Here is a 115,343-nt window from a genome sequence, read left to right as displayed (position 1 = left end):
CCGAACCATTAGGCCCCATGATGGCGTGGATCTGACCATAATCCAGGTCCAGGTGGATGCCCTTGAGGATGGGCTTGCCTTCCACGGAAGCGTGGAGGTTTTCGATTTTAAGTAATGGTTTGGTCATATTAATGTTGCCTTATTTGCCGAAGGAGTTTTTCATAATCCCCATGGGAGCCAATCCAAAACCAAATCATTTCGCCATCTTTCTGAATACCGACGGCTCGGTAATCTTTTGTGATGCGGACAGAAAAGATGGGCATTTTGGAGTGAACCCGTTTGACGGAGTCCCGGGTGAGAAGGATCCCTTTGGAATTGGGCATAAGCCGTTTTTGCCTGTTTGCGAATCTTTTCTGGCAATTGGGCCATTAAAATGCGGAATTTTTCTGTGATATGGGATTTCACTATTTATCAACATCGAGTTTTTTGGTTTTTCCCTGTTCATATTCGGTGAGCGCTTCTTCCGCTAAGGTTTTAAGTACATCTTCAGAATCGGCCAGGATGGATTCCCATTTTTTCTCGGTGATGATTTCCTCGATCAACCAATGGCCTAATTCATTTTGTTCTAGTTCCGACAGCTTCGAAGCTTCTTCAAAGGCTTTTTGCAGAATTTTTGACATAATAGCTCCTCAACCCACACTCCCTTCCAAACTGACGCCCAGCAGCGCCTGGGCTTCCACCGCAAATTCCATGGGCAGTTCCTTGAACACTTCCTTGCAGAAGCCGTTGACAATCATGGAGACCGCATCTTCGGCGGAGATGCCCCGTTGCTGGCAGTAAAACAATTGATCCTCGCTGATTTTCGAAGTGGTGGCCTCGTGTTCCACCTGGGCACTGGGCTGTTTCACTTCGATATAAGGGAAGGTGTGGGCGCCGCAGCGGTCGCCAATCAATAGCGAATCACACTGGGTATAGTTGCGTGCGCCGCTGGCGCTTTTCAGCACCTTGACCAGCCCCCGGTAAGTGTTTTGCGCCACTCCGGCGGAGATACCCTTGGAAATAATGGTGCTCTTGGTGTTTTTACCGATATGGATCATTTTGGTGCCGGTATCGGCTTGCTGATGATGGTTGGTAACCGCCACCGAATAAAACTCACCCACCGAATCATCGCCGCGCAAAATACAGCTGGGATACTTCCAGGTGATGGCAGAACCGGTTTCCACCTGGGTCCAGGAGATTTTCGCCCGGTCGCCCCGGCATTCTCCCCGTTTGGTGACGAAGTTGTAGATGCCGCCACGGCCTTCTTCGTCGCCGGGATACCAGTTCTGAACGGTGGAATATTTGATTTGCGCGTCTTCCAGGGCGATCAGCTCGACCACCGCGGCATGGAGTTGATTTTCGTCGCGCATGGGGGCGGTGCAGCCTTCCAGATAAGAGACATAGGATTTTTCCTCGGCGATAATCAAGGTGCGCTCGAATTGGCCGGTATTGGCGGCGTTGATACGGAAATAGGTGGACAGTTCCATGGGGCAGCGCACCCCCTTGGGAATGTAAACGAATGAGCCGTCGGAAAACACCGCCGAGTTGAGAGCGGCGAAGAAATTGTCGCCCGGCGGCACGACCGAGCCGAGATACTTGCGTACCAACTCCGGGTGCTCGCGGATTGCCTCGGAAATGGGGCAAAAAATGACCCCGGCTTTTTCCAGGGTTTCCTTGAAGGTGGTTGCCACCGAAACGCTGTCAAACACCGCATCCACGGCCACGCCTGCCAACCTTTCCCGCTCGTGCAGGGGAATGCCCAGTTTTTCGAAAGTTTCCAGCAGCTTGGGATCGACTTCGTCCAGGCTCTTGGGGCCATCCTTGGGGGATTTGGGGGCGGCGTAATAGCTGATGGCCTGGTAGTCGATAGGTTCGAATTTGATGTGGGGCCAGTGGTGGGGTTCTTTCATTTTCAACCAGTGGCGGTAGGCTTCAAGACGCCATTCCAGCATCCACTGGGGCTCGTTTTTCTTGGCCGACAGGGCGCGGACGATGTCTTCGCTCAGGCCCGGAGGCAAGCGGTCTTCCTCCACGTCGGTCACGAAGCCCTCTTCGTATTCCCGGCCGATCAGTTTTTCCAGGTTTTCGCTACTTGCTGCCATAAGTTTCTCCAAAAAGGGTTTCAGCGGGCTGCGTGCTTGAGTTGAGAGAAAGCAATGGGCAGTTCCCGCACCGCTGGCTTGACCATGTCTGCCAGGGTAATCGATTCCAACGCTTGTTTGATCGCCTGATTGATCAACGCCCAGTTGCCCCGGATATCACAACCATCCGCTTGTTGGCATTGATTGTCCGCCTGGGTGCATTCGGTCAAACCAATAGGACCCTCCAGAGCGGCGATGATTTGCGCCACGGTAATATCTTTAGGATCGGCGGCAATCCGGTATCCGCCGTGGGCGCCGCGAATCGATTCAAATAAATGCTGTTGGGTCATGGTCTTGAGAATCTTTTTTACCGTGGGCAAAGCAATACCTACTGTGCCGGAAATTTCCGCAGCGGTATGCATGGCCTCTGGTTGCCTGGCGCAATAGCAGGCAATCACAATGGCGTAATCGGTCAGTTTGCTCAGACGTAGCATAATTAAGACTATTTTAGTCTTCAATAAATCCCAAGTAAAGTAGTAAGTTAAAAAGTTTGGAAGAGTGGAGAATTCGTTAGGTGTAAAGATGATTGACCAAAAAATCAGTGAGGATTTGAAGCGATACGTAAGACTTTTACACTCCCGGCATAATCCAGACAGATAATAAAGCCGCAATTGGTTTGTTCAAACGATTACAGCTGTTTTAGGGGAGTACAATGATGTTTCGATAGAGATAGAAAGGCTGCGTCAATTATTAGAGAATGGGCATAATTTATCTTCCCAATCATTGCAGCCATCGGTTATCTGCTGGGATGCTTGGAGGAGCGGCGGGTCAAAGTTTGGCGCGGAATTTTCCAAAAATTGCCCAGGTTGCCCAAAATTCAGAAAGTCTTGAGAAATCACCTGTAAAGCCCCGGTTATGCGAAAAACGCCATTATATACTCTGCATCATCGGCTAGGCGCGAGGATGATTGAATTTGCCGGATGGCAAATGCCGTTGCGTTATACCTCCGAGATTGAAGAGCACCGCGCGGTTCGCGAGGATGCTGGGGTGTTCGATGTGTCTCATATGACCCGGATAGATATTCGCGGTAATGGCACGGCTGAATTCTTGCGCTATTTGTTGGCTAATGACATTGCAAAGTTAAAACATCCAGGCCGCGCACTCTATAGCTGTATGCTCAACGATCAGGGCGGGATTATCGATGATGTGGTGGTGTTTTATCGGGATGCGTCTTGCTTTAGGCTGGTCACCAATGCCGCTACCCGGGAAAAAGACTGGGTTTGGATTAACCGGCAGGCCAAGGATTTTGATGTGAGCATTTACTTCCGGGATGAGCTGGCCATGATTGCCGTGCAAGGTCCCAATGCGCGGAAAAAGGCGGATTTACACTTGCCTGGTGCATTGAAGGAAAAGCTTAAATCCATAAAACCTTTTGCTTTTGCCGAAGCGGACAACTGGTTGGTGTCGAGAACCGGTTATACCGGAGAAGATGGCTATGAATTGATGCTTCCCAACGAAGAAGCGCCTAAATTATGGGAAGCCTTGTTGGACAGCGGTGTCCAGCCTTGCGGCTTGGTAGCCCGTGATACACTAAGGATGGAAGCAGGGTTTAACCTCTATGGACAGGAAATGGACGAAGATATTTCGCCCTTAGAATGCGGTTTGGCGCAAACTGTTGCGCTAAACCCGCCACAGCGCCAGTTTATTGGTCGGCATGCCATAGAAAAGGAACTCGCCGAGGCGGTGAAATGGCAGCGGGCGGGTTTGATTTTACTGGAGCCAGGCGTGCTGCGCCGGGGGCAAAAAGTGAAATTGAAAGCGGGCGAAGGCAGTATTACCAGCGGCGGGTTTTCGCCGACATTACAGCGTTCCATCGCCTTGGCTCGGTTGCCAAACAGTGAGGAACAACAATGCCTAGTGGAGATCCGCGGCCGGTGGAAACTGGCGCAAATCGTACAACCACCGTTCGTTCGCCACGGCAAAATCATGATTGAAATTGCGACAGACAAGGGGGAACACCATGAGTGACGTACCACAGGAACTGAAATACACTGAGAATCATGAATGGGTTCGCAGGCGTGAGGATGGCAACCTGGCGGTGGGGATTACCGATCATGCCCAAGAGGCATTGGGTGATTTGGTCTATGTCGAATTGCCCGAGACTGGCCGCGAAGTGAAGGCTGGAGAAGCATGCGCGGTGGTGGAGTCAGTCAAGGCCGCGGCGGACATCTATAGCCCGGTTGCGGGAACCATTGTCGAAGTCAATGAAGATTTGGCCGATACGCCGGAATTGATCAATCAAGATCCTTACGGTACCTTTATTTTCGTCTTGCAACCCCAGGATCCGGCGGCATGGGAAACCTTAATGGACGCTGAAGGGTATGCCAAGTTGTTGAGCGAAGAAAGCTGACGAGTCCGCCCCATGCCTTTCATTCCCCACACTGAGGAAGACCGGCAGGCGATGCTTGCGGCCTTGGGACTGGATTCCCTGGCTGCGCTTTTCGATGAAATTCCCAAGGGCTTGCGCTGTGCAAGTCTCGATTTACCGGCGGGGATGTCGGAAATGGAAGTTCAGCGATTGCTGCGGGAACGGGCGGAACAAAATACCCGTCAGCTCTGTTTTGCCGGCGGCGGGGCCTACGATCATCACATTCCGGCTGCGGTGTGGGAGATTGTCGGCCGGGGGGAATATTATTCGGCTTACACTCCCTATCAAGCCGAGGCCAGTCAGGGTACCCTGCAATTGGTCTACGAATACCAAAGCATGATGACCCAATTGCTGGCGATGGAGGTGTCCAACGCTTCTTTGTATGACGGCGCTTCTGCCTTGGCCGAAGCGATCTTGATGGCGGTAAGGGCCAACCGTCATAGCCATTCCAAAAAGGTCCTCGTGCCTACCTCCGTGCATCCCATTTACCGCCAGGTAGCGGCTACCATTGTCGCCAATCAAGCCATCGAACTCATCGAGATTCCCTTCGATCGCCAGACTGGTCGAACTTCTTTGGAAGCGTTGGAAGCTTACCGTGACGAAGATATCACTGCGGTGGTCATCCCCCAGCCCAATTATTTTGGCGTGCTTGAAGACGTTGACGCAATGACAGACTGGGCGGCGCAGCAGCGGGCATTATCCGTTGCGGTGGTGAATCCCACGGCGATGGCGATGTTAAAACCACCGGGAGAATGGGGCGCAAACGGCGCGGACATTGCCTGTGGGGATGGCCAGCCCTTGGGTATTCCCTTATCCTTGGGTGGCCCCTATTTTGGCTTTATGACTTGCCGCAAGGACTTTGTCCGCCAGCTTCCCGGCCGTATCGCCGGGGCCACGGTGGACAGCGAGGGCCGCCGCGGTTATGTCTTGACGCTGCAAGCCCGCGAACAACATATCCGCCGTTCCAAGGCCACGTCCAATATTTGTACCAATCAAGGGTTGCTGACCGCGGCGGCAGCCGTGTATATGGCGCTGCTTGGCCCGGAAGGATTGGCGCGGGTGGCGGTGGTTTGTCACGAGAATCTAAACCGGCTGATTACCCGGCTGACGCAAATACGTGGGGTAGAGAAGGGATTTGATGGCGCTGCTTTTCACGAAGGGGTATTGATCCTACCGAAGCCGGCAGAAGTGGTGCTTGAAAGTCTATCTAGGCAGGGTATTTTAGGAGGGATTGCTTTAAGCCGCCATTATCCGGTATTACCCAATGCCGTCTTAGTATGCGCCACTGAAACCTGCAGCCGGGATGATATCGAACGCTACACCGACCAGTTGGCTGCTGTTATCAATGCTTGAGAGGAGGGTGCATGCTGATTTTTGAACGTTCCCGGCCCGGCCGCCGCATTTCAGCGCAATGGCCACGCCAGCCGGCCGCCTTGCCTTCGGATATTCCCGAACATTTGCTGCGCCGCCAGCCGCCGAAACTGCCCGAAGTCTCGGAATTGGATGTAGTACGTCATTACACCCGCTTGTCCCAGCAGAATTTTTCCATCGATACCCACTTTTATCCTTTGGGGTCGTGCACCATGAAGTACAACCCCAAAGTTTGTGATGTGCTGGCCAAACAGCCCCAATTTCTCGGCGGTCATCCTGCGACGGGCGCCAATTCTATTCAAGGCTTGCTGGCCTGCTTGCATGAATTGCAGGAAAGCCTGCGGGAAATCACAGGCATGGCGGAAATGTCCTTGACGCCTGCCGCCGGGGCTCAAGGCGAATTTGCAGGAGTCGCCATGATCCGCGCTTATCATCAGTCCCGGGGAGATCATCAGCGCACGGAAATTTTAGTGCCCGATGCCGCCCACGGCACCAATCCGGCTTCCGCCAGTATGGGTGGTTATTCGGTGCGGGAGATTCCCACCGACCGTCACGGCGATCTGGATTTAGAAGCCTTGCGTCAGGCAGTGGGACCGCAAACCGCTGGAATCATGCTGACCAACCCTTCCACCCTGGGGGTATTCGAGCGCCGTATTCAAGCAATCGAGACCATCGTTCGCGGCGCCGGCGGACTGTTCTATTACGACGGCGCCAACCTGAACGCCATTCTCGGCAAGGTTCGGCCTGGGGATATGGGGTTCGACGTGATACATCTGAATTTACACAAGACTTTCTCCACGCCCCACGGTGGTGGCGGTCCCGGCGCCGGGCCCATCGGCGCCAACGAAAAATTGGCGCCCTTTCTGCCGGTGCCGATGGTGGGGAAAAATGGCCAAGGCCAGTACCATTGGATCACCGAAGACGAAAGGCCGCAAACCATTGGCAGGTTGTCGGCCTTTGCCGGCAATGTGGGGGTGTTGTTGCGCGCTTATGTCTATATCAAATTGCTGGGGGCTGAGGGGATGGTGCGGGTGGCCGAGTACGCCACCCTCAATGCCAATTATATGTTGCAAAAATTAAAGGAAGCCGGGTTTGAAGCAGCTTACCCGGACCGGCGCGCGGCCCACGAATTTTTGATCACCTTGAAGCATCTGGCTAAAGAAACCGGCGTGACAGCGCTCGATTTCGCCAAGCGTCTTCTGGACTATGGCTTTCATGCCCCAACCATTTACTTTCCGTTGTTGGTGCCAGAGTGCATGTTGATCGAACCTACCGAAACCGAAACTAAAGAAACCCTCGATGTTTTTATCGAGGCCATGATTCAGATCAAACAAGAAGCGGAAAACGAACCGGAGAAACTCAAGCAAGCCCCTCACACACTGCCGCTCAAACGGCTGGATGAGGTGCGCGCGGCCAAACATCCCGATCTTGCCTGGCGGGAAAGTCCGGCTTCCTAATCATTCTGGGCTTTGTCTCCCGCCCCATGCCTCGAGGGATTAAGAACCTAAGCTGGAGTAAGGAGCTTTTGCCGAGGGCGCTCACGCCCTGGATAAGCGCAATCGATACCCCGCGAGCGAAGTAAACTTCCTGTCTCGTTCCCCTATCATTCAGCTCAACGTTTTGTGGGTGCCGTCACACATCGGTGGTGAACCTGTGCGTTTGCAGCCACAGAAATAGACGGTTTCATCCTTGCTTGCTTGCCAGGCAACGGGGGTAATGCCGGTGCCCTTGTGGGAACCATCGCAAAAAGGCTGGTCTTTGCTCAAGCCGCAGGCGCACCAATAATAGGTTTCGCCGGCTTCTACTTCCACTGGGAATGGGGATTTACTGGCAATGACAGGTTCGGTCATGGTATGCCTCCGTGTGAATTTTAATTCATGAGTAACTGCTCGGGCCGCCATGGATGGTCTGCTTTAGGAAGCCCCCAGCACCTTGTCTGCACAAAGTTAATAAACCTAAATTCTGCAAGTGCTTCGGCATTCTGCTGTCAAATCAAGCCTTTATGCTGCATTGACTGCACCAATTTTATGCTCGAAGTAGCGCTGCTACGCCTGCGCGAAAATTGCCTTGCCGCCTTGCCTAAAGCCTTGTTTGATACCCTTGGTGCTCGGATCACTTGCAAAATTTAGGTTAAACGTAAATAGATTTTACGAGTCATGCCTATGTTAATTCGCCAGCAAGAGAATTACCATGACACCGGAGCGTATCTATGACAAAAAAAATCTATGTCGGCCTGTGCATCACTTATCACGATCCTGCCATTGCGATCGTAGATGGGGAAGGTAATGTCATTTTTGCGGAAGCCGCTGAACGGTCGTTGCAATACAAGCGGGCCCTCAATTGCCCGCCCGATCCCTTTCCGCAGATTGCCGCCTGGTTGGAACGGTATTGCGATCCACAGGCCCAGTGGATCATCGCCTTCAATTGGAGCCAACGCCGGCCCTGGTATGAACCGGTCAGCCGCTGGCTCGGGTACTTCACTGCTCCCGGACTGGTGGCCAAGGGTTATCGGGACCATTCAACCTTCCTGGAAAAATACAAGCTATTCCACATGCTGGCTTGCCAGCACGTCAGCCGCTCAATGGGAGGGCTCAATTTGGTTCGCCAGGTATGCGAGCGTTTTCCTGGAACCCGCCTGGATTTCAAATATTTCAAACATCATGACTGCCACGCGGCGGCGGCTTGTCTGAGCAGCCCTTTTTCGGAGGCGGCGTGTCTGATAGTCGATTCCTATGGCGAGCGCGGTGCTATTGCGGCCTACCACTACGACCGTGGAAACATTACCCCTTTGTACACGGACCGAAATATCGCCAGCCTCGGTTTCTTTTATATGTGGTTGACCGAATTATGCGGTTTTCATTGGTGGCAGGGAGAGGAAGGCAAAGTTATGGGATTGGCTTCCTACGGTAAGGTGAATGAAGCCTGGCTGCGGCGGTTCGAGCAAATGCTGTGGGTGGAGGGGTTAGGGCTGCGTCAGGATATGACCGCAATCTCGGCTGATATCCAAGCCTTTAAAAAAATCCGTCGCCAGCCGCAGGCACCTGCGTTGGAAGCGGCGGATCTGGCCAAGACCGGGCAGGTGTTTTTTACCCGGTTGATGACGCAATTGGTAAACAATTTATACGACAGGCACCCCTGTCACAATTTGATATTGGGCGGAGGATGCGCCTTGAATTCGGTGACCAACGGGCAACTGATGGCAAACACGCCTTTTATCCGGTTGCATGTGCCTTCCGCGCCGGCCGATGACGGGACTGCTCTTGGCGCTGCCTGGTTAGCATGGCGTCAGGATCATCCGGGTGCGGAATGGCCTGGCGGGGACTGTTTATCACCTTATCTTGGCAGTGATATCGCCGACGTGCGGCTGCAGCGATTGATTCAATTTGGCGGGCTGTCTGTCGAGCATTTGCCAGATACGATTTGTGAAAGAACTGCCTCATTGTTGGCGGAAGGCAAGCTGATTGCCTGGGTGCAGGGGCGGGCGGAGTTCGGTCCCAGAGCCTTGGGGAACCGTTCCATTTTGGCCGATCCCCGGGATCGGCAAATGAAAGACAAACTCAATGCCAGGGTAAAGTTCCGCGAAGCGTTTCGTCCGTTCGCCCCGGCCATCTTGGATGACTATGGCGAGGAATATTTTCAGGATTATCAAGTCTCACCTTTTATGGAAAGAACCTTAAATTTCCGCAAGGAGAAAGCAAACCAAGTGCCGGCGGTGGTGCACGTGGATGGCACCGGCCGGGTACAAAGCGTGCGACGGGAATGGAATCGAAAATTTCACCAATTGTTGAGTGCGTTTCATCGCCAAACAGGGGTGCCGGTGCTGCTCAATACCAGCTTGAATCAAATGGGGAAACCCATGGTCCACGGCGTGGAAGATGCCGTGGCGGTATTTATGACCTCGGGTCTGGATGCGCTGGTGATTGGTGATTATCTTTTCCAAAAGCCCCATGCCTGAATTATTGCCGCCAGAAAAAGAAACCTATTACCGCTGGGCGCAATTACAGTGGCAGCCCATATGGTTTCAGGAGGCGGAAGCATGGCTGAATGATGTATTTCAATGTCAAGATCAGGCCAGCCCCGATATCAATACATCACTGACGGATTTAAAAGAGTCGATTGAATGTTTTGCGGCCGATTTACCATGGGAAGATTGGCGGTCTTGGTTCGCTCCATTGGGTGCCATTGAAGGCTGTTGGCTGGATACCGTCGTCCACATGGCCAATGCCCATACACCGGTGGGGGCGTTGTGGCTGCAAGCGCAATCCCTGGTTCGGCGGCTGTTTCAGGCCTGTTATCCAATGTATTCTTTCGATGGCCTAAGCCCGGTTGCGAGTCACTATGGGTGGCTGGATAAAATCCATTCGGATCCTGTGATTTGGCAAGATGGCGCTACCCTGTTGGCGTTGGGGCGGACGGGCGGGCGTTATCCGTGGGAAATTCTTGGCTTGACCCAAGCCTATGCCCAATTGGGTGGTGGGTTGTTTCATCTTTCCAACTGGTTAGAAAAATCCTCTGATGCCGGAGATTGTGCCTCACTTGCCCAGACAATTGATGCAATCTTCAGTCAATGCTCACTTTCCAACGAGGAAATCCAGCGGGTAAAACGGGGGAAAGACTTTTTTCTCAACCGGACAAATACGTGGATACAGGCATGGCAGGCCCATTGGCAACACAAGCAAAACTTACGCCAGCAAGTGTTGTCGATATTCCGCCAAAAAGCCCGTTATGCCAAAGGCATGCATCACCGGGTGGAATGGCAAGGGCGTTCGTTGGAATCGTGGTTTTTGCTCTTAAACGAAGGGAATGGCGAAAGGTTTCTGCAAGCCTTTCTGGGTTCACCTTTCCTGAATTTGGAAAAACCTGAGGACAGCCGGTTTTTTCAGCATTCCATCACCTTTGAAGGGCCCATGTTCGGGGTTTTTAGTGAGCATGAAATCGAAATAATTAAACAGTGGTTGATTAACGAAAGACGCCCTTTCCAAACGGGCGCAATTTTCTCAGGTAGTGGGGCGACTCCACTGACAAATACGGCTATTGTGGTTACCAGAAAAGCAGCTTCCGAGCTGGTTGAATCAAGTTCCGTCCCTAAACTTTATTTAGACTTACTCCAACAAGACAACCTAGCTCGAAGTCTTCCTATGGCCCGGTCTTATGTGCGAAAAATTCTGTCAATTGCCCAAAGAAAAGCGCGCCGGACCCAGTTTGACTATTCGCCTGAAAGGTTGAAGGAAACCATTGAAATTAGGCACCAGCGACAATGCCGCTCAGAGCCGCAGCCGCCTTCGGCGCCTAAAATTTCCAGGGAAGCCTACATTTGGGGCATTGAGCAATTGGCGCCGGCTATTTTGATGGATGGCGCCTGGCTGCAGTATTCGGCTTTGGTTTCACAGCGTTATCCCGCCATAGGGAATCACCTCTGGGCGATCTTCCGGGATGAACTGGGCGCCGGGAAGGTGGCGCAAAATCATGCCAATGTTTACAGGAAGCTGTTGGCGGAACTGTCCATCGAACTGCCGCCTTTCGACAGTGAGGCATTTATCAATCATCCCGGGTTTATCAAGGGCGCTTTCGATTTGCCGGCTTTTCTTTTGGCCATTGGCCAATTGCCCGGAGAGTTTCTGCCGGAGATACTAGGGTTGAATCTGGCGATAGAGTTGAATGGACTAGGGGAAACTTATCAAACCTTGGCGGAAGAATTGACCTACTGGGGAATCGATCCAACTATCGTCCGCCTGCATCAGTCGATTGATAATTTGGCTTCCGGCCATGCTGCCTGGGCCCAAGATGCGATAATTGCCTATCTCGATACCTTTGCCTGTGCAGGTGAGCCGGTAGTGCAAGCGCAATGGTTGCGGGTATGGACGGGCTATCATGCGTTACACGCGGCCACTAGACGTTTTGTGTGGCGGATGATTGCGGGCTGGTGGTGGCGGTTTGGATGGCCTTCTAAACTTAAGAATCGAATACTGCCATCTAATCCCGGTTTAGGCTGCGGTGGCTGACTGTTCGCTGTCAACCACCCGGTTACGGCCTTGTTTTTTGGCTTCATAAAGGGCGGTGTCGGCGCGCTCGATCAAATCATCGATGGAATCGCCTTCTCTTAGGCTGGCGACACCGACGGACACGGTCACTTGGCCAATGGGTTCGCCATTGTCTTTGCGTTGCAGCCGGCTTTTGGCCAATTCAGAGCGGATATTTTCCGCCACGTTAATGGCTTCTTCACGGTTGACGTTGGCGAGCAAGATGGCGATTTCTTCACCTCCGTAGCGGGCCGCGGCTTGGCCTTTGGGCAGATATTTTTTGATGAGATGTGCGGTAAAACGCAGGACTTTATCGCCGGTCAAATGACCGAAATTATCGTTAATCTTTTTAAAGTGATCCAAGTCTAGAATTAACAGAAATACGCTGGAAAATTCGTGGGGAAACATTGCCACCACGTGCTGAATTCTCATATCGAATGCACGCCGGTTGAGGAGGCCGGTCAAAGCGTCGGTGAAGGCGGCCTCTTTCATCATTTCCAACTCGGCCCGAAGTTGGGTGATTTCTAGGTTGGTGTAATGCAGATTATTTTTAAGTTGGCTGCCGGTTTCCGCCAGGGCGCGGGTTTCTTGAATGACATTTTGCAAGACTTCGGCGATTTTTTCCGGCGGCTGTGTCGACAATGCCTGGGCTTGTTCCTCCAAATTAACGCTGGACTGGCTGGCTTGGGCCTCGGTTTTTTCAACCTCCTGCAGCGTTTGTTGAACCAGGTGGCTTAATGAATCCCCCACTTTTTCAAAACGGCGGGCGGCCTCGTCGAGAATATATTGTCTATAGAATTGAATGCAATGGGCTTCGGTCAAAGATTGCTGGTTTTTAGTCAAATTATCAATGGCTTCCCTAAGCAGCCGGTTGTTGCCGGCGATGTAATCATAGCCTATGGCATAATTAATCGGATTCATGGGAAGCTTGAATTTTGCCAGCCACGGTAAGGTTAGCCGGAGATATTCCGCGGCTTGTTCCGGGGTTTCGTGATATCGGGGAATGAAAGAAATTTTATCTTCAGGCATGCAAGCAAATAGTTTTTTAAATTGTTTATTAAAATCAAACAATCAATGGCATCTTTAGGTTGTTTGATCGTATCAGATACAAATTTAGCTGGTATCGAGCATTTTTCAAATGGTATTGAATGATTTACTAGAGCAAATAACCCGCTGCATGACCCAAGACCGCCATAAATTACGGCAGCAAGCCCAGAGGCTTGGAAAGCAGCCGGCAGAGGAAAAGCTCGCGGCATTGATCAGTGCCGTGGAGCAATCGGTTTCCCAAGCAGAGGCGAGGCGGGCCAGCATTCCCCCATTATCTTACCCTGAGTTGCCGGTAGCGGATAAAAAAGACGATATCGCCCAGGCGCTTCGGGACAATCAGGTGATTGTCGTTTGCGGGGAGACAGGTTCTGGAAAAACCACTCAGTTGCCGAAGATCTGTCTCGAAGTCGGGCGCGGCGTTCACGGATTGATCGGCCATACCCAACCCCGGCGGATTGCCACCCGCTGCGTGGCATCGAGGATTGCCGAAGAACTGGGACAAGAGATGGGCAATTTGGTGGGGTATAAAATCCGCTTCAGCGACAAGACCCGGCCTGAAACCCTGATTAAACTCATGACCGATGGGATTTTGCTGGCCGAAACCCAAAACGACCGCTTTCTTTCCCAGTACGATACCCTGATTATTGACGAAGCCCATGAACGCAGCCTCAATATCGACTTTTTGCTGGGGTATCTCAAATGGTTGCTTCCCAGAAGGCCCGATCTCAAAATCATTATTACCTCCGCCACCATTGACCCCCAGCGTTTTTCCGAGCATTTTGGCAAGGCCCCCATTATTGAAGTTTCCGGACGCAGCTTCCCGGTGGAAATCCGCTACCGCTCCCTGGCCGAAGGCGAGGCTACGGATAAAGAAATGGTGGATGGCATTCTGGCGGGAGTGGATGAGCTGGCGCGGGAAAATCTGGCCGATATTTTGGTCTTTCTCACCGGCGAAAGGGATATCCGCGAGACCGCCGAGGCCTTGCGCAAGCATCATCCGGAAAAATATGAAATTCTCCCACTCTACGCCCGCCTGAGCGCCAAGGAGCAGCAGCGGATTTTTCAAACCGGCGGCAGACCGCGGGTGATTTTATCCACCAATGTGGCGGAAACCTCGTTGACCGTCCCTGGAATCCGGGCGGTGGTGGATACCGGCCTGGCCAGGATCAGCCGTTTCAGCCCCCGCAGTAAATTGCAGCGCCTTCCCATTGAGCCGATTTCCCAGGCTTCCGCCAAGCAGCGCGCCGGGCGCTGCGGGCGGGTGGCGCCAGGGGTGTGCATCCGGCTCTATTCGGAAGAAGATTTATTGGGAAGGCCTCAGTTCACCGACCCTGAAATCCGCCGCACCAATCTGGCTGCGGTGATTTTGCAAATGAAGGCGCTGCGGTTGGGAGATATCGAGCGCTTTCCTTTCATCGACCCGCCCGATGCCAGGCAAATCCGTTCCGGCATTAAATTATTGCAAGAATTACAGGCGCTGGATGACAAGGGTCAACTGACCGACATTGGTCGTACGCTGATTAAATTCCCCATCGACCCTAGATTGGGAAGAATGTTGGTGGCGGCCAAGGAGCAAAACTGCTTGACGGAAATGTTGGTGATCGTCTCGGCCCTCAGTATCCAGGATCCCAGGGAAAGGCCGGCCGATCAAGCCCAGGCCGCCGATGCCAAACATGCGCAGTGGCGCGATGAACAATCGGACTTTCTGAGCTTCCTCAAGCTCTGGCAACTTTATACAGAACGGCAAAAGCATCTGTCCAAAAACCAACTGCGAAAGTTTTGCCGGGAGCATTTTCTTTCTTATTTGAGAATGCGGGAATGGCAGGATATTCATAGTCAATTGCAGGAAGTCGTCAAAGGGGAGCTGCGCTGGCGGCCCAATCAGCAACCAGCGGAATATCAGGAAATCCATCGGGCAATTGTTTCCGGCTTGCTTTCCCATATCGGTTTTCGCAAGGATAAGTTTGAGTATGAAGGCGCCCGCGGTTTGAAGTTTTTTATTTTCCCTGGTTCCGGCTTGTTCAAAACCCGCCCCCGCTGGCTGGTTTCCGCGGAACAGGTGGAAACCAGTAAGGTGTACGCCCGGATCAACGCCAGGATTGAACCCCAGTGGGTCGAACAAATGGCCGGACACTTGCTCAAGCGCCACTATTATGATCCGCATTGGGAAAGAAAGGCACGGCGGGTGGCGGCTTTTGAGCGGGTGACATTGTTTGGCCTGACCTTGGTGGAACGGCGCAAGGTTCCCTATGAGAAACTGGATCCCAAAAAAGCCCGGGAAATTTTCATTCGCTCTGCTTTGGTGGAGCAGGATTACGATTGCCGATTGGCATTTTTCCGCCACAACCAGGCATTGTTGGAAGAGTTTGGTTTGCTGCAACACAAGGTGCGGCGGGTCGACTTGATGGTGGATGAAGGATGGTTGTTCGATTTTTACGATCAGCGTATCCCGGCTGACATTTGTAACGGCGCGGATTTCGAGCGCTGGTACCGACAAATCGTCCGCCACCAGCCCGATACTCTAAAGCTGACCCGGGAATTGATTGCGCGCCACGAAGGGGATTTGCGCACGACGGATTTCCCAGACCATTGGACGAAGGGGGATTTGCAGTTGCCACTGCGGTACCGGTTTGAGCCTGGCCATGAGGAAGACGGTGTCAGCGTGGAAGTGCCCCTGGGAGTGTTGCCCCAATTACAGCAGGCGGACTTTGATTGGCTCGTGCCGGGCATGCTTCAGGAGAAACTGATTTTTCTCCTGAAGGGCCTGCCCAAGGGCTATCGCCGGCGATTGGTACCGATTCCTGATACCGCCCAGAGATTGGCGGAAGCATTGACTTTCGGTCAAGGTGAATTTTACCGAGTCGTGGCAAAGGCATTGCTCCGGGTCAGTGGCATCGAGATGAACCCGGCGCAGCTCAGGGAAGCGGAATTGCCTGATCACTTGAAAATGAATTTTAAAATACTCGATGAACGCGGGCGCATCGTGGCACAAGGCCGGGATTTGGAGCGGCTCAAAACCAAACTGACTTTGAAGGCCCAGCAAGGCTTCAAGCGGGCCGCCACCTCCGAATTGACCCGTAGTGGCTGTAAAAGCTGGGAATTCGGTGATTTATCCAAGACCCATAAAATGTCTAAAAATGGGCAAGTGGTGCTTGGTTTTCCGGCGGTGGTGGATGAAGGGGAAGCCTGCGGCGTCGGCTTGTTTGCTACCGAAGCCGAAGCAAGCAAGGCGCACCGGCGGGGATTATGCCGTTTAATACGTTTGAATTTGTCTAAGGATGTTAAATATTTGCGCCGTCAACTTCCCCTCGGCAGCGCCGACGAACTGATCTATGCCAAACTACCCAAGCATCCTTTTTTATATGCTGATGAAAAGCAGCAATCCTTATTGGATGATATGGTGGATTTGGTGATAGATGAGGTTTTTCTTGATGTGGTCGAGACTATTCGTTCCAAGGATGCTTTTGAGGCTTGTTTGGCGCGGCACCGGGGTGAGTTATTGACCAAGGCCCAGGAAATGGGCGGTAAGGTTAAAGCCATTTTGGCACAGATTCACCAGTGTAAAATTTCTTTTACAGAAATGAAGCATCTGCACCAAAGCGCTACCGGTGCGGATATCCAGGAACAATTGAGTTTGCTTGTCTATCAAGGTTTTCTACGCCATACCCCATGGTCGAGGCTGCGAGAGTTGCCTCGTTATTTGAAAGCGTTGCAATATCGGTTGGAAAAGGCACAATACGAACTGGCCAAGGATGAAATGAAGATTCAAAAAATCCGGCCATTTTGGCAGGCCTATTGGAAACGGGTGAAAGCGGGTGGCATTGAACCAGAAATCGATCCATTTCGTTGGAGTTTGGAGGAGTTTAGAGTGTCATTATTTGCCCAGCCCATTAAAACCGCTTTTCCCATTTCCGAAAAACGCTTGGCCAAGGCTTGGGAAGCCTATGAAGCGGCTTGATTTTTCATAGGGTAATTGGGTTTAAGATACTATGAACCCTTAGGGGAATAAATTATAAGGATACTGGAAAGGAATTGATATTGGGGTTTACCAGTATTCGGTTTGAGGTTAGGGGCAGGGCTTGGTTTTCGGAGTGTACGCACCCTGGATGGCTGCGTCCAAGTCTCCATGGAGGGATTAACGGCGTCTCCGAAAACCAAGCTCTGCCCCTAGACGTATGCTAAATTTGGGCATTGGAATTAAACGACTGGAGCCACTCTCATGCAAATCGGTACCGCCCTCACCGCTAGCGCCACCAAAATAATGCTGCTTGGCAGCGGAGAATTGGGGAAAGAGATTGCTATTTGTTGCCAGCGCTATGGGTTGGAGGTGATTGCCGTGGACCGGTATGAGAATGCCCCGGCACAGCAAGTCGCCCATCGCAGCCATGTCATCGATATGACCGATCCCTTGCAACTTTGGGGGGTGATCGAACGGGAACAGCCCCACTGGATCGTTCCGGAAATTGAAGCGCTGGGGACAGAAACGTTGGTTGCAGTGGAAGACGAGGCGCTTGCTCAGGTAGTACCCCGGGCCAACGCGGTTCGCTTGACCATGGATCGGGAAGGCATCCGGCGCCTGGCGGCGGAACAGCTTGGCGTGCCGACCTCCCGTTATGGTTTTGCCGATTCTTTGGAACAATTAAAGCAAATTGCCCTTGAAGTGGGCTTTCCGTGTTTTATCAAACCCACTATGTCTTCTTCGGGCAAAGGACAGTCGTTGGTACAAAAAACCGAAGAACTGGAAGCGGCTTGGGAAAAGGCCAAAAAAGGCGGGCGGGTGGACCGGGGCCGGGTGATTGTCGAGGAAAAGATCGATTTCGACTTTGAAATTACTTTGTTGACCGTGCGCGCATTGAATCAGGCAAGAGAAATTGAAACTTACTTTTGCCAACCCATCGGTCATCGCCAGGAAAGCGGGGACTATGTGGAAAGCTGGCAGCCACAGCCAATGTCTTCTGCGGCTCTCGAAGAAGCCCAACGGATTGCCGCCAAGGTGACAGAAGCCTTGGGTGGGCGCGGGTTGTTCGGGGTGGAATTATTTATCCGCGGCGATCAGGTATGGTTTAGTGAAGTCAGTCCTAGGCCCCACGATACCGGTATGGTGACCATGGCCACCCAAATGCAAAACGAATTCGAACTTCATGTGCGTGCTTTTTTGGGGTTGCCAGTCGATACAAGGATGAGCCAACCCGGCGCCAGTGCTGTTATCTATGGCGGATTGGAAGGCGCTGGAATTGTATTTTCGAACGTCGATCAGGCTCTGAAAGTACCGGAAAGCCAAGTACGCTTATTTGGCAAACCCATTGCTTTCGAACGGCGGCGTATGGGGGTGGCGCTGGCGGTAGGCGCAGATATTCTGCAGGCTCGGGAAAGAGCGAGAACATGCGCTGGAAAAATTCGGCCGGGAATTTCCGAGCTAAAGTAAAATTGCAATTGGCCGATAACAATAAAAGTGTGGTCACTCCAAACTCTAGGACGCCGATGAGAATTCCCATTGCCATAGGATTGGGGCTTTTTGCATTGACGAACATGGCAGCGGCGGATGTCTACAAATATGTGGATTCTTCCGGCCAGGTCTATTATTCGGATAAGCCCCGGCATTCCCGCTACAAGCTGATTATTCGTTCCTCCATGTCTCGCAGGCGGGGGAAATCCTTGGCGACAAAACGGGCGCTGTATTCCCCATTGATTGAAAAGATTGCCAAAAAATATGATTTGGACCCGGCTTTATTGCACGCAGTGATACGGGCGGAGTCTAGTTACAATCCAAAGGCAGTTTCCCCGAAGGGGGCGGTGGGGTTGATGCAATTAATGCCAGAGACAGCGAGGCGTTACGGCGTTGAAGACCGCCACGATCCCGCCAAAAATATCGAGGCGGGAAGCCGCTATTTACGGGATCTCATTGATACGTTTGGCGATATCAAATTGGCAGTGGCCGCATACAATGCCGGGGAAGCGGCGGTGAAAAAATACGGGAATCAAATTCCTCCCTATCTAGAAACCCGTCACTATGTTTCCCGCGTTTTGAATTTTTACCAGCGGTGAATCTATGAGTAAATTTAATTCTCCAGCAGAACTTCTGGAAACCGGGAGTGAGCTGATTTCTTTGCCGGATGTGCTGTTTCAACTGCAAGAAGCGATTGCCAATCCCAATGGCAATGCTAGCGTAATTGGTGAAATTATTTCCAAGGATCCCGCCTTGACCGCGCGTTTGTTGAAACTAGCTAACAGTCCTATCTATGGGTTTGGTGGAAAGATTGATACTGTCTCCAGGGCGGTTACGTTAGTAGGTGTCGATTCTCTTTACAGTCTCGCACTGGCCACCTGCGCGTTGAGTAAGTTCAGGAATATCCCCACTCAATTGATTGATATGGATGAATTCTGGGTGCAAAGCACCTATTGTGCCGTGGTGGCGCGTCTGCTGGCGAAAGAAGCCGGGGTGCTGCACCCGGAACGGTTGTTTGTGGGGGGGCTGCTACATGGCATCGGCGCTTTGTTACTGTATTACAAGTGTCCCGATGAAACCCGCGAAATTCTGTTGGCTGCCCAAGGTAAACGTTCATTGGTGCCATTGCTGGAAAAAGATTTGCTTGGCTTTACTTATGCCGATGTGGGGAGAGAAATCGCCCGCCAGTGGAACATGCCCGTGTGGCTGCAAGAGGCGATTGGTTTGCATTTGGAGCCGGAAAAGGTAAAAGAATTTCCTTTGGAAACTGCGTTGGTCAGTTTGGCGGTTCGTTTAACCGGTGTCCTGTCGGAAGGCGATGCGGTGGAAGATATTTTGGCGGAAATGCCAACTGAAATCCTGGAAATCACCCATTTGGAGGATTCTCAGGTAGAACTGGTAATGTCCGATGTCTATTATGAGTTCACCGAGGTTGCTGATCTGTTATTATCTGTCTAGTTTGCAATGATTTTTGGATGTATTGGTAAGGATGTTGATTGGCCGATTACGGGCATTCGTCTTATTTTTAGGCTTTTGGGTTTCAGCCGTCCTTTCCCAGGAAAATCCCTTGCCGGACACTATCGTTGCGATCAAGCCCAGTATTGTTGCGGTTGGCACTTATCAACGTACCCGCTCTCCCCCGGCGATCTTTAGAGGCACAGGCTTTGCAGTAGCTGATGGAACCTATGTTCTAACCAATGCCCACGTGCTTCCTGAAGCTTTGGATAAAGCAAAGTTTGAGACGCTGGCGGTATTTTTTAAATCCAGAAAAAAAGACAAACTTCGAGGCGCCAAGGTTGTCGCCTTGGATAAAAGACATGATGTTGCTTTACTAAAAATTGCCGGCTCCCCCCTTAAAGCCCTTAAGTTGGGCGATTCTCGTCAGGTGAGAGAAGGGCAACGGTTTGCGTTTACAGGCTTTCCCATCGGCATGATTTTGGGACTCTATCCGGTTACCCACGAGGGTATCGTGTCAAGTATAACCCCCATCGCAATTCCCACACTCAAGGCGAGGTATCTTGATCCAAAATTGCTGCGAAGACTGCAAGAACCCTATCGCGTATTTCAGCTGGATGCTACTGCCTATCCAGGCAACAGTGGGAGCCCTTTATATGATCAGAGGTCTGGGGATGTGATTGGAATTATCAATAAAGTGTTTATCAAAGAAAGTAAGGAAAATCTTCTGTCTAAGCCGAGTGGGATTAGTTATGCCATTCCGATTCAGTACGCTAAGCGACTGTTAAGTCAAAAAGGTCTAAAATATTGATTTAGCAAATATGTCAGATTTTTTTACAGTGCTAATAAAGGTAAAGTTGAATACAAATTTATCCTTTTGAAACCGCAAGGTTTATTTTATTTTGGCATTATAAATGCATGAACTTTAGTTAGTTTTTAAGTTTGTGCGATTAAAAATTTAATTGAATTTGTATTGCAAGAGGATAGCGATATGCTTGATGGCAAAAAAGAAGAACAGAAAGACAAAACAGAATCTAATGATGTATCTTTTTCTTCCAGTAAACGACGGCTAGTCAAGTCAGGTGCTTTGGCAATTCCCGTAGTGATGACTCTGCGTAGTGGTGCGGCTATGGCTTTAAGTAGCGCCAAGCAATGTATTGAAAACGCTAAAACTGAAGCTCAAGGAGCAGATCCGTTAATTCAAAACCAAGACGATGACAAAGTCTGGGTACGCAAAGAGGTGGATTGTCGTTTACTTGAAAGTGATGATGGTACGCAATTTTATGTCTATAAAAACCCCTCTGAGCCCATCGGAATTGAAAATCCTGATAAATGGTTAAGGGAAGAAGATAACGTCGAGTTTGTAGAAATTGGACAAAATATTCAAAAAGTCCGGAAAAAGAGAATGGGAACGCGTGAGGTTATGGAGCTACGAAAACGAAGGGCTGTCCAAGGACAAAAAATGGTACAAGCAGGGACGACATCACCCAAATTCAAGGTAACTTCGGAAGGAAAGTGCTATGTTTTGGCGTTAGTAGATTCAGATGGGGAAATTGTCAAGTATGGTAAATCTGGTCTTGACGAAGTAGCAATTACGACTTCCTGTTGGGCATCTATACATCCCCCAACTCCGTAATCTTTTTGGTTTTGATGAATTCCCAAAAGTGGAGAGTTCATGGGGGGTTATTATGGGAAAAGTGGCCTGATGAAGTAATTGTTTTTAATCTAGTTTCTGGAGAAACTCATCAGCTTAATCATGTGGCAAGCCAAGTTTTATCTTGGTTTGAGTCATCCCCGCAAACCATAGAGGATTTGGTTGTAAAATATTGTGACGAATTTGGGGTTGCTGAAAAAGCCGAAGTTGAGCAGCTACTCAGCCGTTTGTTGGAAGAGTTTGACGATTTGGGATTGGTAGAGCCGGTTGAGTGAAGGTTGGCGAAATATCACAAGATGAATTAGGCAGTTTGCTGAAGTCAACTCAAGGGGTAACCCTTTGGGTTGGCCCATTCAAAGTAAACATTAAAACCAAAAATAGCTATTTTCCTCCGTTTTTACATAAGCTCTATCCAGAATTCTCCGTATTAGACTTCCCTTCCATCTCTGATTTCCATATTTCCCTGAATGCGCCTTTAACATTGAGGCGGTTTATTCGTCCTCAAGTGGTTTTTCGTGAAAATGGCCGCAAGCTTTTCGAACCTTTCCCCTTGGATATGGGCGGCCCGCTGTTTGAATGGGGGTGGAACTGGTGCATTGGTACCAGGGCGCACCAATATTTAATCTTGCATTCCGCCGTGATTGAAAAAAATGGTATAGCTATAATCATGCCGGCTTATCCTGGATCAGGGAAAAGCACATTGTGTTCAGCATTAATGTTATCTGGTTGGCGTCTGTTGTCTGATGAATTTGGATTGGTGCGTTCCGATGGGGAGGTAGATCCCTTGCCGAGACCTATCCCTCTAAAAAATCAATCGATTGAGGTTATCCGGGCATTTTCACCCCAGGCGGTCATTGGGCCATTGTTTCCGAAAACCCGCAAGGGAACGGTTGCCCATCTTGCGCCCACAAAAATGAGTGCGGCGCGAATGAAGCAGCCAGCTACTCCCCGTTACATCATCTTTCCGAAATTTAATAATAATGCAGCCGCGGTGTTAAAACCTTTGAAACCCTCTTATGCATTGATGAAACTGGCAACCAATGCCTTCAACTATGAAGTATTGGGGGCTGAGGGTTTCAAGCGGGTGGCCAGGCTTATCCGCCGGTGCCAATATTACAATTTCACCTACGGTAAACTTGAAGAAGCATTGCCGCTTTTTGAATCGTTGGTTTCTTGAACGATAATCTGCAGCTATCCCCTTTGCGTAAAGTGTTACTGGATCCTGCAAGCAGTATAGAGCTCACTGCTTTGGAGTGGGATGTGTTGCTATGCATGACCGATAAAAGCAGATTGACTGCCAGCCTCGGTAACCGCCTCGAGAGACAAGGGATGACAGGGGAGCTGCCTGAAGAAGTAAAGACCCGTTTTCTAGCCGCTCAAATTTATTCCCGGTATCGGTCACGCTTGATCCGGTGGGAGATGAACCGGCTTCAAAGAGCGCTGCGTGGAACAAATTACGAGGTAGTTGCCTTAAAGGGCGGTGCTTATTTGCTTTTGAATCTGCCTTTTGCCGAGAGCCGTTTGGCGGCGGATTTGGATATTTTGGTGCCTGCTTCTGATATTTCAGAGTTCGAAAGGTTGTTACAAGAGCAAGGGTGGGAACCAGAAGAACTCAGCGAATATGATCAGCGCTATTACCGGGAGTGGATGCATGAAATTCCTCCTCTGCGCCACCGGGAGAGGAAAGTGGAAGTCGATGTCCACCATGCGCTGTTGCCATTGACCGCCAAGCTTAAACCGAATAGCGATCTTCTGTTTGAATCGGCCAGGCCCATTGAGGGAAGCCGCTTTAAAGTGTTATGTTGGAAAGACATGATTCTGCACGCGGTTGTTCATCTTTTTTATGATTCCGACCTGGATGGTCGAATTCGGGATCTGGTGGATTTGGATGAACTGTTTCGACGGTTTTGTGGTTCTGACCGGGATGCCTGGGCTCAATTGATGGAACGATCGAAAATACAGGGTCTGCAGCGGCCATTGTTTTATGCGCTGCGTTATTGCAAGCAAATTGTTGCTACACCTATACCTAATGATATTCAGTTTGATGACAAGCCCAGCAGACTGGCCATTGTGATAATGGACAGATTGGTGCCCCGGGCAATATTTCCAGATTTGCCAGGAAAGAAAAATAGAATCAATAGCATTGCCCGTTGGTTGCTGTATGTGCGTTCCCATTATTTGAGAATGCCTCTGAGGCTTTTAATCCCTCACTTGCTATACAAAAGCATTAAAGGTCAATCCCATTGATCACCACGCCATCCCAATATGGGGGCAAATAAATGGCGGGCACTATGCTGGTTTTCTTGATGGAGGAAAGGGATTTCCAGGATTGGCAGCGATGTCCAGTCCGTTAAATCCTCCAAGTTCTGCAGTTGGGAGTTTGGGTTGGGTTGAAGTTGGTTTAAGACAATGCCCTGAGGCGTTAATCCTCGCCGTTGGACGGCTTCCAAAACTAGTAATACTTGGTTGATGGCGCCCAATCGATTTTCCGCGACGATCAGGACAGGCAGGCCAAGGCTAACGGCCAGATCCGCATTCAGTCCATCCTGGGCGATGGGGGAATAGAAACCGCCAGCGCCTTCCACAATCACGAACTTGGATTGATCTACATGACAGGCCTTGATTAATTGTTCTAGTTGCAGCGGTTGGCTTTCCAAGCCTGCCGCGCGAGGCGGTGAAAGCGGTGCTGCAAAGCGGTAAGGACAAATAAGATCCAAGGATTCTCGGCCTTGAGTTGCTTGCTGGAGGGAAAAGGCATCCTGCGGGAAAAGTTCCCCGTTATTGATGGAACAGCCAGTTTCCACAGGTTTTCTGACAACTAAGTCAAACCCTTGAGCGCTTAAAACCCGGCACAGATTGGAGGCTACTAGGGTTTTGCCTACGCCGGTATCCGTGCCGGTAACAAATAATCCCTTCATCCTTCCTGTCCCAGGATAAAATTATCGAAAGGCTCAACTTCTACCCATTCACCAGCCTGGGTTCCTTTGCTGTCGGCGGGTAGTACGATGTAACAGTTGGCGCGGCACAGCGCGGCTTGTTGGTATGAGCCCTGTCCTGAAAGGGCGGTGACCGATAGTTGGCTATTGGCCTCTATGGCAAGAAAGCCCCGTATAAACTCCAGCCGTCCCGGAGATTTTTTTATGGAATTGCGGCAATGGGCTTGAATGCGTAAAGGCTGGTAAAAACCTGCGCCCACCAGTTTCCATAGCACCGGCCTGACGATTTGGTTGAAAGTCACATGGACGGAGACTGGATTGCCGGGCAGGCCAATATAGTAAGCATTGCCAATCTGGCCAAAGAGCAGGGGTTTGCCTGGCTTGATGGCAATTTTCCAAAGGTGGACTTGACCCACCTTTTTCAAGGCGTTTTTGAGCAGATCAGCCTCACCGACGGAAGCACCACCAGAGCTCAAGATCAAATCATGGTCGCGGGAAGCTTGTTTTAAGGTGGCGGTCAAGCTATCCAAAACGTCAGGCAGTCTCCCAAGATCACAACTGTCCACGGGGAGTCCCGCTAGCAGACCATGCAGGCTATAGCGGTTACTATCGTAAATTTGGCCAGGTTCGAGCCGCTCATCCAGGCCGCGAAGCTCATCGCCAGTAGAAAAATAAGCGATGCTGGGTTTGTGATATACCCTTACATTCTGGATGCCTAACGAAGCCAGCAAGCCCAGCGCCGCCGCGTCAAGGCATTGGCCTTGTTTAAGAACGCGTTCTCCCTGGCGGAGATCGCTGCCTTTGAGGCGAAGATGTTCCCCTTGGGATGGAAGTCGTTTAATGCGGATTGTATTATCAATCGGTTCGACTTCTTCCTGCATGATCACAGCGTCGGTGCCTTCGGGAACAATAGCGCCCGTGAAAATACGAACACACTGCCCAGGGTATATGGCCCGGTCAAAAGGTTTTCCTGCCCACGATGTTCCGACAATCTCCAAGGGTTGCGATAAGGACAGGTTTTTTAAGGATAGCGCATACCCATCCATTGCCGAATTGGTGAAACCGGGTACATCAAAGGGTGCAGCGATCTCTCGGGCCAGAACCCGGTGCCAGGCGTGTTTGAGCGGGACTTGTTCGCTTGCGGTCAGTGGCTTTATAGTCTCGAGAATATGCGAAAGCGCATCCGGTAAAGGGGTTAGCCCTTGCTCGCAAGGATGATCTGTCATGGCTTTAAAAACTGATGGCGAATAAAGGCCGCGATGGCTTCGGGTTGATTGATATTCAATAGGGGTAGTGGACAAGGTTGAGATAGCGGCGCGTCGCAAGCAACCGCAATGACATGGGGATCATCGGGAAATAATAAAGGTTTTCCTAATGCGGGGCGATGAAGCTCGATTTTAGGGACGGCGGCATGTTTGAAACCTTCCACTAAAATAAGATCCAGCCCGGTTTGGTTTAGATAGGCGAATTGTTCTTCCAGGCACACATCACCTTCATCAGGATATTCATAAATAATTGCGCGCCGTTTCCGTGACACTATCATAACCGGTGTGGCGCCAGCTTTACGGAGGGCATAACTATCTTTTCCGGGCCGGTCGATTTCGAAGGTATGGTGGCTGTGTTTGATCAGGCCTATTTTCAGTCCTTCCGCTTTTAAAATGGGTATCAGGCGTGTTAATAGGGTAGTTTTGCCGGTGCCGCTATAGGCGGCGAAGCCGAGCACCGGCACGATAGGTTGCGTCATGAATAGCCGTAATAGTCTTTATACCAATCGACAAAATGGCTGATTCCTTCTTCGATAGGGGTAGTGGGGGCGTAGCCTGTATCTTTCATGAGATCTTCGACATCGGCATAGGTTGCTGGAACATCGCCTTTTTGCATGGGCAGGAAATTCTTTTTGGCTTCCTTACCCAATTTTTGTTCCAAGACCTCAATAAAACGCATCAGTTCCACGGGGCGGTGGCAGCCAATGTTGTACAACCGATATGGGGCGGGGCTGGTACCGGGATCCGGCCGGTCGCTGGACCAGTCTGAATCAGGGGTGGCTATATGATCCAACGTTCTGATAACACCTTCGACGATATCATCGATATAAGTGAAATCCCGCCGGTGTTTGCCAAAATTAAAAACATCAATGGGTTTGTCTTCCAGAATATTTTTGGTGAAGATAAATAGTGCCATGTCCGGCCGCCCCCAGGGGCCATATACGGTAAAAAAGCGCAGGCCGGTGGTCGGCAAACCGTAGAGGTGGCTATAGGTATGGGCCATGAGTTCATTGGCTTTTTTCGTCGCCGCATAGAGGCTGACAGGATGGTCTACATTGTGGTGAACCGAAAAAGGCATGGCGGTATTTGCGCCATAGACCGAGCTGGAAGAGGCATAGACCAGATGCTCCACATCGAAGTGGCGGCAAGCTTCGAGAATATTACAAAAGCCTACCAGGTTGGCATCGATATAGGCGTGAGGATTCTCCAAGGAATAACGCACTCCCGCTTGAGCCGCCAGGTTCACCACCCTTTGTGGGTGGTGTTGTTGAAAGGCTTGATTGATGGCCGATCGGTCTTCCAGATCCGCCCGGATTTCCGTGAACCCTTCCCGGGCATTAAGCCTGGCCAAGCGGGCTTCTTTCAAGTTGACATCGTAATAATCATTGACATTGTCGATGCCGATAACTTCATCTCCGCGATCAATCAATTTGTGGGCCAGGGCAGAGCCGATAAAGCCCGCGGTTCCGGTGACTAGAATCTTCATAGGCGGCCATCCACTTCGGTAACGGGCAAAACGCCCTTGACATCGTACAAAACCGCTCCGGGCTTACCCAAAGCCCGAATCTGGCTGGTACCCATTTGTTTGAATTGGTCGTGTCCCACCGCCAGGATGATGGCATCGTAGCGGCCAGTTTCAAGCGCTGGAATCAATTCCACGTTCAATTCCTCCTTGGCTTCATCGGCATAGGCCCACGGGTCGTGCACCTCGACATTGGCATTATAGGTTTCTAGCTCGTGAATGATATCAATGACTCGGGTATTGCGAATATCCGGGCAATTTTCCTTAAAAGTCAGCCCCAAAATTAACACATTGGACTGACATACATGAATGCGGCGCTGGTTCATCAATTTGACCACTTGCGCCACCACATATTCCCCCATGTGATCATTGATCCGCCGGCCCGCCAGAATAATTTCCGGATGATGGCCGATTTCCTGGGCTTTGTGGGTGAGATAATAAGGATCCACCCCAATACAGTGACCACCCACCAAGCCAGGCCGGAAGGGGAGAAAGTTCCATTTGCTGCCGGCGGCTTCCAGGACTTCCTGGGTATCCAGGCCAAGTTTATTGAATAACATGGCGAGCTCGTTAATCAGGGCAATATTTACGTCCCGTTGCGTGTTTTCTATGACTTTCGCTGCTTCCGCCACCCGGATGCTACTGGCTTTGTGGGTGCCGGCAGTGATAACCGTGTTATAAAGGGCATCGATAAAATCAGCAACTTCAGGCGTTGAACCAGAAGTTACCTTGACTATCGTTGTAACGCGATGTTGTTTGTCGCCTGGATTGATCCTTTCCGGGCTGTAACCGGCAAAAAAATCCTGATTGAATTTGAGTCCGGATTCTTGTTCCAGGATGGGTATGCACACTTCTTCCGTAGCCCCGGGGTAGACAGTGGATTCATAAATAACGATATCATCTTTTTTCAACACCTTCCCAACGGTTCGGCTAGCCCCTTCCAAAGGGGTTAAATCCGGCCTTTTGTGCTCATCAATGGGAGTTGGAACAGTAACGATAAAAACATTGCAATCGGCAAGATTGGCGGGGCTGTCCGTAAAGAATAACCTTTCACTGCGGCGTAGCTCTTCGGGCTCCACCTCGCGGGAACGGTCAATGCCTTGTTTCAGCTCGCTGATCCTTTGGCCGTTGATATCGAAACCGATGGTTTCAAAATAATGACCAAATTCCACGGCCAATGGCAGGCCCACATAGCCTAGTCCAACAATGCCAATTTTGGTGGTGTCCAACGGGTGCATGTAACCTCCTAATCTAAAGATGATGTGTATTGTAAACCTGAATAATTACAATCCTAGTCGATTCCCTGCTATTTTTAATCAAGGACACCTTGTAGCTGCAAAGGAATTTACCAGAATGTTGACTGATTTGTTATTTAGTGGATGCTTAATCGAAGGGCTTGACTGGCAACGGAGAATTTTTGAACAAAATAGCGCTATTTTAAAAGAAGGCCAGTGCAGTGGGAAAGTTTTTGTTATTTTACGCGGGCGAGTCAGGATCGTTTCTTCAGTGGCGTTGGATGGGAGGCCAATCCGGCCAGGATTTAAAGAGCTCGGTCCCACAGAAATTTTTGGTGAATTGGCGTTATTTAACCAAAGTCCCCATGGTGCAACGGTTACAGCAATTTCAGAAGCCGAGATAGCCGAAATCAATGCACAAAAATTAGTCGAGTTTCTTCATTCGAATCCAGAAATTGGATGCCAATTTTACCGTTTTTTAGTTGAGGTATTGGTGGCAAGGTTGCAAAAGACGAACCAAAAAGTGCTTTCATTGTTGGCGTGGGGGCTAAAGTCCCATGGTTATGACCAATATCTAACCTAGATTCTGCAAGTGATTCGAGCACCGAGGGTGTCAAGCAAGGCTTTAGGCAAGGTGGCAAACCAATTTTCGCGCAGGAGTAGCCGCGCTACTTCGAGCATAAAATTGGTGCGGCCAACGCAGCATAAAGGTTTGATTTGGCAGCCGAATGCCGAAATACTTGCAGAATTTAGGTCCAAATTAGAATTCCCAAAACGAGGTGCTTTCAAGAGTGGGTGGGAATGGAAAGCGTTGCAGTGGGTTACTCCTTCTGGGTTTGTTAGTATAGAAAGTGCTGTTATAGAGGGATCTATAATGCTGTCCGGGGTTTTAGTGACCGTAAAAAAACATCTTCATCCAATAAAGACACTTAGAACTGCACCATGCCTACCATTAGAATTTTTCGACACTATGTTTCCACGGCTTATTTAGGGCTGTTAGTATTCGAATTCACCCTCTATTTTTCCGCCATCTATATTGGCAGCAGAATTCGTTTTTTGCGGGAAACAGGCTGGGAGGCCGATCCAGATCTATCGGTCACCTCGGTACTGTTTGCTATCACCATGATTGCTTGTTCAGCCGGGGCCGGGCTTTATCAGCGGCGCTCCAGCTGGAGCGGCGCCGGGTTGCTTCTTAGGCTGATTGTCAGCTTCATGATGGGGACGGTGGTCATGAGCCTGATTTTCTATGCCTTCCCCGAAATGTTTATTGGCCGAGGGGTGTTTGGCTTTGCATTGCTATTCTCCTTTTTGGGCACCATTGCCCTTAGATATGCTTTTTATACTTTGGTGGATAGCAATAGGCTTAAACGCCGTATTCTTGTCTTAGGGGCAGGGAATAATGCAAAGAAAATCATAGAATTTGGGGGACGGGTTCCTTATGACAATCTAGCTTTTATAGGATTTGTCCCTATGAGCGAGGAGCCACCCCAAATTGAGAAAGAATTGTTAATTTCGATGGATGCGCCGCTCAATGAGTTCGCTAGCCGGGAGGATATTGATGAAATTGTGGTAGCGCCAGATGACCGGCGGCGGGGTTTTCCCGTGGATGAGATCCTAGACTGCAAGATGAACGGCTTCGATGTCATGGATCTTTTATCCTTTTTTGAGCGCGAAGCGGGCATCGTAAAAATCGATTGCTTGTATCCAAGTTGGCTGGTTTTTTCCGATGGTTTCCGGATGAGCAGCAGTGTAATTATTAAACGGCTGTTCGATATTGTCGCCAGTATGATCCTTTTGGTAGTTGCATGGCCAGTCATGCTTCTAACCGCTATGGCAATCATGCTGGAAAGTGGGGTTCGTCAACCTATTTTTTATCATCAAGTGCGGGTCGGCGCTGATTGGAAGTTATTTAAAGTCATAAAATTCCGAAGCATGCGTCCTGACGCAGAAAAAGACGGAAAAGCCAGAATGGCAAAGGCTGATGATGACCGGGTTACGCGGGTGGGGCGTTTTATTCGTAAAACCCGGATTGATGAATTGCCGCAATTATGGAATGTGTTGAAAGGCGATATGAGCTTTGTAGGGCCAAGACCCGAGCGCCCGGAATTTGTGGAAAAGTTTGCTGAAATTATCCCTTATTATTCTGAGCGCCACAGGGTTAAACCCGGTATTACAGGATGGGCGCAAGTCCGTTACCCTTATGCTGAAGATGAGGCGGATACTGTCGAAAAGCTTCAGTATGACCTTTATTACGTTAAAAATTACAGCCTCTTGCTGGATTTTCTCATTATGCTGCAAACCGTCGAGGTGGTGTTGTGGCGGAAGGGGGCGCGTTGATGATTAGCAAAATTGGGGCCATCAGTTATTTGTTGGCTTCTGTGGCCTATTTACTGTTGTCAGGCCTACTTGTCACAAGTTGGCGGGGAAAATCCCAAGGCGGCTTGCTGTTGGCAGCCTCAATGGGAACGGCAATATGGGCGGGTATCAACGCCATACAACTGGCAGTGCATTATTTCCCTTCAGAGGTAATTTGGTCTTTTGAGATATTACACTCGACTTTATGGCTGATTTTCCTTCTTTATTTGTTACCTAGCACTAGGACTGCTTCTGGATCACGTGGCCGTGTTTTTCATCTGGGTATTTACGGTTTGAGCCTGACTCTTTTGGTGATCCTCTGGGGAATGTCTATCCTGGAAAACCAAAATCCAAGTTATTTTGTTCCGGAGATTCAAATTGCGGGGCAGTTAATCTTGGCTCTTTTAGGAATAGTGCTGGTTGAGCAGCTATTCCGTAATACAAGATTAGATAAACGTTGGTATATCAAATACTTGTGTTTGGCATTGGGTGGCTTGTTTATCTATGACTTTTACCTGTATTCCGATGCCATGCTGTTTAAGCGCCTCAATCCTGATCTTTGGGCTGCAAGGGGTTTTGTGGTTGCTTTTTTGATGCCATTTCTGGCGGTATCAGCCGCTCGTAACCCCGATTGGTCCGTGGATATTTTTGTCTCCCGGGAAATGGTTTTTCATTCCACCGCTGTTTTGGGGGCCGCATTTTATCTCCTCATCATGGCCACTGCCGGTTATTACGTCAAAATTTTCGGTGGCGAATGGGGCAAAGTTGCTCAAGTGGCTTTTTTTGCCTTGGCGCTTTTGTTGCTTTTGGTTTTATTTTTTTCGGGTCAGGCTAGAGCGCATTTACGGGTATTTCTAAACAAACATTTCTTTAACTATCGTTATGACTATCGGGAAGAGTGGTTGAGGTTTACCGCTGCCTTGTCCGGGGAAAATAGCGAGATGGGACTGGAAGAAAGAATTGTCAAGGCGCTGGCGGATCTGGTGGAAAGCCCCAGCGGGATGTTATGGGCCTATGATGAATCTGGGTCTTATTTATGCCGGGCAAGTTACGGGGATCCCGAAATAGATGTGCCTTTAATACGTGGGGACGACCCTTTAGTCAAATTTATGGAAGCCAAGGCGTGGGTGGTTAACTTCACCGAAATGGAAAATATTCCAGAACTTTATGAAGGGTTAACACCTCCCGAATGGTTAAAACAAGCCCAAAATGCATGGCTACTGGTACCTTTGCTGCACGAAAATCGAGTATACGGTGTCGTGTTATTGACCCGTCCCAGAGCAGAAATAGACTGGAACTGGGAGGTGATAGATATTCTCAAGACCGCCGGCAAACAAGCGGCAAGTTTTCTCGTGCTTGAAGATACCGCTGGAAAATTGATTGAGGCACGTCAGTTCGAGGGTTTTAACCGCCTTTCTGCTTTTGTGCTCCATGACCTCAAGAATTTGATTGCTCAACTTTCTTTGGTGGTCCGCAATGCAGACAAACATTCGAATAATCCGGAGTTTGTCCGCGATGCCATGAATACAGTGGATCATGCGGTGGGAAAAATGAGCCGGTTGATGTCCCAACTCAAAAATATTGGCGCGGAAAACGAAACCGAGATTATTCCCCTGCGTCCTTTGTTGGAGGAAGTCACTGCTTCCAGGGCTGGGCAGTTGCCTAGGCCGCAACTCGACTGTACTAACTCCAGTGATGTTTTTGTCCAGGCGCAACGTGATCGATTGGCTTCGGCCTTCGAACATATCATTCAAAATGCCCAGGAAGCCGCCGGTAAAAATGGGTGGGTGAAAATTTCACTGTTTATTCAGCGCCAACAAGCTATAGTTGAAATAAGGGATAACGGCCATGGCATGGATGCGGATTTCATCCGTAATAGGCTGTTTAAACCTTTCGAAACCACCAAAGGATTAAGCGGCATGGGGATTGGTGCTTACGAAAGCAGAGAGTATATTCGCGCCTTGGGTGGGGATTTAACTGTCACTAGTAAACCGAACGAGGGGGCTTCATTTCGTTTCACGATTCCCATAGCCATCAATGAAACGCAATCTGATCACACAACCATGGGAGTTTCTGCTTGAGCAAACAAACCTTGTTAATTGTTGAGGATGATCCAGGGCTGCAAAGTCAATTGAAATGGAGCTTTGCAGATAAATATCATGTGGTTACCGCCAGCGATAAAGAGACGGCGCTGGAAGCCTTGAAAAAACATGTACCTTCGGTAGTGACGCTGGATCTTGGGCTCCCCCCGGATCCGGGTGGCGTTTCCGAAGGGTTTGCCACCCTGAATGCCATTCTTCATGCCCAGCCTGGGACTAAGGTGATTGTGATTACCGGAAATGATCAACTGGATAATGCAGTCAAAGCAGTCGGCATGGGCGCTTATGATTTCTATCAAAAGCCTGTTGAACCGGAAATGCTGGGTTTTGTCGTGGAAAGAGCCTTTAAACTCCACGCTTTGGAGGATGAAAATAAAAAACTCAGCCGTTTGCACATCAGTAATCCCTTAGATGGCGTTATCGCTGCCAGCCCGCAAATGCATGAGGTTTGCCGGCTGGTGGAGCAATTAGCACCCACCGATTTATCCATCTTGTTATTAGGGGAGAGCGGAACGGGCAAGGAAGTCATTGCCCGTGCAATTCATAAATTAAGCCCGAGAGCAGACAGGCCCTTTATCGCCATCAATGCCGCGGCGATTCCGGATTCGCTATTGGAGTCGGAGCTTTTCGGCCACGAGAAAGGGGCGTTTACCGATGCGTCCAAGCAAACGCCGGGTAAGATCGAATTAGCCGATGGTGGCACTTTATTTCTGGATGAAATTGGCGATATGCCTCTTTCATTACAGCCAAAATTACTCCGGTTTCTTCAGGAAAGGGTGATTGAGCGCGTGGGGGGACGCAAAGAGATTCAGGTGGATGTCCGGGTGATTTGCGCTACCCATCAAAATTTGGAGCAGCAAATTGCCGAAGGGCAATTCCGCCAGGATCTATACTTCCGCATCAATGAAACTACGATCGTATTGCCACCCTTACGAGACCGAAGCGGTGATGTGGCTGTTTTAGCCCGGGCGTTTCTTCACCGTTACAACCAGGAAATGAAGCGTAATTTGCTCGATTTCACGGAAGAAGCGTTGGCGGCTTTGGAAAGTTACCACTGGCCCGGTAATGTGCGGGAACTACAGAGCCGGATCAAAAATGCCGTCGCCTTGTCAAAGGGACCTAAGATCGAACTTGTTGATTTAAGAATGAAGGGAGCTGAGAACAACGCTCGTTTGCGTACCCTGCGTGAAGCCAGGGAAGCCGCTGAACGAGAAGCGCTTTGTAATGCACTGAGCGAAGCTGGCGGGAAAATCTCCAGGGCAGCAGAGATATTGGATGTAACCCGGCCGACATTATATTCACTCCTCAATAAATTTAACTTAAAAGTTTAAAGGAACTAGATGCACCGACCATTAATGTCCGGGCTGTTATGTTGGTGCGTTTTGGCTGGAGCAATCGCTGGTGAAGAATCTTTACTTCAGGAAGCCCGTCAGTATTTAAATAAAGGTGAAGTAAAAGCAGCAGTTATTCAACTCAAAAATCTGCTTCGTCAGACACCTTTAAATGCCGAAGCCCGCTTATTGCTTGGGCAAGCCTATCTCCGCTTGGGGGAAGGCGCAGGGGCGGTGAAAGAACTGCAGAAAGCCCGTGATCTCAAGGTCGACCGGGACCGCTGGATTGTTCCTTTGGCTAGGGCTTATCTTCTCCAGGGAAAAGCCAAAAAACTTTTGAATGAAATCGAAACCGATGCAATAACTGACCCTTCCGTACGCGCACAGGTTTTTGCGCTGCGGGGGACAGCGAGATTAATCCAGGGAGATCGTGAAGGCGCGCAACAAGATTTTCAACAAGCATTAAAGTTGTCGCCTGATGTGGAGGATGCCTATCTCGGCTTAGCCAGGTTGGCATTGTTGGAAAAAGATTTTCCTAATGTCGAGGCATTTGTCCAAAAGGCTTTAAAACTGAATCCCAAGAATGCTGGTGCCTGGTCATTACTGGCAGAGGCCAGACGGATAAGCGGTGATTTGAAGGGGGCCAAACAAGCCTTTGATAACGCCCTGCAATACAATCCTAGTGAAATTAGAGCCCTATTAGGGCGAGCTACGGTACTGATCTCCCAAAATAAACTGGAGGAAGCCCAACAAGATATTCAAAAGGCCAGAGAGATCGCAGGAGAACTTCCCCTTGTGCTTTATTTGCAAGGTCTGGTGGACTATCGCCAAGGTAGGCTCCAAGCTGCTGAAGATACTTTAACCAAAGTTCTACATACGATTCCCAATCATATTCCTAGCCATTTTCTGATGGGAGTGATTGCCTACCGTCAGAATGAACTGTCTTCAGCAAAGGATCATTTAACAACCGTATATAAAAAATTACCGGACCATTTGCCGCTAGTAAAGTTATTGGCGGCAGTCCATATGAAGCTCAAGCACCCTCAAAAGGCAGCGGCGCTTTTGGAGAGGCTTTCAGATCGCGCTGAAAATGATCCACAGTTGTTGGCATTATTGGGTAGTGCTTATATTCAAAGCCGGGAATTTGATAAGGGCACGGAATTACTATCCAAGGCTGCTGAGCTTGCTCCCGATGTAGCTGCTTTCCGAGCTCAGTTGGCGCTCGGAGAAATTGCATCGGGGGATTTGGAGACGGCTGCCGGTCAATTGGAGCGGGCTGTCAGTTTGGAGCCGGACTTGATTCAGGCGGATGTGGTGCTGGTCTTGGCCCGCTTGAAGCAAAAAAAGTTTGATGAAGCCATAAAAGTAGCCCAGCAGCTGGTCAAGAAAATGCCGGATAGTCCAATGCCGGAAAACTTAATGGCCGCGGCTTATCTGTCGAAGGGTGAGACAGAAAAGGCAGAGCAGCATTGGCAAAAACTCTTGCGGCGCTTTCCCGACTACCATACGGCTCGTCTTAATCTGGCAAAATTGAAATTACGCCAGGGGGATTTGGATTCAGCGGAAAGATACTACCGGCAAATTTGGCGGCAACAACCCAAACACTTATCAGCCTTACTTGGGCTGGCACGAATTGCCGAGGTCAAAAAAGCACCTGAAAAAATGGTGCAATGGCTTGAAAAGGCCAGGGAATCCAACCCAACTGCGATTCAGCCTGGTTTGATGCTTACCCGCTATTATTTGGCCGAGGGTGATGCGCTTAAGGCATTGAATGTCGCTAGAGAAAACGCCAACAATCATCCCGACAATCCGGCGATCCTGAAAAATTTAGGGTTAGCGCAATTAGGCGTTGGAGAAGCGGCAAGCGCGGTTTCTACCTTTAGTAAATTAGTTAATAAAATCCCGGACAATCCAGAAGCCCATCACCTATTGGCGCTAGCGTTAGAAAAGCGGGGTCATTTTGAATCTGCGCTTGAAGAATGGGACAAGGCGCTTGCGCTGAAGGAAGATTATATTCCTGCAGCGGTCAATAGAATTCGGCTATTGTTGAAACAAAAACGTTACAATGAAGCCCTGCGATCCGCCGATGTATTACAAAAGCAATTTCCAGATCATCCGGTGGGCTATTTGTGGAAGGGAGAAGCCGCATTTGCCAAGGGAGAATATCCTTTGGCGTTGGTTTCCTATGAGGAAGCCAATCAACGAGGCTTTTCTTCACTGGCATCACGCCGTCTTAATCTCCTCTACCGGCGCAAAGGGGAAAAGGAAAAAGGTTATTCTGTTTTAAAGAAATGGCTGGACAAATCGCCTAATGATCTTCCTGCAAGGCTGATGCTTGCCATGGCTTACCAGGCAGACAACAAAGATAAAGAAGCGATTGCCGAGTATGAAAAAATACTCTCTTTTGCGCCAGATCAACTTTTGGTGATGAATAATCTTGCTTGGTTGTATCAAATGACGGGCCAACACCAAAAAGCCCTAAATCTGGCGGATAAATTGGCAGACAAGGTAGAGGATAATCCCGAAATCCAAGATACCGTGGGCTGGATCTATTTCCAGAACGGAAACGTAAAGAAAGGATTGGCCTTATTAAAACAAGCGGCCATACTGGCACCCCATCTTCCCTCCATTCGCTTTCATTTGGCACAAGCCTTGGTTGCGAATGGTCAACCCGCCGAAGCCAAAAAAATCCTGGAGCGTCTTCTCAAAGAAGACAAAAAATTTGCGGAACGGGAACAGGCGGAAACTCTCTTAAAATCGCTTTGACTAAGTTTTAGCCTCTTATACACCGATTGTCCTAAAAATTTGCTTCCTTTGAATTGATTCAAGCTGTTTCCTCCAAAGAGCAGTATTTTTCCTAATCTTCAGGCAAAATAATCAGGAGCCTTTTTGGGTATTGCGCAACCGGCTCAAATTTTGCTTTTTTCGTTTTAATTTCTTCGAGTATTCCGTGAAAGATAAAAATGCAACCTGTCTTGCTTTCGTGCCTGAAAATGCAGCAGGAAAGCGTTTGGACCAGGTTTTGTCAACGCTGTTTAATGACTATTCCCGCACCCGTCTCAAGCAATGGATTGAAGAGGGACGGGTGCTTGTGGATGGACGGCAATGGCGCCCCCGCGATAAGGTTCAGGGAGGAGAGCGCATAGCGCTGGAAATCGTGGTCGATCCGGTGGGCAAGTGTCAGGCGCAAGCAATGCCATTGACAATCCTATACGAGGATGAGCATTTATTAGTCGTCGATAAACCCGCCGGGCTGGTTGTTCATCCCGCGGCAGGTCACCACGACGGCACTTTACAAAACGCCCTGTTGCATCATGCCCCGGAATTGGACAAACTGCCCAGGGCCGGGATTGTGCATCGGTTGGATAAGGATACCTCGGGTCTGTTAGTCGTGGCGCGCAGTCTTAAAGCCCATAAGGGTTTGGTGGATCAACTTCAGGCCCGCACAGTCAAACGGGAATATTTGGCGCTGGTCGTTGGTAAAATGATTACTGGTGGAACCGTGGAAGCGCCCATTGGCCGTCATCCAGTGAATCGGAAACGTTTTGCGGTAGTGGAAGATGGGAAAGAGGCAATCACCCATTACCGGATTGCCGAGCGTTTTCCTTTTCATACCTTGATTAAGGTACAACTCGAGACAGGGCGGACCCATCAAATTCGGGTGCACATGGCTTATCTTCGATTTCCCTTATTTGGAGATCCGGAATACGGCCGTCTTCGGCTTCCGCCCGGGGCCAGTGAACCTTTAATTAAAACCCTGCGGCATTTTAAACGTCAGGCGTTGCACGCGAAGCGATTGAGCTTTCGCCATCCGGCCAGCGGGGAGATGGTAAGCTGGGAAAGTCCCATACCGGAAGATTTTGAAAATTTACTTGCAGTATTGCGCAGGGAGCAGGGGAGCGAAGAATAATGAAAAGACTGGTGATGACTTTATTGTTGCCGCTGGCTGTTTCCAGAGCTTATGCACACGGTGGCCACTGGCATCTGGATGAAGAGACAATCGCATCGGTATTTCAGGTTGCTGACAATATATATCAATGGTTTGCCGGACACCTCGCTTTAATGGGAGGGATCGTCGTTGGTTTGCTGGTGTTACTGGCCATCGGTAAAGCGATAGCAAGCCGCGACCATTGAATGCCATATTTAACGCCCGATTGGCCCGCCCCAACAGGGGTTCGTGCCTTTGTCACCTTGCGCCAAGGAGGCGTCAGCCACGGACCGTTTGCTTACTGGAATCTAGCGGCGCATGTAGGGGATGACCCGGTTTCAGTTTTCCGCAACCGACAATTGTTGCGAAAGCATTTGCATCTTCCAAGGGAACCGGTCTGGCTGCAGCAGGTGCATAGGGAACGCGTCATCGAGGCGGACAAGTTTGAATTTTCAACCCCCAAAGCTGACGCCAGTTTCACTTCCCAATCCAATATTGTCTGTGCTGTTTTAACTGCGGACTGCCTGCCTATTCTGTTGACCGATGGCGAAACCGTCGCCGCTGTCCACGCAGGGTGGAGAGGCATTCTGGCGGGTGTTATCGACAATGCCATTCATTTCCCTCCTTGGAAAACCTCCCCCATGGCCTGGCTGGGGCCTGCCATTGGTCCTAAAGCTTTTGAAGTAGGAAATGAAGTCCAAGCGGCTTTTCTTGCACGTTCCGACGATTTCGCGCCAGCTTTTCATCTTTGCGGGAAGCGGCTACACGCAGATATTTACCAGTTGGCGGAAATCATCTTAAAGCGCTTGGGCGTAGAGGCTATCTTTGGTGGTTATTATTGCACCTATAGTAATCCAGATGACTTTTTTTCCTACCGCCGGGATGGCGTTTGCGGCCGGATGGCCACGCTGATTTGGCGAAGTGGTTGAAAAAAACCATCGGCGTCCCCATCTCATAGTTGGCAAATAATTTCATGACACCCAGCTTTACAAGAGGGTAATTACACAAATGAGAATGGATAAACTCACCACAAAATTTCAAGAAGCACTCCAGGATGCGCAGAGTCTGGCTCTGGGCAAGGATCATCAATTTATCGAGCCGGTGCATGTGATGATTGCGCTGCTGGATCAGGAAGGGGGTACCGTACGCCCGCTACTGACCAAGGCTGGCGTCAACGTCAATCAACTGCGCACTGAATTGGGCAAGATGCTGGATCGGATGCCGACAGTGGAAGGCGCCGGCGGGGAAGTGCATATTTCCAATGACCTGGCCAAGATTTTGAATCTGATGGACAAGCTGGCCCAAAAGCGTGGCGATGCTTATATATCCAGCGAATTGTTCGTCCTTGCCGCGCTGGAAGACAAAGGCGCCTTGGCGGAAGTTTTACGCCAGGCCGGGGCCACTCGAAGCGTTATCGAAAAAGCCATTGAAGAAATCCGTGGGGGCGAGACCGTGACCGACCAATATGCCGAGGAACAACGTCAGGCGTTGGAAAAATATACGGTTGATCTGACGGAAAAAGCCGAACAGGGCAAGCTAGATCCTGTAATCGGCCGCGACGAAGAAATCCGCCGCACGATTCAGATTCTCCAACGGCGCACCAAAAACAACCCGGTGCTGATTGGCGAGCCCGGTGTCGGGAAGACTGCGATTGTTGAAGGCTTGGCCCAGCGCATCGTGGATCAGGAAGTGCCGGAAGGATTGCGCGACAAGCGGATTCTGGCCTTGGATATGGCGGCTTTGATCGCCGGCGCCAAGTTCCGGGGCGAATTCGAAGAGCGCTTGAAAGCGGTGCTCAATGACATCGCCAAAGCGGAAGGCAAGGTTATTCTGTTCATCGATGAAATCCACACCATGGTGGGCGCCGGCAAGGCCGAAGGCGCGGTCGATGCGGGTAACATGCTCAAACCCGCCTTGGCACGGGGCGAGCTGCGCTGCATCGGCGCCACCACCCTTGATGAATATCGCAAGTACATTGAAAAAGATGCGGCGTTGGAGCGGCGTTTCCAGAAAGTACTGGTGGAAGAACCAACGGTGGAGGATACCATCGCCATTCTCCGTGGTTTGAAAGAGCGCTATGAACTGCACCACGGCGTGGAGATTACCGACCCGGCCATCATCGCCGCGGCTACCTTGTCTCACCGCTACATCACCGATCGCAAGCTGCCGGACAAGGCGATTGATTTAATTGATGAAGCGGCGGCCAAAATCCGCATGGAAATCGACTCCAAACCGGAAGCGATGGACCGGTTGGAACGCCGTTTGATCCAGCTCAAAATCGAACGGGAAGCGCTCAAGAAGGAAACCGATCCTGCTTCGCAAAAACGTTTGGCGACCTTGGAGGAAGAAATCGCCAAACTGGAGCGGGAATATTCCGAGCTGGAAGAAATCTGGAAGGCGGAAAAAGCCGCGCTTCAAGGCGCTCAAGCCATCAAGGAAAAGCTGGAACAGGCCCGGTTGGAATTGGAAAACGCCAAACGCGCCGGCGATCTCCAGCGCATGGCGGAAATCCAGTACGGCCAGATCCCGAAACTGGAAGAAGAGCTGAAAGCCGCTCAGGAAGCCGAGCAGAAGGAATTCAAACTGCTCCGCAATAAAGTGACCGAAGAGGAAATTGCGGAAATTGTCTCCAAGTGGACAGGAATTCCAGTATCCAAAATGCTCGAGAGCGAGAAGCAAAAGCTCTTGCGGCTGGAAGAGGAACTGCACAAGCGCGTGGTTGGCCAGGAGGAGGCGGTCACTGCCGTGGCCAACGCGATTCGCCGTTCGCGGGCGGGATTGTCCGATCCCCACCGGCCGGTGGGTTCGTTTCTGTTCCTGGGGCCGACCGGTGTGGGTAAGACCGAGCTGTGCAAAACCCTGGCTGATTTCCTGTTCGATACCGAACGGGCCATGGTGCGCATCGATATGTCGGAATTTATGGAAAAGCACGCCGTTGCCCGCTTAATAGGGGCGCCGCCGGGTTACGTGGGTTATGAGGAAGGCGGCTATCTTACCGAGGCAGTACGGCGTAAACCCTACTCGGTGATCTTGTTTGACGAGGTGGAAAAGGCTCACGCGGATGTCTTCAACATCCTGTTGCAGATCCTCGACGATGGCCGTCTCACCGATAGTCACGGCCGTACCGTGGACTTCCGCAATACGGTGGTGATTATGACATCCAATCTGGGGTCTGACCGGATTCAGGAGTTGGCGCAGGAAGGGGCCACCTATAATGTGATTAAAAACGAAGTGATGCAATCGGTGAACCGTCACTTCCGCCCTGAATTCATTAACCGGATTGACGAAATTGTCGTATTCCATCCGCTGGGACGCGAACACATACACAATATCGCCCGCTTGCAGCTGGCACGCTTGCAACAGCGATTGGCGGAACGGGATATGAAGCTGGAAGTCACCGAGGCTGCTTTGGATATCATTGCTGAAGCAGGATACGACCCGGTTTACGGCGCCCGGCCTCTAAAACGGGCAATCCAGCACTTGCTGGAAGAACCCTTGGCAATAGATATTCTGGCTGGGAAGTTTGGTCCCGAGGATACCATTATTGCCGATGCGGAAGACGGAAAAATTGTTTTCCGCAAAGGTTGACCAGCCTTGCTCACATAAACCTAGCGCGCCTTCAGGCGCGCTTTTTTTGTATCAGTGAATTAATTTACATAAGGTTGGGTCAAAGTGGGGAATTCATAGATATGGGTACCCATGCGCACAAATTGCCGAGCATGGTATTGAGGGAGATATCCGGGGTTCACAGCGTCCCCGGATATCTCCCTCAATACCACAGAGTATAAAATTTTTTCATTGGTATGATATGTCCTTTAAAAAAGATACCTTGTTGCCCCAAGGGGAGGGCATAAGAAACGCGGTGCGTTGGTTCTCCGAACAGGGAGACTATTCGGCTGCGACCATCGAAGAAGCAGCCCGACGCTTCGATCTTTCCCCCGGTAGAAGAGGACTTTCTTTTGCGGCATTTTCAAACCAGCGTAGACGACGAAAAAAATAAATCCCCATAGCTTATTAAGCAAAAGCGTCTAGGCCTCTAATCTGTTCCCGCCACACGTGGACAGCCTTGACCTAAATAGATTAAAATCAGTGAAATTTAAGCAACGGGATGGCCGGCTAAGTCATCCCGTTTTGTTTGCCGGAAACCTCAGGTGATTCGTGAAAAGACAAGCCATTTTAGCGCTGGAAGACGGGACGATTTTCCATGGCTATGCCGTGGGCGCGCAGGGGTGTAGCGTCGGGGAAGTGGTATTCAATACTGCCATGACCGGCTATCAGGAAATTCTTACCGATCCTTCCTATGCCCGCCAACTGGTCACCTTGACTTATCCACACATTGGCAATACCGGGATCAATGAGGAAGACGTCGAATCGGGCGCCATTCATGCTGCGGGGCTGATTGTGCGCGATGTTCCCGGATTGGCCAGCAACTGGCGCATGACAGAGACACTGCCGGAATATTTGCAGCGCCATGGGGTCGTGGCAATCGCCGGCATTGATACCCGCAAGCTGACCAGAATACTACGGGACAAAGGGGCCCAGCGGGGATGTCTGTGGAGCGGTCTAGAATTGGATGAAGCAGAGGCTATCAGCCGTGCCTTGGCGTTTCCGGGTCTCAAAGGCATGGATCTGGCCAGGGAAGTCACCTGCCAGGATTCTTACGTGTGGCGGCAGACAACATGGCAATTGGGTCAAGGCTATATTGAATCGAAGGATTCCCGCTGGCGAGTCGTGGTATATGATTTTGGGGTCAAATTGAATATTTTAAGAATGCTTGCCGAGCGTGGCTGTGAAGTTACCGTGGTTCCTGCCATGACGTCGGCCAGTGAGGTGATGGCCTTATCTCCCGATGGGGTGATGCTGTCCAACGGTCCTGGGGATCCGGAGCCTTGCGATTATGCCATTCGCGCCATCAAAGAGTTATTGGCGGCAAAAGTGCCGGTTTTCGGCATCTGTCTTGGCCATCAGTTGTTGGCTCTGGCCAGTGGCGCCCGGACGGTCAAAATGAAGTTCGGTCATCACGGCGCTAACCATCCGGTACAGGATCTGGCTACTGGTAAAGTCATGATTTCCAGCCAGAATCATGGCTTTGCCGTGGATGAGGGCAGTTTGCCGGCCCATCTCAAACCGACCCACCGCTCTTTATTTGACGGCAGTCTCCAAGGAATCCGGCATGAGGAGGCGCCGTCTTTCGGTTTTCAAGGTCACCCGGAAGCCAGTCCCGGCCCTCACGACGTGGCGGAGTTGTTTGACCAATTCATTGATCTCATGGCCAGCCAGCGTTGATTATTTATGCCTAAAAGAACCGATATTCAATCCATTCTCTTGCTTGGCGCCGGCCCAATCGTCATTGGCCAGGCCTGCGAGTTCGACTATTCCGGCACCCAGGCTTGCAAGGCCCTGCGCGAAGAGGGTTACCGGGTCATTCTGGTCAATTCCAATCCCGCCACCATCATGACTGATCCAGAAACCGCCGACCGGGTCTATATCGAGCCGGTGGATTGGCCGACGGCAGCCAAAATTATCGAAAAGGAACGCCCCGATGCCCTGCTTCCCACCATGGGTGGGCAAACCGCGCTCAATTGCGCTCTGGACTTGAACCGGGAAGGGGTGCTGGACAAATTTGGTGTCGAGTTGATTGGCGCTTCCCGGGAGGCGATTGAAAAGGCTGAGGATCGAGACTTGTTCCGCCAGGCCATGAAAAAAATCGGCCTTGGCGTGCCGAAATCCGGCGTGGCGCACAATATGGAAGATGCCTTTTCCGTCTTGGAACAAATCGGCTATCCAGCCATCATTCGCCCTTCCTATACCCTGGGTGGCAGCGGTGGCGGCATTGCCTATAACCGTGAGGAATTCATAGAGATTTGCGAACGGGGCCTTGAACTGTCGCCGGTCAGTGAATTATTGATTGAAGAATCCATTCTTGGCTGGAAGGAGTTCGAGATGGAAGTGGTGCGTGACCGCAAGGATAACTGCATCATTGTCTGTTCCATCGAAAATCTCGACCCCATGGGCATCCACACCGGCGATTCCATTACCGTGGCGCCGGCCCAAACCCTGACCGATAAGGAATATCAAATCATGCGCGATGCTTCCATTGCGGTGCTCAGGGAGATCGGCGTCGATACCGGGGGTTCCAACGTCCAGTTCGCCGTCAATCCGGAAGATGGCCGCTTGATTGTCATCGAGATGAACCCCAGGGTAAGCCGTTCCTCGGCGCTGGCCTCAAAGGCCACGGGATTCCCCATTGCCAAGGTGGCGGCCAAACTGGCGGTGGGTTACACCCTGGATGAATTGCGCAACGAAATTACCGGCGGGTTGATTCCTGCCTCTTTCGAGCCTTCCATTGATTATGTGGTCACCAAGATTCCCCGTTTCACCTTTGAAAAATTTCCCCAGGCCGATGACCGTCTGACCACCCAAATGAAATCAGTGGGCGAGGTAATGGCCGTGGGCCGGACTTTCCAGGAATCCTTGCAAAAAGCGCTGCGGGGGTTGGAAATTGGAGTTGATGGGTTCACGGAAATCGTTGATCCCGAAGCCGAGGATAGCAACGACAGGTTGGTGCGGGAAATGCGCAGCCCTGGTCCTGACCGCCTTTGGTGTGTGGCCGATGGTTTCCGACTGGGAATGACCTTGGAAGAAATCCACACGCATACACGTATTGATCCTTGGTTTCTGGCGCAAATCGAGGAAATCGTCGCTGCCGAGCGGGAATTGGCGACAAAGACGCTGGCCACCTTGAACCAGGAAGAACTCAGAAATCTTAAAAGAATGGGTTTTTCCGATTCACGCCTGGCGAAGCTGCTCGACAGCACCGAGGCGGAAGTGCGCGCTACCCGTCATCGCCACGGTATTAGGCCCGTATACAAAAGAATCGATTCGTGCGCGGCGGAATTTGCTTCCAGCACCGCCTATATGTATTCCACTTATGAAGAAGAATGCGAAGCGGACCCAACCGGCCTGCCCAAAATCATGGTGCTGGGCGGCGGGCCGAACCGGATTGGTCAGGGCATTGAATTCGATTACTGCTGCGTTCATGCCGCCTTTGCCCTCAAGGAAGACGGCTATGAAACCATCATGGTCAATTGCAATCCGGAAACGGTCTCCACCGATTTTGATACCTCCGACCGCCTGTATTTCGAGCCGCTGACCTTGGAGGACGTTCTGGAAATCATCGACCTGGAAAAACCCCAAGGGGTCATTGTCCAGTATGGCGGGCAGACGCCGCTGAAACTGGCCCGGGATCTGGAAGCGGCCGGCGCGCCAATTATTGGCACCTCCCCCGATTCCATTGATCTGGCGGAAGACCGGGAACGCTTTCAAAAGCTGGTGGAAAGATTGGATTTGAAACAGCCCGATAACCGTACCGCCCGCTCCCAGGAAGAGGCGGTGTTGTGCGCCCGGGAACTGGGTTACCCACTGGTGGTTCGGCCTTCCTATGTGTTGGGTGGACGAGCCATGGAGATCGTTTTCAACGAGGAGGATCTGCGCCGCTACATGGTGGAGGCGGTTAGCGTTTCCAACCAGTCGCCAGTGCTGCTGGACCGTTTCCTGGACGATGCAGTGGAAGTGGATGTGGATGCCGTCAGCGATGGCGAAACGGTTTGGATTGGTGGGGTAATGGAGCATATCGAACAGGCCGGTATACATTCTGGCGATTCGGCTTGCTCTATTCCGCCTTATGAATTGAGCGGCGCGCTGCAGGCGCGGCTGAAGGAACAAGTGCGCCAGCTTGGCCGGGCGCTAGGCGTGGTGGGCTTGATGAATACCCAGTTCGCCATCAAGGATGAGGCTATTTATATCCTCGAAGTCAATCCCCGGGCTTCCCGCACCGTGCCGTTCGTTTCCAAGGCCGTTGGACTGCCGCTGGCCAAGATCGCCGCCCGTTGCATGGTGGGCAAAACGCTCGAGGAGCAGGGGATCATTGGTGAACGGATACCGCCCTATTACTCGGTCAAGGAAGCGGTATTTCCTTTCATTAAATTCCCGGGCGTGGATCCCCTATTGGGGCCGGAAATGAAATCCACCGGTGAAGTGATGGGTGTCGGCGCCTGTTTTGGGGAAGCCTATGCCAAGGCCCAGCAGGCTGCTGGCGCCAGACTGGTCCATCAGGGGCAGGTGCTTATCAGCGTAAAGGACAGGGACAAACCCAAATTGATTCCCATCGCCCGCAAGCTGGTGGAAAGGGGCTTTCAGTTGGTGGCCACCAGTGGCACGGCGAAGGCGCTTCAAGAGGCGGGCATTCCCTGTCAGGTTGTCAACAAAGTGGGGCAGGGGCGGCCCCATATCGTGGATTTGATCAAAAATAATCAAGTCCAGTTGATTATCAATACCACCGAAGGTAAAAAGGCAATTGCCGATTCGTTTTTAATCCGCCGGGAAGCCTTGCAACATCAAGTCAGTTATACGACGACCCTGGCGGGCGCCTACGCCATTACTTTGGCATTGGATAGCCTGGATACCGGGCAAGTTTATTGCTTACAAGATCTGCATCGACAACTGACCGTATGAAAGCAAGGGAGAGAAGGAGAAACCATGAATAAAGTGCCATTGACAGTCAAAGGTGCGGAAAAGCTCAGGCAAGAGTTAAAAGAGTTGAAAACCATCAAGCGTCCCAAAGTCATCGAAGCGATTTCCGAAGCCCGGGCTCACGGTGATTTGAAGGAGAATGCCGAATATCACGCGGCCCGGGAGCAGCAAAGTTTTATTGAAGGGCGGATCAAAGAGATCGAGTCGATTCTGGCCAACGCCCAGATTATCGATGTTACCCAGATCAACGCCAATGGCAAAGTGGTTTTCGGGGCGACGGTGGAATTGGAAGACCTGGGAACCGGCGAGACCGTTACTTATCAAATTGTCGGTGACGATGAAGCCGACATTAAACAAGGCTTGATTTCCGTTTCTTCTCCCATCGCCCGGGCGATGATTGGCAAGGAAGAAGAAGATGTTGTGGAAGTTAGAACCCCAAAAGGCATCCGGGAATATGAGATTTTAGCTATTCGTTATGAATAAATTTTGCCAGAGACATGGAATTTACACGGGAAACGCCTATTAATCCGGGTTTTCCCGGTAAAGTGTCGCGACATGTCCGAGTATTTGAACCAATTCAGCTTCCAACCGGCGACAAATCAGGTCCACCATTTCCTTTCTTGCCTGCCGATCTTCAGCATTGACCCGGACCTTGAGTAATTCTTGATAGGACAAAGCATTGTCGATTTCCGCTAACACCGCTTCGGTAATACCTGCTTGTCCGGTGATGACGACTGGTTTTAAATTGTGAGCTTTTGCGCGCAGTGCGCGTTTTCCCTTTGGGGTTAATGACATGATTTCTTATCACTCACATGGACTTAAAATAATAGTATATCTCAATCGAGCATGAACTTAGGCTCACAAGTCCGGTCAAAATTGACTAAAATACCAGGAAATTGATCCTACTGCCATGGCGAAAACCAAAAGCAGTCGCCGCTGGTTGAGCGAACATTTCAATGACAGCTACGTCCAGCAGGCACAAGCTAAAGGGTATCGCAGCCGGGCAGTGTTTAAACTGGAGGAAGTTCAAAATCGTGATCGGATTTTAAAACCCGGGATGACAGTGGTAGATTTGGGAGCCGCGCCGGGTGGATGGTCTCAATATGTTGCCCGTCTGGTGTCACCATCCGGGAATGTTATCGCCGTGGATGTATTGCCCATTGAACCCTTGCCTGGCGTTCAGTTCATTCAAGGGGATTTTACCGAGCAGGAAACGTGGCAACAGTTGATAATGGCGGTTGGGGATCGTAGCGTGGATGTGGTATTGTCCGATATGGCTCCTAATATGAGCGGTAACCGCGGCGTGGATCAGCCCCGGGCGATGTATCTCGCGGAACTGGCCTTGCAGGCGGCAGAAGAATTATTGAGCGATGGCGGTTGTTTTTTTACGAAACTTTTTCACGGAGAAGGATTCGAAGATTTTCAGAAACACTTGCGCCAGCGTTTTGCCCGGGTTGCTACTCGTAAGCCGAAGGCTTCGCGGGCCCGCAGCCGGGAGGTTTATGCGCTGGCGCAAGGATTCAAGGCCGGTTGAGGTCTTTAAAACAGGCTACTTTTAGTAGGTAACCTCTGGCAATACCAAGGAAGTATTGTTCAATAGCCAAAGGAACCGGCGAGGAGAGAGAGCATTGAATAATATGGTTAAAAACATACTCTTGTGGGTGATTATTGCCGCGGTCTTGATGTCCGTGTTCAATAATTTCGGGGCGCACAAGACCGCAGGGTCGAGTCTGTCCTACACCCAATTTATTGCCGCGGTGAAAGCAGGGCAAGTCCAACAAGTGGTAATTGATGGCAATACCATCAAAGGCGTTACCGCCGGTGGACAGAAATTCACCACTTACAGTCCCAATGACCCGCATTTGATTGACGATTTGCTGGAAGCTGGCGTGGAAATCAAGGCGCAACCGCCGGAAGGCCAATCGCTACTGATGCAGATTTTTATTTCCTGGTTCCCTATGCTGCTATTGATTGGGGTATGGATTTTCTTCATGCGTCAGATGCAAGGAGGTGGCGCCGGTGGCCGAGGGGCGATGTCCTTCGGGAAGAGCAAAGCCCGGCTCATGGAAGAAGACAAAATCAAAGTCACCTTCAAGGATGTGGCGGGCTGCGAGGAAGCCATTGAGGAAGTCAAAGAGGTCGTCGACTTCTTAAAGGACCCGAGCAAGTTCCAGAAATTGGGCGGCAAGATCCCTCGGGGGATTTTGATGGTCGGCCCACCGGGAACCGGTAAAACCTTGATCGCCCGGGCTATTGCCGGGGAAGCCAAGGTACCGTTTTTCACCATCTCCGGTTCGGATTTCGTGGAAATGTTTGTCGGTGTCGGTGCTTCCCGGGTCCGGGATATGTTTGAACAGGCCAAGAAGCACGCGCCGTGCATTATTTTCATTGACGAAATCGACGCTGTGGGCCGCCACCGTGGCGCCGGCTTGGGCGGTGGTCACGACGAGCGGGAACAGACTTTGAACCAATTGCTGGTGGAAATGGATGGTTTCGAAGGCAATGAAGGCGTGATTATCATCGCCGCTACCAACCGTCCTGACGTACTGGATCCGGCATTGCTGCGTCCCGGCCGTTTTGACCGCCAGGTGACGGTGGGCTTGCCCGACATTCTTGGCCGTGAGCAAATCCTCAAAGTGCATCTGCGCAAAGTGCCCACGGCGGACGATGTGGACGCCAAGGTTATTGCCCGCGGTACGCCTGGCTTTTCCGGCGCGGATTTGGCTAATCTGGTCAACGAGGCGTCTTTGTTTGCCGCCCGTGCCAACAAAAAGTTGGTGGATATGGGAGATCTGGAAAAGGCCAAGGACAAGATCCTTATGGGCGCCGAGCGCCGGTCCATGGTCATGAGCGAGGAAGAAAAGCGCATGACCGCATATCACGAGGCGGGCCATGCCATTGTCGGCCTCAAGGTGCCGGAACACGATCCAGTGTACAAGGTGAGCATTATGCCCCGGGGACGGGCGCTTGGGATCACCATGTTCCTGCCGGAACGGGATCAATATTCGGCCTCCAAGCGCAAGTTGGAAAGCCAGATTTCCAGTTTGTTCGGCGGTCGCCTGGCCGAGGCCTTGATCTTCGGCCCCGATGCTGTTTCCACGGGTGCCTCCAATGATATCGAGCGGGCAACCGATCTCGCCCGTAACATGGTGACCAAGTGGGGCTTGTCGGAACGGTTGGGGCCATTGGCCTACAGCGAAGAGGAAGGCGAGGTTTTCCTTGGCCGTTCGGTGACTCAGCACAAAATGATGTCTGAGGAAACCGCTCGGATGATTGACGAAGAGATCCGCGCCATCATCGACCGGAACTACGAACGGGCCGAAAGGATTCTAAAGGAAAACATGGACAAACTGCACATGATGGCCGAAGCTTTGATTAAATACGAGACAATCGACCGGAATCAGATTGATGCCATCATGGAAGGCAGGACGCCGCCGCCACCCAAGGACTGGGAAGATACACCGCCAACTGAGGGCAAGGCAACCAAAGCTGAAGGTGAGGAAGAGAAAGAAAAACCCGAACCTTCGTCTGGTGTTAGCCCTTTGGGCGGGCCTGCAGGACAGCATTTTGAATAAAGCTTAGCCCCTCCAAAAACCCCGCTTCTAATACAAGAAGCGGGGTTTTTTTATGCCTATTTAAGCCATAGTTCACTCTCCTTGGCATATACTTAAGTCAAAGTTAAAACGCCTGACTTGGTTACAAATTAGGGAGAACGTTAATGGCAAAAAAATATTTTGGCACAGATGGTATCCGCGGCAAGGTAGGGGAGACGCCCATTACCCCTGATTTTATTCTTAAGCTCGGTTGGGCAGCCGGACAAGTTTTCAAAGACCACGGTTCTGCCCAAGTGTTGGTTGGAAAGGACACCCGGATTTCTGGTTATATGTTTGAATCTGCGCTGGAAGCTGGATTGTCCGCTGCCGGGGTCAATACCCAGATGCTCGGCCCCATGCCTACGCCGGGGATCGCCTACCTGACCCGTACTTTCCGCGCCAAGGCGGGCATTGTCATTAGCGCTTCCCACAATCCTTATCCCGACAATGGGATCAAATTCTTTTCCACCGATGGCACCAAATTACCTGATGAAATTGAAGAAGCGATTGAAGCCCAGCTCGAAGTCCCAATGACCACAGTAGCCTCTGACAAATTGGGCAGAGCGGTGCGGGTGGAGGATGCCGCGGGCAGGTATATCGAATTTTGCAAGAGTACGGTGCCCGCGCGTATGGATTTAAGCGGAATCCATATCGTTCTGGATTGCGCCAACGGCGCAACCTATCATATAGCGCCCCACGTATTCCGGGAAATGGGCGCCACTGTGGACAGCCTGGGAGTCCAACCAGATGGGCTGAATATCAACCGCCAATGTGGTTCCACGCATCCCGAAGCACTGCAGAAAGCGGTCGTGGAATTCAATGCTGACTTGGGCATCGCTTTTGATGGCGACGGCGACCGAGTCATCATGGTGGATCACAAAGGTGAGTTGGTGGATGGCGATGAGCTTTTATATATCATCGCGGCTTCTCGTTTGAGCAAGGGCCAACTGAAAGGGCCGGTGGTAGGAACATTAATGACCAATCTCGGGTTGGAGCGCGCATTTGCCGAAATGGGTGTGGAATTCAAACGGGCGGCAGTAGGCGACCGCTATGTTATGGAAATGCTCAAGGCTAATGGTGGGATGCTGGGAGGCGAGAGTTCCGGGCATATTATTTGCTTGGATCGCACTACCACCGGGGATGGGATTGTCTCTGCGTTACAAGTCATTGCCGAACTCTGGACCCAAGGGAAATCTCTCCATGAATTGAAACAAGGCATGCGCAAGTACCCCCAAACATTAGTCAACGTGAAAGTGAGTGCCAAGCCTGAAAACATAGAGGCGATAGATGCCGTACGTCAGGCAAAAGAAAGCACGGAAAAAGAATTGAATGGCAGCGGCAGAGTACTGCTTCGTCCTTCTGGCACTGAGCCGGTAATCCGGGTAATGGTTGAAGGCCAAGATGGCATGTTGATTGAGAGCATGGCCCACAATCTTGCCGAAGTGATTAAACACGCGTTGATCTAAATTAATTGCCAAACCTAAGTAGTGATACCTTTTAGCCCCGTAGATGAAAAAACGCTTTTTCATATCTACGGCGCTATAATGACGAGAAGTATTGATTAATTTGGAGGCTAGCTCTGTCATGGGTGTCTCATTAGTTTTTTTATTGTTGTTTTGGACAGCAACGCTGATGGCTGTCGAGGATAAACCGCCCCAGCTTGAACCCTTACCTGAACCAGAAGTTGAAGATGAGGAATTGCAGCCAGAAGTGACAATCCGCAAAAAAGGCAAAAGCGTGATTGAAGAATATCGTATTGATGGTAGGCTTTATATGATCAAAATCATTCCTGCCATAGGACCGCCATATTATTTGATTGACACCGATGGAGACGGGAACATGGATGTGCGCCGCAGTGATCTGGAAGAAGGCATCCGAGTGCATCAATGGAAAATTTTAGAATGGTGAAAATCTAGAGTAACTACTCGCACCTATCTGTTTTAGAAAACGTCGTGAATACGTCCCTTTATACTCGGCTTTGCATCTCTGTCAAAAACCCTTTTCCGCCACAGACTACCCAAGCAGTTACGACTATTTAAAGTCCTCTAATACGTGGTCTTCTATTGCATCCACATCCTTTTCATATACTGCGTAACTACGGATCGATACGCCAGCTTCCTGAATCTGCTTAGGGTTTTGGCAAACCAAAGGGTGCCAGTCCGGCAGGGGTTTTCCTTCAGCAACGAGCCGGTAAGCACAGGTAAAAGGGAGCCAGTCTAATGGGGGAAATTTCTCCTTTAAATCCATGCAATCCGGCACTAACTGACGTCTAAGGCGATATTGAGTGCACGCGCCTTTGTTAAAATCAAAAAGGTTGCAAACTACATTGGTAAAAAATATTTCCCCTGTGTCCTCGTCTTCGATTTTGTGCAGGCAACATTTGCCACAGCGATCACATAGACTTTCCCATTCCTGAAGCGACATTTCTGTCAGGGATTTAGTTTCCCAAAAGGATTGAGTCATTATTTTCTCTTACCAGCGATGTTTAGCTTGGCGCTTTGGCGTTTGGGAAAGGTGTTCGGCCAAATAATCAGGCCGATGCATCAGTCCTGCCAAATAGATGCCTGCAAGAAACCCCCCTGCGTGCGCCCAAAATGCTACACCCCCGGCACTGGTATCAGTTAGCATGCCAGAAAAAATTTGGATGAGGAACCAATAACCCAACATGACATAGGCAGGCAGTGCGATAGTGGTAACGTAATAGCCCATGAATACGAGATTTTCCACCCGGGCATTGGGATATAAGCGGGCATAAGCACCCATGACACCACCAATGGCGCCGGATGCGCCTACCATGGGAATAGTACTGGACGGATCGCCTAGAATTTGCGCCGCGGCCGCCGCCAATCCGCAAAGCAAGTAAAAAACGATGAACCGCTCTGACCCCATGGCATCTTCCACGTTATCGCCAAATATCCACAGGAACCACATGTTGGCAATCAGGTGAAACCAGCTGCCGTGCATGAACATGGAGGTGAAAATAGTCAGCCAAGGACTGCGGTTTTCCAATACGCATTCCACGTTAGGGCCCAATGGAATAGCCTCGCCTTCCGGGATTTTCCCAAACAGTTCTCCGGGAATTAAGGCCCAATCGCATAGAGATTGCAGTAAGGTCATAGGCTGGCCAAACCCTTGCAGTCCTGCCCAGACCAGCACATTTAAAATAATAATGAAAATGGTGGCAATCGGGGTACGCAGAACCGGGTTCTCGTCGCGAATGGGAAACATGGTTTCTCCTCCTTAAGAGCGAAAGTGGTGTAAGAAAACTATCATATTTGTCTTAGCCTCTCAATAAAGGGGATTTCTCGTGACTGAGATCGGGTTCTCCCAGTTTCCTGAGAATGGCGTGGCGGGCTTGATCTCGTAGTTGTACCGCCACAGACCAAGTGGAAGGCGATGCCAGTTGCCGCTGAATTTGCTTAGGGTCGATTGCTGGGCTGATGCTAATTTGGATTATACCGCGGCGGGGAAACCAAGACTCTGCCCGCAAGATGGAGCGGGTGCCGCGAATCGAGACCGGCACCACGGGCAATCCCGTTTCAGCGGCGGTTAAAAATGCACCCAAGTGAAAGGATAATAAACCTGGTTGACGTGTGAAGGTGCCTTCGGGGAAAAACCACAGGGAACGACCATTGAGGGCTGCCTCGGTTAAGCGCTGCGCATCCTTAACGCTGCGGTCGCTGGCAAAACGTTCGACAAATTCACACCCAATTCGGCGCAAGAAAATTCCGGTAATAATATGGTCGGCTAATTCCCTTTTGGCGACAAAGCTGAAGCGGCGCGGTAGGATTGCCATCACTGCAGCGCCGTCTAGATAACTCGCGTGATTACTGACAAAAATGCAGGCTTGACCGGGCTCAGGTAAATGATCCAACCCTTCTACCCGTAAAGGAATGCCTGTGCTTCTGGCCAGAAGCCTTGCTGCGCCAGCGACAGCGCGCCAACGTCTTTCTTCATCAGGTATGACCAGGGCTGCGAGCCACCCTCCGGCGCCAATCACGGCGGTCATGAGCCAGGCCCATGCCGCGAAACTCAGACTTGAAATGCTGAGATACCATCGCCTTAGTTGGGTACGGGCCGCCACGAGGACAAGATGGAGGAACTGTTTCCAAACCGGCAATGGTTTGCCAATCAACCCTTTTTCATAGAGTTCCCGGCAAGCACTGCGGCGAATTTTTCCACTGGAGGTTTTGAGTACCGTGCCTGGAAAAGCCAGAATGACTTTATCAGGGGCAGAACCTGTCACCGCCAGGACCACTTCATTAATTTTTGTCTCCAGGGCTTTCTTTTTCTGAGGATCGGTTTCCCGGGTTTCCGCCAGAATCACCAGCCGTTCGGTGCCGGTTTTTGGATCCTGGCTGCCGAAGACGGCGACACAGCCAGCGCGGACCCCCTCGATTTGCCCGACAGCTTCTTCGATTTCTTGGGGATAGAGATTGCGCCCAGCGTGGATGATGACGTCTTTTTCCCGGCCAGTAAGATATATCTCACCATTGGCCATATAGGCTCTGTCGCCGGAAATTAGCCAATCGCCATTGAAAAGCTTGGCGGTAGCCTCCGGATTGCGGTAGTAGCCGCGGGTGCTGGAAGGGCCGCGGAATTCGAGGCTGCCTTCTTGCCGTTCGGGCAATTCCCGTCCCTGGTGATCTACAATTCTCACTTCATGACCAACGAGCGGAATACCGCAGGAGACAAAATGCAAGGCCTTGTCAGCTTTAGAACAGGGGACGGCCCGGCCTGTGCGGGAAAAAGCCTCCCGCTGAATGCTGTCAACCAAAGGACCACGTCCCAAGGGCGGAAAGGTGAGGCCAACGGAATTTTCCGCCAAACCATAAACCGGCATAAGGACTTTTCGATTGAGGCCATATTGTTCGAAGCGCGTGCTAAAACGTTCTAAAGTTAACGGGCTGACAGGTTCCGCGCCATTGAACATGGCTCTCAATGAAGCTAGATCCAGGCCCTCAAGATCGGCATCGGTGGTTCGTTTCAGGTATAGTTCGTAGGCAAAATTGGGGGCGGCGGTTAAGGTGGCGCGGTAACGGTGGATTCCCCACAGCCAGCGGCTAGGGCGCGCCAGAAAACTTAATGGCGACATGAGCACCAACCTGCTGCCGAAATAAAGGCTGCCCAACCACGCGCCAATCAGCCCCATATCATGGTAGAGGGGCAACCAGCTAAAGAAAGTATCATTGGAGTTAGCCTTTACCGTTTCCCCCATTGCCTGGATGTTACTTAATAAATTAAAGTGGCTCAGAATGACTCCCTTGGGGGTGCCAGTACTTCCAGAGGTGTATTGCAGCAAGGCAATATCGTCTGGTTGTTTTGCGATGAGTAATAAGCCGTGTTGGGATTCCTCCAATTGTTCCGGCGTCATGATTCGCTCCAGGCTGGTAACACTGGATTTGAGCAGCCGAGCCACATGACGGGCCTCTGGAATGGTAATCAAAGCTTTGGCCTGGCAGTTATCGAGGATTTTGCTGTGACGGAGTAAGTGATCCTCGATCTGGCTGGGCCGGGCGGGTGGGTAAATAGGTACTGGAATCGCTCCGGCCAGTAATATACCGAAAAAGGAAAAGAAATAATCCTCGCCAGTGGGTAGCATGAGGGCCACTGTATCGTTCGCCTGAATGTCAAAATACTGCAAGGCCTTGGCGATATTTTTGGCGCGCTCCCATAATCGCTGATAGGTAATTGTTTTACCTTCTCCCTCATCACTGTAAAACTGAATATGAGTCCGGTGGGGGTGATGCTTGCAGTGCCAGGATAGTACCTCCAGAAGGCTTAGGGCATGGGCAGGGGTGGGAAGGGCAGTGCCAGTTTCTGAAGGAACGACCGGGGCTGGTTGAGGAGAGATTCTCTGCCCTTGGGCGGCAAGGATGGCCAACATCAAATCCCTTGGGCTTTCTGCTTCCACCAGCAGCTTTTCCGGCAGGCTGATTTGGAAATGTTTTTCAATCCGGGCCAAAATTTCCATCCGGCTCAGACTATCCAGCCCAAGTTCCCGGTCAAAGGAGGTATCCAAATTCAATGATTGTAACCGGCTTTCAGGCAGCTTGAGCTCGGCGGCAACCGATCGAATTAGGTTTAATACCTCTGATGCCAGTCGCTGGTCAGTCGGTTGAGAAATCTGGAGGCTTGACATGGTAGAGCAACAACAAAAAATGTGTTGCGTTATTGTCCTCCTAAGCTGTGCCGACTGCAAACTAAGGGATTGTTGAATTATTCAGCGTCTTCCTATGATTAACCCAGAGATTACTGTGATTCAAGGATGTACCGCCAAAATCATCGAGCGATGGATTGCGCAAAAACTAAAGAATAGAACGATCCTGAATAAAAGGGCTTTAAATGTGGATTACGACCAGTGACTCAAGTCCCTGTTCAGCAGCCGGGAGAGCAGCATCACATCTTCGTGAAAGGTTTCCTTCAATTCTTCCCGCAGACCATTATCCAGGGGTGGACGTTTTTTAATGACGGTGTTTTTTTTCAACAGCCATTTGCGCAGGCGCTTGATAGGGGATTTTTTTTTTGAGTTTTTTCCGCTTTTTTTGATATTCCAAGTTGGCGACAAAGCTCGCTACTCGGACAGGAGGCCGTTTCAGTATTCTTTGCAGGAGCTTGGAGCGGGCGTATTTGTTGCTTTCCACTGGGTAAAACTCAGTGCGACCATCGTCCTTGATCTGGATAAAATCCAGTATTTTCAAATAGCTTTCTCTTGGGTTGGAGACAAAGTCATCAAAAACAATGACCAGGCACCGATCCCGGCCGGCGATATGGAAAAGTTGCTGTAGATACTTTCCTGTTTTTCCCACTTCCTCATACTGAAGCAAAAAAGGATCGCGGCAGGTTTTGGGGATGGATTTGCCCTGGGCGCGCTGATGACGAAGCCGCCACGCCTTGCCGAAGTCTTCCTCCGTTTCATCCAGCAGCGCCACCAGGCGGGCGTGGTAGGAATACACCATGTCCACCGGGTTGCGCACCATGATGATGAATTTGGCGCTGGGATTGAGGTGGAGAATGTGTTCAATGGCTTGAGTGTCGTATAAATAAGAAACGGAGCCTTCTCCCAGCACTTGGTGTTGGGCTGGGTCATAATGGTTGAAACAATGACCAAGATAATGCTTTTCCAAATCCAGGCCAGGCAGAATTTTTTGCAATAAACTGAAGTAATGGGGTTCCTTGGGGCGGGAAAAGCAGATCTCCGGATGGTGAGCGAGATAGTGGCTCATGGCGGTAGTGCCGCAGCGGGGCGCGCCGACAATGAAAAAGTCGGGAAAAAACGGCAGAGCTGGCGGGGGGGGAGTTTTAAGTGCTGGTGCGTTCATTAAATCCTGTCAATCTTGAGGAACCGCTTGATTTTCCATCCGGCGCAGTGCGGCAGCGTAGCGGTCTTCCCATTTTTTCATGTTTTTAACGCCGTCTTTCACATACGGCGACGCTTTAATCAGAGCGATGAATAACTTGCTGAGAATTCTGCCGGGTGCCCGCATGGGGCGTTCCACATGCACCAACAACACCACCCGGTGTTCGTCAGTATCATTGCGCACTTCATGATCGAAAGTATCATCGAACACAAAACACTTGCCTTCTTCCCAGGTCAGCTTGCGGTCCGCCACCCGCAGATAGCATTTGTCTTTGTCCTTGGGGACAAGCAGGCCCAAATGGCAAACTAGGAAACTTTTAGTCGGTCCCCGGTGGGGCGGAATGTGATAGCCGGGATCAATCATGGAAAACCAGGCGGTCATCATGCCGGGTATGGATTCCAGCACCTTGGCGGTTTCCGGGCAGCGCTGGCAATTGGTTTCAATCCGGCGGCCGAAGCCGTATAGAATGTGGGTTTTCCAATGACCCCCCTTGGAAATCCGGGTCTGGTCCGGGGAGATTTCGTGAAAAGCCGGGATAAGCTCGCGCTCTTTCAGCAACTGCTCGGCTTCCTTGCGGATGGGTTGCCAGTTATTTTCCAGAGTTTTTACCCAGTCGAATTGGCTGGGGTCAAATGACGGAGGGTCGCCGACCAAAGACTGACTGGCGAGAAATTTGTCGATGGCGCGGGTGACGCGTTTGCCGGTCTTAATGATGGCGCGGCGTTTCCATTGCTTGAAGTCATTCCAAAGTGTCATTCAAACCTCTAAAAAATTGTTACTACAAACCACAATTTGTGAGATTTTAGCAACTATTAGATAAGTCAGTCAGGCTTTTTCACCCTAATCTTGTTTTGGGTCAAAATTTAGAATCTATTTGACAGTCAGGAAGGGAAGTGAACCGGTTCTTGTCAGCTCATTATAAGACTGCCGATAGGCTGTCCCATTTGAATGGCTTGCCCCGGCTTAAAATCCAGCCATTGCACCGCTTCTTTGCCAAACAGCACGATAATGGTGGAGCCCATGTTAAATCTGCCCATTTCTTCGCCACGGCGGAGTTGAATGTTTTGCCCTTCGTAATGCCAGCGCCGGACTTCATGGCCAGAGGGTGGGGTGACGACGCCGTGCCACACGGTTTCAATGCTGGCGACAAACAAGGCTCCCACCAACACCAGCGCCATGGGTCCGGCTTGCGTATCGAACACACAAACGACCCGTTCATTACGGGCGAACAATCCATCCACCACGTTGGTAGTGGCTTGATTGACACTGAACAGGCGTCCTGGAATATGGATCATGGTTTTCAAGGTGCCATCCACTGGCATGTGGAGCCGGTGATAGTCGCGGGGGGAAAGGTAAATGGTGGCAAATTCACCGTCTTCGAAAGGGCGGGATACGGCGGCGTCTCCTCCCAATAGTGCCTGGCAGGAAAAGTCCTTGCCTTTGGCCTGAATCAGCCATTGACCGGTCAAGTTGCCCAGTTGGCTGATGAACCCGTCGGCGGGGCTCACAATTTTATCGGGTTCGTTGCAAAGGGGGCGTGCCTGCGGTCTTAGCCCGCGGGTAAAAAAGTCGTTAAAACAGGCATAATCGTTAGGATCGGCACTAATGGCTTCGTCCAGGTTTATGTCATACAGCCACACAAACCCTTTGATCAGCAGGTTTTTGACCCAGGGGATGCGGCAATGGGTGAGCCTGCCCATCGAGCGCGACAGGGCGTGATGGGGCAAGGGATATTGGATTGAAGCGAACAGAACTTGTTTCAGGGTTGGCATGGTGGCGTATTGACTTGGATTTGGTGGATTTGATGCGCGTGATTTAAATGCAAAACGATGTCGGCGTGGGAGGGTAAGTCCTCCAACATCCAACGGGTGAGTCTTTCGTAGTGTTGGATGAACCGGCGGAGTTGGTTCTCGTTCATTAATTTAAGCCTTTGGCCGGGATTGTGGCGGTAAAGTTCAGCCAGTTTTCGTTCTTGTTCCAGCCGCCAGCGGAACACCGCCGCCATGTCAGGTACTTTGAGCATGATCAGGCGGTCGAGCAGGGCGAACAAGGCTTGGTAAGGGCCTTTGAGTTGGTCATTGACATAGCGGCGCCATGTGCCGTCCGGATCCTCCCTGGCCTCCAGTTCGTTGACAGGGTCGGCGAGCATGGCCTCTGGCTGGGGTCTGGCGCCGACGCACCAACCTTCAAACAAAATGATATCCACAGGTCCCTTCCAGATCGGCCATTCTTCCACGGGTTTGCGGTCGTCGATGGCTTTATCGAAGGCGGGGATGGGGATTTCATCGGTTGGCCGGGCTTGTTTGAGTGCTTCGATGGTGCGGATACCCAGCGCCACATCGTGAGTGCCGGGGACGCCCCGGGTAATAAGCAGGGGATGAACGGTTTTGGCCAGTTGTTCCCGCTGCGCCCGGGTTTTGTAAATATCGTCAACGGAAAAGCCCGCCACTCGCTGCTGAAACCCGTCGGCCAAAATGGTTTGCAACAGGGCCGCCAAGGTGGACTTTCCAGAACCTTGAGCGCCGTTGATGCCCAAGACCAAAGGGCTGTCTGATTTTTGCCGATTTACCCAGGCTGCCAAGGGAAGATAGACAGAGGGTAAAAGAGGGCTGAGGTCGGTGTCGAGCTTTAATGACCGGCATTTGGCTGAAAACGCAGGCTGTACCTTCTCAGCCAGGGATTGCAGCTGATCGGGTGGCAGGGGCAGGTGTTGGGCAGGCCACATCGTGTCAAGCTACTATGTCTGGCGGGGTTTGGCCTGAGAAAAAGGCATCCAGATTAGTCAACACCCTAAGGCCCATCGCTTCCCGGGTTTCTTCGGTAGCGCTGCCAAGATGAGGTAACAGGACGACATTGTCCAATGCAAGTAAGCGGGGATCGATTTGTGGTTCGTTTTCGTAAACATCCAGGCCGGCGCCTCGAATAGCAGCCTCCTTGAGTCCTTGAATCAACGCCTCGGTATCCACCACATCCCCCCGGGCGGTATTGATTAAAAAGGCATGGGATGGCATCAACGCCAGCCGGTGGGCGTCAATCAAATGAAAGTTGCGTTGTCCACCGGGGCAATGGAGGGAAACGAAATCACATTGAGGGAGCAGTTCATCGATACTGGCGCAGGCAGTGGCATCCAGCCCGGTAAGCGTTTCATCGGCAACAGGGCGGGGGTGGAAATAGAGAATTTTCATGCCAAAACCGTGACGGGCGCGCTTGGCCACCGCCTGGCCAATCCGCCCCATGCCAATGATGCCCAAGGTTTTGCCGGTAACTTTGGTTCCCAAAAGATGGGTGGGCCGCCAGCCGCGCCACCGGCCTGCCCGTACCTCCCGTTCTCCTTCGCCTGCCCGGCGGGCGGCCATCAGCAGCAGGGTGATGGCAATGTCGGCGGTACAGTCGGTCAGAACGCCAGGTGTATTGGTAACGGTGATGCCTTTGGCAGCGGCGGTTTCCAGGTCGATATGATTCACGCCCACGCCGTAGTTGGCCAGAATCCGGCAGCGCAATGGGGTTGTATTCAAAACTTCGGCAGTGATGGAATCGGTCACCGTGGGGCAGACAGCGTCATAATGCTGTAATGCGGATTGCAAATCCTGGCTGGAAAAGGGATGGTCATCCTCGTTGAGGGTAACCTCATAGCGTCGCCGTAATTGGGCTTCCACCGAAGGGGGCCAACGGCGAGTGAGAATGACGGTAGGGCGGGTGGTCATATCAAGCCGGTAACGGCGCGGCGGTATCGCGCCAGTATTCCATGGCGGCGGTAATGCCGCTACCGGGCTTGAGATCGATGCCTACATCCCGCATGGCCATTTCAGAACCTACTATCGCGCTGGCCAACATTAGTTCGTTCAAGTCGCCCAAGTGACCGATACGGAACACCTTGCCGGCAACTTCGGTCAATCCGGCGCCAAGGGACAGGTTGTAGCGGTGATAGGCCACGTGCATCACATCGCGGGCATCGAAGCCTTCCGGCACCACAATGGCGGTGACGGTGTCCGAGTACCATTTGGGATCCTTGGCGCACAGCTCCAATCCCCAGCCGTCAATCACCGCGCGGCGGACGCCTTCCGCCAGCCGGTGGTGGCGGGCGTAAACATTGTCCATGCCTTCTTCCAGCAGCAGGTCCAGCACTTTGCGCAGACCGTGCAGCATGGCGGTATTGGGAGTGTAAGGGAAGTAACCGTCTTTGTTGGCCTGGATATGATCTTCCAGGTTGAGGAAACTGCGGGGCAGTTTCGCGCTATGGCGCATTTCCAGTGCTTTCTGGCTGAAACACAAATAAGCATTGCCAGCAGGCAGCATCAATCCTTTTTGAGAACCGGTCAGGGCGACGTCCACGCCCCAATCGTCCATAAAGAAAGGAATACTGCCAATGGCGCTGACACCGTCGGTCATGAATAAAGCGGGGTGTCCGGCTTCGTCCAGGGCCTTGCGGATGGCGGCCAGATCATTGGTCACGCCGGTCGCGGTTTCATTATGGCAAATCAGCAGGGCCTTGATTTCATGGTTGCTGTCTTCCTTCAGGCGATTGGCCAAATGGTCGAGGGGAACCCCTTCTCCCCAGGGGACTTCATGATATTCCACATCCAGCCCCATCCTTTGCGCGGACTGAATCCAAAGATGGCTGAATTGGCCGAAACGGTAAGAGAGAACTTTATCGCCGGGCGACAGGGTGTTGTTCATGGCGATTTCCCAACCGGCGGTGCCGGTAGCCGGGAAAATGAAAGTCTGGCCGGTTTCCGTGCGGAATACTTTTTTCAGATCTTCCAGTAGGGGTTTGACCAGTTTGGGGAAATCCGGGGCCCGATGGTCTTCCATGGGCACGTGCATGGCGCTGAGCACGCTGTCCGGGGTATTGGTGGGACCGGGAACATAAAGATGATTACGACCTGCCATTGATTGTACCTTGTTCAATAATTTGCAAAATATTGAATGATCCCATAATTTCATGTTTCGATTCAAGGGTTCGTCGGTTGAGATTCCAGCGGCGATTGCCTATCATCCCTGGAAACCTGGTAACGATGGAAGGGAGAAGAGAGTGTACGAATTCGCGGCTTTTATCATGGGGGCACGCTGGCGCGCGGTGGTTCTGGCGAGTCTGTTTGCGCTTACGGGGGTGTATTTTGTACCGATGGTGATACTCAGCGCCGCGGTAATTGCACTGGTGACGCTTCGCAACGGATGGCTGGAAGGGATAGTTATTTTCATTGCCGCCGCTGTTGTTACCTTGGGGATTTTCATGGCGCTGCCGCCCAGGCCGGGTTTTCCTTTTCCCTTGGCTATCGTGCTGTGGCCGCCCGTGATGGTTGCGGCGGAAGTGCTGCGCCGGACTTATTCTCAGGGATTTGCGCTGTTAGCGGTAGCGGCTTTTATGTTGGCCTATGTGGCTGTGGTGCACAGTTTAACCGGGGATGTGGTGGCCTTTTGGGAGCAATGGTTGCAGCAGGCGGTGGCCAATGTGAAGGGAGCCACCGTGGAAGGCTTCAAGCACGATGGCACCCTGCGATTGTTTAACGGGCTGGTGGCAATGCTTTATACCGCCTCTGTGGTTAGTGCGTTGTTGCTTGCCCGTTGGTGGCAAGCGATTTTGTACAATCCAGGCGGCTTTCAGAAAGAATTTTGCCAGTTGCGTCTGCCTCGGTCCATGCTTTTGGGGGCGGTGTTGCTGATATGGCTAGCCGGCACCGTTAATAAAATATTAATGGTGGATTTGCTCATGGTCGCCATGATGATTTATTTGTTCCAGGGCCTGGCGGTATTACATGGCATGCTGGTCAAACAAGGATTGACAGGATTTTTGATGGTTCCGGTTTACGGTTTGCTGCTGTTCATGCCGCAATATGGGGTAATGGGGTTGGCATTGTTGGGGGCCATTGATACTTTTATCGATTTCCGCCGCAGGATTGAAGCAGACAAGCCGTCATGATTCCTTTCCGGGATACCGTTCCTTGCCGCCGCACGCCGTGGATGACATGGATGCTGATTGGCGTCAATGCCACGGTATTTGTTTTTACCTGGTTGTTGCCGGATGACGTCCGCTATCAAATTTTCTATCTCTATGGTTTGGTTCCCGCCCGTTATACCCAGCCTGAATGGGCCCAATGGGTTGGTTTGGCTGGTGATAACTACTTGCCTTTTGTCTCCAATTTATTTCTCCATGGCAGCGGCTTGCATTTGATTTTCAATCTGTGGATGTTGTGGATATTTGGCGATAATGTGGAAGACTGCATGGGCCCATGGCGTTTCTTGATATTCTTCTTGATTTGCGGCGTACTGGCGAATTTTGTCCATCTGTGGATCAACCGGGGTTCCATTACACCGGCCCTTGGCGCTTCTGGCGCGATTGCAGGGATTTTGGCGGCCTATTTTTACCTGTACCCTTACGCTCGGATTATCATTTGGATTTTTCCGTTTCCTCTGTTTGTGCCGGTGCCTGCCATCGCTTTTTTGGGGTTGTGGGTCATTATTCAGGCTTATAATGCGACCACAGCGCTGGCAACCCGCGAGGCATTTTCTGATATCGCCTGGTGGGGGCATCTGGGGGGCTTTGCCGCGGGTTTTATTCTGTTTCGCCTGTTTGTGATTCACCCACCTGTCGACGCACGTGACGCTTCATGACATTTCAATTTCATCCCTCGGAACGAATCCATCATCAGGTGCCCCGCGAAACCATGATTCGCGCACTGCAACCTCACCTGCCCGCGGAGGGATTGTTATGGGAAGAAAGCGAACTGCGCCCTTATGAATGTGATGGGCTGTACGCCTATCAACAAGTCCCCTGGCTGGTGGCATTGCCGGAAACCGAAGCACAAGTGCGTTCGGTGTTGATCGAGTGTCACACGCGCGGTGTGCCGGTGGTGGCCCGGGGAGCAGGTACTGGTCTTTCCGGCGGGGCGCTGCCGTTGGACAATGGCGTCTTGCTGAGCCTGGCGCGCCTGAACCGGATTTTGGAAATTGACCCTGAGAATCGAACCGCAAGGGTAGAACCTGGCGTGACCAATGCATCAATCAGCCAGGCGGCGGCGGAATTTGGACTGTATTACGCCCCTGACCCATCCTCGCAAATTGCCTGCAGCATTGGCGGCAACGTGGCGGAAAATGCCGGTGGCGTGCATTGCCTCAAGTACGGGTTAACAGTGCATAATATCCAGCGCCTCAAATTCCTGACTATTGAAGGGGAGGAAGTGGTCGTGGGCGGGGCTGGCCTGGAGGGTCCTGGTCTGGATTTGCTGGCGTTGATGACAGGTTCTGAGGGCATGTTGGGGGTGGTGACGGAGATCACCGTCAAATTACTCCCCGTCCCGGAGTCAGCCAGGGTCTTGTTAGCGGCTTTCGATGATATTGGCAGGGCTGCGGATGCGGTAGCAGCAATCATCCGAGCGGGTCTGGTGCCAGCCGGATTGGAAATGATGGACCGCTTTGCCATTCATGCGGTGGAGGATTTCATGCAGGTGGGCTACCCACTGGAAGCGGAAGCCATTTTACTGTGCGAAGTAGATGGCCCGGCTGCGCAAGTGGAAGATGAGGTGATAATGGCCAAGGGGGTACTGGAACAAGCCGGCGCTTTTGAAGTCAGAGTGTCCCGGGACGCAGAAGAACGCCGCCGTTTTTGGGCGGGCCGCAAGGCGGCTTTTCCGGCCATGGGTAAAATTACCCCCGATTATTACTGCATGGACGGCACCATTCCCCGCCACCGCTTGGCCGAAGTATTGGCAGGCATTGCCAGGTTGTCGGAAAAATATCAACTGAAAGTGGCCAATGTTTTTCATGCCGGGGATGGTAATCTGCACCCCTTGATTATCTACGATGGCAGCTTGCCCGGCGCACTGGAAAGCACCGAACAACTAGGCGCGGAAATTCTAGAGTTATGTATCCAGGTCGGAGGCACGATTACCGGTGAGCATGGGGTGGGGATTGAGAAGATCAATCAAATGTGCATCCAGTTTGGTGTCGGAGAGTTACACCAATTTCAAGCGGTGAAAAAAGCCTTTGATCCCAAGGGTTTGTTGAACCCCGGTAAAGCGGTGCCAACGTTGGCCCGTTGTGCCGAGTTTGGCGCCATGCACGTACATAAAGGGCAGTTACTGCATCCAGAGTTGGAGAGATTCTAAGTTTACTTCTAAGAGAAAGAATGCGCGACGTAGCATGTCTATGCCGGTAAGGTTCGGCGTTCCGGCCCGCTATCCGCGGGGCGCCGTAAACCTTTCACGCGATACTGTCCTGTTTTGCGTGAAAGCCCCGCCCGGATATCGCTATCCGGGCGCTCTCCCGACTTGCGAAAGTCCACTGGACTTTCGGTTCGGCTCGCCGTTGGGGGCATGATGGCGAACCGGAATACCTAGGTGGTTTGAAGTTTGGAAACAAGTATTTGGTGTGTCAAAAATTTATTGAGGTTTTAATGCCAATGTCCGTGAGCCACAATGAAAGAAAACAATCTTAAAGCTACGGATTTGACCCAGGAAATCCAGGCGCGAGTCTCCGAGGCAATCACCCGGCGCCAGACGCTCAATATTGTGAGCGGTGGTAGCAAGTCTTTCTACGGACGCGAGCCTGTGGGAGAACCATTGCCGGTATCAGGTCACCAGGGGATTATCGAATATGAACCTGGGGAACTGGTTTTGACCGCCCGTTGTGGCACGCCACTGGCGGAACTGGAGTCGCTGCTGGCCGATGAGGGGCAAATGCTGCCTTTCGAGCCGCCGCATTTTGGTGCCGCCACTTTGGGTGGCGCGGTGGCGTCGGGGTTGTCTGGGCCTAGAAGGCCGTTTACCGGCGCGGTGCGGGATTTTGTCTTGGGGGTGAAGATGGTCACGGGCCGGGGCGAAGTGCTTGCTTTCGGCGGCCGAGTAATGAAAAACGTTGCCGGGTTCGATTTGTCCCGGTTATTGGCGGGGTCTTTGGGGACAATGGGGGTGCTACTTGAAATTTCCTTGAAAGTGCTGCCCAGGCCTGCTTTGGAGGTGACGGTCAGGCGCGAAATGTCATCGTCGTCGGCCTTGGAATCCATGGCAACGTTGATGAGCCGGTCTTTGCCCCTAAGCGGACTGTGTTACCAGGAGCCCTTTCTTTATGTTCGCGTGGCGGGGACAGAAAATGCGGTGGCTGCCGCCATTGAAACGATTGAGGGTGAGGCATGGGAAGAGGGGGAATGTTTTTGGCAAGATCTTCGGGAGCAGCGGTTACCTTTCTTTACAGAAGGAACAGCTAATCTATGGCGTTTGTCCCAGGCTCCCAGCACGCCCGTGCTGGACTTTGACGGGGAGTGGCTATTGGATTGGGGGGGCGCCCAACGGTGGTTGCGTAGTCATGCGTCTGCCGAGCAGCTATTTGACTATGCCGCGCAGGTGGGCGGACACGCGACGTTATTCCGAACCCAAAGCCCGCGCCACCGGATTTTTCAGCCATTGCCGCCGGCCTTGGCACGTCTCCACCGGACTTTGAAAGCGTCCTTTGATCCTCATGGGATATTCAACCCCGGTAGAATGTACGAGGAATTTTAAATGCAGGCGTCGTTGCCAGAGTGGATGCGGAAAACGCCGGAAGATGCAATTGCGCGATCGATATTGAGCGCTTGCGTCCACTGCGGATTTTGCAACGCTACCTGTCCCACTTATCAACTCCTGGGAAATGAACTGGACGGCCCCAGAGGAAGGCTCTACCAGATCAAAACCGTTTTGGAAGGCCAACCGGCCACGGCCAAAATTCAGCAGCACCTGGACCGGTGCTTGACCTGCCGCGCCTGTGAAACCGCTTGTCCTTCCGGCGTGCAATATGGCCGCCTTCTGGATATCGGCCGGGCGCATGTGGCAAAACAGGTGCCGCGGTCTTGGGGGCAAAAGATTACGCGAAAAGGTTTGCGAATGACCTTGCCTTTCCCCACTCGGTGGCGGTGGGCTTATCGAACGGCTCAGCAAATTCGCCCCCTTTTGCCGCGCTTTTTGGCCAGCAAGATAAAGCCGGCAGTAAAAAGTGCTAGCTTGCAGCCATCCAATCACCCCAGGAAAATGTTGATTTTACAAGGATGCGTTCAGTCTGTTATCACCCCCGAAATCAACGAAGCGGCTGCCAGGGTATTGGACAGCTTAGGTATCAGCCTGGTTCAGGCTCCGGAAGCCGGTTGCTGCGGGGCCTTGAGTTACCATCTGGACGCCCAGGAAGAGGGCTTGGATTTCATGCGCCGCAATATCGATGCCTGGTGGCCCTATGTGGAGAACGGCGTGGAAGCCATTGTTACCACGGCATCCGGGTGTGGAGTGATGGTGAAAGAATACGGTCAATATTTAGCCAATGATCCGGATTATGCGGAAAAGGCCGCCGAAATCTCACGGCTCTCCAGAGATATCAGTGAAATACTGACAGCAGAACCGCCAGTGACAATCTCCAATGCCGGCAGGAAGATGAAAATCGCCTTTCAGTCTCCCTGCACCCTACAACATGGGCAAAAACTGGCAGGAGTTACCGAACGCTTGCTGCGGCAAATGGGCTTTAATTTGGTTCCTGTTGCCGACGCCCACCTTTGTTGTGGATCAGCGGGCACCTATTCCATTTTTCAACCGGAAATTTCCAGAAAATTGAGAGACCGCAAACTTGCGGCGCTTGAAAAAAACAATCCAGACCTCATCGCCACCGCAAATATAGGCTGTCAGCTGCATTTGCAATCGGCGGCGAAAATGCCGGTAATCCATTGGATTCAGCTGTTGGCAAACGATTTGCGAAATTAACAGCCCCTCTCCACCCACTTTTGAGCCAAGGGAGTGGTGTCGTAAAAAGCTATTTTGCTCGGCCGCCACGGTTGCTAGAAGCAGTTTTGAAGGAAACAATTGAGGGTGTCTTAGTTGATACAGTGTTTCCTAACTTAATGATAATGTATCTGATCTAAATTTGATGTAGATCAAAGCTAATTTTTCAAAAACCTTTATTCTTATACTCAAGAACCTCCTTCCTCGCCATGGGTTACAGAATTTTCAGCCATTATCCTCTGGGAAGGGTTTGAGCGGACATACAAAAATGTCCGCTCTTTTTTTTGCCGGTTTATTCCTACACTTTGAGCGAATGATGCCGTTGTCCGGCCGATCAATTTATGGTCTAATACCGCGTGTTTTTGCCTTGCGCGTGACAGCCTTGGATGTTGAAAGGCTGTTTGCGGATCGCTATCAATCCATATTCAACCAGGCTTGAAATCTATGGTGATAAAAATCAAAAAAGGATTGGACTTGCCTGTTGCAGGTGAGCCTGAGCAAAAAATTTACCAGGGGAGGGAGGTAAAGTCAGTAGCCATGATTGGCCAGGACTTTATCGGGCTGAGGCCTTCGATCCAAGTGAAAGAAGGGGATCGGGTGAAGCTGGGTCAACCCTTGTTTGCGGACAAGACCCATCCGCAAATCAAATTTACCTCTCCGGGCAGTGGTGTCGTCAAAGCAATCAATCGGGGCGCCCGCCGTGTTCTTCAATCCATTGTGATTGAACTGGAAGGCGATGACGAGGAGGTTTTTGAGAGCTGCGCTGCTGACGAGCTGTCCAATTTGACCGCTGAACAGGTCAAGAGCAACTTGCTCAATTCAGGGTTATGGACGACGTTGCGAACTCGGCCTTATGGCAAGGTTCCCGCACCGGATTCCGAGCCTCATTCCATTTTTGTGACGGCCATAGATACCAATCCTCTGGCGATTGATCCGGTTGTTGTCATTTCTGAACGGGTTGACGATTTTCGTCATGGCCTGCAAGTGCTCCAGCACTTGACGCCAGGGAAAATCTACCTGTGCAAGGCTCCTTCAGCAGACGGTTTTCCGGCAGCCGATTCAAACAAGGTCGAGATGGTTGACTTTGATGGGCCGCACCCTGCTGGTCTGCCTGGCACCCATATTCACTTTCTGGATCCTGTCAGTGCCAGCAAAACGGTATGGTATCTGGATTATCAAGCTGTGCTTGCTATCGGCAGTCTGTTCACCACGGGTAGGCTAAATCCAGAAAAAGTAGTTTCCCTGGGCGGGCCTGCAGTAAAGAATCCGCGTTTGCTACGCACCCGCTGGGGAGCGAGTATTACTGATTTGACCCAGGGTGAAACAGAGGGTAACGAGCTTCGCATCATCTCCGGTTCCATCCTCAATGGCAGGAAAGCAAAAGGATGGGCCGCCTATTTGGGCCATTTCCATAGCCAAATCTCTGTGGTGCCTGAAAATCGCGAACGGGAATTCATGGGCTGGATTGAAATGAAAGGCGGTGACCATAAATTCTCGATTCTGAATGTCTTTCTTCTGAATCGAAACAAAGAACCGCGTAAATATAAACCCACCACGGCTTTATGGGGAAGTCCGAGAGCCATCGTACCCATCGGGGTTTACGAGCGGGTGATGCCTCTGGATATGTTGCCCACCCAACTGCTGCGGGCTTTGGTGGTGGGGGATACCGATACTGCCCAGGATCTCGGGTGTCTGGAGCTGGAAGAGGAGGATTTGGCTCTGTGCACTTTTGTGGATCCCGGGAAGCATAATTTCGGTCCGGTTCTTAGAAAAAATCTAATTCAAATTGAGAAGGAAGGCTGATGTCTAAAGTCAGAGCGTTCTTAGACAAAATCCATCCGCATTTTGCCAAGGGGGGGCGCTTCGAAAAGCTGTATCCCGTCTATGAAATGGTGGATACATTTCTTTACTCTCCAGTGGATGTAACGCCAGACCCGGTTCATGTGCGCGATGCCATTGACCTGAAGCGTGTGATGACCTACGTGTGGCTGGCGACGTTTCCAGCGGTATTGATTGCCCTGTATAACACGGGCTACCAGGCCAACAGCGCCATGCAGTCCATAGGCGTGGAAACCATTCCCAATTGGCGGGGACCCATTATGGACTGGTTCGGTTACAGCCCTTCCAATCCGCTTTCCTGCCTGATGCACGGTGCCTTATATTTTTTCCCGATCTACATTGTTACTTTGGTGGCAGGGGGAATTTGGGAAGTGCTGTTTGCCGTTGTGCGTAAACACGACGTCAATGAAGGATTCTTTGTTTCCTCCATCCTGTTTGCGCTGTCACTGCCGCCGGCGATACCGCTGTGGCAAGTTGCGCTGGGTATTTCCTTTGGCGTGGTGTTAGGCAAAGAAGTTTTTGGGGGGACGGGTAAGAATTTCCTCAATCCGGCCCTGACAGGACGGGCGTTTTTGTTCTTCTCTTATCCTGCCTTCATGAGTGGGGATTCAGTGTGGACCGCGGTGGATGGCTACAGTGGCGCGACGCCGCTGGCATTGGCCGCAGAAGGTGGCGTGGACGCGATTAAGGAAGCCGGTTTTTCCTGGTCCCAAACCTTTTTTGGTTTCATGCCAGGCTCCATTGGCGAAACTTCAACCCTGGCGATTATTTTGGGGGCGATTTTTCTGCTTTATACTGGTATTGCCAATTACCGCATTATGGCGGGCGTTTTGATTGGCGTCATCGTGATGTCGCTCATTTTCAATATCACTGGTAGCGAGACCAATCCGATGTTCAGCATGCCATTCTATTGGCATTTGACTCTGGGAGGATTGGCCTTTGGTCTGGTGTTTATGGCCACGGATCCGGTGAGTGCCGCCATGACGGATACCGGCCGCTGGATTTTCGGTATTCTTATCGGGGTGATGGTGGTTTTAGTCAGAGTAGTGAATCCCGCATTCCCGGAGGGAACCATGTTGGCGATCTTGTTTGCCAATATTTTCGCCTCCCTCATTGATTACTTTGTAATTCAGGCAAATATCAGAAGAAGGGCTAAACGCAATGCCTAATAATACAAGCGAACAACAATTGACTCTGTGGCAAGTAAAATGGCAGGGCTGGAAGGAGAAAGCCAAAGTCTACCGGGACCGGATTCTTGCTCTGCCCAATGATAGTTTTGAAAAAACCTTGGCCGTTGCTTTTTGGGTCTGTATGGCGTGCGCGGTGGTGGTAGCCTTTTCAGCCGTCGCCTTGCGGCCATTGCAGATATCCAATAAGGCCGCGGATATGAAGAAAAACATCCTGGAGGTGGTTGGCCTTTGGGAAGAGGGAATTGATATCGACAAGGCCTTCAAACAATTTGAAACGAAGGTGATTAGTTTGGAAACCGGCGATTTCGTTGAAGACTTGGATCCGAACACCTTTGATATGCGCAAGGCCGCCAAGGATCCCGAGATGAGCGAAGAAATTCCAAGAGAGCGTGATATTGCCGGGATCAAGCGCAAGCCGAAATTTGCTACCGTCTATTTCCTGAAGGATGAAAATGGCGAAACCAAGGCCATTGTGCTGCCGGTTTGGGGATATGGGCTTTGGTCGACCATGTATGGTTTTCTAGCCTTGGAACCCGACTGCAATACGGTGATCGGGATCAATTTTTATGACCAGGGCGAGACGCCCGGCCTCGGTGGCGAGGTTGTCAACCCCAACTGGCGCGCCCTCTGGAAGGGTAAAAAGGTCTATGATGAATCCGGAACCCCGGTGTTGCGTCTAGTGAAGGGCAGTGTCGATGCCGGGCAGTCTGGTTCGGAATACAAAGTGGATGGTCTGGCAGGGGCGACTCTGACGAGTAACGGGGTGAGTAATTTGATTCGTTTCTGGATGAGCGAAGACGGATACAAACCCTTCCTGGACAAATTCTGCGGACAATAAGTTAGGAGAGCGGCGATGAGTGAAGAAACCTTGGAAAACGCTGAAGAAGAATTTGACTTTGAAAAAGTCAAGCCCGTATTAGTTGATCCGTTAATCGACAATAACCCCATTACACTACAGGTTTTGGGAATTTGTTCCGCCTTGGCGGTGACTTCCCAGCTATCGACGGCACTGATTATGTGCGTTGCTTTAACTTCGGTGGTGGCGGCATCCAACACGGCGATTTCCTTGATAAGAAATCACATTCCCGCCAGTATCCGCATTATTGTGCAAATGACCATCATCGCTTCCTTGGTTATTGTGGTGGATCAGATCTTGAAGGCGGTGGCTTATGATATTAGCAAGCAACTGTCCGTATTTGTGGGTTTGATCATCACCAATTGTATTGTGATGGGCCGGGCCGAAGCTTTTGCCATGCAAAACCCGCCTATTGCCAGCTTTTTTGATGGTCTGGGGAATGGTTTGGGCTATAGCTTGATTCTGGTGGTGGTGGCGGTAATCCGGGAGCTGTTTGGTTCTGGAAAACTGCTGGGCAATGAAATATTGCCTTTAGTGAAGGATGGCGGTTGGTATGAACCCAACGGTTTGTTGCTGTTGCCTCCCAGTGCTTTCTTTATCATCGGTTTGTTCATTTGGGCAGTGCGAACCTGGAAGCCGAAGCAAGTTGAAGCGCCTGATTATCAGATTATGCCAGCCCATGGTGAGGTGGTGTAATGGAAGCCTTGGTCAGCTTGTTCGTCAAGTCGGTTTTCATTGAAAACCTGGCGCTGGCGTTTTTTTTGGGAATGTGTACCTTTCTGGCGGTATCCAAGAAAATCAGTACCGCCCTCGGCTTAGGGATTGCCGTGATTGTGGTGCAGACATTGACAGTGCCGGCCAATCATTTGATTCACGCTTACCTTTTGAAAGAAGGCGCCTTGTCCTGGGCGGGTTTGCCCGACGTGGATTTAAGCTTTCTGGTGTATTTGGCTAGCATCGGGGTGATCGCCGCCATTGTTCAAATTCTTGAAATGACGCTAGATCGCTTTTTTCCGGCTTTATTTAATGCTTTAGGTATCTTTCTGCCGCTGATTACGGTGAATTGCGCCATTTTAGGGGGTAGCCTGTTCATGATTGAACGGGAATACAATCTGACCGAAAGCGCTGTGTATGGCTTGGGCAGCGGGTTTGGATGGGCGCTGGCAATCACCGCGATGGCAGGCATCCGGGAAAAACTGAAATATAGTGATGTGCCGGCGGGTTTGCGCGGCCTTGGGATTACCTTCATCACGGCGGGCCTAATGTCCTTGGGGTTTATGGCCTTTTCTGGAATTCAGCTCTAAAAACAAGGTTAAAACATGTTGGAGATCATTTTAGGCGTTGTCTTTTTTACGCTCATTGTTTTGGCATTGGTGATGGTGATCCTCTGGGCCAAGTCCCACTTGGTGCCCCAGGGTGAAGTGGAGATCGTCGTCAATGGTGAAAAGACAATCAAAACCCCGGTTGGCGCCAAGTTGCTGATGGCTCTGGCGGATGCCGGACTGTTTGTGCCCTCTGCCTGCGGTGGTGGTGGTACTTGTGCCCAGTGCCGCGTTAAGGTGTTGGAAGGGGGCGGTGACTTGCTCCCCACCGAGGCGACCCATATCACTAAGCGCGAGGCCCGGGAAGGCGAGCGGTTGTCATGTCAGGTGACGGTCAAACAGCCGATGAAGATTGAAGTGCCCGAAGAAGTGTTCGGGGTCAAGAAATGGGAGTGTACGGTACGTTCCAACCATAATGTGGCCACCTTCATCAAAGAGCTGGTCCTGGATCTGCCCGACAATGAAACTTTGGAATTCCGCGCGGGTGGTTACATACAAATTGAGTGTCCGCCGTACCATATCAAGTTCTCCGAGTTCGACATTGAAGAAGAATTCCGGGATGAATGGGATAAATACAACCTGTGGGATCTTGAGTCCAAAGTGGATGAGCCTGTAGTGCGTGCTTACTCCATGGCAAACTTTCCATTGGAAAATGAAATTGTCATGTTGAATGTTCGTATTGCTACCCCGCCGCCAGGTTTGGATGTGCCTCCCGGTAAAATGTCTTCTTATATTTTCAATCTAAAGCCGGGGGACAAAGTGACGATTTCCGGTCCATTTGGCGAGTTTTACGCCCGAGAAACCGATAACGAAATGGTGTTTGTCGGTGGGGGCGCTGGCATGGCGCCAATGCGTTCCCATATTTTCGACCAGTTGATTCGCTTGAAAAGCAAGCGGAAGATGACTTTCTGGTATGGCGCGCGCAGCTTGCGGGAAACTTTCTACGTAGATCATTTCGATAAACTGCAGGAAGAAAATGAAAATTTCCGCTGGTATTTAGCTTTATCTGAACCGAAACCCGAGGACAATTGGACTGGTTATACTGGCTTTATCCATGAGGTCCTGTATCAAAATTATCTCAAAGACCATCCTGCGCCGGAAGATTGTGAATATTACCTTTGCGGACCGCCGGTAATGAACGCGGCAGTGATCAAGATGCTGGAGGACTTAGGTGTCGAAAGAGATAATATTATGCTGGATGACTTCGGCGGTTGATTTTCTCAAAATGCTAATTCCCTTACGAGGAGCCTTGGTGCTCCTCGTTTTGTTTCTGGCGGGGTGTCAACCGCAGGATAACAAGGCGGATTTTGAATATCGTGGCCTGGCATTAGGCACCAGCTTTTCCATTAAAGTCACCAAAATGCCCCCGGGCATTCAGAAGGAAAACCTCAAAAACAAACTGGACAGCTTGATTGATCTGGTCAATCAGCAAATGTCCACATATATTGAATCCTCGGAGTTATCAAGATTCAATCAAAGCCGCAGTACCGACTGGCAACCTGTCTCCGAGGATTTGGTCAAGGTGGTCAAATTAGCGCTGGCGGTCAGTGAGTGGAGCGAAGGGGCATTTGATGTGACGGTGGGACCCTTGGTCAACTTGTGGGGATTTGGCCCTGATCCTCGGACTCAAAAGGCGCCATTGCCTGATGCAATTACCAAGGCAAAATCCCGCATAGGATATCAATTTCTTGAAGTACGGCAGGCGCCACCGGCGCTGCGAAAACGTAAGGCGGATGTATATGTCGATCTTTCCGCTATTGCCAAAGGTTACGCGGTGGATAAGCTGGCTGAGTATTTGGATTCCATCGGCGTCGAAGGGTATTTGATCGAAATAGGAGGGGAGCTACGCTTAAAAGGCTTTAGTCCAAGAGGTGAGCCTTGGCGAATTGCCATAGAGAAACCTAAGGTCAATGTGCGGCAAATACAGAAGGTACTGGTGTTGACGGATATCAGTCTGGCGACTTCCGGGGATTACCGGAATTACTTTGAAGTCAATGGCCAGCGTTTCTCCCATACCATTGATTCGCGCAGCGGAAGGCCCATTAGCCACCGCTTGGCATCGGTGACCGTCTTGAGTCATACTACCACCCAGGCGGATGCATTAGCTACGGCGCTATTGGTGCTCGGGCCGGAGCGGGGCTGGGAAAAGGCCGCTAAGGCGGGAATTGCGGCTCTGTTTATTGTCAAAGAAAAGGAAGGGTTTTCGGAAAAAGCCACCAGAGCCTTTTTATCACAGACTAGCGAGGAGTCATCATGACCATTTTCATTATAACCTTTGTTATTATCGCCGTTGTTATTGGCATTATGTCCATTGGCGTCATTTTTGGCCGCTCAGCCATTAAGGGAAGTTGCGGTGGTGCTGGCAATGGTGAATGTCTGTGTGCCCAGGGAAAAAAAGAATGTAATAAACAACCCCAAGCTTAAAATTTAACTGATGATACGCACGGTGATTCCAAAGCAGCCCTCAAACGATGTGAGCGGTCTAGTGAGGAATCCTGTCATTGGCGGCTTACGGGCAAGACAGGGTACCCCCTCCCCAACCCTCCCCCGCAAGCGGTGGAGGGAGCGACGGACCCTGCCTTGAATCCCCTCTCCCTTTGGGAGAGGGGTTGGGGAGAGGGTGTGACAACGCAGTCCTTGCAGTAAGTTGCGTAACATCAGAATATAAAATTAAGGGTGAAATCCCTCTGAGGAGGAGCTTATGTTAAGAAATATTACTGTTCGAGATCACATGTCCACTAATCTGGTAACGTTCACACCAGACATGGGGGTATTTGAAGGAATACGCAAGTTATTGAGCCACAAAATAACCGGCGCGCCGGTGTTGGATGAAGAGGGAAATTTATTGGGCGCTTTTTCTGAAATGGATTGTCTGCGGGTGGTTCTCAATGCGGCATATCATGAAGAGATGGATGGCAAAATCGGGGAATACATGAGTACCGATATCCAGTCGGTCAGCCCCGATGCCAGCATCGTTGAAGTGGCTGAAATGTTTCAAAAAAGTAATTTGCGCCATTTCCCGGTTATTGAAGATGACAAACTGATAGGCTTGATTAGCCGGGTTGATATTTTGCGGGCCTTGGTGAGTATTTATTGAAGGATTAGAGCAGTCCTTTCAGTTACTTTTAAGAAACAGGCCTTCTAAACCAGCTCCACCCGAGTTGGAATGTTGTAAATGCATTATAAATTATAACTTGTAGGAGTCAGCATGAGTGATAGTAATCCTTTTGGTAGCCGGAACAGTTTGCAAACCCGTTCTGGAAAAGCGGATTACTTTCAATTAGAAAGTCTTGAGCGAGCCGGTGTGGGAGAGGTCACCTCTCTTCCCTTTACCATCAAAATTCTGTTGGAATCCATTTTGCGTCATTGCGACGGTGACCTGATTAAAGAAGATGAAGTCGTTTCTCTTGCCAAATGGACACCCAGTGGCGCCCGTCAGGGTGATATCCCCTTTATGCCGGCAAGGATTTTGCTGCAAGACTTTACCGGTGTTCCCGCACTCGTGGATTTGGCCGCCATGCGTTCGGCCATCCATCGTTTGGATGGGGATCCGGCCAAGATTGAGCCACTGATTCCCGCCGAGTTGGTGATCGATCATTCTGTTCAAGTAGATTATTTTGCTTCACCTGAGGCGCTCAAAGAGAATATGCGGCTCGAATTCCAGCGCAACCTTGAACGGTATCAATTTTTAAAGTGGGGACAGGGGGCGTTCGAGTCGTTTAAAGTCGTGCCACCGGGTGTTGGGATTGTGCACCAAGTCAATCTGGAATATTTGGCCCGCGGAGTCTTTCTCAGCGAACAGGGTATTGCCTATCCTGACAGCCTTGTAGGTACCGATTCCCACACCACCATGATCAACGGGCTTGGCATTTTAGGCTGGGGCGTTGGCGGTATCGAAGCCGAAGCTGGCATGTTGGGCCAGCCTCTTTATATGTTGCCACCGGATGTGATCGGTTTCAAAATGACCGGCCAATTACCCGAAGGCGCTACCGCGACGGATCTGGTGCTTACAGTCACGGAAATGCTGCGTCAATACGGTGTGGTCGGCAAATTCGTGGAGTTTTTTGGCCCCGGGCTTTCCAGTATCAGTGTTCCTGACCGGGCCACAGTAGCCAACATGGCGCCGGAATATGGGGCAACGGTAGGGTTTTTCCCCATTGATGCTGCGGTACTGGATTACATGCGATCTACGGGCAGAAGCGATGCTCAAGTGGATTTGATCGAACACTATTGTAAAGCCCAGGGGTTGTTCCGCACCGATGAAACTCCAGCGCCCCGTTTCACCGAAGTATTGGAACTGGATCTAAGCACAGTGGAACCGTCTTTGGCAGGTCCCAAGCGTCCTCAAGACAGGCTATCGGTTGCCGCCCTGAAGCCCGCATTTCAAAGTGCCTTGACCAAGCCGGCCAATACAGGCGGGTTTGGGGTGGCAGAGCAAGACTTGGATGCCAAAGAGTCCATTGAAATCAACAATCAGGCAACCGAGCTGCGTCATGGCTCGGTGGTGATTGCCGCGATTACCAGCTGTACCAATACCAGTAATCCTTCCGTGATGCTGGGAGCAGGATTGCTGGCGAAAAAAGCCACTGAAAAAGGTTTGAAGACGCCTCCCTACGTCAAAACCAGCCTGGCGCCAGGATCCCGGGTGGTCACCGATTATCTTCGCGATTCCGGGTTGGATACCTATTTAGAACAATTGGGTTTTTATACGGTTGGCTATGGTTGTACTACCTGTATCGGTAATAGTGGCCCATTACCGGAGCCGGTGACAAAAGCGCTGCAATCTGGCCGCTTGGTTGCAGCGGCGGTGCTTTCTGGTAACCGTAATTTTGAAGGCCGCATTCATCCCTTGACCCGGGCAAACTATCTGGCATCTCCACCTTTGGTGGTGGCGTATGCTTTGGCGGGCACGGTCAACATCGATTTGACGGCAGAACCCTTGGGCAAGGACAATGACGGGAAACCAGTCTTTCTGAAGGACATCTGGCCCACCCAAGAAGAGCTCAAACAAGTTTTGAAAACGGCGTTTGATCCGGAAAAGTTCAAGCAGGTCTATGAAAACTTGGATGAGTTCAATCCCGAATGGAATGCGATTAAGGTGCCGGCCAGCGTGCTGTATGATTGGCCGTCTGAGTCCACCTATATCCAGGAGCCGCCATTTTTTGCCCATCTCAAGCCCCAGCCGGATCCCATAGAGCCCATTCAACAGGCCCGGGTTTTGGTATTGCTTGGAGATTCGGTGACCACCGATCATATTTCTCCCGCAGGCGTGATTCCGGAAGGCCCGGCTACCGATTATCTGCTCTCTAAAGGGGTGGACCCCAAAGATTTCAATACTTTTGGCGCTCGCCGGGGAAATCACGAAGTGATGATGCGGGGTACCTTCGCCAATATCCGCCTCAAAAATCTGCTGGTGCCTGGCAAGGAAGGAGGCGTTACCGTCCATCTCCCGGAGGGAGAAGAGATGTGGATTTTTGATGCCGCCATGCGTTACCGGGAAGAAGGGGTTCCGCTGATTGTCATAGCTGGCAAGGATTATGGCATGGGCAGTTCCCGGGATTGGGCGGCCAAAGGCCCTAAACTGTTGGGCGTCCGGGCAGTGATAGCGGAAAGTTTTGAACGGATTCATCGCAGTAACCTGGTGGGGATGGGAATTCTGCCGTTGACTTTTCGTCCTGGTGATTCAGCAAAATCATTGGGGCTGAGCGGCCGTGAGCGTTACACCATTCCAGTGACCGATCAATTATCGGTGGGTGATACGCTGGAAGTGATTGCGGAAAAAGACGATGGTAGCAAGATCACTTTCAACGCGGATGTCAGATTAAATAGCGCGGCGGAATTGCAGTATTATCGTAACGGTGGGATCCTGCAGACAGTCCTCAGGGGCATGCTGGAGACATAAAAAAACGGCTAATAATGTATTTCCCCAAGTTAGGTAATGTGAGTAGGGTCATGGACCGGCTTCTGGGAAACGCTGTAAACGCTTTTGCGCTGTACATTCCTGTTCCGCGCAAAAGTCCTGCCCGGATTTCCCTATCCGGGCGCCCGGCCGACTGCGAATGTCCACTGGACTTTCGGTTCGGCTCGCCCCTGAGGGCCTGCTGGTAGCCATCCGGGCCGCCAACATTCTCAGAAGCCTCGGTCCAAGTCCCTATTGAGATAGATACGAAACAATGGCTGACCCTTATCCATTTGATATCAAGGAATTTCTGGCAACCCTCACTACCAAGCCCGGGGTCTATAAGATGCTGGATCATCGGGGGGAGCCTCTGTATGTGGGCAAGGCCAGGAACCTGAAGAACCGGGTTTCCAGCTATTTTCGCAGCCAGCAACCTCCCAAGCAGCGGGCAATGTTGGCGCGGCTTCATGCCATTGAAGTGACGGTTACCCGTAGCGAAGGAGAAGCTTTGCTGCTGGAGAGCCAATGGGTCAAGCGCTATCAACCCCGTTACAATATTTGTCTCAAGGATGATAAAAGTTACCCTTACATTTATATTTCCACCGAGCATCCCTTTCCCCGTGTCACTTTCCATCGCGGCGCCCGTAACCGCGGCGGGCGTTATTTCGGACCCTATCCCAGCGCCAGCGCGGTTCGCGCCAGCCTGAAACTGTTGCAAAAAGTATTTCCGGTGCGCCAATGTGAAGACAGTTATTTCAATAACCGCAGCCGGCCTTGCCTGCAATATCAAATTCAGCGCTGTACGGCGCCCTGTGTCGACTTGATCGGCGAGGAAGCTTATCGGCGGGACGTGGAAGACACGATAATGTTTTTAGAAGGCAAGGGGCAAGGGCTGTTGGATGATCTGGTCCGGCGGATGGAAAAAGCCGCATCACAATTGGAATTCGAGCGCGCGGCCCGCTACCGGGATCAGATCGCAACGCTTAGGGAGGTGCTGGAAAAACAGTACGTCACGGGTTACCGTGGCGATCTGGATGTAATTGCTTGTGCCAGCGAAGCGGGCGTGTCTTGTGTCCAGGTTGCCTGGTTTCGGGGCGGGCGCTATTTGGGGGATAAAACTTTGTTTCCTTCTCACACAGAGCAATACGATCCAGCAAAAATCCTGGAGGCATTCATCGGGCAGTACTATTTGGACAAACCGATTCCTCCCGAAATCCTTATTAGCCATCCGATAGAAGATGAAACTTTGATCGTTGATGTTCTCACCCAGCAAGCAGGCAGACAGGTTCGTCTTATCACCCGACCCCGCGGCCAGCGCCGGGAGTGGTTGAAAATGGTTCAGGCCAATACCGATACGGTTCTGCAGCAACGGCTTGTCAAGCGTCACGATCAACAGCAACGATTGGAAGCCCTGACTGATTTGTTGGACTTGCCTGAACTGCCTAAGCGGCTTGAGTGCTTTGATATCAGCCATATCCAGGGGGATCAAACGGTGGCCTCTTGTGTGGTTTTTGATACTCAGGGACCTGTGAAATCGGCCTACCGGCGGTTTAACATAGAAGGCATTACACCTGGAGACGATTATGCTGCTCAGGCCCAAGCAGTACGACGCCGATTCAAGCGGCTGCAAAAAGAGGGCCGCCACTTGCCCGATGTGCTTTTTATTGATGGCGGCAAAGGCCAGGTGAAATCCGTGTCAGAGGTGCTGGCTGAACTTAGGATGCCTTTTGTCCGAATCGTGGGCGTGGCCAAAGGGCCTGACAGGAAAGGAGGCGAAGAGGCTTTATATTTGTCTTGGCAAGATCGTTGGATACATCCTGGTAATCATCCGGCATTATTGCTAATCCGCCATATTCGCGACGAATCGCATAGGTTCGCCATTGGTGGGCACCGGCAAAGACGCAGTCGCATTAAACGGCAATCCGTTTTAGAATCTATCGATGGATTGGGGCCGAAACGCCGGCAACGATTGCTGCAGCAGTTTGGTGGGTTGCAGGCAATCAAAAAAGCCAGCGTCGAGGCATTATGTTCCGTGGAAGGCATCAATTATCAATTAGCCGAGAGAATTTACGAAACGTTTCATGAGCCAGGATCTTGAGCGAGACTAAAAACTTCAATATTGCGACTTATTTGACTTTTGCCCGAATCGTTTTGATTCCGGTATTGGTTTTGGTTTTCTATTTGCCAATACCCGGGACTGGGGTTTTTTGCGCCATTATTTTTATGCTGGCCGCGTTAACGGATTGGCTTGATGGCTATTTGGCCCGCAAACTCAATCAAACCACTGCCTTTGGCGCCTTCCTGGACCCTGTGGCTGACAAATTAATGGTGGCGGCGGTATTGGTATTGCTCGTGCAAAATGATCCGCAGCCGTGGCTGGCTGTGGCGGCTGTGGTGATTATCGGACGGGAAATTACCATTGCTTCCCTGAGAGAGTGGATGGCGGAAATCGGCGAGCGTAAAAAGGTCAAGGTTTCCTGGCTGGGAAAAGTTAAAACCACTTTGCAGATGGTAGCGATTACGGTTTTGCTATTTGCCGTGGACTGGCAGTCAGAGTGGCTGCGGCCTGTTGGGTACGTCTTGATCTACGCCGCAGCAATAATGACCTTATGGTCGATGGTGAACTATTTACGCGCGGCTTGGCCTATCTTATTGGAAAATCGCTAAAGGATTCGTATTCGTGGAATGATAAAATAAGCTATTTTTAGAAAATGAACGTAAGAATTATTAGATAGGTACTAGACATTATGTCCCCCAAATATCGTACAGATGACTTAAGGATCCGGGAAATGAAGGAGGTCGTTCCTCCGCAATTGGTGCACGACGAACTGCCCCTCAGCGATAAAGCCGCGGAAACCGTGCACGATGCCCGGCAAGCCATTCACAACGTTCTTTCCGGAAAGGACAAGCGATTTTTGGTTATTATCGGTCCCTGCTCCATCCATGATCCCGAGGCCGCGTTGGAGTATGCCCGGCGTTTGGTGGAAATCAAAAAGGCTTTGGAGAAGGAGTTGGTCCTTGTCATGCGGGTGTATTTTGAAAAGCCCCGCACCCGGGTGGGTTGGAAAGGCCTAATTAACGATCCGGATCTGGATGAAAGTTTCAATATCAACAAGGGTTTGCGGTTGGCCAGAAAGCTGCTTTTGCAAATCAATGAATTAGGTCTGGCTGCGGCCACGGAATATCTGGATTTGATCACCCCCCAATACGTTTCGGATCTCATTGCCTGGGGAGCGATCGGCGCCCGCACCACGGAGAGTCAAGTGCATCGGGAATTGGCATCGGGATTATCTTGTCCAGTAGGGTTCAAGAACGCGACCGATGGCACGGTGCAAGTGGCGGTGGATGCCATTGCTTCCGCCCAGCGCCCCCATCATTTTTTGTCGGTCACCAAAGCTGGTCGTTCGGCAATTTTCTCCACCACGGGCAATGAAGATTGCCATTTGATTCTCCGCGGCGGCAAGCAGCCCAATTATGATGCAGAAAGCGTGGCTGCGGCGGCGAAATCCTTGGAAGAGGCTGGGTTGCCCCCTCGCATCATGGTTGATTTCAGTCACGGTAATTGTTTCAAACAGCATGAGTTGCAAATGCAAGTGGCGGAAAATGTGGGTGAGCAACTTGCTGCTGGTGATGAAAGAATTATCGGCGCCATGGTGGAAAGCCATTTAAAACCCGGTCGTCAGGATTTGAAACCCGGCGCGCCTTTGGAATTTGGCAAAAGTATTACTGATCCTTGTTTGGGTTGGGAAGACAGCGTCAAACTTTTGGAAGGACTTGCTGAATCGGTGAAAAAGCGGCGTGAAGCAGTAGTGGTTGCCTCGTGAATTCAGTCATGGCGCTACAGATATTTATTAACGGCGAGCCTCGGGAAGTCCAGGAAAACACGACCCTGGAAGATCTGATAGCAGAGCTGGGGATGCAGAATCAAAGAATTGCCGTGGAAGTCAATCAACAGATCATTCCCCATGGGCAATACCATACCTGCCTACTGACCGGCGGCGACAAAGTCGAAATTGTCCGTGCAATTGGCGGCGGTCAAGGAGACGACCCTCTGGTAGTGGCGGGCAAGACTTATCGTTCCAGGTTGCTGGTAGGCACGGGAAAATATAAGGATTTGACCGAGACCAAAGCCGCCATCGAGGCAAGCGGCGCGGAAATTGTCACGGTGGCAATCCGGCGCACCAATATCGGCCAAAATGCCGATGAACCCAACTTGCTCGATGTGATTTCTCCCAACCGCTACACCATTCTGCCCAATACCGCTGGCTGTTATACCGTGAAAGATGCGGTAAGGACTTGCCATTTGGCCCGGGAGTTATTGGATGGGCACCGGCTGGTCAAGCTCGAAGTGCTGGGGGACGAAAAGACCCTTTACCCCGATGTGGTGGGTACCCTGGAAGCGGCCAAAATTCTGGTGGAGGATGGCTTTGATGTCATGGTGTACACCAATGATGATCCAATCATTGCCCGCAAGTTGGAGGACATCGGTTGTATAGCGGTGATGCCGTTGGCGGCGCCGATTGGCTCAGGCTTGGGAATTCGCAATCCTTATAACATCCGCACCATTGTTGAAAATGCTTCCGTACCCATTCTCGTCGATGCCGGTGTGGGAACCGCTTCTGATGCCAGCGTTGCCATGGAGCTGGGGTGCGATGGGGTGTTGATGAATACCGCCATCGCCGAAGCCAAAAAACCCGTGCTGATGGCGGAAGCAATGAAACTGGGCGTGGACGCAGGGCGTAAGGCATATTTGGCCGGGCGCATGCCCCGCCGGCGTTATGCTTCCGCATCGTCTCCGTTGGATGGGATGTTTTTCTAAGTTATGACAACCTCTTCCCAATATTACAACCAAGCCCTTCGATACATTCCGGGAGGCGTGAATTCCCCGGTGCGCGCTTTCAATGGCGTAGGCGGAACACCGCTATTTATTGAGCGCGCTGAAGGTCCTTATCTTGTTGATGTGGAAGGTCGCCGCTACATTGATTATGTCGGTTCCTGGGGACCCATGATCCTGGGGCATGCCCATCCCGAAGTACTATCGGCGGTAAAGACTGCCGCCGAACACGGTTTGAGTTTTGGCGCGCCCACGCCAATCGAAGTAAAAATGGCGCAAAAGCTTTGTGACCTGATCCCTTCGCTGGAAATGGTGCGGATGGTCAATTCCGGTACTGAAGCCACCATGAGCGCTATTCGTTTGGCACGGGGATTTACCGGGCGGGACAAATTGGTCAAGTTTGAAGGATGTTATCATGGCCATTCCGATGCCCTGTTGGTCAAAGCCGGTTCCGGTGCATTGACTTGTGGCGTCCCCAGTTCGCCCGGCGTTCCTGCCAGCGTGGTGGAGCATACCATTACTTTGCCTTACAACGATATTGAAGCTGTGAAGCGCCTGTTTTCCGAAATGGGTGACGCCATTGCTTGCGTCATTGTGGAACCGGTGGCAGGTAACATGAACTGTGTTCCGCCGCGGGATGGTTTTTTGCAAACCTTGCGCAAGGTTTGCGATAACCATGGCAGCGTGCTGATTTTTGACGAAGTGATGACTGGTTTTCGGGTGGCCCTTGGTGGCGCGCAATCCATCTATGAGGTTAAGCCTGATTTGACGACTTTAGGTAAAGTCATAGGCGGGGGAATGCCGGTGGGCGCGTTTGGCGGCAGACGGAAAATTATGGAACATTTGGCCCCTTCGGGGCCGGTCTATCAGGCAGGGACGTTATCCGGCAATCCGGTGGCGCTGGCGGCCGGCTTAAAAACATTGGAGCTCATCGAAACACCCGGATTTTTTGAGTCTCTTGCGGCCAAAACCCAAACTTTGATGTCAGGACTGGCGGAGACGGCGCAACAAGCCGGCGAGGATTTTAGGACAGTCTCTATCGGCGGCATGTTTGGACTGTTTTTTACCCAAGCTCCCGAAGTGACCAATTTCCAGCAGGTCATGGCCTGTGATCAAGAACGATTCAAGCGTTTCTTTCACCTGATGCTGGAAGAGGGCGTTTATCTGGCACCGTCAGCCTTTGAAGCGGGATTTGTTTCCGCAGCTCATGATCAAGCGGTGCTTGACGCCACCATTACTGCTGCGGAGCGCGCCTTCCAGAAGCTTTGAGCTTCGACAATTTCTATCATTGGATTGCACAGCACCCTCATTGGGCAGGTATGGGGGTGTTTGTCATCGCCCTTTTGGAATCTCTTGCCATTGTGGGCATGCTGGTGCCCGGTGTCGCCATGATGTTCGCGGCAGGCGCTTTAATCGGTACTGGAGCACTGTCTTTTTGGCCCATCTGTTTATGGGCGATGGCGGGCGCTATTGTGGGTGATGGCCTTAGTTATTGGCTCGGCTGCCGTTATCAAGCCCGCTTATGTCAGTTTTGGCCCTTTCGTTCCCATCCTGAAATTATTGCCCACGGCATCGCTTTTTTTAACAAATACGGTGGTTTGAGTGTCCTGTTCGGCCGCTTTGTAGGGCCGATTAGGGCAGTAATTCCTTTGGTGGCCGGCATGATGGGAATGAAGGCCAGCCGCTTTGTCCTCTTCAATATCCTATCCGCTATGCTATGGGCGCCGGTTTATCTCTTCCCTGGCGTCGTTTTCGGCGCTTCCCTTGAATTGGCGGCCAAGGTCACTGGGCGTCTGGCGCTGATATTAATTCTTTTGGTCACGGTGTTGTGGTTTGGTGCCTGGCTCAGCCGCCGGCTTTATTTGTTTTTTCAGCCCCGGGCTAACTGGCTGTTGTCCGCCATTTTTGATCTACATCGCCGATACCCTTTGCTTGCTCAATGGACAGGGACCTTATTAGATCCGGAGCAACGGGACTTTCTGGCATTACTGGTGCTAGCTGGGTTGTTATCAGTAGCAAGTATTCTGTTGTTGGCAGTGCTGCCTTCCCAGCCAATGGTGTCTTTGAATTTTCTCCATAATCCGTTGAGCGATGCCATTTTCCTTACCATTGAACGTTTGGCAAGCTGGCCGGTGTTGGGTGTTGTCTTTTTCGTTTGCGGGACATGGCTTTTCCGGGGCGGAAGATACCAGGCTTTGATTCACTGGCTAATCAGCTTGCTGTTTTGTGGCATGGTTGAAATATTGAGCCGGTTTTTGTTGCCGCCAGGCTATCTTGATAGCGCCATTTTACGTTCTGGAGCAGGTTATGGTTTTCTGGCTTTAATATTGGCAGGCCAAATTTACCCTGCAAGGCGCTGGATTGTCTATTCCCTGGCCAGTTTGTTTTGGGTTTTAGTCATTTTCTCCCAGTTGTATTTGAGCACGATTTCTTTGCCTGGTTTGTTAATTACTGGCATGATCACTGTGTTCTGGCTTGGCATAGCAGGCGTTGGTTACCGGCGCCACAGTCTTTCAGGCGTGGTTTTGCCGGGATTCAGGATGGTGACGTTCTTCACTTTCCTGGCTGTTACCGGATGGGTATCTTTCCAGCAAATAGAGGTACTGGACCGGGAAACTCCGGCCAGGGTCACGATGAGTGAGAAGGAATGGTGGCAGAAAGGTTGGGTTTGGTTGCCTGGGTACCGGTATGAATTATTTGGCCAATTCAGTCAACCATTAATACTCCAGTGGGCGTCGCCATTGACGGAAATACAATCCCGGCTACAGGCTTTGGGATGGCGTCCGGCCCGTCGTCTTGGCGTGGAAAGCGCCTTATATTGGTTGGCGCCCAAGGCGAGTGTTTCCGAGATTCCGATTTTGCCTCATTTTAATCAAGGCGAAGCGGAAAAATTAGTGCTGCTGAAGAAGCTGCCTGACAGAAAGACCATTATCTTGAGACTATGGGATAGCGGCTATCAACTCAATAATGGGAAGAGCAGGCCGTTGTGGATAGGCACGGTCGCCAGGCTGCAGGTGGTTTCAATGGCGGATCTGATACGGTTTAGCGAGGAAATAGATCGCTCAGACCATGAGGCTTTAACCATATTGCTAAGGGATCTTAGGCGCCAGGCAGATTGGTGCATGGTGAAGCGGGAAACCGAAACCCGTGAAGTCTGGTTAATCCGGCTTTGCGAAGATTAAGAGCGTTTCATGGAATCGAAAAATTCATTATTGGTTTTGGTCTGACGGAGTTTGTCCAACAAGAACTCAATAGCGGCGATTTCATCCATGGGATGGAGGATTTTCCGCAGTATCCAGCATTTTTGCAGTTCGTCTGGCGGGACAAGATATTCTTCCCGGCGGGTTCCTGAACGGTTGATATTGATAGCGGGATAAATCCGTTTCTCGGCGATTTTGCGTTCCAAATGCAGCTCCATGTTGCCAGTGCCTTTAAATTCTTCATAGATCACATCATCCATGCGCGAACCTGTCTCCACCAAAGCGGTGGCAATAATGGTCAGGCTGCCGCCTTCTTCAATATTGCGGGCGGCACCAAAGAAGCGCTTGGGTTTTTCCAGGGCATTGGCGTCAACCCCTCCGGTCAATAGCTTACCGGAAGAGGGGACAACGGTATTATAGGCTCTGGCCAGACGCGTAATGGAGTCGAGCAGGATCACCACATCCTGTTTATGCTCAACTAGGCGCTTGGCTTTTTCAATGACCATTTCGGCAACTTGGACGTGGCGTGCCGCTGGTTCGTCAAATGTACTAGAGACGACTTCCGCGCGGACGCTGCGCTGCATCTCGGTGACTTCTTCCGGACGCTCGTCTATCAGGAGGACGATCATGTAGCACTCAGGCGCCTTGATAGCAATGGAATGGGCGATATTTTGCAGGATCATGGTTTTCCCGGCTTTCGGCGGAGAGACAATCAATCCACGCTGGCCTTTGCCAATGGGAGCTACCAAATCGATGACCCGGGCGGTTAAATCTTCTGTACTGCCGTTTCCCAGCTCCAGTACAAAGCGTTCCTGGGGAAACAGGGGGGTCAGGTTTGAGAAATCAATTTTATGTTTGGCATTTTCAGGGGGTTCAAAGTTGATTTGCTCGACTTTGAGCATGGCAAAATAGCGCTCACCTTCCTTGGGTGGGCGGATTTTGCCCGAGATGGTGTCGCCCGTGCGTAGGCTGAAGCGTCGGATTTGACTGGGAGAGACATAAATATCATCGGGGCCAGCCAAATAAGAACTGTCTGCCGAGCGGAGGAAACCAAAGCCGTCTTGGAGAATTTCCAGGACCCCGTCTCCATAAATATCTTCGCCATTTTTGGCCAGTTTTTTGAGTATAACGAAGATGAGGTCTTGTTTCCGGGTTCGAGAGACACCTTCCAGCCCTAGAGATTCAGCAATTTCTAGCAATTCCGCGGCAGGTTTACGTTTAAGTTCGGTTAGGTTCATAGTTAATACTTTTTTAATTCAAGATGGTTCTATATTGATTCAACTAGAGGCCCAGGAAGATTGGGCTTGCGCAAAAAGTAAGCGGAGAAGTGTGGCGGGTGTTGAATATATCACCCGCCTTGGAAATCAGTATAGACGGGGTTGGACAGTTTTATAGGTTTTGATTAAGGAATGCCTCGAGTTGGGACTTGCTTAAGGCGCCAACCTTGGTAGCCTCGACTTCCCCATCTTTGAATAGCATGAGGGTAGGGATTCCCCTGACACCATAATGCTGAGGTGTCTTGGGATTTTCATCAATATTCAATTTGGCCACTTTTAGCTTGCCTTGATAGCCTTCCGCAATTTGCTCTAGGATGGGCGCAATCATTTTACAAGGCCCGCACCAGTCTGCCCAAAAGTCCAATAATACAGGCAAGTCAGATTTTAGGACTTCGTCTTCAAAGTTATCGTCGGTAACATGAACGATAAGATCACTCACGTGTTTCTCCAAATAGTTTATTGTTTAAATTCTATCCTTAATGCTTTGCCTAGAATCGTAATTGGCTTAATGCATAAAGGGAGTGTCCATGAATAATATACAATCAGGTACCAAGTAATACTGCCAAGTTATATTACATTTAGCGACTTGTTTTTGGAAAGATGCTCCAAACTTTCGGAATTCTCTGCCGATGAAACCGGCATATGGTACCAAGGTGCCCAGCTCTATAAGCAGGTCAAGACAAATTTTAAAGTAGATACATTTGATCCTAAACTAAAGCCGATTTCAAGGTTTTTTATATCCTTACAGTGAATTAGCCCTGCGGTAACAGCTGTTTGAGATCATCCACCGAGGGGAACTGGCGGATGATCCTTGACGGTTGTGTGCTATCCGGCCGACTAATGGCGACATTATAACGAATTCCATAGGCTTTACCAGCTTCCAGGACAGCAATGCTATCATCGACAAACAAAGTGGTCTCCCGACGAAATGCGATGTCTTCCGAAAGTCCGTGCCAGAAGTTTAGGTTTTCCTTGGGATAACCATAATGATGGGCGCAAATAATCCGGTCAAAAAAACGATTCAAACAAGTGCTTTCCATTTTGAGGGCCAAAACGTCAGGGTGGGCGTTAGTTACGAGCCACAGCGCTTTGTTGTAATGACGTATGGCCTCAAGGAATTCTATGACATGAGGGAAAACGCTGATTATCCCGGCGATTTCTCTTTTGAGACTGCGTAAGTCTAGCTGAAGTTCCTGGCTCCAGTAATCCAGGCAATACCATTCCAACGATCCCTTCAAAGCATCGAACTTTGGCTGTAGAACGTTTTTGGCCCGCTGCAAAGAGATATCATGACGTTTTGCATAGTGAACCGGGACGAATTCCTGCCAGAAATGGTTATCGAAATTGAGATCCAGTAACGTTCCATCCATATCCATCATCACGGTTTCAATCTTGTCCCAAGGTAAGTTGAGGGCTTTTTCTTCCATTGTCTTACAATATGACTTTAGCGAAATTAAGAACAGGAGAATATATTCATGGAATCATTGAACTTGGCAGCTATGCTGGATAGCGTGGTGGAGGCGTCGCGTAAAGCAGGAGAGCGCATACTGAAAATCTATGAGGCTGCGGATATTGAAGTAACCAATAAAAACGATGATTCCCCCCTGACAGCAGCCGACACCGCTTCTCATCGGTGTTTGATGGATGCATTAAGCCAAATTCAACCGAATTTTCCCATTCTATCTGAAGAAGCAAGCGACCTGCCTTACCAGGACCGCCAGCAATGGCAAACCTATTGGTTGGTGGATCCTTTAGATGGTACCAAGGAATTTATTAAGCGCAACGGTGAATTTACCGTCAACGTGGCGCTAATTCACGACCACGAGCCGGTATTAGGCGTAGTTCATGTGCCAGTCCAGGATACGACCTATTTTGCCGCTTCAGGACTTGGCGCACTCAAACAAGTGGGAGATCAACCTTCCCAAACAATCCATGTGCGTTGTCCAGCCCCAGAGCGGTTAGTCATTGTCGGAAGTCGCTCCCATCAAACCCAGGCATTCAAAGAGTACCTGGAAAAATTAAACGGCGAGTATGAGCTAGTCTCGATTGGCAGTTCGTTAAAGTTTTGTCTGGTAGCCGAGGGAAAGGCGGATTTGTATCCCCGGTTGGGCCCCACTTCCGAGTGGGACACCGCCGCCGCCCATTGTGTCGTAGCCCAGGCAGGCGGGTATGTAGTTGACTTGCAAGGCAAACCGCTCCGCTATAACACCAAAGATTCCGTACTCAATCCTTACTTTTTAGTCTATGGCGATGATACCAGAGATTGGCTGGCCTACCTGCCGGAAGGGTTGGGGTGAAAATAGATCTGTCCTCTTTCGGCAATCCCCCGGTCATCGGTGGTCATTGGCCCCGGGAAGGTTATTATCTGCCAAACCTTGCAATGTTCATGACCGTCGTCAAATTACAGATTTCACCGCCAGTGCTGTATGCTTTGATGGCTTTATGCACTTTAACTATGCCGTTTGAATGGCGATCCGCCGGCGGCCGTAGGGCTGCGCTTTGGGAAGTTTGATGGTCAAGACCCCTTTGCGGTAGGTGGCCTCCGCCCGGCTTTCATCCACCGGGGCCGGCAGTTGCAGGGCACGCTCAAAGGCGCCGTAAGCCCTTTCCAATAAATAATAGCGGCCGCTGGATTCTTCCCGCTCGGCGGTTTTTTCACCGCGGACCACCAAAATATCGTTGATGACTTCAATTTCGAAGTTTTCCGGATCCATGCCGGGGACTTCGAGATTAACGATGACTTGATCGTCTTCTTCTTTTATTTCCGCAGCCAACAATCCCCAGCGGGATGCGCTGGCCATCAGCTGATCCTCAGCGCCACCCCCCTTGGGATGGTGAGTGAATTGCGTCAACGCTTGCGATGCCCGTTCGCGCAAGGCGCGCCAACCTTCCGCCAGGGATTCGAGCGCATTTTGGAAACCATGCTTGATTTGATCCAGAGTACTCATTGGGCCCCTCCTTATGATTAAGTCAATCGGCATTTTGCAATGATTCTATCCGATTTCCTGCAAAATATCTTTGTTGGTCTATAGTTTTTCCATATAACCAGATTGAAATTCCCTAGGGGGTGAAACGCAATGAATTGGAACTCGGTAGGCATGCGCCTGGTATTGGTGGTCTTTGGATCGATTTTGTTGGTCAGTTCGGCATTGCTTTTGGCTTATGTCCGCCAGCAGCACGAAGCGGCCATCACAGCCGAAGCAAACAAGGCGCGCAGCGCATTACTCGCGGCAGAGGCAACCAGAGAACAAGTGGCGAAGCAGTGGCAAATGGGTATTTATACACCCCAGATGCTGCAGGAATTTGCTCAGTTGCCCAATCCTCAGGCGGGCAGGATGCGGATATTTTCAACCGTGCCTATCGTCGCCGCCTGGAATGTCATCCAGGCCAATCAGGAAGAGAACGGATTTGAGTTGAGAACGCCTCGCATCGGGGCCCGTAACCCCAAGCATGAGGCGGACGAATTGGAAGCCGAAGCCCTCAGATATTTTGCCGGTCATCCAGATGCCAGAGAATACCAGATCATTGACGAAGAGCAAAACACTCTGCGTTTCTTCAAACCGGTGCGGTTGGGGGAACAATGTATGGTATGCCACGGCGATCCCGCCAATTCCTATACTCTGTGGGGCCGGGAAGACGGCAAGGATATCCTGGGCTATCCCATGGAAGGGAAAAAGGTAGGAGACCTGCACGGCGCATTTGAAATTGTGACCCCGTTGAAAAACGCCGAGGCGCTGATCTGGGCCAATGTCGGCAAAGCCTTTGGCTTGATGGCCGGGGCGGCATTTCTGGTGGCGCTGGTGTTATATTTTGCGGCCAAGAAAATAGTCGCCGATCCTTTGACGGATCTGGGATTGAGGCTCCAGGACATCGCTAGCGGCGAAGGGGATTTGACCGCCCGCCTGAAAATAGATGGCAAAACTGAATTTGCCTGGATTGCCCATAGTTTCAACCAATTTGTCAAAAAAATCCGCAATACAGCATTATCTATTCGCGACTCAGTGCATTCTCTCAATGAAGAAACCCGCAACTTGACCGAACTGGCCAATAAAACCGAAAAATGCTGCGACGGCCAACGGGAGGAGATTGTCCAAACTGTCTCCACCATGCAGCAAATGGCGGCCTCGGTTCAGGAAATCGCCCAAAATACCACCCGCGCGGCGGAAGCTTCCCAAGAGGCCGATGCCCAGGCTCAATCCGGTAAAGGCGTGGTTTCCGGTGCCATTGACAAGATCAATGGCCTGTCAGTGGAAGTGGAAAAGGCGGCGGGTGTGCTCAAAGAACTGGAAAACGATAGTGACAGCATTGGCGAGGTGCTGAAAATCATTGGCGATATTGCCGATCAAACCAATCTGTTGGCGCTCAATGCCGCCATCGAGGCGGCCCGCGCCGGGGAACAAGGGCGTGGGTTCGCGGTGGTGGCGGAAGAAGTGCGTACCCTGGCCAGCCGGACCCAGGAATCCACCGCTGAAATCCAGCAAACCATCGAACGCTTGAGAAACCGCGCCAGTCAAGCGGTGGAAGTGATCAACCGCAGCAAGGAGCACGCCCAAGTCAGTGCCACAGAGGCGAACGCCGCCAACGAGGCGCTGGAAAACATTACCGCCATGGTGGAAACCATCAGGGAAATGAATACCCAAATCGCCAGCGCGGTGGAAGAACAAAGCATGGTCAGTGAAGAGGTGAACCACAATGTGGTGCGAGTAAATGAATCCATAGACCACACCTTCGAACAAATCCAGGGAACCCGCGAGGCGATTGAAGGCTTACAATCGGAATCAGAAAAACTGGAAGCTGTCGTAGGGCAGTTCCGAACCTGACCTGGTTTTCGTTTTCAATTCTTATCAGACCTCCTTTTTGCCCCCGCCTAGGCGGGGGTTTTTTCTTATGGGTTATCCTATTAGCATACCCATCTTATCTCCGCCGCAGAGCCTGTAGTTCCTCCAACAGGTCCAAAGCCAAGGCCGCGCCTGCGGGATTGATGCCCAGATCCCGTTCCAGCCGCAGGGCTGCCTTGAGCCGTTGGAAAGCAATGGCGTCAAACAGCCAATCTTGAGGCTGGTTGCCCTGGATTTCCACGACCCCTTCATTGACCAATTCGATGACTGTCTCGGCGCTGACATCGCATAAATGGCAGACTTCCACCAGGGTGAGGCGGAAATGCTCATCCAGCACCACGCCTGAGACAATGCGTTCTTGATTCATACCCTAACCTCCCATCGCTGCCCGTGGATTCATGGGCATCACTTTGGCCATCTCTTCATACAGTTTTTTCGCCTCCGGCGTATCGGCCGGCGGGGTGACGATTTTCAACACCACATATTGATCGCCGGGCGGTTTCCCTGGAAGCCCTTTGCCTTTGAGGCGGAGTTTTTTACCGGTTTGGGAACCGGGGGGGATTTTCAGTTCCACTTTGCCTTCCAGCGTCGGAACCGCCACTTTGGCGCCCAACGCCGCTTCCCAAGGGGTGATGGGCAAATCGAGAATGAGATCCTTGCCCTCTACCTTGAACCAGCGGTGGGGCTTGAAATGGACTTCCAGATACAAATCCCCATTGGGACCGCCGCCCATCCCTGGGGCGCCCTGGCCGGCCAAGCGAATCTTTTGCCCTTCCTGAATCCCTTTGGGGATTTTGACTTGCAAGCGCTTGGCTTTCTCCACCAACCGTCCCGTAGCCGGATCCACCTCCGGAATACTCAGGGAAATGGTTTGGGTGGTGCCGCGGAAGGCGTCTTCAAGATCGATGTAAACTTTAGCGTGCAAATCTTCTCCCCTCATGCGGAATCCACCCCGGCCGCTCCCCGTGCGGAATCTTCCCTGGCCGAAGAGCGCTTCAAAAAATTCGCTGAAGCCGCCAGTGCCGGTTTCAGTATAACCACCGCCGCCGAAACCAAATTCTTTTTCCCAATCCGGCGGCGGCTGATAACTTTGCCCCTGTTGCCACTGACTGCCGAACTGGTCGTAGGCTTTGCGTTTTTCCGGGTCTTTGAGGACTTCGTAAGCTTCCGCTACTTCCTTGAATTTGGCCTCGGCGTCGGGCTCCTTGCTGACATCCGGATGATATTTGCGCGCCAGCTTGCGGTAGGCGCGCTTGATCTCATCCTGGGTGGCGGTTTTGGAAACTCCGAGAATTTGATAATAATCTTTAAAATCCATGGATGTTTATATGCCCTCGCTGGAAAATAATACGGTTTTGTCGCCAATAAAGCGCACGGTAATGCTTTTAGTGCGAATCAATTTGTTTTTTATAAGTTCTCCCGAATAAATATGGCCACATTAGTCAGTTTCAAGGGTATAAAACACATCCAGGCTTTGACTGGCGCCGGATTGGGCTTCCAGGGCAATGTGTTTGCTCACCCGGTAGCGCAGCAGAGCAGCCCCCTGGCCATTGAACAAATGAAAAGCATACCCCACGTAAAGATCGGGTGTCAGGTATTTTCCCAGAGTCAGGGCCGTTTGTTCGCGGGTAGCGCCGGTTTTGACCTTGATTTCATCCAGCCCCAGCCGTTTCAGCCAGGGACGCGCCAGACTGGTGCCCAAGGATAATGCGGCGTTGGCAATCATGGTTTTTTCATCACTGTCGGATTTTTCAAATGAACGTCCTGTCAGGAGATAGGCCAGGGCTTCGGTTTTTGGTAAAGGTGGTTGACTGGTCACCGTCAATACCGGCTTTGTCAAAGGTCCGCTGACGCGGAGAGTAACCGTTACACCTTCGCTGTCGATTTTCCGCACTGCGCTCAAATCCAGGTAGGGGTTGTCCACGGGGCCGTTGAATATCAACTTGCCAGTGGCAATGTCGATTTCCTGGCCAAATGCCTTGTATTTTCCTTCCTTTAAATGAATCACCCCATGGGCGGTAGTCTGGGCGTCACGGCTGCGAATGTTGAGATTTCCGGTAAGTTTGGTTTTCATGCCATAGCCTTTGAAACGAACTTCGTTACCCAGTTCGAGCCGGACTTGGCTTGTGAGGGTGAAGGGAATGGAACGTTTGGGTTTTTCTTTGCCGATAATGATTTCGTCTTCGGAGACTGCCACTGCCTCCGGAGGCAGCTCCTTGATCTTCAATTTTGCTTTGGGAAGGGTGACTTTGCCTTGCAGGCGCCCGTGATGCTTTTTGAAGAGAAAAGTCAGGTCGGGAGAGGCCAGAACTTTGGCTTGGGGCAAGCGGGCGACTTCAAACGCCTTACCTTTCAGGGACAAAGACATGGCCGGAGAGTCGGAAAGAGGTTCCAGCCAACCGCGGATTTTTACCCAGCCATCACCGGATTGACAACGGCCGGCAATGATAAACCGGCGGCCGTCGCGGTTAATGGCGCTCAAATTCAATTTTTGTAAATGGATCCCAGCGGCTCTGATCCGAGCAGCGCCATTGGCGACATGGAGTTCGCCTGTCATCAAAGGGTTTTCCAAAGTGCCCGAGAGCCGGGTTTCCATGGAGAACCGGCCTTTCGGTTGATCCAGTTGCGGTATCCACGGTGCCAGGCGGGAAATGTCTGGAATGTTGATCTCGACTTTACCCGCCAATTGTGCAGGCGCGGTATTGAAATCCAGCGAAACGGCCGCATTAAATTTGCCGTGTTCGGGGAACGCCATGCGTTTCCCGTTGCTGGCCCGGAAGCTCAATGAGTCGATCTGCCCTCGCCAGCGGCGATCCAGGTAATCGCCCTGGAGGTGCGTGTGAATGCGCCCTTGGGGCACGTTGGCATCCAGAGTCAATGTGTGGTTGGGGAAGTTGCCCTGGGCTTTTGCATTCAATTGCCGGATGATTTGGCCGTCCAGCTTCAAATGCCGCAGGCGCAAGTGGGCGTGGGAAGCAGGGTCTTGGGGAGAGAAACTGACTTTGAGGGTGATGGCGCGCAGCCGGTTGTTCTGCCAGCGGAGTTTTCTGCCACGGGCGGTCAATTGGATATGGGGTTCGTTGATGGGGCCCACCAAGCGGCCTTGGGCATATAGTTGTCCTTGCAGGGTTGGCCAGGCACCGGAGAGATCCTTGCCGTCGAGTTTAAAATTCAGATTGAGTTGATCTCCCAGTTGCCCGTTTAAGTGCAGCCGGTTATTGCCGCTTTTGATATTCAATGCTTGAAATTGCCATTGATCTTTGCGGTAAATTACCCGGCCCACGGCTTCAACAGGCTGGTCCCGCAGCTTTCCCTTTAATTGATCGATAGCGATTGCCACTGCCATTCCTTTGTCAGACAGACTACCTTTGCTGTGGCTGACGAAATCCACCTGGCCGGGCCAGTCTGGGGCGACTTTTTCCGGGTTGATTTGTTTGCCTTTTATCGCCAGATCCCAGTGAATGTCAGGTTGCCAGGCCAGGTTTCCTTGCAGATTGATTTGTCCTTCCAGGGTATGGATCAAAGCGTTGCCTATCTGGAAATTTTTCAGGGAACCTTTGCCCTTCAGTTGCAATCGCCCCGATGGCAGGGAACGGCCGTTGAATTGGCCTGTCAGGACAAGGGAATAGGTATCCAAATTGCCGTGAATACGATAGTTTCCGCGGGTACTTTGAAAATCCGGGCGATTGGGCGGCCAGCGCAGGTTTTGCCAATGGCCCTTGAGATTGGCCCGGATGGGTTGTTCCAGCGGGTTTAGGCTGCCTTCCGTGGTAATCATGAAGGGGTCGGTCAGCTGGTGGTGAATGGTTAATCCCTTCAAAGTGCCGTCGAAACTACCCTGGCCATGAAACGCGATTGGCGGTTGCTCTGGTTCGGATAATCGATAATGCCAGTCAATCGTTGCGCTAAGGGGATAGTCTTGTGTCAGTGTCACTTGACCCCGCAGGGTGGCGGATAGAGGCGGCATCACCAGTCTCATTTGTTGAACGGTCAGGGTTTGTTCGGCGGCCTCTGCCTTTACTTCCAGCCTTTGGATGGCGATGGTTTCTTCCCCTTGCTGGATGACCGCATCCTGTAAATGCAGTTGTTTGATTTTAATGGCCGCGGGCAACTGGATTTCCGGGAGGTTGACGGGTGTGGGTGATTGGGTCTGAGTAGAGGCCGGGCCTTGATAGTGAAGACCGGTGACGGTCAGAGCTTCAAATGTTAATTGTTTATCGGTTAAATCCCAAGGCTGCCAAGCCAGGATCAGGTGAGCGATACGTAGTTGATGAGGATGAGATTCATAGGCCAGATTTTGGATCTCCAGACGTTTCAGCAAGGTTCCCTGAATAGGGCCTGTTTTCAACTCTCCAGGCAGCCAACGGGCGGTATTTTCAATCAGCCAGCGGCTGCCTTTTTCCGTGGCGGCCAATCCTAAAATCCCTGCGATTAAAAACAGCGGCAGAAAAATCAATAGAAACAGGAGGGTGAGGATGACGCCTTTCAGCTTCATAACGCCGGCCCCATGGAAATATGTAATCGTATCCCCAGGTTATGAGGGTCGACCGGGGTGGCAAGATCCAGGCGAATCGGGCCTACTGGAGAATACCACCGAATGCCAGCGCCAGCGCCAATTTTGATGGGTTCCTGAAAGGAATTAAAGGCATTTCCCGCATCCACAAAGATGGCCGCGCCCCAATTTTCCAAAAACAATTGTTCATATTCCAGGCTGGCCACGGCCAAATGCCGGCCGCCAATTACCTCGCCTTCACTGTCTTTGGGTCCCAGCTTTTTATAGCCATAGCCCCGGATACTATTGTCGCCACCGGCAAAATAGCGGTGACTGGTAGGCAGGTTTGGAAATCGATCCACCCAAGTGGTGGCCGCTTCCAGGCGGGTAATAATCCTTCCCCGCCAGGGTAGCTGACGAATCCACTTGCCATAAGTGCGGGCTTGCAGAAAGATGACGGGATCGCCGAATAAAGGCACGCCCCCTTTGACCTTGATATCCAGCTTCCATCCCTGTTTGGGGCGCAAGGGGTCATCGGCGTGGACTCTGGTCCATTCAATGGCGGGAAGGGCCAACAGGGATTCCTGGGTTTGGTCGCCGGTCTGGGATTTTTCATAACGCAAGTCTACACCAAAGGTTTCGGTCCATTTTTGCCGGGGATGAATGAACTGGATGCCCAAACTGCCTTGGTCAGAGGTTTGGGTGTCGGTATCCTCGTGGAGGAAACCTGAGCGGACAGTAAGGGTCTCGTGCAGGGGATCATCCCAGGGAATTTGATATTGACTGCTGAATTCCGAGCGCACGGGGGAATACCGAAGCCTGAGGTTCAAGCGATGGCCATGGTGGTTCAAATACCGGTTTTCGTACCCGAGACTGACCCGGGGACCCGTATTGGTATCAAAGCCCGCGCCGATTTTGAAAAAATGGTGTTTGCGGGGAAATAACCGGATTTGTATCGGGACTCGGTATTCCCTTGTCTGTTCATGTAAGGGCTGGATCTCCACTTCAGCGAAATAACCGCTGCCTGCCAGGGATTGATAGACCTGTGTCAGGCGATCGCCTTCATAAGGCGCATCCGGTTTCAGGTTTACATATTTATTGATGAATTCAGGATCCAGGATGTCTTGCTGAATCTTTAGCTGACCAAAATGATAACGGCGCCCTGAGTCAAAATGAAGCACGATATCGGCCTGGTGACGGGACAAATCCACTCGTAGTTCCCGGCGCGAAAAACGGGCGTCGAAATACCCCCTTTGATTGGCCATATCCAACAAGCGATTTTTCAATGCTTCGTATGCGCCATGGTTCAAGGGATCGCCAGGTTGCAAAGGGAGTTTTGTCATAAATGCCTGGAACACAGGATCATTTTCAGCTTCGCCCTGAATTCGCAGATCAATTTGACGGATGATTACCCTGGGGCCCGGCTGAATTTTAAAGGTGGCGCGCCAGCATGTTTCGGTGAATTCAAAGTGGCTTTCGACAGCCGGTTCATAGTAGCCCAGTGCCCGCAGGGCGCGTCGGATCTCCTTGTCCGCGTGGGTGAAGGCCTCATTCACTTGCCACCGGGGAGAATCACAACTTTCTTCAAAAAGTGACAGTTGGGCTTTGATATTGGTCTTCAGCGCGCCTTCAACGCCTTGCAGGTGGATTTGTGGTTTGGGTTGCCCTGGAGACAAGGATGGGTAGAGGATTGCCAATTTCAATAATATCAATAAGAAAACAAAAAAAGGTTTCAATCCTGAACAAGCTGAAAGCGGGTGAAAAATGCCGGTTCTCATTCCCCGGAGGAGGAATCGGCTTGCGAGTTACCTGAAAGATAGTCTTCGACGATGCGGCGGGCGGCGGCTGCGTCCTCATCTTCTACCCAAAGGGACGCCAGGCCGGAAATGGGCAACTCGCCAATACCGCCTTGCAGGTAGTAACCATTTAACGCGGTTTTGATGCCGCATTGTTCCAGCAGTCCTTTGACAATGCTGGCTTCAAGAATATCGTTTGCTTCAAAGATACGTTGCATTCTTTCTCCACGGGCAGTAACCGCAAGCCCGTCCAATTCTTAGTAGAAGATATGGGCGGTACAGTTCATAATCATGGCAAGTATTTTAATGAGGAAAGGGAAGGCAAGGTGAAAAAGTTAACGGTTTGTTTATGGTTTTGGCTTTTTATGGTGCTGGCGGGTTGCAGTACCTACAAAGACCGGGTGGCGCCGGTGCCGCTGCCAGCTTCACAGCCGCAATCGGTGCAAGTGGATGGGGTCTCCATTGCCGCCTACGCTTATCTTGATCCGGGCAGGGCGGAGGATTTGCTGGGGTTTGATGTGCGCGGATCGGGGTTAATACCCGTGCGCCTGGTATTGGATAATCAAAGTTCTAGTTCAGTCCAGATTGTGCCGCAGCAGACTTTTTTGGTGGATAATCAAGATCAGGCCTGGCCACTGTTGACTTCTGATCAGGCATACCGCCGAATCAAAGGGGAGGTGGAAATTGGCGAAACCTTTGCCAGTACCGGTAAAAAGGCCGTGCTATTGGGCGCGGTGGGCGCGGTGACAGGTTTTGCCATCGGGATTTTGTCCGGCGGCGATGTCGCTAAGAGTATCGGCAAAGGGGCTGCTGTAGGCGCCAGTATTGGCGCCATCATTGGAGGCGGGGAGCGCTATCAAGCCTTGGATAGTGAAATCCGCCGCGATTTGCGCCGCCGGTCCTTACGCAACCACGTTATTCCACCGGGCGCTTTGGCCTACGGTTATTTGTTCTTTCCTGGCACCAAAGCAGAGGCCAAATCCGCCAAGTTTCTGAGGCTGGGGTTGAAGATTGGCGGGCAACTCAAAGTGGTGACAGTCCCCCTGCCAAGCAGATAATGACTGTGAAAGCTTATCTTGTCGGCGGTGCTGTCCGGGATCAGCTGCTCGGCTTGCCGGTTAAAGAACGTGACTGGGTGGTGGTGGGAGAAACGCCAGAAGCCATGGAGAAACGCGGCTTTAAAAGAGTGGGAAAGGATTTTCCTGTCTTTCTGCACCCGGTTACCCATGAGGAATATGCATTGGCCCGTACCGAGCGCAAGGTGGCGCCCGGTCACCGGGGGTTTGTGGTACATGCGGCACCTGATGTTACCCTGGAAGAAGATCTAAAGCGGCGCGATTTGACCATCAACGCCATGGCCATGGATGAGTCGGGGCGTTTGATTGATCCCTATGGCGGCGCCCAAGACTTGGAAAAGCGGATTCTTCGTCATGTTTCTCCGGCTTTTTCCGAAGATCCTCTGCGGATTTTACGGGTAGCCCGTTTCGTCGCCCGCTATGGCCAACTAGGTTTCAAGGTCGCCGGCGAAACCATGCAATTGATGCGGCAAATGGTGGAGGCGGGGGAGGTGGATGCTTTGACGCCGGAGCGGGTTTGGCAGGAGTTGGTAAAAGCTTTGGCCGAAGCGACCCCCGAAAAGTTTTTTGAGGTATTGCGCAAATGTGGCGCCAACGTTCGCTTGTTTCCGGAGATCGAACGCCTCTATGGCGTGCCTCAGCCGGTGGAGTATCATCCGGAAATCGATACCGGTATCCATACCATGATGACATTGACGCAAGCGGCAAAGCTTTCGAAAGACACCGTTACGCGCTTTGCCGCCCTGACGCATGATTTGGGTAAAGGGCTCACTCCTCCGGAAGCCTGGCCCCGTCATCAAAATCATGAAGTGCTCGGGTTGCAGGCATTAAAGGCATTATGCGGCCGGCTCAAAGCCCCCCGGCGTTATTTTCGCCTGGCGCAGAAAGTCATGCGCTATCACACCCACTGTCACCGGGTTTTCGAGCTTCGCCCCGCCACCATAGTGGATGTGTTATCCCGTCTGGAAACCCTCAAGCCAAAAAACGATTTCGAGCCGTTTTTACTGGCTTGCATGGCGGACGCCAGAGGGCGCACCGGATTGGAAGATGAACCTTATCCCCAGGCGCAATGGTGGCGAAAGCTGCGCGATGCCGCGCTGGCTGTGGAAGCCGATGTTTTGCTGGAAAAAGGATTGCGCGGCGCGGCACTGGGCGCTGAATTACGGGTGGCGAGAATTAAGGCCGTGGCGGCATGTAAGCGCCAGATGATGATGGAACACAAATAAAATCTAGGCTCATGTTACGCACGTTCATTCCGTATTATCCTCCCCCTCCCCAACCCTCCCCCGCTTGCGGGGGAGGGGGCAAGGGTGGATTCCCTGACCCTCCCGTGCCTGCAAGTAAGGGAATATGGACTGTTTTCTAGCTTCCATCTATAACGATGGGAGTGGCGGAAAACCAAGCATTGACTCCCCTCTCCCTGTGGGAGAGGGGCCGGGGGAGAGGGCATTCCGGGCAAGTGCGTAACATCAGATCTAGGTTTAGGGATTTTCCTGATAGAGGGCGTTGAGATCCCGTTCCAGTTGTTTGTAATGGCCCAGGTTTAGTTCAATCAAACGCCGTAGCAAGCTAATGCTTTGTAAATCAATGTAACGGCATTGAAATCCCGCCCGCTCATCCTGACAGTGTACCAGCATTACTTGCATTTGAATTTCGTTGCCGGGATTCAAAGGGATTTGCAATTCGTACAGGTGCTTTGCTTGTGGCTGGAATGATTCCGGCAGTTGTATAAGGCAACCCTTTAAAGACAAGTCAATGATCTCACAAGTGTGTTGATCCTCATGGCCGACAATTCTGGCTGGGGCCCGGTATAAAATCCGGGAAAAACGCCGTTTGTTTTTCATGGGCCAGGTTGCTCTGAGCTGGAGATTGAAAATGGCATGGTGAAGAGCATTTTGTGTTTGTCGATTTCCAGCTTGTCACCATGGGAAAGAGGTAAGGTTTGCTCTCCCAAAATGGCGCCATTGATTTTGATTTTTCCCCCGCCTTCGAGGGAGGAAAGAAAATAGCCTTCTTTACGGCGGGCGATCACGGCTACCCCTTTGCCAGGTTTTCCAAGGCGGGTCAGGGCTTGTTTGAGAGGGATCAGACGGCCGATGTTTTTGCCGTTGAGAAGTTGTAAATTAGCATCGTTGGCAAGGGAATCCTTGAACAAGAGTTCCAGTTCGGGTTCCGGCTCCGATTCCGGTTCCAATACCGGGGAGTCGAGCACTTGTTCGTCACTGGCATAATCGATGGTGTATTTTCCCAGTTGGATAGTGTCGCCATGTTTTAAAAGGTGGCTGGAAATTTTCCGGTTGTTGACCTGGAGAGGGAAACGCTCGTCTTCTTGAAACAAGTGGGGGCCGTCGGAGTGCTCCAGGTCGATTATGGCGTGTTTGGGCGCAATGCCCAAATTGTCAATACGGATAGTATTATCGGCATCACTACCAATAGTAATAATGCCAGAATCGAAATGGTAGACCTGGATGGGCTGCCCTTTGAAGTTCAGGGTCAACTTCGGCATGAATGCCTCTTATTTATTTATGAGGTTGTTTGACAACAAAGTATAGAGCAGAAAATACAAAATTAAAGTATAGGATTGGTGTCAATACGCTTTTTGTGGATTGGTTCTTTAAATTAATGTTCCTTGAGGGGAAAAAACTTTACTTTTTTCACCGCATTGCCATCCATTTCTATGATTTCCACCCGAAAGCCGTTGAGTTTCAAGCTGGTTCCGGGGCTGGGTATGGTTTCCAAGTGTTCCATAATCAGCCCATTGAGCGTTTTGGGGCCTTTGGTTGGCAGATTCCAACCGGTGATGCGATTCAGGTCCCGAATGGAAATACTGCCATCCACCAGAAAGCTGCCATCGGGGAATTGTTGAACCCTGGCAGGACCGACAGTCAATTCTCCCACCAACTCTTGCATGATATCTTCTATAGTGACCAAACCTAATACATCACCGTACTCATCCACCACCAGGGCAAAACGTTTATTTTTTTGCCGGAAATCCGCCAACAGTTGATGTAAAGGGGTGTTTTCAGGAACAAAATAAATCTCTTCCAGTGATTCGCGAATTCGCTCTTTGGTCAACGCTTGGGTAGCGATATTAGGCAGTAGTTTCCGGATATGGAGAACGCCTATGACATTATCAATACTTTTCTTGTAAACCGGCAGGCGGGTATGGGGGCTGGTTTTGATTTGTTCGATAATGGTTTCGATCGGATCGTCCAGATTGATGCCGACAATTTCATGACGCGGCACCATGACGTCTTCCACCGTGGCGCTTTCCAAATCGAGAATACTCAGCAGCATATTATGGTAACGAAACGGCAGCCTGGCTCCAGCCTCGGCAACCACGGTCCTAAGTTCTTCCGTGGAAAGTAAAGTATCGGAAGGCCGCTTGATTTTTATACCAAACAGCCTGAGAAATAGATTGGCAAACAGGTTCACCAGCCAGACAAAGGGATACAGCAGCCGCAGCAGAGGCGGGATGATCCAGACCGCAAAAAAAGCCACTTTCTCCGGGTATGTGGCTGCCACGGTTTTTGGCGCCACCTCGGCAAATATCAGAATCACCAGGGTTAAAGCCCCCGCTGCGATGGCTATTCCAGCTTCTCCATAAAGACGCAGGGCAATGACCGTGGCCAGGGAGGAAGCGAGAATATTAACAAAATTATTGCCCAGCAGAATCAGGCCAATCAGCCGGTCAGGCCGTTCCAGCAGCTTTTGGGCGCGCATGGCGCTGCGGTGTTTTTGCTTGACCAAGTGTTGCAGCCGGTAACGGTTTAGCGCCATCAACGCCGTTTCCGAGCTGGAAAAAAAAGCAGACAATAAAATCAGCACGCCGAGGGCACTGAATAAAACGCTCAACGGAATATCGTTCAACGAAGGGGGGTGCTCCCTATTATTAGAATTACCATGATTTCTAAGGCTTGACGAAGGGGATGTCAAGTGGCCCGTGATTGAAATTTCTCCATGCCGTGGTGCTTTGGCGGTGAAACTAATGGCAAGATTTGAGAAAAGCGTTAAAAATTAAATAATTAAATGTGAAGGGAAGAAGGTGACAAAATTTTGACATCTTGAGTTTGGAGTGATTTACTTTATACGGCGTTTATTTCTCTTCATTATAGCCAATCCATGGAAAACCACCCGATTCTTCTCATCGAGAAAGATGAATTGCTCTTGAAACAAATTCGGGGCGCATTTGAATTTAGTGAGATAGCGGTTGTGGCCGTGCCCCCTTCAGAGATGAAAAGGGTATTCGAAAGTGGCAAAGCGTTCCGGGTCATCATTCTTGGGCAAGTCGACGAAGGCTTGGCTCAGTGCGTGCGCCGATTAAAGGATCAATTTGACCCTACCCCCATTCTGTACTTAAGCGCACATGGCCAAAACAGCGAATTACCTTCGATGGTAGAGGCTGAAATTTCGGCAGTGGTTGAGTGGCCAACGACTTATTCGGTTTTGAATGAATTGATTCACCGGGTCCTTAACGAACGCAAACAACAACGGGAAGGCAGATCGTTGGAATTATTCCGCAGTTTGACGGGTGAAAGCCCTGCCATTCAACGGACCCGGACATTAATCCAACAGGTGGCCAAGACCGAGGTAACGGTGTTGATTTTGGGGGAATCCGGTACCGGGAAAGAAGTCGTTGCCCGTAACCTCCATTACCATTCACCCCGGCGTAACAAGCCCTTCGTGCCTTTGAATTGTGGCGCCATCCCGGCGGAACTCTTGGAAAGTGAATTGTTCGGTCACGAGAAGGGAGCGTTTACCGGTGCCCTGAGCGCTCGCCAGGGCCGCTTTGAAATGGCCGAGGGCGGCACTTTGTTCCTCGATGAAATTGGCGACATGCCCATGGCCATGCAAGTCAAACTGTTGCGCGTTCTGCAAGAGCGCAGCTTTGAGCGGGTGGGCAGTAACAAAACCATTCATTGCGATGTGCGGGTGATCGCCGCCACCCATCGTGATCTGGAAGAAGAGATAAAGGCCAACCGCTTTCGCGAAGATTTATATTACCGCTTGAACGTTTTTCCCATTGAAATGCCTGCCTTGCGGGAAAGAAGCGAAGATATCCCGGCTTTGGTCGCGGATCTGATTGCCCGGATTGAAAATGAAAAGCGCGGTTCGGTGCGTCTGACGGCGGCGGCGCTGGAAATATTGAAACGTTACGACTGGCCCGGCAATGTCCGGGAGCTGGCTAACCTGATTGAGCGCCTGGCGGTGTTGTATCCCTATGGGGTAGTGGATGTTCAGAATTTGCCGGAGAAGATCCTCCACCGTGCGGGGATTGACCGGCAAGTCGCTCCGGTGAGTAAAAACCCCGTTGTTGCAATGTCTCAAGCGCCAGAACGTGGATTGCCCAATGAGGAGTTCGACCTCAAGGAACACTTAAGCACTTTGGAAAAGGATTTAATTCAAAGGGCCCTGGACGAATGTAACGGGGTGGCGGCTCACGCCGCCAAACGTTTGAAAATGCGCCGGACTACGCTGGTGGAAAAATTGCGCAAATACGGATTGCGTGGCGATGATGTGGCAAATTCTTGACGCGTCTTCTCTAAGTTACTGAAAAACCAGATGTAAATTTTTGGCATCACCTTTGCTACTTTCCATTTAAAATCAATGGAAAGGTATTCAGGTGGTGATCGATTCCAGGACTCTAGACAATCCCGAAAACCTCAAACAGGCCTTTGAGGTATTTAATCAGCTCTCCCAAACCCTGACCTATTCTTACCGTGCCTTGGAAAACCAAGTGGCCCGCCTCAGTGAGGAATTGGCCGCCGCCCGCAGCGCACGGCTGCAAACCCTGATGGAAAAAGAGAAGCTGGCTAATCAACTGCAACAGCTTCTTGAAGCCTTGCCTGGTGGGGTCATAGTCCTGGGCGGCAGTGGCCGGGTCATAGAATGTAACCCCGCCGCGATTGAACTGCTCGGAGAGCCGCTAATAGGGGAGCTGTGGGCGGAAGTTGCCAGCAGAAATTTTGTTTCCGGCATGGAAAATCCCCACCAGCGCCGTCTCAAGAACGGCAAGATCGTCAGTCTTTCTGCCCGTTCCCTGGGGGATGAGCCAGGGCAGATTCTGCTATTGGCCGATGTCAGTGAAATGCGGAAGTTACAGAATTTGGTCGATCAGCACCAGCGTCTTTCCGCCATGGGGGAAATGGTGGCCAGCATGGCCCATCAGGTCCGCACCCCCTTGTCGGCGGCAATTCTTTACGCTTCTCAATTGGATAATGCGCAGTTGGACGCTACGCGCCGGCGCCTCTTCACCGCCCGTATTCTCGAACGTCTTCATCATTTGGAACGTCAGGTGAATGACATGCTGGTGTTTGCCAGGGAAGGCCGGTTCGTGACTAGTCAGGTGAGCCTTGAAGAGCTGATTCAACAAATAAAAAACGTGTCACAACCGCTATTTACCGCCTCGAATACGGTGATTGAGTTTAACGATCCCGGTCAACCCATAACATTTCAGGGGAATACCGAGGCGCTGGTGGGGGTTTTTTTGAACTTGTTGACCAATGCCGTCCAGGCGACTGCCGGGCAAGGCCACATTGAGATGCGATGCCGGGTGGCAGACGATTCTATCTGCATCAGTGTGGTGGATAACGGGCCGGGGATGGATGAAGCGACCAAAGACAGAATTTTTGAGCCTTTTTTTACTACCCGCCCCAATGGCACGGGACTGGGGTTGGCGGTGGTGAGTAGCATCGTCAAAGCCCACGGCGGTTTTATCCAGTGTGAATCGGTGCCTGGTCAAGGCACTGCTTTTCACGTGCATTTGCCGCTTGCGTTAGAGGAAACCCCTTTCGCTGGCAGTTATTGCCGTGAGACGGCATCGCGGGGTGAACCAGAGGTGATGTCTTGAAATTATTTTTATATAGGGAGATAGAGTGAATGGCAGCTTATGACATTCTGATTGTCGAAGACGATCCAGCGTTGCGGGAAGCCCTGGAAGACACACTGTCCCTGGCGGGTTACCAGCTGATCCATGCTTCAGACGGAACCCAGGCTTTAGCCAGGCTGGAAAGTCATACCGTAAAGCTGGTCATCAGCGATATCAAAATGTCCCCCATGGATGGCGTGGCTTTGTTGAAAAAGATAAAGGCGGACTATCCCCATCTTCCCGTTTTGTTGATGACCGCCTATGGCACCATTGAGCAAGCGGTCAAGGCGATTCAAGCGGGTGCTTGCGATTATCTGGCCAAGCCGTTTGCCGCTGATTTGCTGGTAGACCAGGTAAAGCGTTATCTGGCGCTATCCACCCAGGTGCGGCCTGATGTGGTTGAATCTCCCGCCATGCGCCAGGTGTATCAACTGGCGGCGAGGGTTGCGGAAACCGATGCCACAGTGTTGATTTTAGGCGAGTCGGGAACCGGCAAGGAGGTCATCGCCCGCCATCTGCATCAATTGTCACCGCGCCGCCAGGGGCCGTTTGTGGCCATCAATTGCGCGGCCATCCCTGACCAAATGCTGGAAGCGGAGTTATTTGGCTACGAGAAAGGCGCGTTTACCGGCGCCAGCCAAACCACGCCAGGTAAATTTGAAATGGCCCAGGGCGGCACGTTGCTGCTGGATGAAATTTCGGAAATGAATCCCGCCCTTCAGGCGAAATTATTGCGCGTCATCCAGGAACGGGAAGTGGAGCGATTGGGTGGGCGCAAAACCTATGCCTTGGATGTGCGGATTTTGGCGACTTCCAATCGTAATTTGAAAGAAGAAGTCGCCGCCGGCAATTTTCGCGAAGACTTGTATTACCGGATCAATGTGTTTCCCTTGAATCTGCCGCCCCTTCGAAAACGCCGGGAAGATATCCCGGTCCTGGCAAAAGTACTGTTGGAGCGGCATGGTAGAGGCAAAAATTTGCCGCAATTGACTGATGCCGCCTTGAAAAAACTGCTTGCCTATCATTGGCCTGGCAATGTGCGGGAATTGGAAAACGTGATTCAGCGGGCGTTGATTTTGTGCCGTGAAGGAAGGATTACCCCGAGCGATCTGTTGTTTGATGAAGAGGAGACCCAGGTGGATTGTTTGCCGGAAATAGACGAAAAACCGTCAAAAATGCCAGCCAGACTGGAAGAAGGGGTGCGTAGCGTGGAGGAGAGAATTATCTTGACAACCCTGAAGGAGGAAAATGGCAGCCGGCAATCAACGGCCAAGCGTTTAGGCATAAGCCCCCGGACGCTCCGTTACAAAATTGCCAAGATGCGCGAAGCCGGGATTGCCGTGCCTGGTTAGGGCGGGATTCGGTTTTGGGGTTTTTTAAGAGGAACTGGTATGGAAAATGCATAAAATTTAGGCGGTAACGATTTTTTGACGGGGAATAGCAATGAGCCAAATGGATGTAAATGAAGTACTCGCCCAAATGCGGGTACTCCAGGGGCAAATCAAGCAAAAACCAGAGGGAGAGGCGCCCACGACGGATTTTGCTGATTTGCTCAAAAATTCCATCGAGACAGTGAACGAAACCCAAAAGCAGGCGGGTAATCTGGCCAAGGCATTTGAAGCCGGCGAATCGGAGGCCAGTTTGGCGGAAGTCATGGTGTCGTTGCAGAAAGCCAGTGTTTCTTTCCAGGCGATGGTGCAGGTGCGCAATAAGCTGGTGGAGGCCTATAAAGACATTATGAATATGCAAATGTAGCAGGGCTACGTCATTTATTTCCGCCCCTTCAATCAATCCTTCACGGGTTTAGATGATGTGGTTCTGACAGATACAGAGGTTAACTTGAATAATCCTTCACAACTAACAAGCCAATTCTCAAGGCGACTTTAATTCATGGAACTTGCGGAAACACAAAATAATCCAGAAGCAGACCAAAATACCCAATTGGTGCCCGCCGAAAATCAGACCTTGGCAGCAGCGGAATCCCAGGCAGAAGATCGGCCTGCTGAAATTCAGGTGCTAACCGTCTGGCAGGAAATGTCCTGGGGAAAGCGGTTTGGCGTGCTGGGGGCTTTGGCTTTTGCCTTGGCTTTAGGAATTGCCGTCATGTTGTGGGCTAATGCGCCGGAATATAAGCCCCTATTTCTTGATTTGAGCGAAAACCAGGCTGGGCAAGTGCTTGATGCTTTGGACAAGCTCAAAGCGGACTACAAAGTAGATACGCGCCGTGGTTCGATATTGGTGCCTGCGGAAGAAGTTCACGAACTGCGCTTGCGTCTGGCTGCCCAGGGGTTGCCTAAAAAGGAGGAAAATGGCTATGAAATTCTGGATAAAGATGCCGGTTTTGGTACCAGCCGTACCATGGAAAAAGCCCGCTTTCAACGGGCGCTGGAGGGAGAAATCGCCCGCTCGGTGATGACGCTGGAAGGGGTGAAGGCCGCCCGGGTACATCTGGCGCAACCCAAGCAATCGGTTTTTGTCAGGCAACGCAAGCCCCCCAGCGCTTCGGTATTAGTACAGTTGATGCCGGGATACGAGCTCACTCCGGGTCAAGTCAAGGCCATCGTTCATTTAGTGGCGTCCAGTGTCCCCAGATTGGAACCCGAGCGGGTGACCGTGGTGGATCAGTTGGGGCACCTGCTCAATTCGCCTGACAAGGAAAGCGAGGATCAGTCCCTGACGGAGAAACAATTTGAATACAAAAAACGGGTAGAGGACAGTCTGGTCCAGCGGATTGAGTCATTACTGGGGCCAGTGACTGGGCCAGACTCGCTGCGGGCCCAGGTTTCCGCGGACATTGACTTTACCGCGGTCGAACGTACCGAAGAGCTCTACAATCCGGATCTGCCAGCACTTCGCAGCGAACAACAAGAAGAACGAAAAGAAAGCCTGGAACGCGCCCAAGGGGTGCCCGGAGCGTTGACCAATCAGCCGCCAGCGGCGGGCAAGGCACCGGAAACCGCTACCGGTGGCGGCAATGAAGAAAACGGATCGCCTACCCAAACCCAGAAAAAACTTGTCCGCAATTATGAGCTGGATCGAACCCTCAGCCATATCCGCCAGTCCGTCGGTGATATCCGGCGGCTCACCGTTGCCGTTGCGGTGGACAATATCGAGGTGGTGCAAGAAGACGGTTCCGTGGTTTCCCGGCCCTATACCCCGGAAGAACTGAATGACCTGACCGCGCTGGTAAAGCAAGCCGTGGGTTACGATGCCACCCGCGGGGATCAGGTCACAGTGACCAATATGGCTTTCCGGGGCGTGCAGGAGATTTCGATTCCACCGCTTCCTATATGGCAACAAGCGTGGGTATGGCGTATAGGCAAGCAGGTTGCGGCCCTGTTGGTGGTGTTGCTGCTGATCTTCTTCATTTTGCGGCCCCTGGTGCGTTCGCTAATGCCGCCAAAACCGCCAGAATTGGAAGCCGAAGAAGAACAAGACAGCGAAGAAGGTGAGGAGATTGAAGGTGAAGCAGCGGTAGGAGAAGACGGCGAACCCTTGTCTTTGGAACAACAAAGTGAAGAATTGCTGATGTTGGAAGGCCCCCAAAGTTACGAAAAACGTCTGGCCTTCGTACGCCAGATGATTGAAGAAGAACCTGATCGGGTGGTGCAAGTCATCAAAAACTGGATAGCCGAGGAGCCCGCTAATGGATGAGGAGCTGACAGGAATTGATCGGGCTGGACTGTTGTTGCTGGCGGTGGGTCAGGAACCGGCGGCAAAAATCCTTCAATATTTGGAGCCCAAGGAAGTCCAGCTGTTGGGAATGGCCATGGCCGATGTCAAGAACATTCAGACCGAGACGGTTGAAGAGGTGATTGAGACGTTCCTGCAACATATCAGCAATCAAACCGCCATTGGCCTCAATTCCGATGATTATCTGCGCAATGTGCTGACAGCCGCATTGGGCGAAGACAAAGCCAGTTCCGTCATCGACCGTATTTTCCTCAGCCGTAATAGCCGCGGCATTGAGCAACTTAAATGGATGGAGCCCAGAGCGATTACCGAGCTTATCCGGCTCGAACATCCTCAGATTATCGCCATCATTTTATCCTTGCTCGATCCTCCGCAAGCATCTGCCGTGCTTGGTATGTTGCCGGAAAACATGCGGGGAGACATAGTCATGCGCATTGCAACCCTGGAGGCAGTGCAACCGGATGCTCTGAAGGAGCTTGATGCGATTATGGAACGGCAATTGACAGGTAACAGTAATTTGAAATCCTCCAACATTGGCGGCATTGAAAAAGCCGCTGAAATTCTCAATATGGTGGACAGCAGTGTGGAAGTTGGGGTGATGGAAACCCTGGAAGAGAGGTCGCCTGATATTGCTCAATTGATTCAAGACAAAATGTTTGTCTTTGATGATCTGGTGCAACTGGATGACCGGAGTATCCAAACGCTCCTGCGCGAAGTGTCCACCGACTCCCTATTATTAGCCTTGCGAGGCGCGGATGAAGCCTTGAAGGAAAAATTCTTCAACAATATGTCGCGGCGGGCGGCGGAAATGCTTCGCGATGACCTGGAAGCAGCGCCTCCTGCGAAGTTGAGCGAGGTGGAAGCGGCGCAAAAGGAAATTCTTTCCATTGCCCGGCGCTTGGCGGATGCGGGTGAGATTGCCTTAGGCGGTGGCGGTGATGAGCTCATCTAAGGAAAAATTTTCCAGCGAGGAATTGCAAAGTGTGGCGACCTGGACACCGCCTGAAATGGCCACCGAAAATTCTTTCGTACAAGCTTTGCAGCGTGACCTAAGCGGAGGCGTTGCCGAACCAGCCGAAGTGGAACCGGAACCTACCGCCGTGGTTACCGCTGAAGCGCTGGAAGAAGTCCAGAAGGAAGCCTATGCTGAAGCCGCCAAGGCCGGTCATGAAGCTGGCTACAAAGAAGGGTTCGATAAGGGTAACCAGGAAGGGTACAAAGAAGGGTATGACAAGGGATTTCAACAGGGGTATCGGGAAGGCAAGGAACAAGGCTTCTCAGAAGGCAAAACCGAAGCCATGGCGGAGCTGAAAGAGAAAGCCGTTCACTTGGATAACATTCTGAGCCTGCTAAGCGAACCGCTGCGGCAACTGGATGAGCAGGTGGAACAGGAGCTGGTTACGCTGGCGATGACGGTTGCCAGGCAACTTGTCCGCAGGGAATTAAAGACCGATCCCGGTCAGATTATTGCTGTGGTCCGAGAGACTTTGGCGCTGCTGCCGGTAACCCAGCGCAAAGCCACATTGACCATGCATCCAGAAGATGCGGAGCTGGTACGCTCGGCCCTGCACTTAGATGAGATTTCCGTGCCCTGGAAGATTGTGGAAGAGCCTTTAATCAGCCGCGGAGGCTGCAAGATTGAAACCGATGTGTCACGGATTGACGCGACGGTTGAGACCAGATTGGCGGCAGTGATTGCCACCGCTCTGGGTGGAGACCGGGGCGCGGATCAAGGAAAATCTAAATGAGCACGGTGCCCGAGTTTGACCGTTCCCAGCAGTGGATAAAGCGGCTCAAACCTTATCAGCAAAGATTGTCCAATCCTCCTTCATTGGTGGTGGAAGGCAAATTGTCACGGATGGTGGGGTTGACCCTGGAAGCAGTAGGATGCCAGGCCCCCGTGGGCGGACGTTGCTGGGTGGAGACCGCTTACCGGGAACGGATTGAAGCAGAAGTAGTGGGTTTTGCCGGCGAGCAACTCTATTTGATGCCGGTAGGGGATATTTACGGTCTTGAACCCAACTGCCGGGTAATCCCAAGTGGTCAACCCAGTGTGGCCCGAGTAGGTGCTGGTTTGCTGGGACGGGTGCTGGATGGCGCAGGTCACCCGTTGGATGGCAAGGGGCCGCTGCAATTTGAAACAGTCCAACCCTTACAGGGTAAACCCCTGAATCCATTGTTGCGACAACCTGTCGCCGAGCCCTTGGATGTGGGTGTCAGGGCGATAAATGCCTTGCTGACCGTAGGTCGGGGGCAGAGATTGGGCTTGTTTGCCGGCACGGGCGTGGGCAAAAGCGTGTTGTTGGGAATGATGACCCGTTTTACTTCCGCCGATGTAGTGGTGGTCGGGTTGATTGGAGAACGGGGCCGGGAGGTGAACGATTTCGTCCAGAAGATTCTGGGGCCTAAGGGGCTATCCAAGGCTGTGGTAGTGGCCACGCCTGCCGACCAGCCGCCTCTGATGCGCATGCACGGTGCGTTGATGGCCACTTCCATTGCCGAGTATTTCCGGGATCAGGGCAAGGATGTATTACTACTGATGGACTCTTTGACCCGCTATGCCCAGGCCCAGCGTGAAATCGCCCTGGCCATTGATGAACCACCCGCCACCAAGGGTTATCCGCCATCGGTGTTTGCAAAGCTGCCGCGACTGGTGGAGCGGGCCGGCTGTGGCGAAGTGGGCACCGGTTCCATTACCGCTTTTTACACGGTGCTTGCGGAAGGCGATGATACCAACGACCCCATCGCCGACGCCGCCCGGGGCGTATTGGATGGTCATATTGTCTTGTCGCGGGAACTGGCCGAGGCCGGCCATTATCCGGCGATTGACATTGAGGCATCCATCAGCCGGGTAATGGCGGATATTTGTTCCCAGTCTCATATAGAAGCCGCCCGCCAGCTTAAAAAACAGTTTTCCCTGTATCAGCGCAACCGGGATCTGATTACCTTGGGTGCCTATCAGGCCGGTTCCGATCCGAAAATTGACGAGGCCATTGGGAATCACCCCAAAATTACGGATTTTTTGCAGCAAAACATGCATGAAGCGGTAACGCTGGAAGAAAGTATCAGTGGCTTGGAGCGGTTGTTTTCCAATAATCCATGAAACGGCTGAAACGTTTAAAACCAGTAGAGGAATTTACCGCCGGGAAAGAATCCGCCGCCGCCAAGGTTTTAAATGAGCTGTCTGGAAAAATTCAGGCCGCCCAGCACCAACTTCAGGAATTACAGCGCTTCCGAGAACAGTATGCCGCCCAGTTTCATCAGCAAAATCGACTCGTCAGCGGTTTACAGATAAAAGAGTATCAGGCTTTTTTGGCAAAACTGGGTAGTGGGATAAAGGCGCAAGAAGAAAAATTGTCCCAATTGCGGCAAGAATTTGCCGCCGCCCGGCAGCATTGGCAGGAAGCCTATTGCCGCCATAAAGGCATCCAAAAGGTTCGTGATAATTTGCAGCGTCGTTCCAGAATACTGACAGAGCAAGCCTTGCAGCGGGAAATGGATGATTTGGCAGGCCGTAAAAAGCGAAGCCGGTCCAAATAAGGGCACAGGAATTGCTTAAATGTTTATTACGGAACTGATGTTGCGCACGGTCATTCCAAAGCGGCACTCAAACGACGGGGGCGGTCTGGTAGGGAATCCTGGCGTTGGCGACATGGTACCCCCTCCCCAATCCTCCCCCGGTTGCGGGGGAGGGAGCGGGGACTATGCTTTGAATCCCCTTGTATATTGTATCCACCATGAAGAACTTGATTTGGTCCGGTGCGATAGTTCGATGGCCCTCTGGGAAGCAGA

96 protein-coding genes and 3 pseudogenes (1 of these 99 running past the window's edge) are annotated in these 115,343 nt (G+C 51.4%); 64 read left to right on the top strand and 35 right to left on the bottom strand.

Annotated features, from left to right (window positions below; translation table 11 throughout):
* The 5 genes and pseudogenes from sufC to AXA67_06640 all read right to left on the bottom strand — a co-directional run.
* Positions 1 to 127, bottom strand: the beginning of a protein-coding gene (gene sufC, locus AXA67_06660; protein ID KXJ41220.1) for a Fe-S cluster assembly ATPase SufC. The gene continues 647 nt to the left of window position 1, outside the view; 127 of the gene's 774 nt are visible here — the first part of the coding sequence; it begins with the start codon at positions 125 to 127; its stop codon lies off the left edge, out of view.
* 1 nt (position 128) lies between these two features.
* Positions 129 to 369: pseudogene (locus AXA67_06655) on the bottom strand (hypothetical protein).
* A 35-nt stretch (positions 370 to 404) separates the two neighbouring features.
* Positions 405 to 620, bottom strand: a complete 216-nt coding sequence (locus AXA67_06650; GenBank protein KXJ41219.1) for a hypothetical protein — start codon at positions 618 to 620, stop codon at positions 405 to 407.
* Between the two features lie 9 nt (positions 621 to 629).
* A complete protein-coding gene (locus AXA67_06645; protein KXJ41218.1) occupies positions 630 to 2,081 on the bottom strand; it encodes a Fe-S cluster assembly protein SufB in 1,452 nt (483 codons plus the stop codon).
* A 20-nt stretch (positions 2,082 to 2,101) separates the two neighbouring features.
* Positions 2,102 to 2,554, bottom strand: coding sequence for an Rrf2 family transcriptional regulator (locus AXA67_06640; GenBank protein ID KXJ41217.1), 453 nt, complete (start codon positions 2,552 to 2,554; stop codon positions 2,102 to 2,104).
* Between the two features lie 421 nt (positions 2,555 to 2,975).
* On the opposite strand from AXA67_06640, the gene gcvT reads away from it, so the two are divergent.
* The 4 genes from gcvT to AXA67_06620 are packed head-to-tail and all read left to right on the top strand — an operon-like array spanning position 2,976 to position 7,316.
* A complete protein-coding gene (gene gcvT / locus AXA67_06635) occupies positions 2,976 to 4,088 on the top strand; it encodes a glycine cleavage system protein T (GenBank protein ID KXJ41216.1) in 1,113 nt (370 codons plus the stop codon).
* Positions 4,081 to 4,470, top strand: a complete 390-nt coding sequence (locus AXA67_06630; protein KXJ41215.1) for a glycine cleavage system protein H — start codon at positions 4,081 to 4,083, stop codon at positions 4,468 to 4,470. Before gcvT ends, AXA67_06630 begins: the two co-directional genes overlap by 8 nt.
* A gap of 12 nt (positions 4,471 to 4,482) precedes the next feature.
* Complete coding sequence (locus AXA67_06625; protein KXJ41214.1) at positions 4,483 to 5,841, top strand: glycine dehydrogenase; 1,359 nt, start codon at positions 4,483 to 4,485, stop codon at positions 5,839 to 5,841.
* A gap of 11 nt (positions 5,842 to 5,852) precedes the next feature.
* Positions 5,853 to 7,316, top strand: coding sequence for a glycine dehydrogenase (locus AXA67_06620; GenBank protein KXJ41213.1), 1,464 nt, complete (start codon positions 5,853 to 5,855; stop codon positions 7,314 to 7,316).
* A 150-nt stretch (positions 7,317 to 7,466) separates the two neighbouring features.
* Here AXA67_06620 and AXA67_06615 read toward each other — a convergent pair whose 3' ends face one another.
* Positions 7,467 to 7,709, bottom strand: a complete 243-nt coding sequence (locus AXA67_06615; protein ID KXJ41212.1) for a glutamate synthase — start codon at positions 7,707 to 7,709, stop codon at positions 7,467 to 7,469.
* Between the two features lie 359 nt (positions 7,710 to 8,068).
* Here AXA67_06615 and AXA67_06610 point away from each other — a divergent pair, with 359 nt between their 5' ends.
* Together AXA67_06610 and AXA67_06605 are read left to right on the top strand one after the other, a co-directional pair.
* Positions 8,069 to 9,814, top strand: a complete 1,746-nt coding sequence (locus tag AXA67_06610) for a hypothetical protein (GenBank protein KXJ41211.1) — start codon at positions 8,069 to 8,071, stop codon at positions 9,812 to 9,814.
* Positions 9,780 to 11,861, top strand: coding sequence for a hypothetical protein (locus AXA67_06605; protein ID KXJ41210.1), 2,082 nt, complete (start codon positions 9,780 to 9,782; stop codon positions 11,859 to 11,861). Before AXA67_06610 ends, AXA67_06605 begins: the two co-directional genes overlap by 35 nt.
* Here AXA67_06605 and AXA67_06600 read toward each other — a convergent pair.
* On the bottom strand, positions 11,844 to 12,950 hold the full coding sequence (locus AXA67_06600) for a hypothetical protein (protein KXJ41209.1): 1,107 nt from the start codon (positions 12,948 to 12,950) through the stop codon (positions 11,844 to 11,846). The genes AXA67_06605 and AXA67_06600 overlap by 18 nt on opposite strands.
* A 67-nt stretch (positions 12,951 to 13,017) precedes the next feature.
* Between AXA67_06600 and AXA67_06595 the strand changes: the two genes are divergently transcribed.
* The 8 genes from AXA67_06595 (at position 13,018) to AXA67_06560 (ending at position 23,728) form a co-directional block, all read left to right on the top strand.
* Positions 13,018 to 16,884, top strand: a complete 3,867-nt coding sequence (locus tag AXA67_06595) for an ATP-dependent RNA helicase HrpA (protein ID KXJ41208.1) — start codon at positions 13,018 to 13,020, stop codon at positions 16,882 to 16,884.
* Positions 16,885 to 17,145: 261 nt separating this feature from the next.
* The gene (locus AXA67_06590; protein ID KXJ41207.1) at positions 17,146 to 18,351 is read left to right on the top strand and encodes a phosphoribosylglycinamide formyltransferase; all 1,206 of its coding nucleotides are present in this window, start codon (positions 17,146 to 17,148) and stop codon (positions 18,349 to 18,351) included.
* A 56-nt stretch (positions 18,352 to 18,407) separates the two neighbouring features.
* On the top strand, positions 18,408 to 18,971 hold the full coding sequence (locus AXA67_06585; protein ID KXJ41235.1) for a hypothetical protein: 564 nt from the start codon (positions 18,408 to 18,410) through the stop codon (positions 18,969 to 18,971).
* A 4-nt stretch (positions 18,972 to 18,975) separates the two neighbouring features.
* A complete protein-coding gene (locus AXA67_06580; protein ID KXJ41206.1) occupies positions 18,976 to 19,830 on the top strand; it encodes a hypothetical protein in 855 nt (284 codons plus the stop codon).
* Positions 19,831 to 19,861: 31 nt separating this feature from the next.
* The gene (locus AXA67_06575; protein KXJ41205.1) at positions 19,862 to 20,638 is read left to right on the top strand and encodes a peptidase S1; all 777 of its coding nucleotides are present in this window, start codon (positions 19,862 to 19,864) and stop codon (positions 20,636 to 20,638) included.
* Positions 20,639 to 20,818: 180 nt separating this feature from the next.
* Positions 20,819 to 21,463: a hypothetical protein gene (locus AXA67_06570; GenBank protein KXJ41204.1), complete on the top strand. Its 645-nt coding sequence runs from the start codon at positions 20,819 to 20,821 to the stop codon at positions 21,461 to 21,463.
* 289 nt (positions 21,464 to 21,752) lie between these two features.
* Positions 21,753 to 22,658, top strand: a complete 906-nt coding sequence (locus AXA67_06565) for a hypothetical protein (protein KXJ41203.1) — start codon at positions 21,753 to 21,755, stop codon at positions 22,656 to 22,658.
* Entirely contained in the window at positions 22,655 to 23,728 is a 1,074-nt protein-coding gene (locus AXA67_06560) for a hypothetical protein (protein ID KXJ41202.1), read from the top strand. Before AXA67_06565 ends, AXA67_06560 begins: the two co-directional genes overlap by 4 nt.
* A gap of 77 nt (positions 23,729 to 23,805) precedes the next feature.
* Here AXA67_06560 and AXA67_06555 read toward each other — a convergent pair.
* From AXA67_06555 to AXA67_06535, 5 genes and pseudogenes are all read right to left on the bottom strand, one after another.
* Positions 23,806 to 24,399: pseudogene (locus tag AXA67_06555) on the bottom strand (hypothetical protein).
* A complete protein-coding gene (locus tag AXA67_06550; protein ID KXJ41201.1) occupies positions 24,396 to 25,643 on the bottom strand; it encodes a hypothetical protein in 1,248 nt (415 codons plus the stop codon). Before AXA67_06550 ends, AXA67_06555 begins: the two are co-directional and overlap by 4 nt.
* A complete protein-coding gene (locus AXA67_06545; GenBank protein KXJ41200.1) occupies positions 25,640 to 26,161 on the bottom strand; it encodes a molybdopterin-guanine dinucleotide biosynthesis protein MobB in 522 nt (173 codons plus the stop codon). The genes AXA67_06550 and AXA67_06545 overlap by 4 nt, the downstream gene beginning before the upstream one ends.
* The gene (locus AXA67_06540; protein ID KXJ41199.1) at positions 26,158 to 27,168 is read right to left on the bottom strand and encodes a capsular biosynthesis protein CpsI; all 1,011 of its coding nucleotides are present in this window, start codon (positions 27,166 to 27,168) and stop codon (positions 26,158 to 26,160) included. The genes AXA67_06545 and AXA67_06540 overlap by 4 nt, the downstream gene beginning before the upstream one ends.
* Complete coding sequence (locus AXA67_06535; protein KXJ41198.1) at positions 27,165 to 28,442, bottom strand: Vi polysaccharide biosynthesis protein VipA/TviB; 1,278 nt, start codon at positions 28,440 to 28,442, stop codon at positions 27,165 to 27,167. Before AXA67_06535 ends, AXA67_06540 begins: the two co-directional genes overlap by 4 nt.
* Before the next feature lie 115 nt (positions 28,443 to 28,557).
* Here AXA67_06535 and AXA67_06530 point away from each other — a divergent pair, with 115 nt between their 5' ends.
* Positions 28,558 to 29,022, top strand: a complete 465-nt coding sequence (locus AXA67_06530; GenBank protein KXJ41197.1) for a hypothetical protein — start codon at positions 28,558 to 28,560, stop codon at positions 29,020 to 29,022.
* Here the strand turns inward: AXA67_06530 and AXA67_06525 are convergent.
* Positions 29,019 to 29,198, bottom strand: a complete 180-nt coding sequence (locus tag AXA67_06525; protein KXJ41196.1) for a hypothetical protein — start codon at positions 29,196 to 29,198, stop codon at positions 29,019 to 29,021. The genes AXA67_06530 and AXA67_06525 overlap by 4 nt on opposite strands.
* 183 nt (positions 29,199 to 29,381) lie before the next feature.
* Here AXA67_06525 and AXA67_06520 point away from each other — a divergent pair, with 183 nt between their 5' ends.
* The 11 genes from AXA67_06520 (at position 29,382) to greA (ending at position 47,167) form a co-directional block, all read left to right on the top strand.
* Complete coding sequence (locus tag AXA67_06520; GenBank protein ID KXJ41195.1) at positions 29,382 to 30,776, top strand: sugar transferase; 1,395 nt, start codon at positions 29,382 to 29,384, stop codon at positions 30,774 to 30,776.
* Positions 30,776 to 32,875, top strand: a complete 2,100-nt coding sequence (locus AXA67_06515; protein KXJ41194.1) for a hypothetical protein — start codon at positions 30,776 to 30,778, stop codon at positions 32,873 to 32,875. The genes AXA67_06520 and AXA67_06515 overlap by 1 nt, the downstream gene beginning before the upstream one ends.
* A complete protein-coding gene (locus tag AXA67_06510; protein KXJ41193.1) occupies positions 32,872 to 34,224 on the top strand; it encodes a PEP-CTERM-box response regulator transcription factor in 1,353 nt (450 codons plus the stop codon). Before AXA67_06515 ends, AXA67_06510 begins: the two co-directional genes overlap by 4 nt.
* Positions 34,225 to 34,248: 24 nt before the next feature.
* Complete coding sequence (locus tag AXA67_06505) at positions 34,249 to 36,990, top strand: hypothetical protein (protein KXJ41192.1); 2,742 nt, start codon at positions 34,249 to 34,251, stop codon at positions 36,988 to 36,990.
* 184 nt (positions 36,991 to 37,174) lie between these two features.
* Positions 37,175 to 38,134, top strand: a complete 960-nt coding sequence (locus AXA67_06500; GenBank protein KXJ41234.1) for a hypothetical protein — start codon at positions 37,175 to 37,177, stop codon at positions 38,132 to 38,134.
* The gene (locus tag AXA67_06495; GenBank protein KXJ41191.1) at positions 38,134 to 38,358 is read left to right on the top strand and encodes a hypothetical protein; all 225 of its coding nucleotides are present in this window, start codon (positions 38,134 to 38,136) and stop codon (positions 38,356 to 38,358) included. The genes AXA67_06500 and AXA67_06495 overlap by 1 nt, the downstream gene beginning before the upstream one ends.
* Positions 38,359 to 39,081, top strand: coding sequence for a laccase (locus AXA67_06490; protein KXJ41190.1), 723 nt, complete (start codon positions 38,359 to 38,361; stop codon positions 39,079 to 39,081).
* Between the two features lie 79 nt (positions 39,082 to 39,160).
* Positions 39,161 to 41,740, top strand: coding sequence for an ATP-dependent chaperone ClpB (locus AXA67_06485; GenBank protein ID KXJ41189.1), 2,580 nt, complete (start codon positions 39,161 to 39,163; stop codon positions 41,738 to 41,740).
* A gap of 570 nt (positions 41,741 to 42,310) precedes the next feature.
* Positions 42,311 to 43,438, top strand: a complete 1,128-nt coding sequence (locus tag AXA67_06480) for a carbamoyl phosphate synthase small subunit (GenBank protein ID KXJ41188.1) — start codon at positions 42,311 to 42,313, stop codon at positions 43,436 to 43,438.
* 6 nt (positions 43,439 to 43,444) lie between these two features.
* Entirely contained in the window at positions 43,445 to 46,666 is a 3,222-nt protein-coding gene (gene carB, locus AXA67_06475) for a carbamoyl phosphate synthase large subunit (protein KXJ41187.1), read from the top strand.
* Positions 46,667 to 46,690: 24 nt separating this feature from the next.
* On the top strand, positions 46,691 to 47,167 hold the full coding sequence (gene greA, locus AXA67_06470; protein KXJ41186.1) for a transcription elongation factor GreA: 477 nt from the start codon (positions 46,691 to 46,693) through the stop codon (positions 47,165 to 47,167).
* Between the two features lie 39 nt (positions 47,168 to 47,206).
* Here the strand turns inward: greA and AXA67_06465 are convergent, their stop codons facing one another.
* Entirely contained in the window at positions 47,207 to 47,479 is a 273-nt protein-coding gene (locus AXA67_06465) for an RNA-binding protein (GenBank protein ID KXJ41185.1), read from the bottom strand.
* A gap of 115 nt (positions 47,480 to 47,594) precedes the next feature.
* Between AXA67_06465 and AXA67_06460 the strand changes: the two genes are divergently transcribed.
* The 4 genes from AXA67_06460 (at position 47,595) to AXA67_06445 (ending at position 52,185) form a co-directional block, all read left to right on the top strand.
* Entirely contained in the window at positions 47,595 to 48,218 is a 624-nt protein-coding gene (locus tag AXA67_06460; GenBank protein ID KXJ41184.1) for a 23S rRNA methyltransferase, read from the top strand.
* A gap of 94 nt (positions 48,219 to 48,312) precedes the next feature.
* Positions 48,313 to 50,259 (top strand): ATP-dependent metalloprotease, encoded by a 1,947-nt coding sequence (gene hflB, locus AXA67_06455; GenBank protein KXJ41183.1) that lies wholly within the window; start codon positions 48,313 to 48,315, stop codon positions 50,257 to 50,259.
* 143 nt (positions 50,260 to 50,402) lie between these two features.
* Positions 50,403 to 51,743 carry a phosphoglucosamine mutase gene (glmM, locus tag AXA67_06450; GenBank protein KXJ41182.1) on the top strand — a complete coding sequence of 447 codons (1,341 nt, stop codon included), beginning with the start codon at positions 50,403 to 50,405 and terminating at the stop codon, positions 51,741 to 51,743.
* Positions 51,744 to 51,861: 118 nt separating this feature from the next.
* Positions 51,862 to 52,185 (top strand): hypothetical protein, encoded by a 324-nt coding sequence (locus tag AXA67_06445; GenBank protein ID KXJ41181.1) that lies wholly within the window; start codon positions 51,862 to 51,864, stop codon positions 52,183 to 52,185.
* 123 nt (positions 52,186 to 52,308) lie between these two features.
* Here the strand turns inward: AXA67_06445 and AXA67_06440 are convergent, their stop codons facing one another.
* The 9 genes from AXA67_06440 to AXA67_06400 form a co-directional block, all read right to left on the bottom strand.
* Complete coding sequence (locus AXA67_06440; protein KXJ41180.1) at positions 52,309 to 52,740, bottom strand: hypothetical protein; 432 nt, start codon at positions 52,738 to 52,740, stop codon at positions 52,309 to 52,311.
* 9 nt (positions 52,741 to 52,749) lie between these two features.
* Complete coding sequence (locus AXA67_06435; GenBank protein ID KXJ41179.1) at positions 52,750 to 53,505, bottom strand: rhomboid family intramembrane serine protease; 756 nt, start codon at positions 53,503 to 53,505, stop codon at positions 52,750 to 52,752.
* Positions 53,506 to 53,557: 52 nt separating this feature from the next.
* On the bottom strand, positions 53,558 to 56,419 hold the full coding sequence (locus tag AXA67_06430) for an acyl-phosphate glycerol 3-phosphate acyltransferase (GenBank protein ID KXJ41178.1): 2,862 nt from the start codon (positions 56,417 to 56,419) through the stop codon (positions 53,558 to 53,560).
* Between the two features lie 322 nt (positions 56,420 to 56,741).
* The gene (locus AXA67_06425; protein KXJ41177.1) at positions 56,742 to 57,599 is read right to left on the bottom strand and encodes a hypothetical protein; all 858 of its coding nucleotides are present in this window, start codon (positions 57,597 to 57,599) and stop codon (positions 56,742 to 56,744) included.
* Between the two features lie 9 nt (positions 57,600 to 57,608).
* Complete coding sequence (locus AXA67_06420) at positions 57,609 to 58,394, bottom strand: hypothetical protein (GenBank protein KXJ41176.1); 786 nt, start codon at positions 58,392 to 58,394, stop codon at positions 57,609 to 57,611.
* Positions 58,395 to 58,546: 152 nt separating this feature from the next.
* On the bottom strand, positions 58,547 to 59,410 hold the full coding sequence (locus AXA67_06415) for a phosphatidylserine decarboxylase (GenBank protein ID KXJ41175.1): 864 nt from the start codon (positions 59,408 to 59,410) through the stop codon (positions 58,547 to 58,549).
* Complete coding sequence (locus AXA67_06410) at positions 59,398 to 60,363, bottom strand: hypothetical protein (protein ID KXJ41174.1); 966 nt, start codon at positions 60,361 to 60,363, stop codon at positions 59,398 to 59,400. The genes AXA67_06415 and AXA67_06410 overlap by 13 nt, the downstream gene beginning before the upstream one ends.
* Positions 60,364 to 60,367: 4 nt before the next feature.
* Entirely contained in the window at positions 60,368 to 61,342 is a 975-nt protein-coding gene (locus AXA67_06405; protein KXJ41173.1) for a D-glycerate dehydrogenase, read from the bottom strand.
* Position 61,343: 1 nt separating this feature from the next.
* Positions 61,344 to 62,528, bottom strand: coding sequence for a serine--glyoxylate aminotransferase (locus tag AXA67_06400; protein ID KXJ41233.1), 1,185 nt, complete (start codon positions 62,526 to 62,528; stop codon positions 61,344 to 61,346).
* 142 nt (positions 62,529 to 62,670) lie between these two features.
* Between AXA67_06400 and AXA67_06395 the strand changes: the two genes are divergently transcribed.
* The 20 genes from AXA67_06395 (at position 62,671) to AXA67_06300 (ending at position 87,493) form a co-directional block, all read left to right on the top strand.
* Positions 62,671 to 63,558 carry a hypothetical protein gene (locus AXA67_06395; GenBank protein ID KXJ41172.1) on the top strand — a complete coding sequence of 296 codons (888 nt, stop codon included), beginning with the start codon at positions 62,671 to 62,673 and terminating at the stop codon, positions 63,556 to 63,558.
* A complete protein-coding gene (locus tag AXA67_06390) occupies positions 63,555 to 64,250 on the top strand; it encodes a rhomboid family intramembrane serine protease (protein ID KXJ41171.1) in 696 nt (231 codons plus the stop codon). Before AXA67_06395 ends, AXA67_06390 begins: the two co-directional genes overlap by 4 nt.
* The gene (locus tag AXA67_06385) at positions 64,247 to 65,743 is read left to right on the top strand and encodes a glycolate oxidase subunit GlcD (GenBank protein KXJ41170.1); all 1,497 of its coding nucleotides are present in this window, start codon (positions 64,247 to 64,249) and stop codon (positions 65,741 to 65,743) included. Before AXA67_06390 ends, AXA67_06385 begins: the two co-directional genes overlap by 4 nt.
* 309 nt (positions 65,744 to 66,052) lie before the next feature.
* Positions 66,053 to 67,132 carry a glycolate oxidase gene (gene glcE / locus AXA67_06380; protein ID KXJ41169.1) on the top strand — a complete coding sequence of 360 codons (1,080 nt, stop codon included), beginning with the start codon at positions 66,053 to 66,055 and terminating at the stop codon, positions 67,130 to 67,132.
* Positions 67,133 to 68,353, top strand: a complete 1,221-nt coding sequence (glcF, locus tag AXA67_06375; protein KXJ41168.1) for a glycolate oxidase iron-sulfur subunit — start codon at positions 67,133 to 67,135, stop codon at positions 68,351 to 68,353.
* 462 nt (positions 68,354 to 68,815) lie between these two features.
* On the top strand, positions 68,816 to 70,174 hold the full coding sequence (locus tag AXA67_06370; GenBank protein ID KXJ41167.1) for an NADH:ubiquinone reductase (Na(+)-transporting) subunit A: 1,359 nt from the start codon (positions 68,816 to 68,818) through the stop codon (positions 70,172 to 70,174).
* Positions 70,174 to 71,379: an NADH:ubiquinone reductase (Na(+)-transporting) subunit B gene (locus AXA67_06365; GenBank protein KXJ41166.1), complete on the top strand. Its 1,206-nt coding sequence runs from the start codon at positions 70,174 to 70,176 to the stop codon at positions 71,377 to 71,379. Before AXA67_06370 ends, AXA67_06365 begins: the two co-directional genes overlap by 1 nt.
* Positions 71,372 to 72,238, top strand: a complete 867-nt coding sequence (locus AXA67_06360) for an NADH:ubiquinone reductase (Na(+)-transporting) subunit C (GenBank protein KXJ41165.1) — start codon at positions 71,372 to 71,374, stop codon at positions 72,236 to 72,238. The genes AXA67_06365 and AXA67_06360 overlap by 8 nt, the downstream gene beginning before the upstream one ends.
* Positions 72,239 to 72,253: 15 nt before the next feature.
* A complete protein-coding gene (locus tag AXA67_06355; GenBank protein ID KXJ41164.1) occupies positions 72,254 to 72,952 on the top strand; it encodes an NADH:ubiquinone reductase (Na(+)-transporting) subunit D in 699 nt (232 codons plus the stop codon).
* Entirely contained in the window at positions 72,952 to 73,560 is a 609-nt protein-coding gene (locus tag AXA67_06350) for an NADH:ubiquinone reductase (Na(+)-transporting) subunit E (GenBank protein KXJ41163.1), read from the top strand. The genes AXA67_06355 and AXA67_06350 overlap by 1 nt, the downstream gene beginning before the upstream one ends.
* A 15-nt stretch (positions 73,561 to 73,575) precedes the next feature.
* Positions 73,576 to 74,793 carry an NADH:ubiquinone reductase (Na(+)-transporting) subunit F gene (locus AXA67_06345; GenBank protein ID KXJ41162.1) on the top strand — a complete coding sequence of 406 codons (1,218 nt, stop codon included), beginning with the start codon at positions 73,576 to 73,578 and terminating at the stop codon, positions 74,791 to 74,793.
* Complete coding sequence (locus AXA67_06340; GenBank protein KXJ41161.1) at positions 74,777 to 75,835, top strand: hypothetical protein; 1,059 nt, start codon at positions 74,777 to 74,779, stop codon at positions 75,833 to 75,835. The genes AXA67_06345 and AXA67_06340 overlap by 17 nt, the downstream gene beginning before the upstream one ends.
* A 444-nt stretch (positions 75,836 to 76,279) precedes the next feature.
* The gene (locus AXA67_06335) at positions 76,280 to 76,675 is read left to right on the top strand and encodes a hypothetical protein (protein KXJ41160.1); all 396 of its coding nucleotides are present in this window, start codon (positions 76,280 to 76,282) and stop codon (positions 76,673 to 76,675) included.
* Positions 76,676 to 76,786: 111 nt separating this feature from the next.
* Positions 76,787 to 79,480 carry an aconitate hydratase gene (locus tag AXA67_06330; protein KXJ41159.1) on the top strand — a complete coding sequence of 898 codons (2,694 nt, stop codon included), beginning with the start codon at positions 76,787 to 76,789 and terminating at the stop codon, positions 79,478 to 79,480.
* A 271-nt stretch (positions 79,481 to 79,751) separates the two neighbouring features.
* Entirely contained in the window at positions 79,752 to 81,575 is a 1,824-nt protein-coding gene (uvrC, locus tag AXA67_06325; protein KXJ41158.1) for an excinuclease ABC subunit C, read from the top strand.
* On the top strand, positions 81,572 to 82,144 hold the full coding sequence (locus AXA67_06320) for a CDP-diacylglycerol--glycerol-3-phosphate 3-phosphatidyltransferase (protein KXJ41157.1): 573 nt from the start codon (positions 81,572 to 81,574) through the stop codon (positions 82,142 to 82,144). Before uvrC ends, AXA67_06320 begins: the two co-directional genes overlap by 4 nt.
* An 80-nt stretch (positions 82,145 to 82,224) precedes the next feature.
* A complete protein-coding gene (locus AXA67_06315) occupies positions 82,225 to 83,301 on the top strand; it encodes a phospho-2-dehydro-3-deoxyheptonate aldolase (protein KXJ41156.1) in 1,077 nt (358 codons plus the stop codon).
* 8 nt (positions 83,302 to 83,309) lie between these two features.
* Positions 83,310 to 84,296, top strand: a complete 987-nt coding sequence (locus AXA67_06310; GenBank protein KXJ41155.1) for a thiazole synthase — start codon at positions 83,310 to 83,312, stop codon at positions 84,294 to 84,296.
* 3 nt (positions 84,297 to 84,299) lie between these two features.
* Positions 84,300 to 85,580 (top strand): glutamate-1-semialdehyde aminotransferase, encoded by a 1,281-nt coding sequence (locus tag AXA67_06305; GenBank protein ID KXJ41154.1) that lies wholly within the window; start codon positions 84,300 to 84,302, stop codon positions 85,578 to 85,580.
* Between the two features lie 50 nt (positions 85,581 to 85,630).
* Positions 85,631 to 87,493 carry a hypothetical protein gene (locus AXA67_06300; protein KXJ41153.1) on the top strand — a complete coding sequence of 621 codons (1,863 nt, stop codon included), beginning with the start codon at positions 85,631 to 85,633 and terminating at the stop codon, positions 87,491 to 87,493.
* Here AXA67_06300 and rho read toward each other — a convergent pair.
* The 3 genes from rho to AXA67_06285 form a co-directional block, all read right to left on the bottom strand.
* The gene (gene rho / locus AXA67_06295) at positions 87,490 to 88,749 is read right to left on the bottom strand and encodes a transcription termination factor Rho (GenBank protein ID KXJ41152.1); all 1,260 of its coding nucleotides are present in this window, start codon (positions 88,747 to 88,749) and stop codon (positions 87,490 to 87,492) included. The genes AXA67_06300 and rho overlap by 4 nt on opposite strands.
* Positions 88,750 to 88,900: 151 nt before the next feature.
* Positions 88,901 to 89,227: a thioredoxin gene (locus AXA67_06290; protein KXJ41151.1), complete on the bottom strand. Its 327-nt coding sequence runs from the start codon at positions 89,225 to 89,227 to the stop codon at positions 88,901 to 88,903.
* Positions 89,228 to 89,540: 313 nt separating this feature from the next.
* Positions 89,541 to 90,215 (bottom strand): HAD family hydrolase, encoded by a 675-nt coding sequence (locus tag AXA67_06285; GenBank protein ID KXJ41150.1) that lies wholly within the window; start codon positions 90,213 to 90,215, stop codon positions 89,541 to 89,543.
* Between the two features lie 48 nt (positions 90,216 to 90,263).
* On the opposite strand from AXA67_06285, the gene AXA67_06280 reads away from it, so the two are divergent.
* Positions 90,264 to 91,085, top strand: coding sequence for a 3'(2'),5'-bisphosphate nucleotidase CysQ (locus AXA67_06280; protein ID KXJ41149.1), 822 nt, complete (start codon positions 90,264 to 90,266; stop codon positions 91,083 to 91,085).
* Between the two features lie 156 nt (positions 91,086 to 91,241).
* Here the strand turns inward: AXA67_06280 and AXA67_06275 are convergent, their stop codons facing one another.
* Positions 91,242 to 91,736 carry a heat-shock protein Hsp20 gene (locus tag AXA67_06275; protein KXJ41148.1) on the bottom strand — a complete coding sequence of 165 codons (495 nt, stop codon included), beginning with the start codon at positions 91,734 to 91,736 and terminating at the stop codon, positions 91,242 to 91,244.
* A gap of 129 nt (positions 91,737 to 91,865) precedes the next feature.
* Here AXA67_06275 and AXA67_06270 point away from each other — a divergent pair, with 129 nt between their 5' ends.
* Entirely contained in the window at positions 91,866 to 93,608 is a 1,743-nt protein-coding gene (locus AXA67_06270; protein ID KXJ41147.1) for a hypothetical protein, read from the top strand.
* Positions 93,609 to 93,702: 94 nt separating this feature from the next.
* Here AXA67_06270 and AXA67_06265 read toward each other — a convergent pair whose 3' ends face one another.
* The 5 genes from AXA67_06265 to AXA67_06245 form a co-directional block, all read right to left on the bottom strand.
* A complete protein-coding gene (locus AXA67_06265; protein KXJ41146.1) occupies positions 93,703 to 93,993 on the bottom strand; it encodes a MerR family transcriptional regulator in 291 nt (96 codons plus the stop codon).
* 3 nt (positions 93,994 to 93,996) lie between these two features.
* A complete protein-coding gene (locus AXA67_06260; GenBank protein ID KXJ41145.1) occupies positions 93,997 to 94,944 on the bottom strand; it encodes a cytochrome C biogenesis protein in 948 nt (315 codons plus the stop codon).
* A 120-nt stretch (positions 94,945 to 95,064) separates the two neighbouring features.
* A complete protein-coding gene (locus tag AXA67_06255; protein ID KXJ41144.1) occupies positions 95,065 to 98,121 on the bottom strand; it encodes a hypothetical protein in 3,057 nt (1,018 codons plus the stop codon).
* A complete protein-coding gene (locus AXA67_06250; GenBank protein KXJ41143.1) occupies positions 98,118 to 99,896 on the bottom strand; it encodes a hypothetical protein in 1,779 nt (592 codons plus the stop codon). The genes AXA67_06255 and AXA67_06250 overlap by 4 nt, the downstream gene beginning before the upstream one ends.
* Positions 99,893 to 100,132, bottom strand: a complete 240-nt coding sequence (locus AXA67_06245) for a hypothetical protein (GenBank protein ID KXJ41142.1) — start codon at positions 100,130 to 100,132, stop codon at positions 99,893 to 99,895. Before AXA67_06245 ends, AXA67_06250 begins: the two co-directional genes overlap by 4 nt.
* A 147-nt stretch (positions 100,133 to 100,279) precedes the next feature.
* Between AXA67_06245 and AXA67_06240 the strand changes: the two genes are divergently transcribed.
* Together AXA67_06240 and cca are read left to right on the top strand one after the other, a co-directional pair.
* Positions 100,280 to 100,972 carry a hypothetical protein gene (locus AXA67_06240; protein KXJ41232.1) on the top strand — a complete coding sequence of 231 codons (693 nt, stop codon included), beginning with the start codon at positions 100,280 to 100,282 and terminating at the stop codon, positions 100,970 to 100,972.
* A gap of 5 nt (positions 100,973 to 100,977) precedes the next feature.
* Positions 100,978 to 102,216, top strand: coding sequence for a multifunctional CCA tRNA nucleotidyl transferase/2'3'-cyclic phosphodiesterase/2'nucleotidase/phosphatase (cca, locus tag AXA67_06235; protein KXJ41231.1), 1,239 nt, complete (start codon positions 100,978 to 100,980; stop codon positions 102,214 to 102,216).
* Positions 102,217 to 102,471: 255 nt separating this feature from the next.
* Here the strand turns inward: cca and AXA67_06230 are convergent, their stop codons facing one another.
* From AXA67_06230 to AXA67_06220, 3 genes are all read right to left on the bottom strand, one after another.
* The gene (locus tag AXA67_06230) at positions 102,472 to 102,834 is read right to left on the bottom strand and encodes a hypothetical protein (GenBank protein ID KXJ41141.1); all 363 of its coding nucleotides are present in this window, start codon (positions 102,832 to 102,834) and stop codon (positions 102,472 to 102,474) included.
* Entirely contained in the window at positions 102,831 to 103,496 is a 666-nt protein-coding gene (locus AXA67_06225) for a hypothetical protein (protein KXJ41140.1), read from the bottom strand. The genes AXA67_06230 and AXA67_06225 overlap by 4 nt, the downstream gene beginning before the upstream one ends.
* A 113-nt stretch (positions 103,497 to 103,609) precedes the next feature.
* On the bottom strand, positions 103,610 to 104,860 hold the full coding sequence (locus tag AXA67_06220) for a magnesium/cobalt efflux protein (protein KXJ41139.1): 1,251 nt from the start codon (positions 104,858 to 104,860) through the stop codon (positions 103,610 to 103,612).
* Positions 104,861 to 105,112: 252 nt separating this feature from the next.
* Between AXA67_06220 and AXA67_06215 the strand changes: the two genes are divergently transcribed.
* The 10 genes and pseudogenes from AXA67_06215 to AXA67_06170 all read left to right on the top strand — a co-directional run bounded on the left by AXA67_06215 (position 105,113) and on the right by AXA67_06170 (position 115,343).
* Complete coding sequence (locus tag AXA67_06215) at positions 105,113 to 106,522, top strand: hypothetical protein (GenBank protein KXJ41138.1); 1,410 nt, start codon at positions 105,113 to 105,115, stop codon at positions 106,520 to 106,522.
* Positions 106,523 to 106,613: 91 nt separating this feature from the next.
* A complete protein-coding gene (locus tag AXA67_06210; GenBank protein ID KXJ41137.1) occupies positions 106,614 to 107,840 on the top strand; it encodes a hypothetical protein in 1,227 nt (408 codons plus the stop codon).
* A gap of 29 nt (positions 107,841 to 107,869) precedes the next feature.
* Entirely contained in the window at positions 107,870 to 109,210 is a 1,341-nt protein-coding gene (locus AXA67_06205; GenBank protein KXJ41136.1) for a Fis family transcriptional regulator, read from the top strand.
* A 91-nt stretch (positions 109,211 to 109,301) separates the two neighbouring features.
* A complete protein-coding gene (locus AXA67_06200) occupies positions 109,302 to 109,613 on the top strand; it encodes a flagellar hook-basal body protein FliE (GenBank protein KXJ41135.1) in 312 nt (103 codons plus the stop codon).
* Between the two features lie 279 nt (positions 109,614 to 109,892).
* On the top strand, positions 109,893 to 111,512 hold the full coding sequence (locus tag AXA67_06195; GenBank protein ID KXJ41230.1) for a hypothetical protein: 1,620 nt from the start codon (positions 109,893 to 109,895) through the stop codon (positions 111,510 to 111,512).
* Positions 111,505 to 112,503, top strand: a complete 999-nt coding sequence (locus tag AXA67_06190; protein ID KXJ41134.1) for a flagellar motor switch protein FliG — start codon at positions 111,505 to 111,507, stop codon at positions 112,501 to 112,503. The genes AXA67_06195 and AXA67_06190 overlap by 8 nt, the downstream gene beginning before the upstream one ends.
* Complete coding sequence (locus tag AXA67_06185; protein ID KXJ41133.1) at positions 112,490 to 113,299, top strand: hypothetical protein; 810 nt, start codon at positions 112,490 to 112,492, stop codon at positions 113,297 to 113,299. Before AXA67_06190 ends, AXA67_06185 begins: the two co-directional genes overlap by 14 nt.
* Positions 113,296 to 114,654 carry an EscN/YscN/HrcN family type III secretion system ATPase gene (gene fliI, locus AXA67_06180; GenBank protein ID KXJ41132.1) on the top strand — a complete coding sequence of 453 codons (1,359 nt, stop codon included), beginning with the start codon at positions 113,296 to 113,298 and terminating at the stop codon, positions 114,652 to 114,654. The genes AXA67_06185 and fliI overlap by 4 nt, the downstream gene beginning before the upstream one ends.
* Positions 114,651 to 115,091 carry a hypothetical protein gene (locus AXA67_06175; protein ID KXJ41131.1) on the top strand — a complete coding sequence of 147 codons (441 nt, stop codon included), beginning with the start codon at positions 114,651 to 114,653 and terminating at the stop codon, positions 115,089 to 115,091. The genes fliI and AXA67_06175 overlap by 4 nt, the downstream gene beginning before the upstream one ends.
* A 19-nt stretch (positions 115,092 to 115,110) precedes the next feature.
* A pseudogene (locus AXA67_06170) lies at positions 115,111 to 115,343 on the top strand (hypothetical protein).

Source organism: Methylothermaceae bacteria B42 (assembly GCA_001566965.1).
GTDB lineage: Bacteria > Pseudomonadota > Gammaproteobacteria > Methylococcales > Methylothermaceae > Methylohalobius.
Note: the sequence above shows the minus strand (reverse complement) of the source record. Positions and strands in the feature narration are given on the sequence as shown.

Coding starts and splice junctions, on each gene's coding strand:
- AXA67_06650 (KXJ41219.1), bottom strand. CDS start 620: ATGTCAAAAATTCTGCAAAAAGCCTTTGAAGAAGCTTCGAAGCTGTCG.
- AXA67_06645 (KXJ41218.1), bottom strand. CDS start 2,081: ATGGCAGCAAGTAGCGAAAACCTGGAAAAACTGATCGGCCGGGAATAC.
- AXA67_06640 (KXJ41217.1), bottom strand. CDS start 2,554: ATGCTACGTCTGAGCAAACTGACCGATTACGCCATTGTGATTGCCTGC.
- gcvT (KXJ41216.1), top strand. CDS start 2,976: ATGCGAAAAACGCCATTATATACTCTGCATCATCGGCTAGGCGCGAGG.
- AXA67_06630 (KXJ41215.1), top strand. CDS start 4,081: ATGAGTGACGTACCACAGGAACTGAAATACACTGAGAATCATGAATGG.
- AXA67_06625 (KXJ41214.1), top strand. CDS start 4,483: ATGCCTTTCATTCCCCACACTGAGGAAGACCGGCAGGCGATGCTTGCG.
- AXA67_06620 (KXJ41213.1), top strand. CDS start 5,853: ATGCTGATTTTTGAACGTTCCCGGCCCGGCCGCCGCATTTCAGCGCAA.
- AXA67_06615 (KXJ41212.1), bottom strand. CDS start 7,709: ATGACCGAACCTGTCATTGCCAGTAAATCCCCATTCCCAGTGGAAGTA.
- AXA67_06610 (KXJ41211.1), top strand. CDS start 8,069: ATGACAAAAAAAATCTATGTCGGCCTGTGCATCACTTATCACGATCCT.
- AXA67_06595 (KXJ41208.1), top strand. CDS start 13,018: ATGGTATTGAATGATTTACTAGAGCAAATAACCCGCTGCATGACCCAA.
- AXA67_06590 (KXJ41207.1), top strand. CDS start 17,146: ATGCAAATCGGTACCGCCCTCACCGCTAGCGCCACCAAAATAATGCTG.
- AXA67_06585 (KXJ41235.1), top strand. CDS start 18,408: ATGAGAATTCCCATTGCCATAGGATTGGGGCTTTTTGCATTGACGAAC.
- AXA67_06580 (KXJ41206.1), top strand. CDS start 18,976: ATGAGTAAATTTAATTCTCCAGCAGAACTTCTGGAAACCGGGAGTGAG.
- AXA67_06575 (KXJ41205.1), top strand. CDS start 19,862: ATGTTGATTGGCCGATTACGGGCATTCGTCTTATTTTTAGGCTTTTGG.
- AXA67_06570 (KXJ41204.1), top strand. CDS start 20,819: ATGCTTGATGGCAAAAAAGAAGAACAGAAAGACAAAACAGAATCTAAT.
- AXA67_06550 (KXJ41201.1), bottom strand. CDS start 25,643: ATGACAGATCATCCTTGCGAGCAAGGGCTAACCCCTTTACCGGATGCG.
- AXA67_06545 (KXJ41200.1), bottom strand. CDS start 26,161: ATGACGCAACCTATCGTGCCGGTGCTCGGCTTCGCCGCCTATAGCGGC.
- AXA67_06540 (KXJ41199.1), bottom strand. CDS start 27,168: ATGAAGATTCTAGTCACCGGAACCGCGGGCTTTATCGGCTCTGCCCTG.
- AXA67_06535 (KXJ41198.1), bottom strand. CDS start 28,442: ATGCACCCGTTGGACACCACCAAAATTGGCATTGTTGGACTAGGCTAT.
- AXA67_06530 (KXJ41197.1), top strand. CDS start 28,558: ATGTTGACTGATTTGTTATTTAGTGGATGCTTAATCGAAGGGCTTGAC.
- AXA67_06520 (KXJ41195.1), top strand. CDS start 29,382: ATGCCTACCATTAGAATTTTTCGACACTATGTTTCCACGGCTTATTTA.
- AXA67_06515 (KXJ41194.1), top strand. CDS start 30,776: ATGATTAGCAAAATTGGGGCCATCAGTTATTTGTTGGCTTCTGTGGCC.
- AXA67_06505 (KXJ41192.1), top strand. CDS start 34,249: ATGTCCGGGCTGTTATGTTGGTGCGTTTTGGCTGGAGCAATCGCTGGT.
- AXA67_06495 (KXJ41191.1), top strand. CDS start 38,134: ATGAAAAGACTGGTGATGACTTTATTGTTGCCGCTGGCTGTTTCCAGA.
- AXA67_06490 (KXJ41190.1), top strand. CDS start 38,359: ATGCCATATTTAACGCCCGATTGGCCCGCCCCAACAGGGGTTCGTGCC.
- AXA67_06485 (KXJ41189.1), top strand. CDS start 39,161: ATGAGAATGGATAAACTCACCACAAAATTTCAAGAAGCACTCCAGGAT.
- carB (KXJ41187.1), top strand. CDS start 43,445: ATGCCTAAAAGAACCGATATTCAATCCATTCTCTTGCTTGGCGCCGGC.
- greA (KXJ41186.1), top strand. CDS start 46,691: ATGAATAAAGTGCCATTGACAGTCAAAGGTGCGGAAAAGCTCAGGCAA.
- AXA67_06465 (KXJ41185.1), bottom strand. CDS start 47,479: ATGTCATTAACCCCAAAGGGAAAACGCGCACTGCGCGCAAAAGCTCAC.
- AXA67_06460 (KXJ41184.1), top strand. CDS start 47,595: ATGGCGAAAACCAAAAGCAGTCGCCGCTGGTTGAGCGAACATTTCAAT.
- glmM (KXJ41182.1), top strand. CDS start 50,403: ATGGCAAAAAAATATTTTGGCACAGATGGTATCCGCGGCAAGGTAGGG.
- AXA67_06445 (KXJ41181.1), top strand. CDS start 51,862: ATGGGTGTCTCATTAGTTTTTTTATTGTTGTTTTGGACAGCAACGCTG.
- AXA67_06440 (KXJ41180.1), bottom strand. CDS start 52,740: ATGACTCAATCCTTTTGGGAAACTAAATCCCTGACAGAAATGTCGCTT.
- AXA67_06435 (KXJ41179.1), bottom strand. CDS start 53,505: ATGTTTCCCATTCGCGACGAGAACCCGGTTCTGCGTACCCCGATTGCC.
- AXA67_06430 (KXJ41178.1), bottom strand. CDS start 56,419: ATGTCAAGCCTCCAGATTTCTCAACCGACTGACCAGCGACTGGCATCA.
- AXA67_06425 (KXJ41177.1), bottom strand. CDS start 57,599: ATGAACGCACCAGCACTTAAAACTCCCCCCCCGCCAGCTCTGCCGTTT.
- AXA67_06420 (KXJ41176.1), bottom strand. CDS start 58,394: ATGACACTTTGGAATGACTTCAAGCAATGGAAACGCCGCGCCATCATT.
- AXA67_06415 (KXJ41175.1), bottom strand. CDS start 59,410: ATGCCAACCCTGAAACAAGTTCTGTTCGCTTCAATCCAATATCCCTTG.
- AXA67_06410 (KXJ41174.1), bottom strand. CDS start 60,363: ATGTGGCCTGCCCAACACCTGCCCCTGCCACCCGATCAGCTGCAATCC.
- AXA67_06405 (KXJ41173.1), bottom strand. CDS start 61,342: ATGACCACCCGCCCTACCGTCATTCTCACTCGCCGTTGGCCCCCTTCG.
- AXA67_06400 (KXJ41233.1), bottom strand. CDS start 62,528: ATGGCAGGTCGTAATCATCTTTATGTTCCCGGTCCCACCAATACCCCG.
- AXA67_06390 (KXJ41171.1), top strand. CDS start 63,555: ATGATTCCTTTCCGGGATACCGTTCCTTGCCGCCGCACGCCGTGGATG.
- AXA67_06385 (KXJ41170.1), top strand. CDS start 64,247: ATGACATTTCAATTTCATCCCTCGGAACGAATCCATCATCAGGTGCCC.
- glcE (KXJ41169.1), top strand. CDS start 66,053: ATGAAAGAAAACAATCTTAAAGCTACGGATTTGACCCAGGAAATCCAG.
- glcF (KXJ41168.1), top strand. CDS start 67,133: ATGCAGGCGTCGTTGCCAGAGTGGATGCGGAAAACGCCGGAAGATGCA.
- AXA67_06370 (KXJ41167.1), top strand. CDS start 68,816: ATGGTGATAAAAATCAAAAAAGGATTGGACTTGCCTGTTGCAGGTGAG.
- AXA67_06365 (KXJ41166.1), top strand. CDS start 70,174: ATGTCTAAAGTCAGAGCGTTCTTAGACAAAATCCATCCGCATTTTGCC.
- AXA67_06360 (KXJ41165.1), top strand. CDS start 71,372: ATGCCTAATAATACAAGCGAACAACAATTGACTCTGTGGCAAGTAAAA.
- AXA67_06355 (KXJ41164.1), top strand. CDS start 72,254: ATGAGTGAAGAAACCTTGGAAAACGCTGAAGAAGAATTTGACTTTGAA.
- AXA67_06350 (KXJ41163.1), top strand. CDS start 72,952: ATGGAAGCCTTGGTCAGCTTGTTCGTCAAGTCGGTTTTCATTGAAAAC.
- AXA67_06345 (KXJ41162.1), top strand. CDS start 73,576: ATGTTGGAGATCATTTTAGGCGTTGTCTTTTTTACGCTCATTGTTTTG.
- AXA67_06340 (KXJ41161.1), top strand. CDS start 74,777: ATGACTTCGGCGGTTGATTTTCTCAAAATGCTAATTCCCTTACGAGGA.
- AXA67_06335 (KXJ41160.1), top strand. CDS start 76,280: ATGTTAAGAAATATTACTGTTCGAGATCACATGTCCACTAATCTGGTA.
- AXA67_06330 (KXJ41159.1), top strand. CDS start 76,787: ATGAGTGATAGTAATCCTTTTGGTAGCCGGAACAGTTTGCAAACCCGT.
- uvrC (KXJ41158.1), top strand. CDS start 79,752: ATGGCTGACCCTTATCCATTTGATATCAAGGAATTTCTGGCAACCCTC.
- AXA67_06315 (KXJ41156.1), top strand. CDS start 82,225: ATGTCCCCCAAATATCGTACAGATGACTTAAGGATCCGGGAAATGAAG.
- AXA67_06310 (KXJ41155.1), top strand. CDS start 83,310: ATGGCGCTACAGATATTTATTAACGGCGAGCCTCGGGAAGTCCAGGAA.
- AXA67_06305 (KXJ41154.1), top strand. CDS start 84,300: ATGACAACCTCTTCCCAATATTACAACCAAGCCCTTCGATACATTCCG.
- AXA67_06300 (KXJ41153.1), top strand. CDS start 85,631: ATGGGGGTGTTTGTCATCGCCCTTTTGGAATCTCTTGCCATTGTGGGC.
- rho (KXJ41152.1), bottom strand. CDS start 88,749: ATGAACCTAACCGAACTTAAACGTAAACCTGCCGCGGAATTGCTAGAA.
- AXA67_06285 (KXJ41150.1), bottom strand. CDS start 90,215: ATGGAAGAAAAAGCCCTCAACTTACCTTGGGACAAGATTGAAACCGTG.
- AXA67_06280 (KXJ41149.1), top strand. CDS start 90,264: ATGGAATCATTGAACTTGGCAGCTATGCTGGATAGCGTGGTGGAGGCG.
- AXA67_06275 (KXJ41148.1), bottom strand. CDS start 91,736: ATGAGTACTCTGGATCAAATCAAGCATGGTTTCCAAAATGCGCTCGAA.
- AXA67_06270 (KXJ41147.1), top strand. CDS start 91,866: ATGAATTGGAACTCGGTAGGCATGCGCCTGGTATTGGTGGTCTTTGGA.
- AXA67_06265 (KXJ41146.1), bottom strand. CDS start 93,993: ATGAATCAAGAACGCATTGTCTCAGGCGTGGTGCTGGATGAGCATTTC.
- AXA67_06260 (KXJ41145.1), bottom strand. CDS start 94,944: ATGGATTTTAAAGATTATTATCAAATTCTCGGAGTTTCCAAAACCGCC.
- AXA67_06255 (KXJ41144.1), bottom strand. CDS start 98,121: ATGAAGCTGAAAGGCGTCATCCTCACCCTCCTGTTTCTATTGATTTTT.
- AXA67_06250 (KXJ41143.1), bottom strand. CDS start 99,896: ATGAGAACCGGCATTTTTCACCCGCTTTCAGCTTGTTCAGGATTGAAA.
- AXA67_06245 (KXJ41142.1), bottom strand. CDS start 100,132: ATGCAACGTATCTTTGAAGCAAACGATATTCTTGAAGCCAGCATTGTC.
- AXA67_06240 (KXJ41232.1), top strand. CDS start 100,280: ATGGTGCTGGCGGGTTGCAGTACCTACAAAGACCGGGTGGCGCCGGTG.
- AXA67_06230 (KXJ41141.1), bottom strand. CDS start 102,834: ATGAAAAACAAACGGCGTTTTTCCCGGATTTTATACCGGGCCCCAGCC.
- AXA67_06225 (KXJ41140.1), bottom strand. CDS start 103,496: ATGCCGAAGTTGACCCTGAACTTCAAAGGGCAGCCCATCCAGGTCTAC.
- AXA67_06215 (KXJ41138.1), top strand. CDS start 105,113: ATGGAAAACCACCCGATTCTTCTCATCGAGAAAGATGAATTGCTCTTG.
- AXA67_06205 (KXJ41136.1), top strand. CDS start 107,870: ATGGCAGCTTATGACATTCTGATTGTCGAAGACGATCCAGCGTTGCGG.
- AXA67_06200 (KXJ41135.1), top strand. CDS start 109,302: ATGAGCCAAATGGATGTAAATGAAGTACTCGCCCAAATGCGGGTACTC.
- AXA67_06195 (KXJ41230.1), top strand. CDS start 109,893: ATGTCCTGGGGAAAGCGGTTTGGCGTGCTGGGGGCTTTGGCTTTTGCC.
- AXA67_06190 (KXJ41134.1), top strand. CDS start 111,505: ATGGATGAGGAGCTGACAGGAATTGATCGGGCTGGACTGTTGTTGCTG.
- AXA67_06185 (KXJ41133.1), top strand. CDS start 112,490: ATGAGCTCATCTAAGGAAAAATTTTCCAGCGAGGAATTGCAAAGTGTG.
- fliI (KXJ41132.1), top strand. CDS start 113,296: ATGAGCACGGTGCCCGAGTTTGACCGTTCCCAGCAGTGGATAAAGCGG.
- AXA67_06175 (KXJ41131.1), top strand. CDS start 114,651: ATGAAACGGCTGAAACGTTTAAAACCAGTAGAGGAATTTACCGCCGGG.